The organism is Pseudomonas sp. 5P_3.1_Bac2, assembly GCF_025465995.1.
Classification (GTDB): domain Bacteria; phylum Pseudomonadota; class Gammaproteobacteria; order Pseudomonadales; family Pseudomonadaceae; genus Aquipseudomonas.
This window is the reverse complement of the sequence record NZ_JANLNY010000023.1, coordinates 171,680-286,261: the sequence shown is the minus strand read 5'-3', so window position 1 is coordinate 286,261 and position 114,582 is coordinate 171,680. Positions and strand designations below refer to the sequence as shown.

101 protein-coding genes, 2 tRNA genes and 1 riboswitch (2 of these 104 only partly in view) are annotated in these 114,582 nt (G+C 60.5%); of the genes, 55 read left to right on the top strand and 48 right to left on the bottom strand.

All coding sequences use genetic code 11. The features are described 5' to 3' along the window. The 8 genes from NTD81_RS14430 to NTD81_RS14395 form a co-directional block, all read left to right on the top strand. Nucleotides 1–522: the 3' portion of an NUDIX domain-containing protein gene (locus NTD81_RS14430; RefSeq protein ID WP_262183293.1), read on the top strand. The gene continues 93 nt to the left of window position 1, outside the view; only the last 522 of its 615 coding nucleotides appear in the window; its start codon lies off the left edge, out of view; the stop codon is at nucleotides 520–522. Beyond that, complete coding sequence (locus NTD81_RS14425; protein ID WP_262183291.1) at nucleotides 513–965, top strand: DUF1249 domain-containing protein; 453 nt, start codon at nucleotides 513–515, stop codon at nucleotides 963–965. The genes NTD81_RS14430 and NTD81_RS14425 overlap by 10 nt, the downstream gene beginning before the upstream one ends. A 218-nt stretch (nucleotides 966–1,183) precedes the next feature. Further along, entirely contained in the window at nucleotides 1,184–1,993 is an 810-nt protein-coding gene (gene cpdA / locus NTD81_RS14420) for a 3',5'-cyclic-AMP phosphodiesterase (RefSeq protein ID WP_262183290.1), read from the top strand. A gap of 63 nt (nucleotides 1,994–2,056) precedes the next feature. Continuing rightward, nucleotides 2,057–2,668, top strand: coding sequence for a YqiA/YcfP family alpha/beta fold hydrolase (locus NTD81_RS14415; protein ID WP_262183289.1), 612 nt, complete (start codon nucleotides 2,057–2,059; stop codon nucleotides 2,666–2,668). Nucleotides 2,669–2,683: 15 nt separating this feature from the next. After that, nucleotides 2,684–4,582 carry a DNA topoisomerase IV subunit B gene (parE, locus tag NTD81_RS14410; RefSeq protein WP_262183288.1) on the top strand — a complete coding sequence of 633 codons (1,899 nt, stop codon included), beginning with the start codon at nucleotides 2,684–2,686 and terminating at the stop codon, nucleotides 4,580–4,582. Beyond that, nucleotides 4,582–5,562, top strand: coding sequence for an esterase-like activity of phytase family protein (locus tag NTD81_RS14405; protein ID WP_262183287.1), 981 nt, complete (start codon nucleotides 4,582–4,584; stop codon nucleotides 5,560–5,562). The genes parE and NTD81_RS14405 overlap by 1 nt, the downstream gene beginning before the upstream one ends. Nucleotides 5,563–5,626: 64 nt before the next feature. Continuing rightward, nucleotides 5,627–7,885: a DNA topoisomerase IV subunit A gene (gene parC / locus NTD81_RS14400; RefSeq protein WP_262183286.1), complete on the top strand. Its 2,259-nt coding sequence runs from the start codon at nucleotides 5,627–5,629 to the stop codon at nucleotides 7,883–7,885. A gap of 148 nt (nucleotides 7,886–8,033) precedes the next feature. After that, nucleotides 8,034–8,744, top strand: coding sequence for a membrane integrity-associated transporter subunit PqiC (locus NTD81_RS14395; protein ID WP_262183284.1), 711 nt, complete (start codon nucleotides 8,034–8,036; stop codon nucleotides 8,742–8,744). Between the two features lie 84 nt (nucleotides 8,745–8,828). Here the strand turns inward: NTD81_RS14395 and NTD81_RS14390 are convergent, their stop codons facing one another. Next, nucleotides 8,829–10,403 carry an AhpA/YtjB family protein gene (locus NTD81_RS14390; RefSeq protein WP_262183282.1) on the bottom strand — a complete coding sequence of 525 codons (1,575 nt, stop codon included), beginning with the start codon at nucleotides 10,401–10,403 and terminating at the stop codon, nucleotides 8,829–8,831. A gap of 276 nt (nucleotides 10,404–10,679) precedes the next feature. Here NTD81_RS14390 and serB point away from each other — a divergent pair, with 276 nt between their 5' ends. Beyond that, on the top strand, nucleotides 10,680–11,894 hold the full coding sequence (gene serB / locus NTD81_RS14385; RefSeq protein ID WP_262183281.1) for a phosphoserine phosphatase SerB: 1,215 nt from the start codon (nucleotides 10,680–10,682) through the stop codon (nucleotides 11,892–11,894). Nucleotides 11,895–11,946: 52 nt separating this feature from the next. On the opposite strand, the gene NTD81_RS14380 is transcribed toward serB, so the two are convergent. From NTD81_RS14380 to NTD81_RS14360, 5 genes are all read right to left on the bottom strand, one after another. Next, on the bottom strand, nucleotides 11,947–14,016 hold the full coding sequence (locus NTD81_RS14380; RefSeq protein WP_262183279.1) for an EAL domain-containing protein: 2,070 nt from the start codon (nucleotides 14,014–14,016) through the stop codon (nucleotides 11,947–11,949). Nucleotides 14,017–14,078: 62 nt separating this feature from the next. Beyond that, on the bottom strand, nucleotides 14,079–15,872 hold the full coding sequence (locus NTD81_RS14375) for a molecular chaperone (protein WP_262183278.1): 1,794 nt from the start codon (nucleotides 15,870–15,872) through the stop codon (nucleotides 14,079–14,081). 202 nt (nucleotides 15,873–16,074) lie between these two features. Continuing rightward, nucleotides 16,075–16,935, bottom strand: coding sequence for an archaetidylserine decarboxylase (asd, locus tag NTD81_RS14370; protein ID WP_262183277.1), 861 nt, complete (start codon nucleotides 16,933–16,935; stop codon nucleotides 16,075–16,077). Nucleotides 16,936–16,965: 30 nt separating this feature from the next. Then, on the bottom strand, nucleotides 16,966–17,781 hold the full coding sequence (locus tag NTD81_RS14365; protein ID WP_262183275.1) for a rhodanese-like domain-containing protein: 816 nt from the start codon (nucleotides 17,779–17,781) through the stop codon (nucleotides 16,966–16,968). A gap of 73 nt (nucleotides 17,782–17,854) precedes the next feature. Then, nucleotides 17,855–19,369 (bottom strand): HDOD domain-containing protein, encoded by a 1,515-nt coding sequence (locus NTD81_RS14360; RefSeq protein WP_262183273.1) that lies wholly within the window; start codon nucleotides 19,367–19,369, stop codon nucleotides 17,855–17,857. Nucleotides 19,370–19,489: 120 nt separating this feature from the next. Here NTD81_RS14360 and motA point away from each other — a divergent pair, with 120 nt between their 5' ends. Together motA and motB are read left to right on the top strand one after the other, a co-directional pair. Then, entirely contained in the window at nucleotides 19,490–20,341 is an 852-nt protein-coding gene (gene motA, locus NTD81_RS14355) for a flagellar motor stator protein MotA (protein ID WP_262183271.1), read from the top strand. 2 nt (nucleotides 20,342–20,343) lie between these two features. Beyond that, complete coding sequence (motB, locus tag NTD81_RS14350) at nucleotides 20,344–21,351, top strand: flagellar motor protein MotB (RefSeq protein WP_262183270.1); 1,008 nt, start codon at nucleotides 20,344–20,346, stop codon at nucleotides 21,349–21,351. Between the two features lie 57 nt (nucleotides 21,352–21,408). Here the strand turns inward: motB and rsgA are convergent, their stop codons facing one another. Continuing rightward, nucleotides 21,409–22,440 carry a small ribosomal subunit biogenesis GTPase RsgA gene (gene rsgA / locus NTD81_RS14345; protein ID WP_262183268.1) on the bottom strand — a complete coding sequence of 344 codons (1,032 nt, stop codon included), beginning with the start codon at nucleotides 22,438–22,440 and terminating at the stop codon, nucleotides 21,409–21,411. A gap of 113 nt (nucleotides 22,441–22,553) precedes the next feature. Between rsgA and NTD81_RS14340 the strand changes: the two genes are divergently transcribed. Beyond that, a complete protein-coding gene (locus NTD81_RS14340) occupies nucleotides 22,554–23,372 on the top strand; it encodes a class I SAM-dependent methyltransferase (RefSeq protein WP_262183267.1) in 819 nt (272 codons plus the stop codon). Nucleotides 23,373–23,400: 28 nt separating this feature from the next. Further along, entirely contained in the window at nucleotides 23,401–23,943 is a 543-nt protein-coding gene (orn, locus tag NTD81_RS14335) for an oligoribonuclease (protein WP_262183266.1), read from the top strand. Between the two features lie 282 nt (nucleotides 23,944–24,225). On the opposite strand, the gene queG is transcribed toward orn, so the two are convergent. Next, on the bottom strand, nucleotides 24,226–25,290 hold the full coding sequence (gene queG, locus NTD81_RS14330; RefSeq protein WP_262183265.1) for a tRNA epoxyqueuosine(34) reductase QueG: 1,065 nt from the start codon (nucleotides 25,288–25,290) through the stop codon (nucleotides 24,226–24,228). A 59-nt stretch (nucleotides 25,291–25,349) separates the two neighbouring features. Between queG and NTD81_RS14325 the strand changes: the two genes are divergently transcribed. From NTD81_RS14325 to NTD81_RS14275, 11 genes are all read left to right on the top strand, one after another. Further along, complete coding sequence (locus NTD81_RS14325; protein WP_262183264.1) at nucleotides 25,350–26,843, top strand: NAD(P)H-hydrate dehydratase; 1,494 nt, start codon at nucleotides 25,350–25,352, stop codon at nucleotides 26,841–26,843. Then, nucleotides 26,836–27,306: a tRNA (adenosine(37)-N6)-threonylcarbamoyltransferase complex ATPase subunit type 1 TsaE gene (gene tsaE / locus NTD81_RS14320; RefSeq protein ID WP_262183263.1), complete on the top strand. Its 471-nt coding sequence runs from the start codon at nucleotides 26,836–26,838 to the stop codon at nucleotides 27,304–27,306. Before NTD81_RS14325 ends, tsaE begins: the two co-directional genes overlap by 8 nt. A gap of 14 nt (nucleotides 27,307–27,320) precedes the next feature. After that, on the top strand, nucleotides 27,321–28,739 hold the full coding sequence (locus NTD81_RS14315; protein WP_262183545.1) for an N-acetylmuramoyl-L-alanine amidase: 1,419 nt from the start codon (nucleotides 27,321–27,323) through the stop codon (nucleotides 28,737–28,739). Continuing rightward, entirely contained in the window at nucleotides 28,736–30,628 is a 1,893-nt protein-coding gene (gene mutL, locus NTD81_RS14310) for a DNA mismatch repair endonuclease MutL (protein ID WP_262183262.1), read from the top strand. Before NTD81_RS14315 ends, mutL begins: the two co-directional genes overlap by 4 nt. A 33-nt stretch (nucleotides 30,629–30,661) precedes the next feature. After that, nucleotides 30,662–31,636 (top strand): tRNA (adenosine(37)-N6)-dimethylallyltransferase MiaA, encoded by a 975-nt coding sequence (gene miaA, locus NTD81_RS14305; RefSeq protein ID WP_262183261.1) that lies wholly within the window; start codon nucleotides 30,662–30,664, stop codon nucleotides 31,634–31,636. A gap of 103 nt (nucleotides 31,637–31,739) precedes the next feature. Next, nucleotides 31,740–32,000, top strand: coding sequence for an RNA chaperone Hfq (gene hfq / locus NTD81_RS14300; RefSeq protein WP_262183260.1), 261 nt, complete (start codon nucleotides 31,740–31,742; stop codon nucleotides 31,998–32,000). Nucleotides 32,001–32,014: 14 nt separating this feature from the next. Then, nucleotides 32,015–33,316 carry a ribosome rescue GTPase HflX gene (hflX, locus tag NTD81_RS14295; protein WP_262183259.1) on the top strand — a complete coding sequence of 434 codons (1,302 nt, stop codon included), beginning with the start codon at nucleotides 32,015–32,017 and terminating at the stop codon, nucleotides 33,314–33,316. Between the two features lie 96 nt (nucleotides 33,317–33,412). Then, entirely contained in the window at nucleotides 33,413–34,570 is a 1,158-nt protein-coding gene (gene hflK / locus NTD81_RS14290) for an FtsH protease activity modulator HflK (RefSeq protein WP_262183258.1), read from the top strand. Continuing rightward, nucleotides 34,570–35,439, top strand: a complete 870-nt coding sequence (gene hflC / locus NTD81_RS14285; protein WP_262183257.1) for a protease modulator HflC — start codon at nucleotides 34,570–34,572, stop codon at nucleotides 35,437–35,439. Before hflK ends, hflC begins: the two co-directional genes overlap by 1 nt. 322 nt (nucleotides 35,440–35,761) lie before the next feature. Next, complete coding sequence (locus NTD81_RS14280; protein WP_262183256.1) at nucleotides 35,762–36,949, top strand: ATP phosphoribosyltransferase regulatory subunit; 1,188 nt, start codon at nucleotides 35,762–35,764, stop codon at nucleotides 36,947–36,949. Nucleotides 36,950–37,014: 65 nt separating this feature from the next. After that, entirely contained in the window at nucleotides 37,015–38,310 is a 1,296-nt protein-coding gene (locus NTD81_RS14275; protein WP_262183254.1) for an adenylosuccinate synthase, read from the top strand. Between the two features lie 140 nt (nucleotides 38,311–38,450). On the opposite strand, the gene NTD81_RS14270 is transcribed toward NTD81_RS14275, so the two are convergent. Further along, nucleotides 38,451–38,537 (bottom strand) — tRNA-Leu (locus tag NTD81_RS14270). A gap of 78 nt (nucleotides 38,538–38,615) precedes the next feature. Beyond that, nucleotides 38,616–38,702 (bottom strand) — tRNA-Leu (locus NTD81_RS14265). Between the two features lie 201 nt (nucleotides 38,703–38,903). On the opposite strand from NTD81_RS14265, the gene rnr reads away from it, so the two are divergent. From rnr to NTD81_RS14210, 11 genes are all read left to right on the top strand, one after another. Continuing rightward, nucleotides 38,904–41,462: a ribonuclease R gene (gene rnr, locus NTD81_RS14260; protein WP_262183253.1), complete on the top strand. Its 2,559-nt coding sequence runs from the start codon at nucleotides 38,904–38,906 to the stop codon at nucleotides 41,460–41,462. Next, nucleotides 41,459–42,205: a 23S rRNA (guanosine(2251)-2'-O)-methyltransferase RlmB gene (gene rlmB, locus NTD81_RS14255; protein ID WP_262183252.1), complete on the top strand. Its 747-nt coding sequence runs from the start codon at nucleotides 41,459–41,461 to the stop codon at nucleotides 42,203–42,205. Before rnr ends, rlmB begins: the two co-directional genes overlap by 4 nt. Nucleotides 42,206–42,447: 242 nt before the next feature. Further along, nucleotides 42,448–42,870 carry a 30S ribosomal protein S6 gene (rpsF, locus tag NTD81_RS14250; protein WP_262183251.1) on the top strand — a complete coding sequence of 141 codons (423 nt, stop codon included), beginning with the start codon at nucleotides 42,448–42,450 and terminating at the stop codon, nucleotides 42,868–42,870. A 28-nt stretch (nucleotides 42,871–42,898) separates the two neighbouring features. After that, on the top strand, nucleotides 42,899–43,129 hold the full coding sequence (rpsR, locus tag NTD81_RS14245; protein WP_003246847.1) for a 30S ribosomal protein S18: 231 nt from the start codon (nucleotides 42,899–42,901) through the stop codon (nucleotides 43,127–43,129). A gap of 35 nt (nucleotides 43,130–43,164) precedes the next feature. Continuing rightward, nucleotides 43,165–44,058: a hypothetical protein gene (locus NTD81_RS14240; protein ID WP_262183250.1), complete on the top strand. Its 894-nt coding sequence runs from the start codon at nucleotides 43,165–43,167 to the stop codon at nucleotides 44,056–44,058. A gap of 21 nt (nucleotides 44,059–44,079) precedes the next feature. Continuing rightward, a complete protein-coding gene (gene rplI / locus NTD81_RS14235) occupies nucleotides 44,080–44,526 on the top strand; it encodes a 50S ribosomal protein L9 (protein WP_262183249.1) in 447 nt (148 codons plus the stop codon). A 171-nt stretch (nucleotides 44,527–44,697) separates the two neighbouring features. Then, nucleotides 44,698–46,092, top strand: coding sequence for a replicative DNA helicase (dnaB, locus tag NTD81_RS14230; RefSeq protein ID WP_262183248.1), 1,395 nt, complete (start codon nucleotides 44,698–44,700; stop codon nucleotides 46,090–46,092). 81 nt (nucleotides 46,093–46,173) lie between these two features. Then, complete coding sequence (alr, locus tag NTD81_RS14225) at nucleotides 46,174–47,253, top strand: alanine racemase (RefSeq protein ID WP_262183247.1); 1,080 nt, start codon at nucleotides 46,174–46,176, stop codon at nucleotides 47,251–47,253. A 74-nt stretch (nucleotides 47,254–47,327) separates the two neighbouring features. Next, nucleotides 47,328–47,495, top strand: a riboswitch (yybP-ykoY riboswitch). Between the two features lie 9 nt (nucleotides 47,496–47,504). After that, nucleotides 47,505–48,074, top strand: coding sequence for a manganese efflux pump MntP (gene mntP / locus NTD81_RS14220; RefSeq protein WP_262183246.1), 570 nt, complete (start codon nucleotides 47,505–47,507; stop codon nucleotides 48,072–48,074). Nucleotides 48,075–48,131: 57 nt separating this feature from the next. Beyond that, entirely contained in the window at nucleotides 48,132–49,070 is a 939-nt protein-coding gene (locus NTD81_RS14215) for a hypothetical protein (protein ID WP_262183544.1), read from the top strand. Nucleotides 49,071–49,294: 224 nt separating this feature from the next. Continuing rightward, on the top strand, nucleotides 49,295–51,595 hold the full coding sequence (locus NTD81_RS14210) for a YgiQ family radical SAM protein (protein WP_262183543.1): 2,301 nt from the start codon (nucleotides 49,295–49,297) through the stop codon (nucleotides 51,593–51,595). Nucleotides 51,596–51,661: 66 nt separating this feature from the next. On the opposite strand, the gene NTD81_RS14205 is transcribed toward NTD81_RS14210, so the two are convergent. From NTD81_RS14205 to NTD81_RS14185, 5 genes are all read right to left on the bottom strand, one after another. Continuing rightward, nucleotides 51,662–52,171 carry an OB-fold putative lipoprotein gene (locus NTD81_RS14205; RefSeq protein ID WP_262183245.1) on the bottom strand — a complete coding sequence of 170 codons (510 nt, stop codon included), beginning with the start codon at nucleotides 52,169–52,171 and terminating at the stop codon, nucleotides 51,662–51,664. A gap of 204 nt (nucleotides 52,172–52,375) precedes the next feature. Further along, nucleotides 52,376–53,641: an Hsp70 family protein gene (locus tag NTD81_RS14200; protein ID WP_262183244.1), complete on the bottom strand. Its 1,266-nt coding sequence runs from the start codon at nucleotides 53,639–53,641 to the stop codon at nucleotides 52,376–52,378. Nucleotides 53,642–53,704: 63 nt separating this feature from the next. Then, nucleotides 53,705–54,682, bottom strand: coding sequence for a YbhN family protein (locus NTD81_RS14195; protein ID WP_262183243.1), 978 nt, complete (start codon nucleotides 54,680–54,682; stop codon nucleotides 53,705–53,707). A gap of 255 nt (nucleotides 54,683–54,937) precedes the next feature. Continuing rightward, the gene (locus NTD81_RS14190) at nucleotides 54,938–55,375 is read right to left on the bottom strand and encodes a YqaA family protein (protein WP_262183242.1); all 438 of its coding nucleotides are present in this window, start codon (nucleotides 55,373–55,375) and stop codon (nucleotides 54,938–54,940) included. Nucleotides 55,376–55,387: 12 nt separating this feature from the next. Continuing rightward, nucleotides 55,388–56,116, bottom strand: a complete 729-nt coding sequence (locus NTD81_RS14185; protein WP_262183542.1) for a VC0807 family protein — start codon at nucleotides 56,114–56,116, stop codon at nucleotides 55,388–55,390. A 264-nt stretch (nucleotides 56,117–56,380) separates the two neighbouring features. Between NTD81_RS14185 and NTD81_RS14180 the strand changes: the two genes are divergently transcribed. The 5 genes from NTD81_RS14180 (at nucleotide 56,381) to NTD81_RS14160 (ending at nucleotide 60,500) form a co-directional block, all read left to right on the top strand. Further along, nucleotides 56,381–57,187, top strand: a complete 807-nt coding sequence (locus tag NTD81_RS14180; protein WP_262183241.1) for a substrate-binding periplasmic protein — start codon at nucleotides 56,381–56,383, stop codon at nucleotides 57,185–57,187. 128 nt (nucleotides 57,188–57,315) lie between these two features. Beyond that, on the top strand, nucleotides 57,316–58,179 hold the full coding sequence (locus NTD81_RS14175) for an oxaloacetate decarboxylase (protein WP_262183240.1): 864 nt from the start codon (nucleotides 57,316–57,318) through the stop codon (nucleotides 58,177–58,179). Nucleotides 58,180–58,245: 66 nt separating this feature from the next. Continuing rightward, complete coding sequence (locus NTD81_RS14170) at nucleotides 58,246–58,512, top strand: DksA/TraR family C4-type zinc finger protein (protein ID WP_262183239.1); 267 nt, start codon at nucleotides 58,246–58,248, stop codon at nucleotides 58,510–58,512. Nucleotides 58,513–58,572: 60 nt separating this feature from the next. Next, complete coding sequence (locus tag NTD81_RS14165; protein WP_262183238.1) at nucleotides 58,573–59,475, top strand: alpha/beta hydrolase fold domain-containing protein; 903 nt, start codon at nucleotides 58,573–58,575, stop codon at nucleotides 59,473–59,475. 155 nt (nucleotides 59,476–59,630) lie between these two features. Continuing rightward, nucleotides 59,631–60,500: a DMT family transporter gene (locus NTD81_RS14160; protein WP_262183237.1), complete on the top strand. Its 870-nt coding sequence runs from the start codon at nucleotides 59,631–59,633 to the stop codon at nucleotides 60,498–60,500. Between the two features lie 40 nt (nucleotides 60,501–60,540). On the opposite strand, the gene ureC is transcribed toward NTD81_RS14160, so the two are convergent. The 25 genes from ureC to NTD81_RS14035 form a co-directional block, all read right to left on the bottom strand. After that, nucleotides 60,541–62,241, bottom strand: coding sequence for an urease subunit alpha (gene ureC, locus NTD81_RS14155; protein WP_262183236.1), 1,701 nt, complete (start codon nucleotides 62,239–62,241; stop codon nucleotides 60,541–60,543). 55 nt (nucleotides 62,242–62,296) lie between these two features. Then, nucleotides 62,297–62,602, bottom strand: a complete 306-nt coding sequence (locus NTD81_RS14150; RefSeq protein WP_262183235.1) for an urease subunit beta — start codon at nucleotides 62,600–62,602, stop codon at nucleotides 62,297–62,299. Further along, nucleotides 62,599–63,129, bottom strand: a complete 531-nt coding sequence (locus NTD81_RS14145; RefSeq protein WP_410017160.1) for a GNAT family N-acetyltransferase — start codon at nucleotides 63,127–63,129, stop codon at nucleotides 62,599–62,601. Before NTD81_RS14145 ends, NTD81_RS14150 begins: the two co-directional genes overlap by 4 nt. After that, on the bottom strand, nucleotides 63,126–63,638 hold the full coding sequence (locus NTD81_RS14140; RefSeq protein ID WP_262183233.1) for a GNAT family N-acetyltransferase: 513 nt from the start codon (nucleotides 63,636–63,638) through the stop codon (nucleotides 63,126–63,128). Before NTD81_RS14140 ends, NTD81_RS14145 begins: the two co-directional genes overlap by 4 nt. A 44-nt stretch (nucleotides 63,639–63,682) precedes the next feature. Beyond that, complete coding sequence (gene ureA, locus NTD81_RS14135; RefSeq protein WP_262183232.1) at nucleotides 63,683–63,985, bottom strand: urease subunit gamma; 303 nt, start codon at nucleotides 63,983–63,985, stop codon at nucleotides 63,683–63,685. Between the two features lie 2 nt (nucleotides 63,986–63,987). Further along, nucleotides 63,988–64,821: an urease accessory protein UreD gene (locus NTD81_RS14130; RefSeq protein WP_410017159.1), complete on the bottom strand. Its 834-nt coding sequence runs from the start codon at nucleotides 64,819–64,821 to the stop codon at nucleotides 63,988–63,990. A gap of 235 nt (nucleotides 64,822–65,056) precedes the next feature. Continuing rightward, nucleotides 65,057–65,755, bottom strand: a complete 699-nt coding sequence (gene urtE, locus NTD81_RS14125) for an urea ABC transporter ATP-binding subunit UrtE (RefSeq protein WP_262183230.1) — start codon at nucleotides 65,753–65,755, stop codon at nucleotides 65,057–65,059. 597 nt (nucleotides 65,756–66,352) lie between these two features. Continuing rightward, on the bottom strand, nucleotides 66,353–67,213 hold the full coding sequence (gene urtD / locus NTD81_RS14120) for an urea ABC transporter ATP-binding protein UrtD (protein ID WP_262183229.1): 861 nt from the start codon (nucleotides 67,211–67,213) through the stop codon (nucleotides 66,353–66,355). Continuing rightward, on the bottom strand, nucleotides 67,213–68,301 hold the full coding sequence (gene urtC / locus NTD81_RS14115; RefSeq protein ID WP_262183227.1) for an urea ABC transporter permease subunit UrtC: 1,089 nt from the start codon (nucleotides 68,299–68,301) through the stop codon (nucleotides 67,213–67,215). The genes urtD and urtC overlap by 1 nt, the downstream gene beginning before the upstream one ends. Next, on the bottom strand, nucleotides 68,301–69,875 hold the full coding sequence (gene urtB, locus NTD81_RS14110) for an urea ABC transporter permease subunit UrtB (protein ID WP_410017158.1): 1,575 nt from the start codon (nucleotides 69,873–69,875) through the stop codon (nucleotides 68,301–68,303). The genes urtC and urtB overlap by 1 nt, the downstream gene beginning before the upstream one ends. A gap of 103 nt (nucleotides 69,876–69,978) precedes the next feature. Next, nucleotides 69,979–71,244, bottom strand: coding sequence for an urea ABC transporter substrate-binding protein (urtA, locus tag NTD81_RS14105; RefSeq protein ID WP_262183225.1), 1,266 nt, complete (start codon nucleotides 71,242–71,244; stop codon nucleotides 69,979–69,981). Between the two features lie 586 nt (nucleotides 71,245–71,830). Then, nucleotides 71,831–72,433 carry a MarC family protein gene (locus NTD81_RS14100; RefSeq protein ID WP_262183223.1) on the bottom strand — a complete coding sequence of 201 codons (603 nt, stop codon included), beginning with the start codon at nucleotides 72,431–72,433 and terminating at the stop codon, nucleotides 71,831–71,833. Nucleotides 72,434–72,521: 88 nt separating this feature from the next. After that, nucleotides 72,522–75,302: a hybrid sensor histidine kinase/response regulator gene (locus tag NTD81_RS14095; RefSeq protein WP_262183222.1), complete on the bottom strand. Its 2,781-nt coding sequence runs from the start codon at nucleotides 75,300–75,302 to the stop codon at nucleotides 72,522–72,524. A gap of 114 nt (nucleotides 75,303–75,416) precedes the next feature. Beyond that, nucleotides 75,417–76,706, bottom strand: coding sequence for a phosphoribosylamine--glycine ligase (purD, locus tag NTD81_RS14090; RefSeq protein ID WP_262183221.1), 1,290 nt, complete (start codon nucleotides 76,704–76,706; stop codon nucleotides 75,417–75,419). A gap of 229 nt (nucleotides 76,707–76,935) precedes the next feature. After that, nucleotides 76,936–78,543 (bottom strand): bifunctional phosphoribosylaminoimidazolecarboxamide formyltransferase/IMP cyclohydrolase, encoded by a 1,608-nt coding sequence (gene purH / locus NTD81_RS14085; protein ID WP_262183219.1) that lies wholly within the window; start codon nucleotides 78,541–78,543, stop codon nucleotides 76,936–76,938. A gap of 90 nt (nucleotides 78,544–78,633) precedes the next feature. Then, nucleotides 78,634–78,954 (bottom strand): DNA-binding transcriptional regulator Fis, encoded by a 321-nt coding sequence (gene fis / locus NTD81_RS14080; protein WP_262183218.1) that lies wholly within the window; start codon nucleotides 78,952–78,954, stop codon nucleotides 78,634–78,636. Beyond that, on the bottom strand, nucleotides 78,951–79,952 hold the full coding sequence (gene dusB / locus NTD81_RS14075) for a tRNA dihydrouridine synthase DusB (RefSeq protein ID WP_262183217.1): 1,002 nt from the start codon (nucleotides 79,950–79,952) through the stop codon (nucleotides 78,951–78,953). The genes fis and dusB overlap by 4 nt, the downstream gene beginning before the upstream one ends. Before the next feature lie 162 nt (nucleotides 79,953–80,114). Beyond that, the gene (locus tag NTD81_RS14070; protein WP_262183216.1) at nucleotides 80,115–81,386 is read right to left on the bottom strand and encodes a DUF3426 domain-containing protein; all 1,272 of its coding nucleotides are present in this window, start codon (nucleotides 81,384–81,386) and stop codon (nucleotides 80,115–80,117) included. Nucleotides 81,387–81,563: 177 nt separating this feature from the next. Then, nucleotides 81,564–82,442, bottom strand: coding sequence for a 50S ribosomal protein L11 methyltransferase (prmA, locus tag NTD81_RS14065; RefSeq protein ID WP_262183215.1), 879 nt, complete (start codon nucleotides 82,440–82,442; stop codon nucleotides 81,564–81,566). A gap of 162 nt (nucleotides 82,443–82,604) precedes the next feature. Continuing rightward, nucleotides 82,605–83,954: an acetyl-CoA carboxylase biotin carboxylase subunit gene (gene accC, locus NTD81_RS14060; RefSeq protein WP_262183214.1), complete on the bottom strand. Its 1,350-nt coding sequence runs from the start codon at nucleotides 83,952–83,954 to the stop codon at nucleotides 82,605–82,607. Nucleotides 83,955–83,971: 17 nt separating this feature from the next. Next, complete coding sequence (gene accB / locus NTD81_RS14055; RefSeq protein ID WP_262183213.1) at nucleotides 83,972–84,433, bottom strand: acetyl-CoA carboxylase biotin carboxyl carrier protein; 462 nt, start codon at nucleotides 84,431–84,433, stop codon at nucleotides 83,972–83,974. 21 nt (nucleotides 84,434–84,454) lie between these two features. Continuing rightward, on the bottom strand, nucleotides 84,455–84,904 hold the full coding sequence (gene aroQ, locus NTD81_RS14050; RefSeq protein WP_262183212.1) for a type II 3-dehydroquinate dehydratase: 450 nt from the start codon (nucleotides 84,902–84,904) through the stop codon (nucleotides 84,455–84,457). A 120-nt stretch (nucleotides 84,905–85,024) separates the two neighbouring features. Then, nucleotides 85,025–86,812, bottom strand: coding sequence for a protein-disulfide reductase DsbD (locus NTD81_RS14045; RefSeq protein WP_262183211.1), 1,788 nt, complete (start codon nucleotides 86,810–86,812; stop codon nucleotides 85,025–85,027). Between the two features lie 130 nt (nucleotides 86,813–86,942). Next, on the bottom strand, nucleotides 86,943–87,986 hold the full coding sequence (locus tag NTD81_RS21455) for a methyl-accepting chemotaxis protein (RefSeq protein WP_410017163.1): 1,044 nt from the start codon (nucleotides 87,984–87,986) through the stop codon (nucleotides 86,943–86,945). A 1,040-nt stretch (nucleotides 87,987–89,026) separates the two neighbouring features. Then, nucleotides 89,027–90,643, bottom strand: coding sequence for a PleD family two-component system response regulator (locus tag NTD81_RS14035; RefSeq protein WP_262183208.1), 1,617 nt, complete (start codon nucleotides 90,641–90,643; stop codon nucleotides 89,027–89,029). A 319-nt stretch (nucleotides 90,644–90,962) separates the two neighbouring features. On the opposite strand from NTD81_RS14035, the gene NTD81_RS14030 reads away from it, so the two are divergent. The 4 genes from NTD81_RS14030 (at nucleotide 90,963) to speA (ending at nucleotide 95,170) form a co-directional block, all read left to right on the top strand. Continuing rightward, nucleotides 90,963–92,021, top strand: a complete 1,059-nt coding sequence (locus NTD81_RS14030) for a DUF2333 family protein (RefSeq protein WP_262183207.1) — start codon at nucleotides 90,963–90,965, stop codon at nucleotides 92,019–92,021. Next, nucleotides 92,021–92,563, top strand: a complete 543-nt coding sequence (locus NTD81_RS14025; protein WP_262183206.1) for an NUDIX hydrolase — start codon at nucleotides 92,021–92,023, stop codon at nucleotides 92,561–92,563. The genes NTD81_RS14030 and NTD81_RS14025 overlap by 1 nt, the downstream gene beginning before the upstream one ends. 199 nt (nucleotides 92,564–92,762) lie before the next feature. Beyond that, nucleotides 92,763–93,134 (top strand): translation initiation factor Sui1, encoded by a 372-nt coding sequence (locus NTD81_RS14020; protein WP_262183205.1) that lies wholly within the window; start codon nucleotides 92,763–92,765, stop codon nucleotides 93,132–93,134. Nucleotides 93,135–93,256: 122 nt separating this feature from the next. Beyond that, the gene (gene speA / locus NTD81_RS14015) at nucleotides 93,257–95,170 is read left to right on the top strand and encodes an arginine decarboxylase (RefSeq protein WP_262183204.1); all 1,914 of its coding nucleotides are present in this window, start codon (nucleotides 93,257–93,259) and stop codon (nucleotides 95,168–95,170) included. Between the two features lie 35 nt (nucleotides 95,171–95,205). Here the strand turns inward: speA and ada are convergent, their stop codons facing one another. The 3 genes from ada to NTD81_RS14000 all read right to left on the bottom strand — a co-directional run bounded on the left by ada (nucleotide 95,206) and on the right by NTD81_RS14000 (nucleotide 97,303). Continuing rightward, the gene (ada, locus tag NTD81_RS14010; RefSeq protein ID WP_262183203.1) at nucleotides 95,206–96,252 is read right to left on the bottom strand and encodes a bifunctional DNA-binding transcriptional regulator/O6-methylguanine-DNA methyltransferase Ada; all 1,047 of its coding nucleotides are present in this window, start codon (nucleotides 96,250–96,252) and stop codon (nucleotides 95,206–95,208) included. A gap of 101 nt (nucleotides 96,253–96,353) precedes the next feature. Then, complete coding sequence (locus NTD81_RS14005; RefSeq protein ID WP_262183202.1) at nucleotides 96,354–96,635, bottom strand: DUF2218 domain-containing protein; 282 nt, start codon at nucleotides 96,633–96,635, stop codon at nucleotides 96,354–96,356. Between the two features lie 26 nt (nucleotides 96,636–96,661). Then, nucleotides 96,662–97,303, bottom strand: coding sequence for an NAD(P)-dependent oxidoreductase (locus tag NTD81_RS14000; protein WP_262183201.1), 642 nt, complete (start codon nucleotides 97,301–97,303; stop codon nucleotides 96,662–96,664). Between the two features lie 112 nt (nucleotides 97,304–97,415). On the opposite strand from NTD81_RS14000, the gene NTD81_RS13995 reads away from it, so the two are divergent. Both NTD81_RS13995 and NTD81_RS13990 read left to right on the top strand, forming a co-directional pair. Then, nucleotides 97,416–98,306, top strand: a complete 891-nt coding sequence (locus NTD81_RS13995) for a LysR family transcriptional regulator (RefSeq protein WP_262183200.1) — start codon at nucleotides 97,416–97,418, stop codon at nucleotides 98,304–98,306. 96 nt (nucleotides 98,307–98,402) lie between these two features. Further along, nucleotides 98,403–99,290, top strand: coding sequence for a PA4780 family RIO1-like protein kinase (locus tag NTD81_RS13990; RefSeq protein WP_262183198.1), 888 nt, complete (start codon nucleotides 98,403–98,405; stop codon nucleotides 99,288–99,290). A gap of 54 nt (nucleotides 99,291–99,344) precedes the next feature. On the opposite strand, the gene NTD81_RS13985 is transcribed toward NTD81_RS13990, so the two are convergent. Both NTD81_RS13985 and NTD81_RS13980 read right to left on the bottom strand, forming a co-directional pair. Continuing rightward, a complete protein-coding gene (locus tag NTD81_RS13985; RefSeq protein ID WP_262183196.1) occupies nucleotides 99,345–100,226 on the bottom strand; it encodes a neutral zinc metallopeptidase in 882 nt (293 codons plus the stop codon). A 74-nt stretch (nucleotides 100,227–100,300) separates the two neighbouring features. Next, entirely contained in the window at nucleotides 100,301–100,735 is a 435-nt protein-coding gene (locus NTD81_RS13980) for a DUF411 domain-containing protein (protein ID WP_262183195.1), read from the bottom strand. A 118-nt stretch (nucleotides 100,736–100,853) separates the two neighbouring features. On the opposite strand from NTD81_RS13980, the gene NTD81_RS13975 reads away from it, so the two are divergent. After that, entirely contained in the window at nucleotides 100,854–101,240 is a 387-nt protein-coding gene (locus tag NTD81_RS13975; RefSeq protein ID WP_262183193.1) for a DUF4345 family protein, read from the top strand. 11 nt (nucleotides 101,241–101,251) lie between these two features. Here NTD81_RS13975 and trmA read toward each other — a convergent pair whose 3' ends face one another. After that, entirely contained in the window at nucleotides 101,252–102,340 is a 1,089-nt protein-coding gene (trmA, locus tag NTD81_RS13970) for a tRNA (uridine(54)-C5)-methyltransferase TrmA (protein WP_262183191.1), read from the bottom strand. Between the two features lie 60 nt (nucleotides 102,341–102,400). Then, complete coding sequence (locus NTD81_RS13965; RefSeq protein WP_262183189.1) at nucleotides 102,401–103,693, bottom strand: NCS2 family permease; 1,293 nt, start codon at nucleotides 103,691–103,693, stop codon at nucleotides 102,401–102,403. Between the two features lie 171 nt (nucleotides 103,694–103,864). Here NTD81_RS13965 and NTD81_RS13960 point away from each other — a divergent pair, with 171 nt between their 5' ends. Next, on the top strand, nucleotides 103,865–104,419 hold the full coding sequence (locus NTD81_RS13960; RefSeq protein WP_262183187.1) for a DJ-1 family glyoxalase III: 555 nt from the start codon (nucleotides 103,865–103,867) through the stop codon (nucleotides 104,417–104,419). On the opposite strand, the gene NTD81_RS13955 is transcribed toward NTD81_RS13960, so the two are convergent. Continuing rightward, on the bottom strand, nucleotides 104,416–105,639 hold the full coding sequence (locus tag NTD81_RS13955) for an MFS transporter (protein WP_262183185.1): 1,224 nt from the start codon (nucleotides 105,637–105,639) through the stop codon (nucleotides 104,416–104,418). The genes NTD81_RS13960 and NTD81_RS13955 overlap by 4 nt on opposite strands. 240 nt (nucleotides 105,640–105,879) lie before the next feature. On the opposite strand from NTD81_RS13955, the gene NTD81_RS13950 reads away from it, so the two are divergent. The 7 genes from NTD81_RS13950 to NTD81_RS13920 form a co-directional block, all read left to right on the top strand. Then, nucleotides 105,880–108,708 (top strand): xanthine dehydrogenase family protein molybdopterin-binding subunit, encoded by a 2,829-nt coding sequence (locus NTD81_RS13950; RefSeq protein WP_262183183.1) that lies wholly within the window; start codon nucleotides 105,880–105,882, stop codon nucleotides 108,706–108,708. Beyond that, on the top strand, nucleotides 108,701–109,240 hold the full coding sequence (locus NTD81_RS13945) for a (2Fe-2S)-binding protein (RefSeq protein ID WP_262183182.1): 540 nt from the start codon (nucleotides 108,701–108,703) through the stop codon (nucleotides 109,238–109,240). The genes NTD81_RS13950 and NTD81_RS13945 overlap by 8 nt, the downstream gene beginning before the upstream one ends. A 2-nt stretch (nucleotides 109,241–109,242) precedes the next feature. Beyond that, entirely contained in the window at nucleotides 109,243–110,433 is a 1,191-nt protein-coding gene (locus NTD81_RS13940) for a cytochrome c (protein ID WP_262183180.1), read from the top strand. A 287-nt stretch (nucleotides 110,434–110,720) separates the two neighbouring features. After that, nucleotides 110,721–112,160, top strand: a complete 1,440-nt coding sequence (locus tag NTD81_RS13935; RefSeq protein ID WP_262183178.1) for a cytochrome ubiquinol oxidase subunit I — start codon at nucleotides 110,721–110,723, stop codon at nucleotides 112,158–112,160. A gap of 2 nt (nucleotides 112,161–112,162) precedes the next feature. Further along, nucleotides 112,163–113,170 (top strand): cytochrome d ubiquinol oxidase subunit II, encoded by a 1,008-nt coding sequence (cydB, locus tag NTD81_RS13930; RefSeq protein WP_262183177.1) that lies wholly within the window; start codon nucleotides 112,163–112,165, stop codon nucleotides 113,168–113,170. Between the two features lie 10 nt (nucleotides 113,171–113,180). Further along, nucleotides 113,181–113,324, top strand: coding sequence for a DUF2474 domain-containing protein (locus NTD81_RS13925; RefSeq protein ID WP_262183175.1), 144 nt, complete (start codon nucleotides 113,181–113,183; stop codon nucleotides 113,322–113,324). A gap of 839 nt (nucleotides 113,325–114,163) precedes the next feature. Beyond that, nucleotides 114,164–114,582, top strand: the 5' portion of a protein-coding gene (locus NTD81_RS13920) for a PAAR domain-containing protein (RefSeq protein WP_262183174.1). Its footprint extends 97 nt past the window's final position; 419 of the gene's 516 nt are visible here — the first part of the coding sequence; its start codon is at nucleotides 114,164–114,166; its stop codon lies off the right edge, out of view.

Sequence of the window (114,582 nt, the reverse complement as noted above, 5' to 3'; positions counted from 1 at the left end):
CGCCATGAACAGTTTGCTGGCGGCATGGGCCCAGAGCTTAGCCGTGAGCTGTTTGTGCGCCACGATGCCGTGTGCGTGCTGCCCTATGATCCGCAGCAGGACCGGGTGGTGCTGATCGAGCAGTTTCGTGTCGGCGCTTACGACAAGAGCCGCAATCCTTGGCTGCTGGAGCTGGTCGCCGGTTTGATCGATAAAGATGAAGAGCCTGAGCAGGTGGCCCTGCGCGAAGCTGAAGAAGAGGCCAACCTGAGCCTCAGCGCGCTGTGGCCGGTGACTCAGTATTACCCCTCGCCAGGTGGCTCGGATGAGCGCGTGCACCTGTATATCGGCCGTTGCGACAGCCAAGGCGCGGGCGGTGTGTATGGCCTGGAGGAAGAGGGCGAGGATATCCGCGTGCATGTCTGGTCGCTGAGTGAAGCGCTGGCGGCGGTCAATGATGGGCGCATCGACAATGCGGCGAGCATCATTGCCTTGCAGTGGCTGGCGCTGAATCGCGACACCCTGCGTGGTGCTTGGCAGTGACTATGCTGCGGGAGCGCTACCGGGTCGACCTAGTCGAGCTGCAGACCACCTGCGAGACCAACTATGCGCGTCTGTTGCGCCTGCTGCCGAGCATGCGCGACAGCACGCAGGTGCGCCAAGTGGCGACCAGTCATGGTGAGCAGTTGCAGGGCGTGTTGACCCTTAATGTCACCGAGGCCTGTCCTTACACCACCACCTTGCAGGTCAGTCAGCAGTACCGCATGCCTTGGCTGCCGGCGCTGCATATGGAGGTGCGGGTGTATCACGACGCGCGCATGGCCGAAGTGATAAGCGCACAGCATGCCCGCCGCTTTCGGGGCGTGTATCCCTACCCGAATGCCGACATGCATCACCCCGATGAGAAGACCCAGCTCAACCTGTTTCTCGCCGAGTGGCTGAGCCATGCCTTGGCCTGCGGTCACGAGCTGGCCCCGCTGGGTTAAACGCTCGTCGCTAAATTGCCCCGCGCCTGCGCCAAATTTTACTAATCGTCTAAAATGCCCACAGCTTGACGCTCAAGGTGTCGCGGGCTCGACCTTGATCACAGTGCCTGGCAATACCGCTAAGGTAATGTGATCCATTCCCCTTTCCTAGGTTTACCCCCGCCTGAGCTACCACCATAATTTTTTGTAACCCGCAGCAAATAAAGGTCTTGTCGGACGTGCCGAGTACAACCCCCACCCATGATTCGGTTTTGCTGATTCAGCTTTCCGACAGCCATTTATTTGCACAGCCAGGCGACCGTTTGCTCGGCATGGATACCTACGACAGCCTGCAGCAAGTGGTCAGCCAGGTGCAGCAAGAACAACCGCAGATTGATCTGCTGCTGGCCACGGGGGACCTGTCGCAAGATGGCAGCGAGGCGTCCTATCAATGCTTTCGCCAACTCACCGCCGCGATCAAAGCCCCGGCGCGTTGGCTGCCGGGTAACCATGATGAAGTGCCGGCCATGCAGGCCGCTTGTGTCGGCACGGATTTGCTCAAGCCAGTGGTGGATGTTGGCAACTGGCGCGTGACCCTACTCGACTCCTCGGTGCCTGGCGCGGTGCCCGGCTACCTGAGTGATCAGCAACTGGCGGTGCTGGAGCGCGCATTAAGTGAGGCGCCGGATCGCCACCATCTGATCTGCCTGCACCATCACCCGGTGTCGATTGGTTGTGCCTGGATGGAGCCCATCGGCCTGCGCAACCCCGAGGCGCTGTTTGCTGTGCTCAGCCGTTTTAATCAGGTGCGCGCGCTGCTCTGGGGTCATGTGCATCAGGAAATCGACCAGCCACGCGGCAACGTACGGCTGTTGGCCTCGCCTTCGACCTGTGTGCAATTTATGCCCGGCAGCGAAGACTTCCAGGTCGACAGCACAGCGCCCGGTTATCGCTGGTTGCGCCTGCATGGCGATGGCCGCATCGACACTGGGGTATCGCGGGTCAGTGGCATCGAGTTTGAAATCGATTACAGCGTCAAAGGCTACTAAGGCCAATGGCCGCCTTGGCGCAGCGGTTGCAGCTAGCGCCTGCTAGGGGTTAGCCTGCTGCATATGACTGCCTCTATCCTCTATATCCACGGCTTTAACAGCTCACCCACCTCGCTCAAGGCCCGCCAATTGCAGGCCCTGATGACGCGCCTGGGGCTGGCTGAACAACTGCGTGTGCCGGCGCTGCACCATCATCCGCGCCAGGCGATTGCCCAGCTTGAGCAGCAGATTGCCGAGCTGGGCCAGCCGTTGCTGGTCGGCAGCTCCTTAGGTGGCTACTATGCGACCTACCTTGCCGAGCGCCACGGCCTGGCGGCGGTGTTGATCAACCCGGCGGTGCGCCCGCATTTAAGGTTTGATGGCTACTTGGGCACGCAGACCAACCACTACACGGGTGAAACCTGGCAGCTCACCACTGAGCATGTCAGTGCCCTGGCCGAGCTGGACGTGAGTCAGATGCGCAATCCTGCGGCCTATCAGGTGTGGTTGCAAACCGCCGATGAAACCTTGGATTACCGCGACGCCGAGCGCTTTTACCGTGACGCGGCGCTGCATATTCAGGCAGGGGGCGATCACGGTTATCAAGGCTTTGCCCAGCGCCTGCCGACTTTATTAGCTTTTGCCGGTATCCCCCGCTCGCTGTGGCAGGATATCGACTTTTCCGCATTCAACTGACGAACCCGAGACCCCATGGCCCAGCAGAGCTCTTACAACGCAGATGCCATCGAAGTCCTTTCCGGCCTCGACCCGGTGCGCAAGCGCCCGGGCATGTACACCGACACCACGCGACCTAACCACCTAGCTCAGGAAGTCATCGATAACTCGGTGGACGAAGCCTTGGCTGGCCACGCGCGCTCGATCCAGGTCATCCTCCACGCCGACAACTCTTTGCAAGTGCTCGACGATGGCCGTGGCATGCCGGTGGACATCCACCCTGAAGAAGGCGTGCCGGGCGTTGAGCTGATCCTGACCAAGCTGCACGCCGGCGGTAAGTTCTCCAACAAGAACTACCAGTTCTCCGGCGGTTTGCACGGCGTCGGCATCTCGGTGGTCAACGCCCTGTCGACCCAAGTGCTGGTCACGGTGAAGCGTGACGGCAACGAGTATCAGATGAGCTTTGCCGATGGCTACAAAGCCAGCGATCTGAGCGTGATCGGCACGGTCGGCAAGCGCAACACCGGCACCAGTGTGCACTTCTGGCCAGACCCCAAGTACTTCGATTCACCGAAGTTCTCGGTCAGCCGCCTCAAGCATGTACTCAAGGCCAAGGCCGTCCTCTGCCCCGGTTTGTCGGTCAGCTTTGAAGACAAAGCCAGTGGCGAGAAAGTCGAGTGGCTGTATGAAGACGGCCTGCGCTCGTATCTGGTCGATGCGGTCAGTGAGTTCGAGCGCCTGCCGGTCGAGCCGTTCTGCGGCGCCTTAAGCGGCAATAAAGAGGCCGTCGACTGGGCCTTGCTGTGGCTGCCTGAGGGCGGCGACAGCGTGCAGGAAAGCTACGTCAACCTGATCCCCACCGCCCAAGGCGGCACCCACGTAAACGGTCTGCGCCAAGGCCTGCTGGAAGCCATGCGCGAGTTCTGTGAATTCCGCAACCTGCTGCCGCGTGGCCTCAAGCTGGCGCCGGAAGACGTCTGGGAGCGCATTGCCTTCGTTCTGTCGATGAAGATGCAAGACGCGCAGTTCAGTGGCCAGACCAAAGAGCGTCTGTCGTCGCGCGAGGCGGCCGCGTTCGTCTCCGGGGTGATCAAAGACGCCTTCAGCCTGTGGCTTAACGCCAACCCGGAAACCGGCATGGCCCTGGCTGAGCTGGCGATCAGCAACGCCGGGCGGCGTTTGAAAGCTGGCAAGAAGGTCGAGCGTAAGAAAATCACCCAAGGCCCGGCACTGCCGGGCAAATTGGCTGACTGCGCCGGCCAGGACCCGCTGCGCTGCGAGCTGTTCCTGGTCGAGGGTGACTCCGCCGGTGGCAGTGCCAAGCAGGCGCGGGATAAAGAGTTTCAGGCGATTCTGCCGCTGCGCGGCAAGATCCTGAACACCTGGGAGGTCGACGGCGGTGAAGTACTGGCCAGCCAGGAGGTGCACAACATCGCCGTGGCGGTGGGCCTCGATCCGGGCTCCAGTGACCTGAGCCAGCTGCGTTACGGCAAAATCTGCATCCTGGCCGACGCCGACTCTGACGGCCTGCACATCGCCACCTTGCTCTGTGCCTTGTTCGTCCAACACTTCCGCCCGCTGGTGGATGCCGGTCACGTTTATGTGGCGATGCCGCCGCTGTATCGCATCGACCTGGGCAAAGAGATTTTTTACGCCCTCGATGAAGCCGAGCGCGATGGCATTCTTGATCGCTTAGTGGCCGAGAAACGCCGTGGCAAACCGCAGGTCACGCGCTTTAAAGGCTTGGGTGAAATGAACCCGCCGCAACTGCGCGAAACCACCATGGACCCCAACACCCGCCGTCTGGTGCAACTGACCTTGGAAGACTTCGAGGGCACCCGCGAGATGATGGACATGCTGCTCGCCAAAAAGCGCGCCGGTGACCGTAAGAACTGGCTGGAGTCCAAGGGCAACCTGGCTGAGGTGCTGCTCTGATGCAGCGTTGGGCCTGCGCCTGGCTGCTGTTGCTGTCGAGCTGGGTGAGTGCGCAGCCGCTGGAGCAGCTGCAGTTGCTTAAAGAACGGGCGGTTGCTGACATGCCGGGCGGCAACCTGTCGGGCTTGGCTTGGTGCGATAACGCCCTGTGGGCGGTATCGGATCGCAACGATCAGCAGCTGTTTGCACTCAAGGAGCAGGGTGATCTGTTTCAGGCCGAAAGCGAAAGCTTCGTCGCCCCGGCGCCGATTGATATGGGCTTACCTTGGGGCCTGCGCATCCGTAGCTGGTTGGCGGGTATGGCGCGTGGCGGTGAGCTGGACTTTGAAGGCCTCAGCTGCGATGCCGCGGGTAACCGCTACCTGCTCAGCGAGTCCCATGCGGCGGTGCTGCAGCTGCCCGTGGTGGGCGAGCCCAACTGGTTAAAGCTGCCGCAGAGTCTGGTCCGCCAAGCCCGGGCGCGCGGCATGCTGCTCAAGTACAACTCCTTGCTGGAAGGCCTGGCCATCGATCCCCGTGGCGAGCGCCTGTACCTGGCGGCTGAGCGCATGATGCGAGGCCTGTTGGTGGTGCATAAAGAGCAAAGCAGTTGGGCCTGCAGTGGTGGCTGCGTGCTGCTGAGTGAGGGCGGCGATGAACGCGGGCCGGCCAACTGGCACGGCAGCGTGCAGCCCAAGGACTTTTCCGACATAGCCCTGTATGACGACAAGCTGTTTACCCTGGAGCGCCAGGCGCACCAGATTTGTCGCCGCAGCCCAAGCAACGGTCAGGTAGAGCACTGCTGGTCGTTCGCCGAGGCGGCACTGACCCCTGAACGTGTGTATCCGCCCAGCTATGGCATGGCCGAAGCCTTGTGGGTGGACAAGGACGGCGCCTGGATCGGCGTCGACAACGGCAGCTACAGCCGCGCCGATGGTGAGAAGCGTCCTATCGTTTGGCGCTTTGCCGCGCCGGCAGGTGGTTGGAGTGTCAACCCATGAGCGCCGCACAGCCAATTCGCAGTACGACTAATTTTGTAATCAGCCCTTTGCCAATGAGGCCCGCATGAGCGATTCCCTCGATTTAAGCCTGGACGGCGTAGAGCGCCGCAGCCTCGCCGATTTTACCGAGCAGGCCTATCTCAACTACTCCATGTACGTGATCATGGACCGCGCCTTGCCGCATATCGGCGATGGCTTAAAGCCGGTGCAACGGCGCATCGTCTACGCCATGAGCGAACTGGGCCTGGATGCCGATTCCAAGCACAAGAAATCAGCGCGTACCGTCGGTGACGTACTGGGTAAATTCCATCCCCACGGCGACTCCGCTTGCTACGAGGCCATGGTGCTGATGGCCCAGCCGTTCAGCTATCGCTACACCTTGGTCGATGGTCAGGGTAACTGGGGTGCGCCGGATGATCCGAAATCCTTCGCGGCCATGCGTTACACCGAAGCGCGGCTGTCGCGCTATGCCGAAGTACTGCTCAGTGAACTGGGCCAGGGCACCGTGGATTGGGTGCCGAACTTCGATGGCACTTTGGATGAGCCCGCGACCCTGCCGGCACGCCTGCCGAATCTGCTGCTCAATGGCACCACCGGCATCGCCGTGGGCATGGCCACCGACGTGCCGCCGCATAACCTGCGTGAGGTGGCGACGGCCTGTGTGCGCCTGCTCGATGAGCCGAACGCCACGGTTGAACAACTCTGCGAGCATATCCAGGGCCCTGATTATCCGACCGAAGCGGAAGTCATTACGCCCCGTGCCGACCTGCTGAAAATCTACGAAACCGGTCGTGGCTCGGTGCGCATGCGCGCCGTGTACCGCGTCGACGACGGCGACATCGTGGTCACCGCGCTGCCCCATCAGGTTTCCGGGGCCAAGGTGCTGGAGCAGATCGCCGCGCAAATGCAGGCCAAGAAGTTGCCGATGGTGGCCGACCTGCGCGATGAGTCGGACCACGAAAACCCTTGCCGCATCGTGATCATCCCGCGTTCCAACCGGGTTGATGGCGATGAGCTGATGCAGCATCTGTTCGCCACCACTGACTTGGAGTCGAGCTACCGGGTCAACACCAACGTCATCGGTCTCGATGGCAAGCCGCAGGTCAAGGATCTGCGCACCTTGCTCACCGAGTGGCTGCAATATCGGGTTGGCACCGTACGCCGGCGTTTGCAGTTCCGTCTGGATAAGGTCGAGAAGCGTCTGCACCTGTTGGACGGCTTGCTCACTGCCTTCCTCAATCTGGATGAAGTGATCCACATCATCCGCACCGAAGACTCGCCCAAGCCGGTGCTGATCGAGCGCTTTACGCTGAGCGAGATTCAGGCCGACTACATCCTCGATACCCGTCTGCGTCAGTTGGCGCGACTGGAAGAGATGAAGATTCGCGGCGAGCAAGATGAGCTGCTCAAAGAACAGAAAAAATTGCTGACCCTGCTTGGCAGCGAAGCCAAGTTGAAGAAGCTGGTGCGTCAGGAAATTCTCGACGACGCCGAGAAGTACGGTGACGAGCGTCGCTCACCGATTGTCGCCCGGGCCGAAGCGCGCGCTCTGAGCGAGACCGAGCTGATGCCGACCGAGCCGGTCACTGTGGTGCTGTCGGAGAAAGGCTGGGTGCGTTGCGCCAAGGGCCACGATATCGACGCCACGGGCCTGTCGTATAAAGCCGGTGATGGCTTTAAGGCGGCAGCGCCGGGGCGCTCCAATCAATTCGCGGTGTTTATCGACTCCACCGGGCGCAGCTACTCGCTGGCGGCCCATGGCTTGCCTTCGGCCCGTGGCCAGGGCGAGCCGCTGACTGGCCGTTTGCAACCACCGCCAGGCGCGACTTTCGAGTGCGTGTTGCTGCCGGAAGACAACGCCCTGTTTGTGATTGCCTCGGATGCCGGTTATGGCTTTGTGGTTAAAGGCGAAGACCTGCAGGCGAAAAACAAGGCAGGCAAGACCCTGCTGACTCTGCCAACCGGTGCGCAGGTGATTGCACCTAAGCCGTTGTACAGTCGGGACGACGACTGGTTGGCCGCGGTGACCACCGAGGGTCGCTTGCTGCTCTTCCCCGTGCGCGACCTGCCTCAGCTGGGTAAAGGCAAGGGCAATAAAATCATTGGTATACCCGGTGAACGCGTCGCTAGTCGCGAAGAGTATCTGACTGACTTAGCAGTTTTGCCGATAGGCGCTACTCTTGTATTGCAGGCCGGCAAACGAACGCTGTCGCTGAAGGCCGATGACTTGGAGCACTACAAAGGAGAGCGTGGGCGGCGCGGTAACAAGCTGCCACGAGGGTTCCAACGAGTCGACAGTCTTCTAGTAGAAGTTCAGGGGTAAGCCAGTCTGTAAGCATGCCGAAACAGTGCCGCGCTGGAGTCGCAAGCGGCTTTCAAGGATGATACGCGGTCGCAAGGTGGGTCATGGCTTTAGCCCACTGGCACGTACGGGTATGTACACCGGCTGAAATGCCGGCTGGATGAAATAAATGACTGCACTGCGTTTTTCCGGATCATTAGTACTGGCGGGGGTCTTGATGATCACGGGTTGTACCCGTTACCAGCAGGAATCGCTCTATCAACTCGACAGCGGCAATATCAGTGTGCCGACCTCAGAGCAGGGCATCGCCTTGCTCTTGGGCCCCGTCACCATTGCCGACTACTTGCAGCGCGATCAGCTCCTGCAACGGCAAGTCGATGGCAGCCTGACCACCGCGGACAATGCGCGTTGGGCTGGCAGCTTGGCCTCTGAGATTGATCAGCAAGTGTTGCGCCAACTGGCCTCGCGTCTGAATAGTCAGCGTTTGGTGCTGGCGCCGGCCGCCGCAGGCTTTGTCCCGCAGGCCCGCCTAAACCTGAGCATCACCCGCCTGGACTCTGGCCCGCAGCGGCCGGCGGTGCTGGAGGCGCAGTGGCGCTTGGCCGGTGCCGATGGCAAGTTGCTCGACGGGCGCTTGGTGAGTTTGGAAGCTGAGCACGACGGCACCATAGTCGATCAGGTGCGCGCCCAGAGTGAAGTGCTGCAACAGCTGGTGCTGGTGTTGGCCAAGGCGGTGGAAAGCAATCGCCCGGAAGAGAGACCTGCGGTGCGGGTGGCCAAACCTAAGGTCAGCACCCCGGTGAAAGTCACGCCGATCGCCCCGCCACAGATTCCAGTGGTGGAGCCGCAGCGGGTCGAGAGCGAAGTATTCCGCTTCTAATGCAAACGGCTAGCGCAAGGCTAGCCGTTTAGAAGAAGGATTGAGAGTTCAAGCATGAAGCGCACTGGCAACTAGGGCATGGCCCTAGTTGCTTTCGTGCATGCGCGCCAGTTGCCGTTCCAGCAGCGATGGGTAGGGCTCCAGCAAGCGCTCAACGCAGCAGGCGCCTTGTGGGCTGGCGATGGCGCGGATGCGCGCACGCTGCTTGATCAGGCCGTCGTCGGCGATGCTGCGTTCGACCAACAGCAGATTGCGGCTGTGCTGCGACAAGGCCAAGGCGCTTTGCGCCGTCTCGTTGAGCAGCAGCTCGCCTTGGCTGAGTGCGCCGAGGTTTTCACCTAAGGTCAGGCCCAATTGCAGTTGCAACGTGATGCCGCTGTCGGCCACTTCTATTTGCAGGGCGTGGCCCAGGGCACGCATCAGCTCACCGCAGCAGATGGCGTGGGTCAGGTAGTCTTCTTCGCAGTGCTGGTAGTCAAACAGCATCAGGCTGCTGCCATCGGTCAGGGTAAACAGCTTGCCCTGATAGAGGTCGGCGGCTTGCTCCAGGCACTTGCTATAACGCTGCAGCAGATCCAGCAGGCGGCTGCGTGGCAGACGGCGCAGTTGTTCCTGGGCACCCAGTTGGATGGCCAGGACGGCGCACGGCTGGGCGACCGGCTCAGGCTCCGTGTCGGCAATGCTCAGCGGGCTGGCCGTGCCTGCGGCGGGCAGAATCGGCTCGGGGAAATAGGGCTCACGCAGATCGGCAAACGGATCATCATGGCTGAAGTCATTGCTCACCCGTTTGACGCTAGGCGTCAATGGCGCCGGTGGTGGCAGCTCATCCAAATCATCGATAGCGTCGAAGCGCTGCGCGTGCAGGTTGGGGACCTTGAAGCTCGGCTCGTCATCGAACGAATCCAGCGGATAGTCCTCTTCCTCAGCCTGCTCAGGCACAGGTTCAACGGCGCTGATTGAGGGCTTTTCCGGGACCAAACGGGCTTGCAGCTGGCGCGCCAGATCGCCTAGCTCATCCTGGCGGCCAGCGCCTGGGGCAGGATCGTCTGGGTCACGCAGCCACACCCGTAGCTGCAGCAAGGGCGTGGAAATATGCCGGCCTAAGCGCATGCTCAGAGACAGGGTCAGGGCCAGCAGAATCAAACTGAGGATGCCCATGCTCTGCAAGCTGATGGTCATGGGCTGCTGGAATTGCTGCATATCCAGGCTGATGCGCAACTGCCCGGCAATCACTTCCTGGAAGGTGATCGGTGTCGAATACAGTCCCTGGGTTTCACCGAGCATGCTTTGGCTCGGGCGCGAGCCAGCTTCGGCGAGGATGCGGTTATCCACGCTATAGATAGCCGCGTGGGCCACCAGCGGATTCTTCACCAGATTATTGAGCAGCACGTTGAGGCTGAGGATGTCGTTGGACACCAACAGCTCAGTGGCCGAGGTGGCCGTCTGAGTAATCAGACTGCTGCCCAGCGCTTCAGCTTGTTGCTGCATGGCGTGCTTGAACTGCATGCCGATCACCCAGCCATAAATCAGCAGGGCGAGGGCCACCAGCAGCAAACTGTGGCTAACGATACGCAGCGCCAGTGGCACCCGGCGTTGACGCAGGGCCTGGAACAGCAGCAGGAAGAAATTATCGGGCTTAACGGGGGCAGGCCGGTTCACAGAGCTCGGCTCATGTCGACTGTAGTTGGCGCGCAGTATAGCGATGCACCAGCGGTGGGCAAAGCGTTGTAGGCGGGAGTATTGCGCTGAAAATGGTTAGAATGCAGGCCTTTTCCGATCAAGCGTTGCTGCGGCAGGCTCTGCGGCCTGCATTCGCCGCTTGCTGTGGCAGTTGGCCATTGCTGCTGGCGCGAATCGACTAATCGGTAGCTTTATTGCGTCTGTTGCCTGGGCGGCAGTCTGTTTGTGATCAATTCAATGTGTGGAGAGTGCGCCTTGCGCGAGATCGTCCTGATCAATATCACCGGTGAAGATCGTCCCGGTTTGACTGCCGCCATCACCGGCGTGCTGGCCCAGGGCGGGGTGAATATCCTCGATATTGGCCAAGCAGTGATTCATGACACCTTGTCTTTCGGCATTCTGGTTGAGATCCCTGACACGGAGCAGGCGTCCTCGGTGCTTAAGGACATCCTGTTCACCGCCTACAAACTCGACCAGCAGGTGCGCTTCACGCCGGTCTCCGAAGGCGACTACCAGCAGTGGGTCAGCGGTCAGGGCAAAGCCCGTCATATCGTCACCTTGCTCACCCGTAAAGTGACCGCCGAGCAGTTGCAGCGGGTCAGCGCCATCACTGCCCGCTACGGCCTGAATATCGACCATATCGATCGTCTGTCCGGGCGTATGCCGTTGGACATGCCGGCAGAGCAGGGCAAGGGCTGCATCGAGTTTTCCGTACGCGGTGAGCCAGCTGATCCGGCCGCGCTGCGCGCAGAGTTCTTAAGCGTGGCCCAGGAGCTCAACGTCGATATCGCCTTCCAGAGCGATTCGCTGTTCCGCCGTAATCGTCGCCTGGCGGTGTTTGATATGGACTCGACGCTGATCGAGGCCGAGGTCATCGATGAGCTGGCCAAAGCCGCTGGCGTCGGCGAGCAAGTCTCGGCCATCACCGAGCGGGCCATGCGTGGTGAGCTGGACTTCGCCGCCAGCTTCCGCGAGCGTCTGGCCTTGCTCAAGGGCCTGCCGGAAACCGTGCTGGCCGATATCGGTGCCTCGCTGCGTCTGACTGAAGGCGCCGAAACCCTGTTCGCCGAGCTGCGTCGTCTGGGCTACAAAACCGCCATCCTGTCTGGCGGCTTCACCTACTTCGCCAAGCAATTGCAGGCCAAGTTGGGCATTGATTACGTGTTTGCCAACGAGCTGCAAATTGTCGATGGCCGATGCACCGGCGTGGCGGTGGAGCCGATTGTTGATGCTCAGCGCAAAGCCGATTTGCTGCGCGAGTTAGCGGCTAAAGAAGGGCTGCGTCTGGAGCAAACCATTGCTGTGGGCGATGGCGCCAATGATCTGCCGATGTTGGCGATTGCCGGCCTGGGCGTGGCCTTCCGGGCTAAACCGCTGGTGAAGCAGTCGGCCAAGCAAGCCATCTCGACCCTGGGCCTGGATGGCATCCTGTACCTGCTGGGCTTCCGTGATCGCGACGGCTTGAACTAAGTCAGGCCGCTATAAAAAAACGCCCCGAGGGGCGTTTTTTTGTGGGCTGGATTTAGTCCTCGCCCGAGGCAAAGTCGTAATCCATGCTCTGACTCGGCCCTTGCAGGTAGTAACCCTGAATGTAATTGACCCCGGCTTGCCAGAGAGTGGCCAACACGCTGGCACTTTCCACGAAGGGCACGATGGTCAGCTTGGCTTGCGAGTGCAGGCTGGTCAGCAGGGTTTTCAGCGCTTCCTGATTTTCCGGATTGCCCAGGTCTTGGGAGAACGAGCTGTCGATTTTGATGAAGTCCAGGTGCAGGTGCTTCAGCGTATTGAACGGATTAAGCGCGCAGCCAAACTGAGTCAAAGCGGTTTTGCAATGCAGCTCATTTAAGCCCTGGGTAATCGCCTTGGCTTGCTTGAGGTAGGCGATGGCGTCGGGCTCGCTGAACTGGAACACCAGCGAGTCGGACGGTAAGCGCGCCGCTTTAAGCGCTACGCTCAGCCACGGCAGCAAGGTTTGATCCTGCAAGCTGGCTGAGGACAGGTGCACGAACAGCCGCGTCTCGTGGCCTTTGCTGCGGTGATCGGCGAGCAGCTTGATCGAGTTGAGGATCACCCAGCGGTCGATCTTCTCCGCCAGGCCTGCGCCCTTGGCTGCAGTGAACAGCTCCAGCGGGGTGATCTCTTCGCCTTGTGGATTGTGCAAGCGCAGCAGCGCTTCGTAGTGCTCGAAGTTATCGCCGCGCAGGCTGATGATGGGCTGGAACATCAGGTGGAAGCTGTTGTTCTCCAGCGCTTGCTGAATCATCGCGACGATGCTGCCACGGTTGGCTGCCGCGGCCAGCTCGTCGGCCGGGTCGAATAGCTTGAGGCCGTTGCCTTCGCTTAGCTCATCGGCGCAGCGGTGGGCGCGGTTGACCACTTCCTGGGCCTTGGCGGTCTTCTCGTTAAGCCCGGCGACGCCAATCGAAAGGGTGCTTTGCACCGTGCGGCCGTTGACATCGAACAGATTGCTCTCGACTTTCTTCAGCAGGCTGCCCAGTTGCTCGCGGCAATCTTCCGGGCTCAAGCCTGGCAGTAGCACGGTGAATACGTCATCACCAAAGCGCGCCAGTTGAGCTTCGCCAGGGAAGTGCGAGCGCAACAGGTTGGCCAGGTCGGTGAGGAGAATATCGATGCCCGCTAGGCCGACTTCGGCGAGCAGGCTGGCGTAGTGGTCGGCCCGGATGTAAGCCAGAGTTGCCGGTTGCCCGGCATTCACCGCGCGTTCGGCGGCGGCATCCATCAGGCCGAGGAAGTGGTTGCGGTTAAACAGGCCGGTGACCAGATCCTGGCTGCTGATTTCGCGCAGTTTTTCTTCCAGCTCGGCGTTGCCGCTGTGGGCGCGGATCACTACCTGGGTGCAGGGCTCGCCATCATAGGTGGCCGGGGAGAAACTCATCTGCGCCGCGAAGCTGTGGCCGTTGGCCTTGACGCCGTTGCACTGCAACTCGGCGTGGCCGTCGTGACCCTGATAGTTCTTGAGGAAATCCTTAAAGCTGGCTTGGTCACTGGCGCCGATCAGATCGATCATCGGCATGCCTTCAAGCTCGTCGGCATCCTCATAGGCGAACAGTTCGAGGTAGGCGCGGTTGGCGTAAATGTGCATGCCATCGTGCACGTAGGTGATGGCATCGACCGAACTTTCCAGCAGCAACTGGCAGCGTTTTTCCGCTTCGCGCAGGGCCACTTCACTGGCGCGGCGGCCACGGCGTTCTTCCAGGTTGGCCAGCTCACGCTTGGCCACCAGCACCAAGCGCTCATCCTCGCCTTGCGGCAAGGCATCTTGCGCGCCCAGGCTCAGGGCGGCGGTGATGTCGTCGGAATCGTTGTTGGCCAGCAGCTGAATGGCGGGGATGTCCTTGGCCTGACGGCGGATCGCGGCGATGGCTTCGGTGGGGTCCAGGGCTTCACTGCTGGGGGCGCAGATGAGCAGATCCCAGCTGTGCTGCAAGGCCTCGTTGAGATCATCAATGCCGGTCAGGCGATGCACTCGGGTGGCCTGTCCGGCATTGCGGAACAGGCTAACTAAGCGCTCGGCTTCATTTTGCGAATCTTCGAGAATCAGTAGCCGTATAGTTTTTTTTTCGATGGCCATTGTGGGTATCAGGTCTGCGCTAAACGGGCGCTGGAGGGCGACAAATGGTATGTCAGTCCAATCTACAGAGACTTCCAGAGTGAGTCAAAGTCTTCCTCCCCAGCCACCGGCTGGCCTGGCTTAGGTGTGATGGATATCCCTTCCTCATGCGGTTGCAAGGCAATACCGCGGTACTCGAACTGACTAAAACTGCCGGTGCTGGTCAGGCGGCAAGTGAGGATCGCGGCCTGCTCGCTGCCCTCGGTATTGATGCATACGCGATGGCCTTCCTGGAACGGCAAACAAGCGGTGATCAAACTGGCCGGGCGGGAAATAGCGCTGATTTCCGGCAGCAGCAAGGCGCGTAAAAACTGGCTGGTGTGCTCGGCGCTGCGCACCAGTTGCAGGCCGCAGGCTTGGGCATGGGGGGCGATCAATTCAATGCCCATTTGCGTGCCGCCGCCGCGCACCTGGCGAATCCAGCGCACCACGGCAATGCTCCAGGTTTTCTGTTGCGGGCTTTGCACCCCGAGCAGCTCGCCGGCCTGGAGCTGGCTGGGTACCTCGCTGGGCCACGACAGGCAATAACCGCCGGGGCTGATATTGACGATGCTGACCTCATAACACGGGTAGCTGGCAATTGCCTCGCTGCCGCTGGCATGGGGATGTTTCTGATATTGAATCTCTTCGAGGTTGAGGCCCTTTTCCCACGGCTCGCTTTCATCGGTGTCGTAGGCGTTTTCCCAGACATCATCTTTGCCGCGGGTTTTAAACACCGCCGCGGTGCTGGTGTTGGCGCGTTGCAGGACCTGATTGAACTGGCGCTTATCGGCCAGGTAGTAGTGCAGGGCGCACATGCCGATGCACAGGGTCAGGCTGCCTTGGCTGTGGCTACGCTGGAAGGTGCGCTCAGCAATATCACCCCACGCTGCGGCCAGATGCTGCAGCATGTCGTGGCTAAGTCCGCGCGGCACTAGCAGCGGCGAGTTGGCCAGCTTGTCGCTGGACAGCTGCAGATGTGCTTTGAGCGCTTGCACCAACTTGTTGGGATCGATGCCCAACGCGCTGTATTGCTGATGGGCTTGAAACAGCGAGCGATAGCGCGGCGGCCCGTCAACTTGCGGGGCCACGGCAAACAAGCTGCTGTTGAGGTCGCCATGTTGCAGGCTGACCAGGCTGCTCCACGACTCCAGTGCCTCGGTCAATTGGGCGATAGCGTTCTGACGCATTTGGTTGCAGCGCGCGCAACCCAGCAGCAAGGCCACCACATAGCATTGCTCGACGCTCAGACTGTGGCCATGGCGCGCTTGTAGGTCGCGCACCGGGTCATGGTGCAGGTCGCGTTCAAAGGCGATTTGATACAGCTGATGCAGCTCCAGCCACAGGCCCTCGGGGATCGGGCAATACAGCTGATTGGCGCGCATCAACGGCCCGCACAGGCTGTACAGGGCTCGCTGCAGTGCGACCAACAACAGTTGCTGGGCTTCGCGCCCGGTTTGGCTGGCCTGCTGGCTGACGATCAGTTTGTAGCCTACGGCCAAATGGTTTTGCAGGGCTTGGCACAGGTTGGCGACTTTGCGCGGCCGCTCGTCCAGCACAATGGCTTGGTTGAGGTAGTGGCGCTCCAAGTGTTTGCAGACGAAATACACTTCGGGGCGCAGCACTTCGAGCATTTGTAAGCGTGTTTCGGCGGCGGCCTGCAATTGATTCAGCTCTTGCAGGGCTTGATAGAGCTGGCGGGCGGTTTCGCCGATATTGGCTTTGGGCAGTCCTTCGACCCAAGTTTTCAGCGAGCGCGGGTTGGCCTCGCTGAATGACAGGCTGTGCTTGTGTGGCGTAGTCACACGTAGCAGCAGGTGGGCGTTGTGGCTGTCCATTGGGATTGGGTGCTCCAGCGCACGGCAAGACAAAATCTGGCGAACATTTTCGACTCTAGCAGCATTTTGACACTACGGCAGCTGACTTTGTGCGGTGCCTGTCAAAGCTATGGCGTTCGCTCCGTTCAGTGGCTAACTGGGTAGAAGGATTGCAGGATGCGGGAGAACTGGACAGCGCCGAGGCGCCGTCCAGTGCGCGGTTTTATTGCTGAGTGTTGCCGAGCAACTGGCCCATCTGCACCGGGCTGTTGGCAGCCAGCTCAGTGGCCCACTGCACTTGCTCAGGGGCAAACAGCACGATAGCGGTGGAACCGAGTTTGAAGCGGCCCAGTTCGGCGCCTTTTTCCAGATGAATTGGCGCCCGTGCCGCTTCATCGTACTTAAAGGTTTTCAACTGCCGCTTAGGCGGGGTGACCATGCCGGCCCACACGGTTTCGATCGACGCCACAATCATCGCGCCCACCAGCACCACGGCCATTGGCCCACGCTCGGTATCAAACAGGCAGACCACGCGCTCGTTGCGGGCAAACAGCTCTGGCACGTTTTCGGCGGTGGTTTGGTTGACCGAGAACAAGCGCCCCGGCACATAGACCATCTCCCGCAGGGTGCCGGCCAGCGGCATGTGCACGCGGTGGTAGTCCTTTGGCGACAGGTATACGGTGGCGAAATCACCACCCATAAATGGCGCGGCGCGCTCGCTGTCGCCGCCCAGCAGTTCGATCACGCTGTAGCTGTGGCCTTTGGCCTGGAACACGCGACCTTGCTCGATCTTGCCGAGCTGGCTGATGGCCCCGTCTGCTGGCGACAGCACGGCACCTGGGCTGCTGTCGAGCGGGCGGGCCCCTTCTTTGAGCGCACGGGTGAAGAAGTCATTGAAGTGCGCGTAGGCGCTCAGGTCTTCAACCTGGGCCTGGCTCATGTCGACTTGATACTGCTGGGCGAACTTCTTGATCAGCAGGTCTTTCAGCCACACGATGCGGCACTCGGCAAGCAGGCCAATCAGGCGCGACAGCAGGTGATGGGGCAGCAGGTATTGGCTGAGGATAAACAAACGCTGTTTCATGGATCTTCCTTTAAATAATCGCGGCGCTGCTTAGTGCTCAACCGGCGTGTCTGGATGATTGCCCCACTCGCCCCACGAGCCGGCATAGGCTTTGACTCGGGGATAGCCAAGGATTTTCGCCGCCAGGTAAGTGAAGCCTGAGCGGTGATGGGTTTGGCAGTGGGTGATGATTTCTTTGTCAGCGCTGATGCCCAAGGCGTTCAGCTCTGCTTGCAGGTCCTGGCGAATGCGCAGGGCACGGCTCTGATCCATGCCCGCAGTCCATTCAAAGTTGACTGCGCCGGGGATATGCCCGCCTTTGCTGGCGAGGACTTTCTCGCCCCGGTATTCGGAAGGCGCGCGCGCATCCCAGATGGCCAAGTCGGCGGCGCCGAGGCGGCTTTGCAGGTATTCCCGGGTGGCGGTGGGCGCTGGGTCGAGCTGTAGGCTGAGGCTGCCATTAGCCGGCGCGGGTACCTCGCTGCTGACTTCCCGCTGCTCGTCGAGCCAGGCCGTGAGGCCGCCATTGAGATAGTGATAGCGGCGATGGCCGATCACATCCAGCAGCCAGATAAAACGCCCGGCCCAGCCGCCGCCTTCGTCGTCGTACACCACGTAGACCGCCGCCGGGTTATGCCCCAGCTCACTGAACAGTTGCTCAAGCTGAGCCTGCTCCGGCAGCAAACCTGGCGCCGGCGGTTGGCCGAGTTGGGTGCGTTTGGGATCGACAAAACGCGCACCGGGGATATGCCCGGCGGCGTAACGAGCGCTACTGGTGAGGTCGACCAGAATCAACTCTGGCGCGTCGAGGCGACTGGCCAGTTGGGCGGGTTCGAGCAGCAGGGGCAAGTCAGCGAAGGAGGTCATGCCAGGCCTTTGGAAGGTTGCAAAGGAGGCAATTGTAACGCAAAGACTCGCGGGGTTAAGCCTTGAGTGATAGCTAGCGCTGGCGCTGGGCAAAGCTGCTCAGGGCCCGCTCGATGCACTGGCAGGTTTTACTGAATTGCTCGATCTGCGTGTCGCTGAAACTGTGCCCGGCAAAGTCGGCCACCAGCAACATCACCACATGATTGTTGCTGGCCAGGGAGCGCAGCAATAGATGCTCGGAGGGAAACAGGCCCTTTAAGCTGCCCGGCAGCAGGGCCGAGAACTGCGCCATGTTGCTCGGGCTGATGCGCAGTTGCCGCGGCGCGCTGAGCAGGCGCCGCAGGAGCTCGCTCTGCTGTGGATAGAGAGTCAGAGTCAGGGCAACTTTATCCAGGCCAGTCTGTTGCTGCGCTTGCAGACGCGAGTGCTGGCGATCAGTCAACAGCAGCAAGACGCGCTGCATGCCGGCGCTGGCCAAGGCCTGATTGGCGCAGTGAGTCAGCTGCAGCACATTGGTGAAGGCGCTGGGCTGGGCCAATAATTGCCGACAGTGCTGACGCCACTGGGCAAGGCGGTCGACTTCCGCCGGCCGCTCTGCACGGATATGGCTGACGCGCCAGTCCGGCCAGAGCAGGGCCTGGGCTGGGTGCCAGAGGCCTGGCCGCGCATGCTGCTGAGCGCTGCTGACGGCGTTGTGGTGTAACTGCTGCTGCACCTGTTCGCGGGGGATTTGGCAGATCAAGCCGGTGAGCATTTGCCAACGCAGGTTGTGGCGACTGTCCCAGGCGTGGTGGGCCGTGATGGCCAGGGCGTTAGCCAGTAACAGGCTGTTGGCCGGTTGGGTCAGCCAGCGTTGTAGCTGCTTATCGTCATCCAGGCAGTGTTGCTGTTGCAGAGGATGTTCGTTGTCGCGGGCAATGCGCAGGGCCTTGACCAGCAGGCGTCGATCCTTAAGCAGCAGGCGCCAACTTTGGCTGACCCACAGGGGTAAGTGCCAATGCTCGCTGAGGGCTAAACAGAGTTGTAGCAGCGGCACGCCGAGTAGTTCGCGCTCGACTTTGTGCGCCGCTTCACGCTTTAGCAACACACGCTGTTGCCAGGTTTCTAACAGCTCAGGATGGGCCGCCAGCAGCGCCCACACCGGCGCTAAAAACAGCAGGCTGCCCCAGTGGATTTCATGCCACAAGCGCGCCAGGCGTGCGCCAAACAGGCCGTTGGCCTGGCGACTGGCGTGTTGACTGATCAACTGAATTTGCCGCAGCGCTTGCGCTATTTGCGCTTCATCCACCGCCGGCAAACGCTTGAGCAGCGTTTCGCAACGGGCGATGCCCAGGCGGCTGATGGCCGCCTCCAGACTCTCGGCTTGCTCAAGCTCGACAGTGCCCGGACGATTAGCCTCGCGCAGCACGCTAAGGGCTAAAGCTGGGCACTCTTGGATCAAATCGGCCAACTCGCGTATGGAGCGAGTGCTGTCAGCGAAGGCCTCGCGCATGGCCTGTACACTGCTGTTGGTGGCTGGCAGCAGGGGGCTATCCAGCTGTTTCAGCCAGTCTTGCAGAGTGCGCGATTGAATTGCGGGCTTAGACATAGAGGTTGAGACACGCTGGCTTTTGGCCTTAACTGACTATAGTCTCGCGCAAAACTCCCGATAAATAGAAGGGTTGTTTCGCCCAGTTCCGTTCTTTCCTTCTGAGCAAGTCTTGTTTCTATGGCAAAAATCATTGGCATCATTGTGGTGTTCGCCTGCGTATTAGGGGGCTTTGTGCTCTCCGGCGGCAAATTTATGGCCTTGGTCCATCCCTACGAAATCATGATTATTGGGGGGGCCGCATTGGGGGCTTTTTTACAAGCCAACCCTGGCAGCATGTTTAAGCAGGTGTTTAAAAAGTCGTTGAGTATGTTTAGCTCGCGCTTTACCCATCTGTATTACTTGGACGTCTTGAAGCTGCTTTACGAGATTCTCAACAAGAGTCGTCGTGAAGGCATGATGGCGATTGAAGCCGATATTGAAGACCCCGCTGCCAGCCCAATTTTCAGCAAATACCCAGGCATCCTCAAAGATCAGCGCATGACCGCGTTTATTTGCGATTACTTGCGCATCATGTCCTCCGGCAACATGGCGCCCCATGAGTTGGAAGGCCTGTTTGATATGGAGATCGCCAGTCTCAAGGCGGAGCTGGAGCATCCCAGCCACTCGGTGGCCAAGATCGCTGATGGGCTGCCCGCTATGGGGATCGTGGCGGCGGTATTGGGCATCGTGATTACCATGTCGATTCTGGCGGATGCCAGCAACGCGCAGATCGGCGAGAAGGTCGGTAGCGCGCTGGTCGGTACGTTCCTCGGTATTTTGGCCTCGTATGGCTTCTTCGGCCCATTGGCGGCGAGCCTGGAGCACGATGCCAAAGAAGAAGTGAACGTCTACGAGGCGATCAAGGCCGGCCTGGTGGCGTCCGCCTCCGGCATGCCGCCGTCGCTGGCCGTGGAGTTCTCGCGCAAGGTCTTGTACCCCGCTCACCGCCCTAGCTTCACTGAGCTTGAACAGGCCATGCGCGGTGGCTAAGCATGGAAAATAATCAGCCAATCATTGTTAAGCGGGTCAAGAAGGTAGAAGGCGGCGGCCACGGTGGCGCCTGGAAAATCGCCTTCGCTGACTTCGCCATCGCCATGATGGCGTTCTTTATGGTGATGTGGCTGATGTCCTCGGCCACCCCCGAGCAGAAGAAACTGATCTCCGGTTACTTCCAAGACCCCGTGGGCTTCACCGACAGCGCCAGTCCCCATGTGATTGACCTGGGCGGCACGCCGACCCCGGCGCCCGACCGCACGCTCAATCCCGAGCCGCAAAGCGACACGCAAGAGGAGCAGGCACCAGCGGAAGATTCGCGCGCCGATGTGGATAAGTTGCAAGCCGAGTCGATTGCCGAAGAGATCGAGCGCGAGCGCTTGGAATTGCTGCTGCAGGAGCTGCAAGCCAAGACCGAAGAAAATCCGCAGATGCAAAACTTTAAGGATCAGATCCTGTTTGAGATCACTCAGGATGGCCTGCGCATCCAGATCACCGATGCGGAAAACCGGCCGATGTTTGCCTCCGGTAGCGCCCAGTTGCAGCCCTATTTTGAAGACATCCTGCTGGCCATGACCGACACCATTGCCGCGGTGCCGAATAAGATCAGCGTCAGCGGCCACACCGATGCCCAGCCCTATGCCGGGCGCGGCGATTACGGTAACTGGGAACTCTCGGCAGATCGTGCCAACGCGGCGCGGCGCGTGCTGGTCGCCGGTGGCTACAAGGATGAGCAAGTGGCGCGGGTGGTCGGCTATGCCTCTTCGGCATTGTTTGATCGCGAGCATCCGCTCAACCCGATCAACCGTCGCATCGACATCGTGGTCCTGACGAAAAAAGCGCAGCGCGCCATCGAAGGTCAGCTTAAAGGTGGTTCGGCCGATAAGCCGGCGGACCCGGCTGCGCCAAGCGCGAGCGCGCCACCAGGCGAAGGTGACCCGCTGCCCAAGGAGCAACTGGAACAGCGCCTGAATATCTTTGAGGATGGTGTGCTGAAGATGGATTAAGCCGTCAGGCTTATGCACAAGGCCGCGCTCAGTCGCGGCCTTGTGGTTTGTGCCGGTTTAGTAATCGGCTTCAGGCAGGCTGGCGAGGATGTGCCGGTAGCTGTTCATGCGCTGCGGCTGGATGCGCCCGTCTTCCAAAGCCTTGAGCAGTGCACAGCCCGGCTCGCGGTCATGCTTGCAGTCGCGGAAGCGGCAGTGGCCGAGCAGATCTTGGAACTCGATAAAGCCTGCCTCGACATCATCCCGGCTGACATGGACCAAGCCGAATTCACGAATCCCGGGGGAGTCGATCAGTTCGCCGCCGCCGGGGAAGTGGAACAGTCGCGCCGTGGTGGTGGTGTGGGTGCCTTTGCCGGTCAGCTCCGACAGCGCGCCCACGCGGGTGTCGACCCCAGGCAGCAGGCTGTTAACCAGGGAGGATTTACCCACCCCGGACTGGCCCACGAACACGCTGACGTGGCCGTCTAATTGCTGCTTAAGCTGCGCCATGCCATCGCCGTTATGGGCCGACACTTCCAGCAGCGGATAACCCAGCTGGCGATACACCGCGAGCATGGCGTTCAGCGCCACGGCGTTGTGCTCGTCGATCAGGTCGGCCTTGTTTAGCAGCAGCAAGGGACGAATCCCGGCGTGCTCAGCGGCGACCAGGTAGCGATCGATCAAGTTGGCGTGGGGTTCGGGCAGCGGGGCGAAGACGATCACGATCAGGTCGACGTTGGCGGCCACGGGCTTAAGTTGCCCGCGCATATCCGGGCGGCACAGCTCGGTGCTGCGCGGCAGCTGCGCGACGATCACGCCAATACCTTGGTTGCCGGCGCGCCATACCACCTGATCACCTGTGACCAAGGTCGGCAAGTTCGCGCGCAGGTGGCAGCGGAACACTTGGCCGGCCAGCTCGCCGTCGCGGGCTTCGACCTCAACCTGTACGCCGAAGTGGGCGATCACCAGGCCGACTTGCTCGGGACCGAGGTCGCCGCCTTGGAGAATTTCCACGGCTTGCGATTCGCGCTTAGCCGCGCGGGCGGCACGCTCACCCTGAATTTTTTCGATGCGCCAGTTTTGCCGGCGGTTGAGTTGGCGTTTGGCCATGAAGGTCTCGAGAGTTGGATTGCGCAATAAACGTGGCGAGTCTAGCACGGGCTGCTTATTCACCTGTGTCGCGGCTAAACTGTCCGACAGAACCTCTTGGGCAGGTGTGGTGCATGCTGGTCAGGCTTCGACACTATCCGCCGTTATTGGCACTGCTCGCGCAATTGGGCGCGACACTGCTGATCGGCGCGCTGATTTACCTCAATGCGCAACTGGGGCCGTGGCGACCAACCTGGCTGGCGGCAGGTTTAGCTCAGGGCTTGCTGGCTATGCTGCTGGCCGGTGCGTTGGGCCTGACGCGGGGCTGGCGCCTGGTCAATTTGCTGTTTGTCCCGGCACTGCTCTTGGCCGGCGGCGCTAACCTGCCGTCGTGGTTGTTCCTGCTCTGTTTTGCCTTGCTGTTGTTGCTGAACTGGAACAGCTTTGGCGAACGGGTGCCGCTGTATCTGACCGCTACGCGTACAGCCGGGCAATTGGTTGAGTTATTGAAAGCGCAGCCGGCGAATTTTCGCTTTATCGACTTAGGCTGCGGCCCCGCTGGTTTGTTGTTGCATCTGGCTAAGGCTTATCCACAGGCGCAATTTGTGGGGGTGGAAACCGCGCCGCTGTCTTTTGCCCTGGCTTGGCTGCGGGCGCTGGGGCAGGGTAATTGCCAAATTCACTATCGCAGCCTGTGGCGCACCGACTTGGCGTCGTTCTCGGTGGTGTATTGCTTTCTTTCGCCAGCGCCCATGCCTGCGCTGTGGCGCAAAGCCTGTGAGGAAATGCCCGTAGGCACTTGGCTGATCAGTAATAGCTTCGCTGTGCCTGGGCACACGCCAGATCAGCAGATCGCTTTGGGCGATTGGCGCGCCTCCAGCTTGCTGCTGTGGCGGATGCCCTGCAATGCAACGGCTGCGGCTGGTGCGCCATCGACGAACATAATTGGCTAAACTGTCGGCCTAAGCCAAGGAGCACAGCATGCAAAATGCGCAAAATTTAATCTGGATCGACCTGGAAATGACCGGTCTGGAGCCTGAACGTGACGTCATCATCGAGATGGCCACCATCGTCACCGATAGCGACTTGAACATCCTTGCCGAAGGTCCGGTGATTGCCGTGCACCAGAGCGATGAGTTGCTGGCTGGCATGGATGAGTGGAACACCCGCACCCACGGCGAAAGCGGCCTGACCCAGCGCGTGCGCGAGAGCAAAATCAGCCAGGCCGAGGCCGAAGCGCAGACCATCGCCTTCCTCGAAAAGTGGGTGCCCAAGGGCAAGTCGCCGATTTGCGGTAACAGCATCGGCCAGGACCGGCGCTTTCTGTATAAGTACATGCCGCAGTTGGAAGCCTACTTCCACTACCGCTATCTGGACGTCTCGACCCTGAAAATCCTCGCGGGGATGTGGGCGCCGGCGGTCAAAGACTCGTTCCAGAAGCAGGGCACGCACCAGGCGCTGGACGATATTCGCGAGTCGATCGCTGAGCTTAAGCACTACCGTCAGCACTTTCTTAAGGTCTGATTAGAGCCAAAGCCTGCGGCTGCGGACTTTGTTTTTCTGGTGTGGAATCTTGTTGAACCGCTGCCTGCTTTAACCAAGGGGTTCGCCCTTCTCGGGCGAGCTACTTTGATTCGCTAGACTCACCCCGCAGGGGGCGCCTGATTCTTTCGCGGTATCCATGCCGCTCAACCTCTTGCACGGCAAATCTGGTCACCCTCCTCGGGGGCAGCGGCGGTGTCCTTGCAGGCGTAGCCTGGATTAGCCGCAACGCGGCGTAATCCGGGCTTGAGTCAGAGTGCAGGTTCAAGCCAGCCCGTGCCGCGCCAACGCCCACTCCACATGCTCGCGCACCAACTCAGACGGATACTCGCGCCGTGCTTTAAGCGCCTCCACCACGGCAATGGTCGACGGCGCGTTGCCGAGGCCGACGGCCAGGTTGCGTAGCCAGCGCTCATAGCCAGCGCGGCGCAGCGGCGAGCCTTCTGTGCGGCTGAGAAACTGCTCTTCGCTCCAGCTAAACAGCTCGGCCAGTTCAGCATTGTCCAAGCCGTGGCGTGGCTGGAAGTCGGCCTGGGTGGTGGGTTTGGCAAAGCGGTTCCACGGGCAGACCATCTGGCAGTCGTCACAGCCAAATACCCGGTTGCCCATGGGCGCGCGCAGTTCTTCGGGGATTGGCCCCTTAAGCTCGATGGTCAGGTAAGAAATGCAGCGCCGCGCATCCAGCACATAGGGGCCGACGAAGGCCGCCGTGGGGCAAATGTCCATGCACGCGGTGCAGCGTCCACAGTGTTCGCTTGAGTGGGGCTCATCCACCGGCAGCGGCAGGTCAACAAACAGTTCGCCTAAAAAGAAATAACTGCCGGCTTTGCGGTTGAGCACCAGGGTGTTTTTGCCGATCCAGCCCAGCCCTGCTTTTTCCGCGATGGCTTTTTCCATCACCGGCGCGCTGTCGACAAAGGCGCGAAAGCCAAACGGGCCGATCTCCTGCTGAATGCGTTCGGCCAGTTGCTGCAGGCGCTTGCGGATCAGCTTGTGGTAGTCGCGGCCCAAGGCGTAGCGCGACACATAGGCCTTTTCCGGTTGACGCAGGCGCTCGGCCATCTGCGTATCGCCGGGCAGGTAGTCCATGCGCAACGACACCACGCGCAGGGTGCCCGGCACCAGCTCGTCGGGGCGATAGCGTTTGCTGCCATGGGCGGCCATGTAGTCCATTTCGCCGTGGTAGCCGGCCGCCAGCCAGCTTTGCAGCTGTTCTTGATAGGCGGTGAGGTCGACGTCGCTGATACCGACCTGCTGAAAACCCAGCTCGCGGCCCCAGTCTTTAATCGACTGGGCGAGGGCGGCAAGATCAAGGCTGGGGTTGTTCATAGAAAACGGCTATCCGGGACGCAGGTGGGTATAATTCTGCCAGACATCGGAGCCCACGCATGCCGCATTCGCCAGAGATTCTGCCGTTAGCCCTGTACAGCGCCGCGCAAGTGCGCGAGTTGGATCAGCGTCTGATCGCCGCCGGTACCCCGGCCTTTACCTTGATGCAACGCGCTGGCGAGGCCATTTGGCAAGCGTTGGGCGAGCGTTGGCCGCGTATGCGCGAGCTGACGGTGCTGGCTGGCAAGGGTAACAACGCCGGCGATGGTTATGTAGTCGCCGCGCTGGCGCAGCAGGCCGGCTGGCAGGTGCAACTGCTAAGCGTCGGTGAGCCCGCAGCGCTGAGCGGCTCTGCCGCGCAAGCGCGGGATGCCGCCGTGGCGGCGGGGGTGGCGGTGCAACCCTGGCAGGCATCGAGCGTGCTGCGCGGCGTGGTGCTCGATGCCCTGCTGGGCACAGGCCTGCGCGGCGCCGTCAGTCAGCCGTTTGCGCAAGTTATCGAGGCGCTGAATGCCAGTGGCTTGCCGGTGCTGGCCGCCGATCTGCCGTCCGGTCTGTGTGCCGACACCGGCCAGGTACTGGGCGTGGCGGTGCGCGCCGAGCTGACGGTAAGCCTGATCGGGTTAAAGCTGGGGCTATTTACTGGGCAGGCAGCGTCTTATGTCGGTGCTGTGCGCTTGGCTGATTTACAGGCAGATCCGGCGATAGTTGCCAGCCAGGCCTATAGCGCGTTGCGTCTGACGGATAGCAATGTGCCGCGTTTGGCGCCGCGCTCGCCTGGGGTGCATAAGGGCCAGTTGGGGCATGTTTTGGTGGTCGGTGGCGAGCGTGGCTTTGCTGGCGCACCCATGCTCAGTGCGCAGATGGCGTTGCGCGCGGGCGCAGGTTTGGTCAGTTTGGCCACGCGCACTGAGCATCTGCCTGCGGTTCAGGCGCGCTTGCCGGAGGTGATGGGCGCTGGTGTGGCCTCGGCCAATCAACTGCTAAGGTTGACGCAAGCGGCCAGTGTGCTGGCGGTAGGTCCGGGTTTGGGGCAAACGGCGTGGAGTCGCAGCTTGCTGTCCGCAGCGGCTATTAGCCCGGCTGCGCAAGTGTGGGATGCCGACGCACTGAACCTGCTGGCGCAAGGCGCGGTCAAGTTACCTGATGTGGCGGTGCTGACTCCGCATCCGGGCGAGGCTGCACGTTTATTGGGGCTGAGCACTGCCCAAGTGCAGGCAGATCGGCCTGCGGCAGCGCGGGCCTTGGCCCAGCGCTATCAGCAAGTGTGTTTATTAAAAGGGGCCGGCAGTTTAATTGCCGCTCCGGATGGTCGCCTATGGTTGTGCGAGCGCGGCAATCCGGTAATGGCCGGCGCAGGTTTAGGTGATGTGCTGACCGGCCTGATCGCCGCCTTGCTAGCCCAAGGTTTAGCGCCTCTGGCAGCGGCGCAATTGGCGGTGTACGTGCACGCCTGTGCCGGTGAGCGTTTGGCCGTGAAGGGCGCGGGTCTGGCAGCCAGTGATTTGTGTGAAGTTATTCGAGCGTTATTGCAGGAGCAACTGGGTGTCTGAATTAGAGCTGTTTGCCGCTGACGAAGAAGCGATGCTGGCGCTGGGGGCGCGTATCGCGGAGGTGAGCGCAGGCGTTGGGGTGATTTACCTGCACGGCGATCTGGGGGCGGGTAAAACCACCTTGTCGCGTGGGATTATCCGTGGGCTGGGCCATGTCGGCGCGGTCAAGAGTCCGACCTTTACCTTGGTCGAGCCCTATGAGATTGGCACCGTGCGCGTCTATCACTTTGATCTATATCGTCTGGTTGATCCGGAGGAGTTGGAGTTCCTCGGCATTCGCGATTACTTCGCCGGCGATGCCTTGTGTTTGGTCGAATGGCCACAGCGCGGCGCAGGCGTTTTGCCAAAGGCCGACCTTGACATTACCATTAGCCCGCAAAACGCCGGGCGTGCCCTGTGTTTGCAGGCACATGGCGCGCGTGGCAGTGCATGGTGCGCGGCTTTGAGCGGCAAAACGAATTGAATATGGGGTTGGCTATGCGCATAGGCGCGCGTTTCATCACAATTGGAGTGGCATTGGTGGCGCTGGCGACCGATGTTTTGGCCGCTTCAGATGTGCGCAGTGTGCGTTTGTGGCGAGCGCCAGATAACACTCGCCTGGTTTTCGACCTTTCAGGTCCGGTGCAGCACAGTGTGTTCCAGTTGAGCGCACCGAATCGCATCGTCATTGATATCAACGGCGCTAAGCTGGCCACCCGTCTTGATCAGCTGGCCTTGGCTAACACACCGATTACCGCCGTGCGTTCGGCCCAGCGCTCAGCCGAAGAGCTGCGCGTGGTGATCGATCTGTCCGCCGCCGTCACCCCGAAAAGCTTCACCCTGGCACCTAACCAGCAGTACGGCAATCGCCTGGTGGTCGACCTGTTCGATCAGGAAGCGGGCGCCGCGCCTAGCTTGCCGAGCACCACCACCGCGAGCAAACCTGTGGTGCCAGTGACGCCGACCCAGACTCCGCAGAAGCTGACGCCGGTGCCTAATGGCAAGCGCGATATCGTTATCGCCATCGACGCCGGCCATGGCGGTGAAGACCCGGGTGCTCTGGGACCGAACAAAAATCAGTTTGAGAAGAACGTGACCTTGGCCATTGCCAAGGAGCTGCAGCGTCAGATCAATGCCGAGAAGGGCTTCCGTGGCGAGCTGGTGCGCACCGGCGACTACTTTATCCCGCTACGCAAACGCACCGAGATTGCCCGTAAGAAGGGCGCCGACTTGTTCGTCTCGATCCATGCCGATGCCGCGCCACGCGCCTCTGCCTTCGGGGCCTCGGTATATGCCTTGTCGGATCGTGGCGCCACTTCTGAGACCGCGCGTTGGCTGGCGGATACGGAAAACCAGTCGGACTTAATCGGCGGCGCCGGCAACGTTAGCCTCGATGACAAAGACCGCATGCTCGCCGGCGTGCTGCTGGACCTGTCGATGACCGCTTCGTTGTCGTCCAGCCTCAATGTTGGCAATAAGGTGCTGGGTAATATGGGCCGCGTCACGTCGCTGCATAAGAAGCGCGTCGAGCAGGCTGGCTTTATGGTGCTCAAGTCCCCGGATATTCCGTCGATCTTGGTCGAAACCGGGTTTATCTCCAACCCCAAGGAAGCCAGCAAGTTGAGCACGGCGAGCCACCAGCAGGCGCTGAGTCGCTCGATCGTCAGCGGCGTGCGCCAGTTCTTCCACGAGAATCCGCCGCCCGGCACCTATGTGGCGTGGCTGCGCGACAGCGGCAAAATTACCCTGGGCCCCCGCGAACATGTGGTCAGCTCTGGCGAAAGCCTGGCGTTGATCGCTCAGCGCTATCAGGTCAGCCTGGCCGTGCTGCGTGATGCCAACTCACTGAACAACGATGTGATTAAGGTTGGCCAGCGCTTGAAGATCCCGGCCACTGCTTTGGCGGCCCAGCAATGAGCCAGGCTGCCCGCATCCAACTGCTTAGCCCGCGCCTAGCCAACCAGATTGCCGCCGGTGAGGTGGTTGAACGTCCGGCTTCGGTGATCAAAGAGTTGCTGGAAAACAGCCTCGACTCCGGGGCTAAACGCATCGAGGTGGACGTCGAGCAGGGCGGGGTCAAACTGCTTAAAGTGCGTGACGACGGCAGCGGTATTGCCGAAGACGATTTGCCACTGGCCCTGGCGCGCCACGCCACCAGTAAGATCCGCGATCTGGAAGACCTTGAGCACGTGATGAGCCTAGGCTTCCGGGGTGAGGCACTGGCTTCGATCAGCTCGGTGGCGCGCCTGACCCTGACTTCGCGCACCGCCGAGGCCAGCCAGGCCTGGCAGGTGGAAACCGAAGGCCGCGACATGGATGCCCGTGTGCAGCCTGCCGCGCATCCGGTCGGCACCTCGGTGGAAGTCCGCGACCTGTTCTTCAATACCCCGGCGCGGCGTAAGTTTCTCAAGACCGAAAAGACCGAATTCGATCATCTGCAAGAAGTGATCAAACGCTTGGCGCTGGCCCGCTTCGACGTGGCGTTTAACCTGCGTCATAACGGTAAAAGTGTGCTGAACCTGCACGAGGCGCCGGATGAGGTCAGTCGGGCGCGGCGCGTGGCTGCGGTCTGTGGCAGCGCCTTTTTAGAACAGGCGCTGCCTATTGATATCGAGCGCAATGGCCTGCACCTGTGGGGCTGGGTCGGTTTGCCGACCTATTCGCGCAGTCAGGCGGACTTGCAGTATTTCTATGTGAATGGCCGCACCGTGCGCGACAAGCTGGTGGCCCACGCGGTGCGCCAGGCTTATCGCGACGTGCTGTTCAATGGTCGTCACCCGACCTTTGTGCTGTTTTTGGAAATCGATCCCGGTGTGGTCGACGTCAACGTGCACCCGACTAAGCACGAGGTGCGTTTCCGTGACGGGCGCATGGTCCATGACTTCCTCTATGGCACCCTGCACCGCGCCTTGGGCGAAGTGCGTCCGGAAGATCATCTGAGCGCGCCGGTAATCACGGCAGAAGTGCCGCGGATTACCGGTGCGGCGGCCGGTGAGTTCGGCCCGCAAGGGGAAATCGGCCTGGCTGCGAGCCTCTTGCAGAGCACGCCCAGCCCGTCGCTTTGGCGCTCGCCCGGTGCTGGCTACCAAGCGCCGCGCCCAGAACCTGCCTTTCCGACAGCAGAAGCCCAAGGTGCCTACCGCGAGTTTTTTGCCCCGCTGCCCACGCCAGCCGCTAGCGGCAGCGTTGCGGCTCCGGCGTTGCCAGAAGCGCAGGGCGATATTCCGCCGTTGGGCTACGCCATCGCGCAGCTCAAGGGTATTTATATCCTCGCCGAGAACGTGCATGGCATGGTGGTGGTGGATATGCACGCCGCCCATGAGCGCATCACCTATGAGCGCTTGAAGGTGGCCATGGCCAGTGAAGGTCTGCGCGGCCAGCCGCTGTTGGTGCCGGAGTCGATTGCCGTGAGTCAGCGCGAAGCCGACTGCGCGGAAGAGCACAGCGAGTGGTTCCAGAAACTCGGCTTTGAGCTGCAACGCTTAGGCCCGGAAAGCCTGGCAATCCGGCAAATCCCGGCACTGCTGAAACAAGCTGAGGCGACTCGCTTGGTTCAGGATGTATTGGGTGACCTGCTGGAGTACGGCACCACGGATCGTATCCAGGCCCACCTGAATGAACTGCTCGGCACCATGGCTTGCCACGGTGCGGTGCGCGCCAATCGCCGTCTGACCCTGCCGGAAATGAACGCACTGTTGCGCGACATGGAACACACCGAGCGCAGTGGTCAATGCAACCATGGCCGTCCGACCTGGACGCAAATGGCCATGGACGACCTCGATAAGCTGTTCCTGCGCGGTCGTTAATTCGCCGCGCAGCGTTCCCTAGAGATTTCTTGTATGTCCAAGCGCCTGCCACCGGCGATTTTTTTAATGGGCCCCACCGCTGCCGGGAAAACCGACTTGGCGCTGGAGCTGGCGCGGGTGCTGCCCTGCGAGCTGATCAGTGTCGACTCGGCGTTGATCTATCGCGACATGGACATCGGCACGGCCAAGCCAGATAAAGCCACGCTGGCGGAGTTTCCCCATCGTTTGGTGGATATCTGTGACCCCGTGGAAAGTTATTCCGCCGCCCAGTTTCGTCACGATGCATTGGCCGCGATGGCGCAAATCACTGCGCGCGGCAAAATCCCCTTATTAGTCGGCGGCACCATGCTGTATTACAAAGCGCTGCTGGAGGGCTTGGCCGAGATGCCCAGTGCTGATGCGGAGCTGCGTGCCCAATTGGAACAGCGCGCCGAGCAGCATGGCTGGCAGGCGCTGCACGATGAGCTGCGCGCGGTGGACCCGGAATCGGCTGCACGCATCCACCCCAACGATCCGCAGCGTTTGATTCGTGCCCTCGAGGTGTATCACGTCAGTGGGCAAAGCATGACCGCGCACCGGCAACGCCAAGCTACAGAAAATAGCGCTGGTGCCACAACGGGGGGTACGCAATTACCCTATACTGTCGCCCAATTAGCCATTGCTCCGGCGCAGCGGCAAATGTTGCATGAGCGAATTGCTCAGCGATTTACGCTGATGTTGGAACGCGGGCTAGTTGCTGAGGTCGAAAAACTGCATCAACGCAGTGACTTGCACGTTGGTCTGCCGTCTATAAGAGCAGTGGGCTATCGGCAAGTCTGGGATTACCTGGATGGCAATCTCAGTGCTGAGCAGATGCAGGAGCGCGGGGTTATTGCCACGCGCCAGTTGGCCAAGCGACAGTTCACCTGGCTACGTGGATGGCAGGATGTGCACTGGTTGGACAGTGCGGATTGCGACAATCTGTCGCGAACCTTGAAATACCTGTCTACGATCTCCATATTGGCCTGAGACTCTGCCGTTAGCCGTCTGACCCTGTGCTAGACCGCTTTATGCCGTTTGCTGATTTACTTAAAAATTCTTGAAATATTGATCCTTGAAAGGAGTGCGGCACATGTCAAAAGGGCATTCGCTACAAGACCCTTACCTGAATACCCTGCGTAAGGAACGCGTACCGGTTTCTATTTATTTGGTTAACGGCATTAAGCTGCAAGGCCAGATTGAATCCTTCGACCAGTTCGTGATTTTGCTGAAAAACACTGTCAGCCAGATGGTCTATAAACACGCCATTTCCACTGTAGTGCCTAGCCGCCCGGTACGTCTGCCAAGCGCTAGTGAAGCTGATCAAGCTGACGCAGAACCTGGTAACGCCTAATTTAGGAGGCTGCATTGTTCTTTGAGCGCCATGAAGGTGGAGAGCGGGCTATCCTGGTTCACTTGGATAGCCAAAATTCCGAGGCGCGCGAGGACCCGCAGGAGTTCCAAGAGCTGGCGCTATCGGCTGGTGCTGAAACCGTAGCGTTTTTCAGCATCCCCAGTAACAAACTGGCGGCCAAATTTCTGATTGGCACGGGCAAGGTTGAGGAATTGCGTGATCAGGTCAAAGCCACTGAGGCTGATCTGGTGATCTTTAACCATGTCCTGACCCCCAGCCAGGAGCGTAACCTTGAGCGAGTGTTCGAGTGTCGGGTGCTGGATCGTACCGGCCTGATCCTCGATATCTTTGCTCAGCGCGCACGTACCCATGAAGGCAAACTGCAAGTCGAACTAGCCCAGCTCGATCATATGAGCACGCGGCTGGTACGCGGCTGGACGCACCTTGAGCGGCAGAAAGGCGGTATTGGTCTGCGCGGTCCGGGTGAAACCCAGTTAGAGACTGACCGCCGTTTGCTGCGGGTACGCATTCGCCAAATCAAGCAAAAGCTGGAGAAGGTGCGCAGCCAGCGCGAACAAGCGCGGCGTGGTCGGCAGCGTGCTGATATTCCTTCGGTTTCTTTGGTCGGCTATACCAACGCCGGCAAGTCCACCTTATTCAACGCCCTGACCACCTCCGAGGTATATGCGGCGGATCAGCTATTCGCCACCCTCGACCCCACCCTGCGCCGTCTGGAGCTAGAGGACTTGGGGCCTGTGGTGCTGGCTGATACTGTGGGCTTTATTCGTCATCTGCCGCATAAGCTGGTTGAGGCGTTTCGCGCCACCCTTGAAGAATCGAGCAATGCCGATTTGCTGTTGCATGTGATCGACTCCCATGAGCCTGAACGCGATCAGCAGATCGAGCAGGTGTTGGCGGTGCTGGGTGAGATCGGTGCCAACGAATTGCCGATCCTTGAGGTGTATAACAAGCTCGATCTGCTGGAAGGGGTTGAGCCGCAGATTCAGCGTGATGGTGATGGCAAGCCGGTGCGGGTGTGGTTATCTGCCCGTGACGGTCGTGGTCTAGGCTTGTTAAAACAGGCCATCGCTGAGTTGTTGGGCGATGATCTGTTTGTGGGCACATTACAGTTGCCGCAGCGCCTGGGGCGTTTGCGTGCACAGTTTTTTGCCTTGGGGGCTGTGCAGAATGAAGCTCACACGGAGGATGGGAGTAGCTTGCTGGCGGTGCGTTTGCCGCGGGTTGAGCTAAACCGTATTGTCAGTCGTGAGGGGCTACAACCTGTAGAGTTTATTGAGCAACACACTTTGCAATAAAGCCTGCTCCAGCGACTTTGCCGCTGATTGCGTGCATTCTGTAGCATTGGTGGGCGCGCCGTGGGCGCGTCTTTGCTTTATTAGATGGAGAGCGCTATGGCTTGGAATGAGCCGGGTGGCAATTCGAATAATCAGGATCCATGGGGTGGCCGTAAGAACGGTGATCGCAAGGGCCCGCCAGATATCGATGAAGCCTTCCGCAAGCTGCAAGAGAGCCTTAATGGCTTGATCGGCGGCAAAAAACGGGGCGGCGGTGATGCCGGCTCGGGCAAGAGTGGTGGCTTCGGTCTGCTATTTATTGCATTGGCGGTGTTGGCTGCAGTGTGGCTGTACAGCGCAATTTATGTGGTCGACGAGCAAGAGCAGGCAGTGGTGCTGCGTTTCGGTAAGTACTACGAAACCGTGGGCCCGGGCCTGAACATCTACTTCCCGCCGATTGATCGTAAATTCCAGGAAAACGTCACCCGTGAGCGTGCTTACAGCAAGCAAGGGCAGATGCTGACGGAAGACGAGAACATCATCGAAGTGCCGCTGACCGTGCAGTACAAGATCAGCAGCCTGAAAGACTTCGTGCTTAATGTCGATCAGCCTGAAGTGAGCCTGCAACACGCCACCGACAGTGCCGTGCGCCATGTCGTGGGTTCCACCGAAATGGATCAGGTGTTGACCGAAGGCCGTGAGCAGATGGCGGTTGAAGTGAAGGAGCGCCTGCAGCGTTTCCTCGACACCTATGGCACCGGCATTGCTGTGACTCAGGTCAACCTGCAAAGCGCCGCTGCACCGCGTGAGGTGCAAGAGGCGTTCGACGACGTGATCCGTGCCCGTGAAGACGAGCAGCGCGAGAAAAACCAGGCGGAAAGCTATGCCAATGGCGTGGTGCCTGAGGCTCGTGGTCAGGCCCAGCGCTTGATCGAAGATGCCAGCGGTTACCGTGATGAAGTGGTATCCCGTGCTCAAGGTGAGGCGGATCGCTTCACGGCGTTGGTGGCGGAATACCGTAAGGCGCCTGAAGTGACTCGTGAGCGTCTGTATCTCGACACCATGCAAGAGTTGATGACCAATACCAGCAAAGTGCTCGTCACTGGCGACAAAGGGCAGAACAATTTGCTCTATCTGCCGCTGGATAAAATGATTGATTCGCGCAGCACTGCCGCGCCGAGTTCGATTTCTGGCGCGGCCAGCAGCACTGGTGATGTCCCGGCGCGGGTTGTTAACCCTGCCCAGGTTGATCTGCGCACAAGGGAGAGCCGTTGATGAGCAATAAATCGCTGATCGCCCTGATTGTTGGCGTAGTTATCGCGCTGGTTGCGTGGAATAGCTTTTACATCGTGGCGCAAACCGAGCGGGCCGTACTGTTGCAGTTCGGTCGTGTGGTTCAGCCGGATGTGAAGCCTGGTCTGCATGTGAAGATCCCTTACGTCAACCAAGTGCGCACCTTTGATGCTCGTTTGCTGACCTTGGATGCCACCAGTTCGCGCTTCCTCACCTTGGAGAAGAAAGCGCTGATGGTCGATGCCTTCGCTAAATGGCGAGTGCTCGATGCTGAGCGTTATTACACCGCGACTTCCGGGGTGAAGCAGATTGCCGATGAGCGTTTGGCTCGGCGTCTGGAAGCGTCCCTGCGTGACCAGTTCGGTAAGCGCACTCTGCATGAGTCGGTATCTGGTGAGCGTGATGCCTTGATGGCTGATGTAACTGCCTCGCTGAACCGTGCCGCGCAACGTGAGTTGGGCATTGAGGTGGTGGATGTACGCGTTAAAGCCATCGACCTGCCGAAGGAAGTGAACCGCAGCGTGTTCGATCGGATGGGTTCCGAGCGTGAACGTGAGGCTCGTGAGCATCGCGCTAAAGGTAAGGAATTGGCCGAAGGTATTCGCGCTGATGCCGACCGTCAGCGCCGCGTGCTGCTGGCCGAGGCCTATCGTAAGGCCGAAGAGTTGCGTGGTGAGGGTGATGCCCAAGCTGCAGCGATTTACTCCAAGGCCTATAGCATGGATCAGGAGTTCTATAGCTTCTACCGTAGCCTGCGCGCCTATCGCGAAAGCTTCGCTGATAAGCGTGACGTGCTGGTGCTCGATCCGAAGAGCGATTTCTTCCGTTACCTGGAGAAATCCAAGCCCTAAGTGCGACACCCCGGCGGGCAGCCGCCGGGGTGACCCTCGGATAAAACGTGGTATCATGCAGCAGCCGGGAAAATCCCGGCTTTTTTGCGTCTGAGGCAAGCAAGTGGCAGGGATTGGCGATGGCCCTCTGTCGAGTGCTGGTGCTGCGAGGCATCTCGTCGTTGCTCGATACGCGTGGTTGGCGAGGGCTTGCGGCAATTGATTCGGTTGTCTGATCGATAACTGCGTCTGATGGGGTTGGTCAGCATGTTGCTGGGTACAACCGTCCTTTATTGGCTTCACTGAAGGCTTGTGCCGCCCGGTTCAAGAGGGGAATGGCGAAATGGCAACGGTAGACCGCTGGCTGCTGCCAGATGGCATCGAAGAAGTACTGCCACCGTACGCAGGGCGTATCGAAGTGGCGCGCCGCCAAGTACTGGATCTGTTCCAGCGCTGGGGCTATGAATTTGTGGTGACGCCGCATATCGAGTTTCTCGAGTCGCTGCTCACTGGCGCGGGTCAGGATCTGGACCTGCGGACCTTTAAAGTGACTGACCCGCTGTCCGGTCGGCAGATGGGCTTGCGTGCTGATATCACGCCGCAGGTGGCGCGCATCGACGCCCACTCCCTGCGCCGTGAAGGGCCGAGCCGGCTGTGCTATGCCGGCAGTGTGCTGCATGCGCTGCCACGGCCGCTGACTACATCGCGTAGCCCGATCCAGTTGGGTGCCGAGCTGTACGGCGATGCCAGTCCAGCCAGCGACGTTGAGGTCATCAGCCTGTTGGTGGAGACCTTGGAGCTGGCCGCAGTTCCGGATGTGCACATGGATCTCGGGCATGTCGGGATTTACCGCGGCCTAGCCCGTGCCGCGCAGTTGTCTAAGGCGGACGAGCAGCAACTGTTCGATGCCTTGCAGCGTAAAGCTGGCGATGAAGTTGAGCAGTTGACGGCGGCGCTGCCGGAGGCGTTGGGCAGGATGCTCCGCGCGCTGAGCGAGCTGTGTGGTGGTCGTGAAGTGCTGGATTTGGCCCAGGCCTGTCTGGTCGAAGCGCCGGATGATGTGCATGCGGCATTGGACGAGTTGATCGCCATCGCGGACTCCCTGGAGCTGCGTTATCCGGAGCTGCCGCTGTATTTCGATCTCGGTGAGCTGCGTGGCTACCACTATCACACCGGTGTGGTGTTCGCCGCGTTCGTGCCGGGGGTGGGTTATGCCATCGCCCAGGGTGGGCGTTATGACGATACCGGTGCGGTGTTTGGTCGGGCGCGCCCGGCTACCGGCTTCTCCACCGATTTGAAGACCTTGGTCAGTCTGGGGCAGATGCAACTGAGTGATGTAGCGCCGGGCATCTGGGCGCCAGATAACCATGATGTGTATTTGTGGCAAGCGATTCAGCGCCTGCGCCGTGAAGGTCAGCGAGTGGTTCAGGCCCTGCCTGGGCAGTCCGCTGCGGATGCGCAACAGGTGGGTTGTGATCGCCAGCTAGAGTGGCGTGACGGGCGTTGGCAAGTGCTTGAGCTGAGTGCTTAAGACGCTGCCAGAAACAGTTTCCGCTGGCGGTTGCCGGCATCCAAGTTTTAAAGAGGGTTAGTGTTATGGGTAAGAATGTCGTAGTTCTGGGCACCCAGTGGGGCGATGAGGGTAAAGGTAAAATCGTCGACCTGCTGACCGAACAGGCTGCTGCTGTTGTGCGTTATCAAGGTGGCCACAACGCGGGTCACACCCTGGTAATCGACGGCGAAAAAACCGTTCTGCATCTCATCCCCTCCGGCATCCTGCGCGAAAACGTGCAGTGCCTGATCGGCAACGGCGTGGTGGTTGCGCCGGATGCGCTGATGCGCGAAATCATCAAGCTGGAAGAAAAGGGTGTGCCGGTGCGTGAGCGCCTGCGTATCAGCCCATCTTGCCCGCTGATCCTGTCCTATCACGTGGCGCTGGATCAGGCTCGTGAGAAAGCCCGTGGCGACGCCAAGATCGGCACCACTGGCCGTGGCATCGGCCCGGCTTATGAAGACAAAGTAGCCCGTCGTGGCCTGCGCGTGGGTGATCTGTTCCACCGCGAGCGCTTCGCTTCCAAGCTCGGTGAGCTGCTGGACTACCACAACTTTGTATTGGTGAATTACTACAAAGAGCCGGCCATCGACTTCCAGAAGACTCTGGATGAGTGCATGGCATACGCCGAGCTGCTCAAGCCGATGATGGCTGACGTGACCGCCGTGCTGCACGAGATGCGCCACGAAGGCAAAGACATCATGTTCGAAGGTGCTCAAGGTTCGCTGCTGGACATCGATCACGGTACTTATCCCTATGTCACCAGCTCCAACACCACGGCGGGCGGCATTGCCACGGGTTCGGGCTTCGGCCCGATGTACCTGGATTACATCCTCGGCATCACCAAGGCCTACACCACTCGCGTGGGTTCCGGCCCGTTCCCGACTGAGCTGTTCGATGACGTGGGCGCGCACTTGGCTAAAGTCGGTCACGAGTTCGGTTCGACTACCGGTCGTGCCCGTCGTTGCGGCTGGTTCGATGCCGTTATCCTGCGTCGCGCTATCGAAATCAACAGCCTGTCGGGCCTGTGCCTGACCAAGCTGGACGTGCTCGACGGCCTGGAAACTATCCGCATCTGCACCGCTTACAAAGACACCGCAGGCAATCTGCTGTGCGGCGCGCCGACTGATGCCGATAGCTACCTGGGTCTGCAGCCGGTTTATGAAGAGCTGCCAGGCTGGAGTGAGTCGACTGTGGGGGCTAAGACCCTGGAAGAGCTGCCGGCTAATGCGCGTGCTTACATTAAGCGTGTGGAAGAGTTGGTGGGGGCGCCGATCGATATCGTCTCCACTGGCCCGGATCGCAACGAAACCATCGTGTTGCGTCACCCGTTCGCCTAAGGCTAGTCAGCAAGACAAGAGGGTCACCTGCGGGTGGCCCTTTTTTATGGCTGCCCGTTAAGGGGTTAAAGCGGGGGAGGCTGTGCGACATAAATCGCAGGCAATAAAAAACCGAGCCTAAGCTCGGTTTTTTATGAAATTGGTGCCCAGGAGAAGACTCGAACTTCCACGATCTTGCGATCACTGATACCTGAAACCAGCGCGTCTACCAATTCCGCCACCTGGGCATGCAAGCTTTGTCGTTACCGACCGGAGTTTTGCGTCCGTTTTAAACGACGAACCGACCTGGATCGTTTCGTTGAATATGGTGCCCAGGAGAAGACTCGAACTTCCACGACCTTGCGGTCACTGATACCTGAAACCAGCGCGTCTACCAATTCCGCCACCTGGGCACTGAAACCGATGATTACTCATCTATTCCGTGTTACAACGTCTGTCTGACGCTGTGGGCGCGAACTATACGTTTGCCCTTTGGTCTTGTAAACCCCTGATGTAGAAAAATTATTCGCGCTTAGAGCTGACCTAGAAGGCTTTTCGCGCTTCAATAGACACATGGCAAACCGACTCCTTATAAAACAGGCGAACACCCCCTAATGGCCGATTGGCAATCCCTCGATCCCGAGGCCGCTCGTGAAGCGGAAAAGTATGAAAACCCCATTCCAAGTCGTGAGCTGATTCTGCAGCACCTGTCCGATCGAGGCTCGCCTGCGAGCCGTGAAGAGCTGGCAGATGAGTTCGGCTTGAGCACTGAGGATCAGTTGGAGGCGCTGCGTCGTCGACTGCGCGCCATGGAGCGCGATGCGCAACTGATCTATACCCGCCGCGGCACCTACGCTCCGGTGGATAAACTGGATCTGATTCTGGGCCGTATCAGCGGTCACCGCGACGGCTTCGGCTTCTTGGTCCCTGATGACGGCAGTGACGACCTCTTTCTAAGCCCGGGGCAGATGCGCCTGGTCTTCGATGGCGACCGCGCTTTGGCGCGGGTCTCGGGCCTGGATCGTCGCGGGCGGCGTGAAGGCGTGATCGTTGAAGTGGTCTCCCGCGCCCACGAAACCATTGTGGGGCGCTACTTTGAAGAAAGTGGTGTGGGCTTTGTCGTAGCCGACAACCCCAAGATCCAGCAAGAAGTGCTGGTCACTCCCGGGCGTAATGCCGGCGCCAAACAGGGGCAGTTTGTTCAGGTGAAGATCACCCACTGGCCAACGCCACGCTTCCAGCCCCAGGGCGATGTGCTTGAGGTGGTCGGCAACTATATGGCGCCGGGCATGGAAATCGACGTGGCGCTACGCAGCTACGACATTCCCCATGTATGGCCCGAAGCGGTTATTAAAGAAGCCCGCAAGCTCAAGCCGGAAGTCGAAGAGAAGGACAAAGAGAAGCGCGTCGATTTGCGCCATCTGCCGTTTGTCACTATCGACGGTGAGGACGCCCGTGACTTCGACGACGCCGTGTACTGCGAGAAGAGTGGCAGCAACTGGCGTCTGTTCTCCGGTGGCTGGAAGCTCTATGTGGCCATCGCCGACGTGTCGCACTACGTCAAGGTCGGTTCGGCGCTGGATGCTGAGGCGCAGGTGCGTGGCAACTCGGTGTATTTCCCGGAGCGGGTCATTCCGATGCTGCCGGAAGAGCTGTCCAACGGCCTCTGTTCGCTGAACCCGCACGTCGACCGCTTGGCCATGGTCTGCGAGATCAGTATCTCGAAAACCGGCAAGATGACCGACTACCAGTTCTACGAGGCGGTGATTCACTCCCATGCGCGTCTGACCTACAACAAGGTCAGTGCCATGCTGGAGCAGCCGAAGAGCAGCGAAGGCAAGGCCCTGCGCAGCGAATACCAAGAGGTATTGCCGCACCTTAAGCAGCTCTATTCGCTGTATCAGGTGTTGCTGGCGGCGCGCCATGAGCGTGGCGCGATTGATTTCGAAACCCAGGAAACCCGAATCATCTTCGGCGCTGGGCGCAAAATCGCTGAGATCTGCCCGACCCAGCGTAACGATGCGCACAAGCTGATCGAGGAGTGCATGCTGGCTGCTAACGTCGCCACTGCCGCCTTTATGCAGAAGCACGAGATCCCGGCGCTGTACCGTGTGCACGACGGTCCGCCGCCGGAGCGAGTGGAGAAGCTCAAGGCCTTCCTCGGTGAGTTGGGCTTGTCGCTGCATCGTGGCAAAGCTAAAGAGGGCCCGACGCCGAAGGATTACCAGCAGCTGCTGGAAAGTATCCGTGAGCGTGCGGACTATCACTTGATCCAAACGGTGATGCTGCGCTCCCTGAGCCAGGCGGTGTACAGCGCCGATAACGAAGGCCACTTTGGTCTGAACTACGACGCCTATGCCCACTTCACCTCGCCGATCCGGCGTTATCCGGATCTGCTGATCCATCGCGCGATTCGCAGCGTGATTCGCTCCAAGGCCGATACTCCGCATGTGCGTCGCGCTGACGCCAGCATCATGCCGCGTGCGCGGATTTATCCATACGATCACGCGGCGCTTGAGCAGCTGGGCGAGCAGTGCTCGATGTCTGAGCGGCGCGCCGATGAAGCTACCCGTGATGTGGTGAGCTGGCTTAAGTGCGAGTTTATGAAGGATCGCGTGGGCGAGACCTTCCCAGGCGTGATCACGGCGGTGACGGGTTTTGGCCTGTTTGTTGAGCTCAAAGACATTTATGTCGAGGGCTTGGTCCATGTGACGGCGCTGCCGGGTGATTACTATCACTTTGACCCTGTGCATCACCGCTTGGCCGGTGAGCGCAGTGGCCGCAGCTTCCGCCTGGGTGACAGCGTCGACGTTAAGGTCATGCGCGTCGATCTGGATGAGCGCAAGATCGACTTCGAGTTGGCAGAAAGTAAGTTTCAGCCGTCTCAGGCCGAGCAAAAAAGCACTGGCGGCACTCGGCGTGGCGGTTTTGAGTCGGCGGCTGACCGGGCCGAGCGGCGCAGCAAGCGCGGCGAAGTCGGCAATACCGATGTAGAGAAAAGTCGCGCGCTGAAAAAGTCGCTGCTCAGTGAATCCAAAGGCAAGGCTGCAGGTGGGTCGAAATCGGCTGCCGGCAAACCGAGCAAAAGTGGCAAGGCCAGTGGTCATCGCAAGGGCAGCAGTGCTCCGGCGGCCCCAGCAGCGGCGCCGCGTAAGCGTAAGGCTAAGTCATGAGTGAGTTGGAAAAGATCTACGGCGTGCATGCCGTAGAGGCTTTGTTGCGTCATCACCCGAAGCGGGTCAAGCAGATTTGGCTGGCTGAAGGGCGTAATGATCCGCGTGTGCAAACCCTGTTGGGGTTGGCGGCGGAGTCGCGGGTCGCGGTCGGGCAGTGCGAGCGCCGTGAGATGGATGCCTGGGTAGAGGGCGTGCATCAGGGCGTGGTCGCAGAGGTCAGTCCTAGCCAGGTATGGGGCGAGGCCATGCTCGAAGAGTTGCTCGATCGCTGCGAGGGCCCGCCTTTACTGTTGGTGCTGGATGGCGTGACCGATCCGCACAACCTCGGCGCCTGCCTGCGCACCGCGGATGCTGCCGGGGCGCTGGCGGTGATCGTGCCCAAGGATAAGTCGGCCACCCTTAACGCCACGGTGCGTAAAGTGGCGTGCGGCGCGGCAGAGGTGATCCCGCTGGTGGCGGTGACCAACTTGGCGCGCAGCCTGGAAAAGTTACAGCAGCGCGGGCTGTGGATCGTCGGCACGGCCGGCGAAGCCGAGCAAGAGCTGTATCAGCAAGACCTCACCGGGCCGACTGTGCTGGTGATGGGCGCTGAAGGTAAGGGTATGCGTCGCCTGACCCGTGAGCACTGCGATTATCTGGTCAAGTTGCCGATGGCGGGCAGTGTGAGCAGTCTCAACGTCTCCGTGGCCACTGGCGTATGCCTGTTCGAGGCCCTGCGCCAGCGTAAGACTAAGGCGTAAGGGATTGTCTTCGGCGGCCGCTTAGGCAGCTGCCGGGCGACAGCCGATGCCCCGTCGGTATCGGTTTGATTGTTCAAATAATCACCAGTTTGCCTTGCGTGCGGCCGGGGGCTTCTCTAGAATGTCGCCCCTTGCCGTGACGGCAGGCGCTTTCGCGCCCAGCAGTCGCAGCAAGCTAACAGTGTCATTCACTCCTTGCCTGACCGCATTTGGTGGCAGGCTACAACCCGTAAGGAGCATTTATGCGTCATTACGAAATCATCTTTCTGGTTCACCCGGACCAGAGCGAGCAAGTCGGCGGCATGGTTGAGCGTTACACCAAGCTGATCGAAGAAGACGGCGGCAAAATTCACCGCCTGGAAGATTGGGGCCGTCGTCAGCTGGCTTACGCCATCAACAACGTCCACAAAGCTCACTACGTGATGCTCAACGTTGAGTGCACCGGCAAAGCCCTGGCTGAGCTGGAAGACAACTTCCGTTACAACGATGCAGTGATCCGTAACCTGGTCATCCGTCGCGACGAAGCAGTTACTGAACAGTCCGAGATGCTCAAGGCCGAAGAAAACCGCAGTGAGCGCCGTGAGCGTCGTGACCGTCCTGAGCATGCCGATTCTGTTGATGGCGATGACAGTGACAACAACGACAGCGACAACGCTGACGAGTAATCCACGGATCTATTGAGGAGCCACTCCCATGGCACGTTTCTTCCGTCGTCGTAAATTCTGCCGTTTCACCGCTGAAGACGTGAAAGAGATCGACTTTAAAGATCTCAACACTCTGAAAGCCTACATCTCGGAAACCGGCAAAATCGTTCCAAGCCGTATCACCGGTACCAAGGCTCGTTATCAGCGTCAGCTGGCTACCGCTATCAAGCGCGCCCGCTTCCTGGCCCTGCTGCCTTACACCGACAGCCACGGCCGCTGAGATCAGCTTTCGACAAGTAGTAAGGGATAAATTGCATGCGCGCCTTGGCTGAATTCATCATGCGCGGCCGTGTGCAGGCCACATTAGTGGTGGTAGTTGCTGCGGCATTGCCGCTGTTGTTCTGGTTAAGTGCTGCTGCTGCAAGCCTTGTGCTGCTGCGGCGCGGTTTGAGAGATGCCCTAGGCATCCTCGTCTGGGCACTGCTGCCGGCCATTGGCTGGTGGTACTTCGGTGAGCCGCGCACCTTAATGGTGTTGCTCGGTACACTGGGGTTGGCGTTGTTGTTACGCGCTAAGTGGTCCTGGACTCGCGTGCTGCTCTGCAGCGTGGCATTAGGCCTGGTGTATGGGCTGGTGTTAGGTGCGGTTTTCCGCGAGCCCATTGAGTTGATGGCGGCTGAGCTGCAAAAGCTGATGCCACAGATGCTTGATGGGGTTCACCAACAATTGTCGGTGGATGAGCGAGCGCGTCTAGATAGCCTGATTGCACCGGTGCTGACCGGATTGATTGCCGCACTGTTGCAGATCGTCAGTCTGTTGTGTCTGATCCTTGGACGCTTCTGGCAGGCGCTGTTGTATAACCCGGGTGGTTTTGGCCGCGAATTTCGTGCCCTGCGCCTCCCGCCACCGCTGGCGATTGCGCTGCTGGTTGGCATGTTGTTAGCCCCCAACTTTGGGGCGCAAATGGCCATGTTGACGCCGCTGTGCAGTGTGCCGTTAGCGTTTGCTGGCATTGCCCTGCTACATGGGGTGGTGGCGCAAGGTCGATTGGCGAAGTTTTGGCTAGTCGGGTTGTACATCACGTTGCTGCTGTTTATGCAGCTGACTTATCCGTTACTGGTGGTTTTTGCCATTGTCGACAGTCTGTTTGATTTTCGTGGTCGCTTTGAGCGCAAGAACGGCTCAGGGTCCGCGAACGGTGAAGGTTAAAAGTTAAGAGGTTATTACCAAATGGAACTGATCCTGCTGGAAAAAATCGCCAACCTGGGCAACCTGGGCGATAAAGTGAAAGTTAAGGCTGGTTACGGCCGTAACTTCCTGCTGCCGCAAGGCAAAGCCACCGCTGCTACTGCTGAAAACGTTGCTGCGTTTGAAGCTCGTCGCGCCGAGCTGGAAAAACTGGCTGCTGAGAAGAAAGCTTCGGCTGAAGCTCGCGCTGCTCAGTTGGCTGAACTGGAAGTCACCATCACCGCTACCGCTGGTGATGAAGGCAAACTGTTCGGCTCGATCGGCACCCACGACATCGCTGACGCTCTGACTGCTTCCGGTGTTGAAGTGGCTAAAGCTGAAGTACGTCTGCCGAACGGCACCATTCGCCAAGTTGGCGAATACGACGTAGCCGTGCACCTGCACAGCGACGTTGAAGCTACCGTTAAAGTGGTAGTTGTCGCGGCCTAAGGTTTTGCCCTCAAGCGTTCTGGCCGCAGGCTAGAGCGCTTGGCGTGAACAGACCTTAAGCAAGCTGCTAAGCGTGGTTGCACTGCGGTGTGAGCGCGCTAACATCGGGCACGGTATTGCATTCGCGATGCCGTGCCTTTTGTTTTTTCAGGACCCATCTGTGCGAGCCCTATGAACGATCTCAACCTGCCTCAACAGTACGACCTGCAAACCTCTGCGCTGAAAGTGCCACCGCACTCGATCGAGGCTGAGCAAGCGGTGCTGGGTGGTTTGATGTTGGATAACAACGCTTGGGAGCGCGTGCTGGATGCGGTATCGGATGGCGACTTTTATCGCCACGATCATCGGCTGATCTTCCGCGCCATCTATAAGCTGGCCGAGCGCAACCACCCCTTCGACGTGGTGACGCTGTCCGAGCAGTTGGACAAAGAAGGTCAGCTCAGCGAAGTTGGCGGCTTGGCCTACCTGGGCGAGCTGGCCAAGAACATTCCGTCGGTGGCCAACATCAAGGCCTATGCCCAGATCATTCGTGAGCGCGCCACGCTGCGCCAGTTGATCGGCATCAGTGGGGAAATCGCCGACAGCGCCTATTCGCCGCAAGGTCGCACTGGCGAAGAGATTCTCGATGAGGCCGAACGGCTGATCTTCCAGATCGCCGAAGCGCGGCCCAAGACCGGCGGGCCGGTGGGGATTAACGACATTCTGGTCAAGGCCATCGACCGCATCGACACCCTGTTTAACTCCGGCGATGCGATTACTGGCCTGTCCACCGGCTTTACCGATCTGGATGCGGCCACCAGCGGCCTGCAGCCGGCGGACTTGATTATTGTCGCCGGGCGTCCGTCGATGGGTAAGACCACCTTCGCCATGAACCTGGTGGAGAACGCCGTGTTGCGTAGCGACAAGGCTATCGTGGTGTACTCGCTGGAGATGCCATCGGACTCCATCGTGATGCGGATGCTGGCCTCCTTGGGCCGCATCGACCAAACCAAGGTGCGGGCCGGGCGCCTGGACGATGACGATTGGCCGCGCCTGACCTCAGCGGTCAACCTGCTGAACGACCGTAAGCTGTTTATCGACGACACCGCCGGCATCTCGCCTTCGGAAATGCGCGCGCGCACCCGGCGCTTGGCCCGTGAGCACGGTGAGATCGGCATGATCATGGTCGACTACCTGCAACTGATGCAGATTCCAGGCTCCAGCGGTGACAGCCGGGTGAATGAGATCTCCGAGATTTCCCGCTCGCTGAAGGCCCTGGCCAAGGAGTTCAATTGCCCGGTGATTGCTCTGTCGCAGCTCAACCGCTCCCTTGAACAGCGCCCCAACAAACGTCCGGTGAACTCTGACTTGCGCGAATCCGGAGCGATCGAGCAGGACGCCGACATCATCATGTTCGTTTACCGGGACGAGGTGTATCACCCTGAGACTGAGTACAAGGGTGTGGCCGAAATCATCATCGGTAAGCAGCGGAACGGCCCCATCGGCACCACACGCTTGGCTTTCCTCGGCAAATATTCGCGCTTTGAAAACCTCGCGCCGGGCAGTTATCAGTTCGACGACGAATAACTCAGCAGGCGAGCTGGATCAATAAACGCGGGCGAGCAGTGGTTACACTGCTCGCCCGTTTTGTTTAAGGACTGGCCCACCATGCGCGCCTTGCAAGCCACGATCAACCTAGCCGCGTTGCGCCATAACTTCGCCGTAGCCAAACGCTGCGCGCCGGGGCGCAGCATTTTTGCCGTGGTTAAAGCTAACGCCTATGGCCACGGAGTGCGTGAGGTGGTGACGGCGCTACATGATGACGCCGAAGGCTTTGCCGTTAGCAACTTGCACGAGGCCGCCGAAGTGCGGGCGCTGCACGGCACTGCGCGGATTCTGCTGCTGCACGGCTGCGCCACGCTTGATGAGTATCGCTTTGCCGCGCAGTTGCAGCTGGATGTGCTGGTGCATAGTGCGCAGCAGGCTGAACAGTTGCTGGCTGCGGATTTATCCCCGGCGCTGCGCATTTGGCTGTGCTGCACGCTGGGGGTATACGGCCTCGGGCTGGATCACGCCGCCGTGCGTGCATGGCATGGCCGCCTGCAGCAGGCGCCACAGGTGGCTGAGCTTAATCTGCTCGGACAGTTAGCCGGCGCCGCACGGCGTGATCACGAGTTGCTCGAGGAGCAGCTGGAAGACTTCAGCGATTTACTTGATCTCGACTTTAACGCGCGCAGCCTGGCCGATTCGGCGGCGCTACTGACCGTTCCGGCCAGCCATATGGATTGGCTGCGCCCTGGCAGTTTGTTGTATGGCCTCACGCCCTTCGCCGATCTGACGGCTGCGCAGCTTGGCTTGCGCGCGGTGATGAGCCTGCACGGTCAGTTGCTGGCGGTGCGCGACGTACCGGCTGGTGCATCTGTGGGGGCGGACGGTAGCTGGCAGGCAACGCGGCCCTCGCGCATCGGCATCGTCAACTGCGGCTATGCCGACGGCTATCCGCGTCAGGCGCGTAGCGGCACACCGGTGCTGGTCGACGGGCGGCGCGTACCGTTGGTCGCCACAGTTGGCCTGGATTTGCTCTATGTCGATCTCACCGATTTACCTGAAGTCGGCGCTGGTGCTGAGGTTGAGCTCTGGGGCGAAAACCTCTGTATTGACGAGGTGGCGCGCTGCGCTGCAAGCGTGGCAACAGAGTTGGTGACACAGCTGAGTGGCCGCGTGGCCCGGCGCTATCGTTACGCGTAATGCTCAGGCGCAGGTTTGTCTGACAGGCTTGCTGGCGTTGCTGCGTAGACAGTTTTGCTTGAACTGCTACTATCCCGACCCTCTTTGGGGAGTAGCCTGCCTTCACGCGATGTGACGGCGCCTTGGTCAACATTCTCGGCAACAGCCGTGGTCAAGGCATCCAAACGGATTGGTGAGACCAACGACATCTCAGCGCGCAAGTCGGGCCGCGCTGTTTCATGTCGTTGTCTCGTGCCCGGCTGGAGCTTATTTTGAATCCCATCTCAATTATCTTTTTAGCTTTTGCCATGTCCACCGATGCCTTTGCCGCGGCCATTGGCAAGGGTTCGACGTTGCATAAGCCACGCCTGAGCGAAGCCCTGCGCACCGGTTTGATCTTTGGTGTGATTGAAGCCATCACACCGTTGGTGGGCTGGGTGATTGGTCAGGCGGCGAGCCGCTTCGTGGCGCAGTGGGATCATTGGATCGCCTTCGTCCTGTTGCTGGTGCTGGGTCTGCACATGATCTACAACGGTTTGCGCCATGAGGCCGAGGACGACAGTGCTAAGCCGAGCCAGCACGGCTTCTGGCTACTGGCGATTACTGCGGTGGCCACCAGCATCGATGCGTTGGCGGTAGGGGTAGGGCTGGCCTTTGTCGATGTGAACATCTGGGTCGCTGCCGGGGCCATTGGTCTGGCGACGATGACCATGGTCACCATTGGCACCATGCTCGGCCGTGTTCTGGGTGATGTGGTTGGCAAGCGCGCAGAAATTATCGGTGGCGTGGTATTGATCCTGGTCGGCGCCACCATCCTTTATGAACATCTAGCGGCGGTGTAAGCCATGAGTAAGGCAGCTGTATCCACAACTTCGGCAGCGTCCCGTTCTTTGCGCTACATGCTGGCCCTGTTGGTGGCGGCCTGTGGCGCGGTGGTAGTGGCGGCGCTGTTGTTCTTTGCGTGGCAAAGCTTTTATCCGGTGCAGGCGAGCAATGGCTGGAGCTACCGGGTGATGTACAACAATGTACAGCGGGCCGCCTCGATTTTGCCGATGGCTGACGGCTCGTTGCTGGTCAGTCAGGAGCTGCAAGACGGCAAGGGCAGCATCTTGCGCATCGCCGCGGATGGCTCGCGCAAGGTGGTGCTGGCCGAGCTATCCAAGCCGGATGGCATCACCCCGGCGCAGGGTGGTTGGGTCTTTAGCCAGGAGGTCGACAACAAGGGCGTAAGCCTGGTGCGCGATGGCAAGGTGGTTGATCTGTTTAGCGGCTCCGGGGTGCAGGGGCTGCTGGATGACGGTAAGGATCTGTATGCCATCGAGGATCGCAAGGGCAATGGCCGCTTGCTGCGCTATCGCTGGAGCGATCAGCAACTGACGGTGTTGCGCGACAACCTGTCTGAAGCCGAGGCCCTTACCCGTTGCAGCGACGGCCGCGTGCTGTACAGCGAAAAGGAGCGCGGCTTGGTCTATCAGCTCAGTGACGGGCCTAGTGATCCGGTGGTGTTGCGTGATCTGAGTAAGCCGGCCTTTATGTTGTGTGACAACCGTGGGCTGTGGATCAGTGAAGACTCCACCCACCGCGCCAGCTTGTTGCTGGTCGGCGCCGATGGTCAGCGGCAAACCGTGTTGTCGTTCCTCAAGGCGCCGCAGTCGGTGGTCGCCACCGACCATGGCACCTATCTGGTGGCCGAAGGTGGGCGTAACCGCGTGCTGGAAATTACCCCGCCGGATCTGGATGAAACCCATCATGACATCGATAAATTGCTCAACCAGCGCGACAGTCATGGCGACGGTCTGCAAGACCATATGTCTGAGGTACTGACGCCGCAAGGCTAGGCAGCCTCCTGTGGCGATATGGCGGGTCGCTAGCGGCCCGCCTCGTGGGGTAGCCCAGCGGTTATCGCTCGCGCAGTCGGTCGTTGACTTGCAAGCGGAGGGCTTTGCCTGAGCGCCGCGAGCTTTACCCTAGCGCAGCGCTCGGGTTTGGTTAAAATTTGTGCTATATTGCGCGCCCGCTTTTTTCCATCCCTGTTCGTTACCGCCGGTCACTCTCCATGTCCATGCAAGTCGCCAAGCCGCTGTTCGATTACCCCAAGTATTGGGCTGAATGCTTCGGCCCCGCGCCGTTCCTGCCCATGAGCCGGGCGGAGATGGATCAGCTGGGTTGGGACAGCTGCGACATCATCATCGTCACCGGCGATGCTTACGTCGATCATCCGTCCTTTGGCATGGCGATTATTGGTCGCTTGCTCGAAGCTCAAGGCTTTCGCGTGGGCATCATCGCGCAGCCGAACTGGCAGTCCAAAGACGACTTTATGCAGCTGGGTGAGCCCAATCTGTTCTTTGGCGTGGCCGCCGGCAACATGGACTCGATGATCAACCGCTACACCGCGGATAAAAAGATCCGCTCCGACGACGCCTACACCCCAGGTGGCGTGGCCGGTAAGCGTCCGGATCGGGCCAGCCTGGTGTACAGCCAGCGTTGCAAAGAAGCCTATAAAAATGTGCCGATTGTGCTAGGTGGCATCGAGGCGTCGCTGCGCCGTATCGCTCACTACGACTACTGGCAGGACAAGGTGCGTAACTCGATCCTGATCGACGCCAGTGCCGACATCCTGCTGTACGGCAACGCCGAGCGCGCCATCGTCGAAGTGGCCCAGCGTCTGTCGTGGGGCGAAAGCATCGAGAACATCACCGATGTGCGCGGCACCGCGTTTATCCGCCGTGATACGCCTAAGGGCTGGTACGAGGTCGACTCGACCCGCATCGACCGGCCGGGCAAGGTTGATAAGATCATCAACCCCTATGTGAACACCCAAGACACCGCCGCCTGTGCCATCGAGCAAGAGAAAGGTCCGCAGGACGATCCTAACGAAGCCAAGGTGGTGCAGATCCTCGAAAGCCCGCGCATGACCCGGGACAAGACGGTGATCCGTCTGCCGTCGATGGAAAAGGTGCGTAACGACCCTGTCTTGTATGCCCACGCCAACCGCGTGCTGCACCTGGAAACCAACCCGGGCAACGCCCGCGCCTTGGTGCAGAAGCATGGTGAGCTGGACGTGTGGTTCAACCCGCCGCCCATCCCCATGAGCACCGAGGAGATGGACTACGTATTCGGCATGCCTTATCAGCGCGTGCCGCACCCGGTGTATGGCAAGGAGAAAATCCCGGCCTACGACATGATCCGCTTCTCGGTCAACATCATGCGTGGCTGCTTCGGCGGCTGTACCTTCTGCTCGATCACAGAGCACGAAGGGCGGATTATTCAGAACCGCTCGGAAGAGTCGATCATCCGTGAGATCGAAGAAATTCGCGACAAGGTGCCCGGTTTTACCGGGGTGATCTCCGACCTTGGCGGGCCAACGGCGAACATGTACCGCATCGCTTGTAAGAGCCCGGAGATTGAGTCCGCGTGCCGTAAGCCGAGTTGCGTGTTCCCCGGCATCTGCCCGAACCTCAACACCGATCACTCCGCCTTGATTCAGCTGTACCGCAGCGCTCGCGCATTGCCTGGGGTGAAGAAAATCCTGATCGCCTCGGGGCTGCGTTATGACTTGGCGGTGGAGTCCCCTGAGTACGTCAAAGAGCTGGTCACCCACCACGTTGGCGGCTACCTGAAGATTGCCCCGGAGCACACCGAGGAAGGCCCGCTGAATCAGATGATGAAGCCGGGCATTGGTACTTACGACCGCTTCAAGCGCATGTTCGAGAAGTTCTCCAAAGAGGCGGGCAAAGAGCAGTACCTGATCCCGTACTTCATTGCCGCGCACCCCGGCACCACCGATGAAGACATGATGAACCTGGCGCTGTGGCTCAAGGGCAATGGCTTCCGTGCTGACCAAGTGCAGGCGTTCTATCCTTCGCCAATGGCCAGCGCCACGGCCATGTATCACTCAGGTAAGAACCCGCTGCGTAAGGTCACTTACAAGAGCGATGGCGTGACCATCGTTAAGAGCGAGGCGCAGCGCCGCCTGCATAAAGCCTTTCTGCGTTATCACGACCCCAAAGGCTGGCCGATGTTGCGTGAAGCCTTGCTGCGTATGGGCCGTGGCGATTTGATCGGTAACGGTAAGCAGCATTTGATCCCGACCCATCAGCCGGCAACCGACAGCTACCAGAGCGCGCGACGTAAGAACTCGACGCCAGTCGGCAGCAAGAAGGTGGGTAAGGAAACTACGCGGATTCTGACCCAGCACACCGGTTTGCCACCGCGCGGCAGCGATGGCAGCAAGCCTTGGGATAAGCGCGAGCAAGCCAAGGCCGCGGCCGAAGCGCGCAACCGTCAGGCCGCTAAAGAGCGTGCCGGGGCTGGTAAGGGTAAGAGTCAAAAGCCGACTAAGAAGCCCGTCGCACCGCGCTAAGCAGGTCGGCTAAGCAAAAACGCCAGCTAAATGCTGGCGTTTTTTATGGCGCTGCGAAGTGGCTGCTTACAGCAGGCTGCATTCGCCCGACATGGGCACCTTGGCGATATCGCCATTGCCGGTGCACAGCAGGGTCACTTTGCTGCCTTGTTTGAGCTGAGCCAGTTGCTCCAGCGCCGACTTATCGAAGCTGAACTGTGGTTCGAGGAACTGGTTGGCTGCGCCGCGTAAGGTCACATAGGGGTTACCGGCAAAGTCGGTGTTGATGTCGACCACGGTGCCGCTGACTTTAAAGCGCTTATTCTTAAAGCGCGCATCAGCCGCTACGGTGTTGGCCTCATAGGCCGAGGCTAGGGTTTGGGCGGTGATGACAGGCAGGGCAGCCAGGGCTTGTTGCTCGGCGGCGACTTGGGCTTGTTGTTGCGCGGCCTTTTCTTGTTGTTGCTGCAACTGGCGCTGTTGCAAGGCGGCTTGATCAGCAGCCTTCTGCTCGGGGGATTTGAGCGCGTTGCCAATGATGCTGATGACGATCAGGGCGCCGATGATGATCAGGATCCACTTGAGTAAAGCCTTCATAGATTCTCCAAACTTCCTTGTCTGTCCACCCGAATTGGGTGGGCCATGCTAGCAAAGCGCTAGGTCCCGAGATAGACGGGTTGCTGAGGTTTTTTCGGCGCGCGCCTGTTGCCCCGTCAGCAAGTGGTGCCCGGGGTCGTGTTTTCAGAGTTTTCTGGGCGCCCACCACCGGCGCTGTTGGTGCCGGGGTGGGCTAGGCAGGGGTTAGCCGTAGCGTTTATGGGCTTCGATAGCCAGGCCGCTGCCAATGCTGCCGAAGGTGTTGCCTTCGACGTGGCGGGCGTTGGGCAGCATGGCCGCTACGCTCTGGCGCAGGGCGGGGATGCCGCTGGAGCCGCCGGTGAAGAACACCGTATGGACCTGCCCGACGCTAACGCCTGCGTCGTTGAGCAACTGGCTGACGCTGCCGCGTACGCGCTCCAGCAGCGGCTCGATGGCGTTTTCAAACAGGTTGCGGCTCAGCTCGGCACTCAGGCCCGCCTCGATACGACTTAGATCGATACTGCGCTGCTCCTGCTCAGTCAGGACAATCTTGCTTTCCTCGACTTCCATGGCCAGCCAGTGGCCTTCGCGACGCTCAATCAGCTTGCACAGGCGATCGATGCCTGTGGGGTCGACGATGTCGTAGCGCATGCTTTGCAGCTGACGTTGCGACTGCGCCGAGTACACCGCGTTGATGGTGTGCCAGGTGGCCAGGTTGAGATGGCTGCTGGTGGGCATTGGTGCGTCGCTTTTCATCCGGCTGCCGTAGCCAAACAGCGGCATGACCCCGGCCAGGGACAGCTGTTTGTCGAAGTCGGTACCGCCGATATGCACACCGCCGGTGGCGAGGATGTCGTTCTGCCGGTCGGCCTGCATGCGCCGTTCAGGTGCTAGGCGCAGCAGGGAGAAGTCGGAAGTACCACCGCCGATGTCGACAATCAGCACCAGCTCTTCGCCGCTAATGCCGGACTCATAGTCGAAGGCGGCAGCGATGGGCTCGTACTGGAACGACACATCCTTAAAGCCGAGTTTGTGTGCCACGGCGACCAGGGTGTTTTCAGCCTCTTGGTCGGCGAGCGGATCGTCATCGACGAAAAACACCGGGCGGCCCAGGACAACCTGCTCGAAGGGGCGGCCGGCGATGGCTTCCGCGCGGTTTTTCAGCTCGCCGATAAAGAAACCGAGCAGGTCGCGAAACGGCAGGGAGCTGCCGAGAACGGTGGTTTCGCTTTTCAGCAGTTTGCTGCCCAGCAAGCTCTTCAAGGAGCGCATCAGGCGTCCTTCGTAGCCTTCTAGATACTCCTGCAGGGCCAGGCGGCCATATACCGGACGGTGTTCTTCGAGGTTGAAGAAGACCACCGACGGCAGGGTGATTTTGCCGTCCTCCAGTGCAAGCAGGGTGTCCGCGCCGGGGCGCAGCCAGCCGACGGTGGAGTTGGAGGTGCCAAAGTCGATGCCGCAGGCGCGGGCGGGGGTGGTGAGGGTCATGCTGCGCGCTGTTCCTGAAAAACGGCCGCGCATTCTATGCCAGTGGCGTGCGTAATGCTGCCTCTAGTCGCGCTTATCTTGGCTGTCTTGCGCGGCGAGCGGCCCAGCGGCTGCCGCCTTGCGCGTTTGCCACTGCGACCACTCAAAGCCAATCACGACGAGAAGCGATAAGGCGAACGGCAGCAGTAGGTAGAAGAAGCGGAATACGATCAGCGCCGCCAGCACATCGGAGGTCGGGATATCCGGCATGGCGGCGAGGAAGGTCACCTCCAGCACGCCGAGACCGCCGGGGGCGTGGGACAGCAGGGCGAGGCTGAACGAGGCGAGGAACACGCCAAACACCACGATATAGCCGGGGTTAGTCTCTTGCGGCAGGGCGAAGTAGATGATCGCCGCGGCGCAGGCCAGCTCCAGAGGGCCGGTGACCAACTGGCGTACCACCACTTTCAGGCGCGGGTACTCGATATACAGCTTGCCCCAGCTCCAGGGCTTAAATTGCCGCCAAGAACCTAAGATATATAGCGCCACGAACAGCAGCATCAGACTGCCGATCACCTGCGACAGCAGCGGTGAGACATTGGCCAGGCGGTGGATCAGGTCGGGCTGGAACAACAGCACGCAGCCGCCAGAGAGAATCCCGCCCAAGGCGAAGGTAAAGGAGCAGAAGAAGATCAGCAGGCCGATTTCTTGCGGGGTCAGGCCCTTAGTGCTGTAGGCGCGATAGCGCACCAAGGCGCCAGAAAAAACCGAGGCGCCGATATTGTGGGCCAGGGCGTAGGTGGTGAACGAGCACAGGCTGATAAAGCGCCAGGGAATGTGTTTGCCCAAGTGTGAGAGGGCGATGCGGTCGTACCAGGCCAGGGCCCAGTAAGCGCCGATCGTCGCGCCAGCGGCCAGCAACCAGTTGAGGTGCGGGATGGCCTTCAAGCTGTCGGCGATTTCGTGCAAAGAGATGTTACGTACTTCGTGGTAGAGCAGGTAGCACGACAGTAGAACGGCTCCAAGACCCACGAGGGTCCAGATTAGATCGCTCCGTTTCATAGCTGGCGTAACTCCTTCAACCTACGACGGCCTCTGCGCACTGCTTGGGCATGTAATGTCCCTTGGCTTGACGATAATGGCTTAAGACTGGGCCAGTTTGGTCAGCCTTGAGCGGTATGAGTGCAGTGGTTGCACGCGCTAATCGCCTGCTGCATGGCAGTGCGAGGCGCGCAGTATCCCGGAGACGCGGCGGATGCTCAACCTCAAAGCTCGCTAAGGGCGTAACTGAGTATGTATTCGCAGCAATCAATTGACTCATGTCAGGCCTAAGGTAATAAACATCAGCACCAGGTAGCGGGCGGTTTTCGCCACGCTGACCAAGATTAGAAACAGCCACAAGCGCTCACCCATGATCCCGGCAACTAAGGTGAGCGGGTCACCGATAAGCGGCAGCCAGCTGAACAGTAAACTCCACCGGCCGTAGCGCCGATACCAGCGTTGCGCTTGGATTAAGCGCGCTTCGCTGACGGGAAACCAGCGGCGCTGACGAAAGTGTTCAAGGTAACGTCCCAGCAGCCAGTTAAGCAGTGAGCCGAGGATATTGCCGAGGCTGGCGACCATCAGCAGGCCCCAGGGCCAATAACTGCCGTCTAGCAGTAAAGCCACCAGCACCGCTTCCGACTGAGCGGGAAGCAGGCTGGCGGCAATCAGGGCGCTAAAGAACAGGCCAAGGTAGGCGCTTAGGCTGGACACCGCTTGCTGGCTTTACGGTTGCTTGTCCTGTGGCATGTTGGCCAATACCTCTTCGAGCTTAAGCCCGGTGAGATTGTGGATGGTGCGCCAGAGGTAATAGAAGATCGCCATCAGCATGATCATCGACGGGATGGCGATCATCGGGTAACTCAGCAGGTTCATGCGCCCCAGCTCTTCGTTAAAGGCTTCACTGCCGGCCGGGCTGTGCACAATCCACTTGGCCAGGGCGTAGTTCATCGCCGAAGAGAAAAAGAAGGTGGCGCTCAGCCAATAGGTGGCTTTAAGTAGGCGGCTATCAAACAGCTGGCTATTGCCGCCTTCGGTTAAGCGCTGCTGGATTTTGTCGACGTTGAGCACTGACTTGTTATAGAGCATGGTGCGAATCAGTGGGTAGCGGGTGCGGGTCGAAACCAGCACGGCGATGCCGATCAGGCCGGGAATGGTCGCTTCTTTAATCGCCAGCCACTGGTTGTCCAGCTTGAGCAAGCCAATACCGCCAGTCAGTAGCACGCTGACTAAACCCAGTAGGGCAATAAAGTTGAACTTGCGGTACTTCAGCAACTCGAAGCAGCCCCAGCCCAAGGGGAATGCCAGCGCCAGGATCAAGGCGCCATCAGCCCCAAGTCTGTGTTCGCCGCTAAGCTTCATGAGGATCAGCGAGGGGATCAGGATACTGATCAGCAGATCGATCATCGGGCGAGGTTTATGCGTGGGCGGGGTGCTGTGGGTGGTGTCGGTCATGTTCTTCAGGCTGTTGGATAGAGGCGTGATCATCGCCTGCCTGAGGCGTGGCTACCAGCCCAGCCGTCAGTATCAGGGGTATTTTTTTGCCGTGTTATGACTCATTAGAAGGTCTGCGGTTCGGTTGAGTCATTATTAGGCGGTAAAACTGTGACGGCAGTGACCGGGTGCTAAGGTGGTGAATCAACACGTGCGTGGCGTATCACCGGCGCACTCTGGTTATCGCCTAACACTGGCACCGCTGTGCGGTTGGGGAGGGTGCGAATGGTTGCAAGCAAATCATCAGCGCAACACCTAGGGCGTACCCGTGGCGCCTGGTTGCTCATGTGCGTTTGTCTGTTGGTGGCGCGTTCTGCCTTGGCGGCTGAGCTGCAGATGCTGACCGAGGACTATCGTCCACTCAGCTACATGGATAACGGCAAGCCCACGGGCATGGCGGTTAATGTGGTTGAGCAACTGATGAAGCGCACCGGCGATGCCGCCAAGATCGAAATCATGCCCTGGACGCGGGGTTATTACCGCGCCCAGCACGAAGCCAACACCGCGCTGTTCGCCACCGTGCGCACGCCACGGCGGGAAGCCTTGTTTCAGTGGGTGGGGCCGATCACTTTGGGCGAGACCGGGATTTACACCCGGCGTGGCAGTGGCCTGCAACTGCGCAGCCTTGCAGATGTCGAACGCCTAGGCACCATCGCGGTGCCCAAGCAGTGGTACTCCTATGAGTACCTCAGCGAAATGGGCGTGCGCGGTCTGTATGGAGTGCCGACCCCGCAGCATATGGTGCGCATGTTTAAGTACGGGCGCATTGCGGTGTTGGTGGCCAATAACATGGTGCTGGAAGAGATGCTGGCGCAGCAGGGCATGCGCAGCGCGGATGTCGAGTTGCAGTTCACCTTTATCGACAACAACAGCTATATCGCTTTTTCCAAAGGCACCGATACGGCCGTGGTGCAGCGCTGGCAAATGGCGCTGCAAGGCTTGATCGAAGACGGCACTTTGGCGCGTATTCACCATCAATGGTTGGTGGAGCCAGAGGCCGTGCCGTTGCCCGTGGGGCAGTTGGCGCGCTGAGCGGTATGGCGCGGGCTAAAGCTGGGTGAAAGGTTGCTGCTGCAGAATAAAAGCTGACTGTCTGGTTGATTTTGTAGTTTTGCTACATAATTGCTCATCAGAACCGACCATGACTTATGGTGCATTTCATGCAAAGAGCTTCTCATCATCAGCTTCGTGCGCAACTTCGCGAACTTCTTGCAGCTAAATCCTGTTATTTTACGGCATCTGTGTTTGATCCCATGGCGGCGCGAATTGCTGCCGATCTTGGCTTTGAAGTCGGGATTTTGGGTGGTTCTGTAGCTTCACTACAAGTTTTGGCCGCGCCAGACTTCGCCCTGATCACCCTCAGTGAATTCGTCGAGCAGGCTACCCGTATTGGCCGTGTCAGCCGTCTGCCGGTGATCGCCGATGCCGACCACGGTTATGGCAACGCGCTCAATGTGATGCGTACGGTGGTGGAGCTGGAGCGCGCGGGGATCGCCGCGCTGACCATCGAAGACACCTTGCTGCCGGCGCAGTTTGGGCGCAAATCGACGGACTTGATCAGCATTGACGAAGGCGTCGGCAAAATCCGCGCAGCGCTGGAGGCGCGGGTCGATCCGGACTTCGCCATCATCGCCCGCACCCATGCCGGGGTACTGGACACCGCTGAGGTGATTCGCCGCGCTTTGGCGTATCAGGAGGCCGGCGCCGATGCCATTTGTTTGGTGGGGGTCGAAGACTTCGCCCATCTGCAACAAATCGCCGCGCCGTTGGGCATCCCCTTGATGCTGGTGACCTACGGCAATCCCAAGCTGAATGACAAAGAACGTCTGGCCAGCCTTGGCGTGCGCATTGTGGTCAACGGCCATGCCGCTTATTTTGCGGCGATCAAGGCTACCTACGATTGCCTGCGCGAACAGCGCGGGGTCGATGCCAGCGACCTGACTGCCTCGCAACTGGCGCTCAAATACAGCCTGCCCGATGAATACCGGGAGTGGGCTAGCGAGTATATGAACGTCAAGGAATAGCCCGCGGCCTTGAAATTTTCCGGCCAAGCCTGCATACCTAAAGCACTCAGCTGACAGGAGCAGGCCATGGCCGGTGGATGGAGCAGCGACGGCGCAGTCCAAGAGCAAATCGACAGCAGTATCGAAGATGCCATCGCCCGGGCACGCAGCCAGCTGCCCAGCGGGGCGAGCTTGAGCCACTGTGAGGAATGCCACACGCCGATTCCCTTGGCGCGCCAGCAGGCGGTGCCGGGGGTGCGCCTGTGCATTCAGTGCCAGGCAGAACTCGATCGACAGCAGCTGCACAGCAGCGGCTACAATCGGCGCGGCAGCAAAGACAGTCAGTTGCGCTAAGCTGCCCGCTTATCCTGCTGGCGCTCTTGGCTGCCGGCCCATCTAGCCCAAGGGGTGGCTATGCCCAGTTGGCAGCATCGCTTAGCGGTTTTATTCCTGCGTTTGATCCGGCGTAAACGCGTGTATGCCAGCGCGGACAATTTGCACGCCAGCTTGCCGCGCTTGCGCAAAGCCGGCCCGGCCCGGCCCACGGCCAAGATGCAGCGCGAGCTGGACATCAGCCGGCGGGAGTTGGATGGCTATGAGATCTATCAGCTGGCGCCCAAGACCCAATTACCCAGCGGCCATCTGCTCTATCTGCATGGCGGCGCCTATGTGCGGCCGATCAGCCGCTTTCACTGGCGCCTGCTGCATGAGTTGGTGCTGCGCACCGGCTACAGCATCAGCGTGCCGCTGTATCCCTTGGCGCCGGAGCATCATTGCGAGCAAACCCTGGCCTTTGCCTGGCGCGCCTACAACCAGTTGGCGGAGCAGTCTGAGGAGCCGCCGCTGCTAATGGGCGACTCGGCGGGGGGCGGTTTGGCCCTGGCCCTGGCTCTGGCCATCCGTGAGCAGGGCCAGGCCTTGCCGCAGCGCCTGCTGCTGATTTGCCCCTGGGTGGATTTACGTATGCAGACGCCGGTAGATCCCGTGTTGGCCGCGCAAGATCCGATGCTGGCCAGCGCCGGTGCGCGAGAAGCGGCGCGCCTGTATGCCGGTAACTGGCCCTTGGAGCACCCGGCGCTGAGTCCGTTGTGCGCCGATTTAACCGGGCTGCCGGCGATCACCTTATTGGCCGCCGGTAAGGATCTGCTCGGCGCCGAGGCCTTGCAACTGGCGGACAAAGCCCGTGGCCAGGGGGTTAGCGTGGACCTGCAGTGGGCGCCGGAGATGATTCATGTCTGGCCGCTGATGCCCACCCCTGAGGGGCAGGCGGCGCGGCGCTATTTGCAGCGCGTGCTATTGGCCGAAGGGCATTACTAAGCGCAGCATGGGCGGCCATGTCAGCGGGGCTTGGGATAGACTCAATCTGGCCGGGCGCCACGACTCGGCTGAAAACAGGCGGGCATTTAGGAAGATTGGCTGGTTTATTGCTCGGAATATCGCGTTCGCTTCCTGATAATGCTTAAGGTTTCTTAGTGCTTAACACCAATCATCTCGGCCTGGGGCTGTCGCTGATCCTCGCCTCGTGTTTGCTGCTGGCGGGCAGTGATGCCTTGTCTAAATACCTGCTGCAGAGTTACCCGGTGCTGCTCGTGGTGTGGCTGCGCTATGTGCTGCAAACCATGCTGATGCTCGGCCTGTTTGCACCGCGCATGGGGCGCCGGCTGATTCAGACTCAGCGACCGCTGTTGCAACTGGCGCGCTCCATGAGCCTGGTTGGCACCAGTGCCTTTATGTTCACCTCCTTGTTGTTTATCCCCTTGGGCGAGACCACCGCCGTGCTGTTCCTCGCGCCTATGGTGGTGTTGCTGGCGTCGGTGGCGCTGTTTAAGGAGCCGGTCAGCCGCGGCCAATGGCTGTCGGTGGGCTTGGGCCTGATTGGCGTGGTGATTATCGTGCGCCCCGGTGGCGGGTTGTTTACCCCCTATGTCTTGCTGCCCATAGGTGCGGCGCTGTGTCTGGGCTTCTATCAACTGCTGACGCGGCGTTTAGCCAATACCGATCATCCACTGACCAGCAACTTCTTCAGCACGCTGTTCGGCACCTTGGTGATGAGCCTGAGTTTGCCCTGGGTGTGGCAGATGCCCGTGGCGCAAGACCTATGGGTGGCGCTGCTGATTGCCGTGTTGGCCATCAGTGGACACTTGTTGTTAAGCAACGCCTACCGCTTTGCCAGTGCTGCGGCGTTGGCGCCTTTTACTTATGCCCAGATCATCTTTGCCGTGCTGTTCGGTGCCTTGTTCTTTGCCCATGTGCCCGATCATGGCGCCCTGCTGGGCATGGCGATCATTATCCTCAGCGGCCTGTTGGTGGCGTGGAATAAACGGCGACCGGGGATTAGCTAGCCGCCACTTAGAACGCTGGGCGAAAGTGGCGGCTGGCGCGTTAGAACAGGAAGTAGCGTTGGGCCATGGGCAGCACGTCGGCTGGCTCGCACCAGAGCAGTTGGCCGTCGGCCTTGACCTGGTAGTTTTGCGGGTCGACTTCGATGTTTGGCAGGTAATCGTTGTGGATCAGGTCGGTCTTTTGCACGTTACGACAGCCCTTCACCACGCCGATTTGTTTCTTTAAGCCCAACTGTGCCGGCACGCCTGCCGCGAATGCCGCCTGGCTGATAAAGGTCAGGCTGGTGGCGCTTAAGCTGCCGCCGTAGCTGGCGAACATCGGCCGGTAGTGCACTGGTTGCGGGGTCGGGATCGAGGCGTTGGCGTCGCCCATGAGGCTTGCGGCAATGGCCCCGCCCTTGAGGATCAAGGTGGGTTTTACGCCGAAAAACGCCGGGCGCCACAGAACCAGGTCGGCCCATTTGCCCACCTCAATCGAACCCACTTCATGGCTGATGCCATGGGTGATGGCCGGGTTGATGGTGTACTTGGCGATATAGCGCTTGACCCGGAAGTTGCTGTTGCCTGCGCCGTCGCCCGGCAACGGACCGCGCTGCTTGTGCATCTTGTCGGCGGTCTGCCAGGTGCGCGTGATCACCTCGCCAACGCGGCCCATGGCCTGGCTGTCGGAGCTGATCATGCTGAACGCGCCGAGGTCGTGAAGGATGTCTTCGGCGGCGATGGTTTCGCGGCGGATGCGGCTCTCGGCGAAGGCCACGTCCTCGGCGATGCTGGGGTCCAGGTGGTGGCAGACCATGAGCATGTCCAGATGCTCATCGATGGTGTTCTTGGTAAAGGGCCGGGTCGGGTTGGTTGAGCTCGGCAGCACGTTGGCGAAGCCGCAAGCCTTGATGATGTCCGGGGCGTGGCCGCCGCCGGCGCCTTCGGTGTGATAGGTATGGATGGTGCGGCCCTTAAACGCGCCCAGAGTCGTTTCGACAAAGCCAGACTCATTGAGGGTGTCGGTGTGGATCGCCACCTGCACATCGTACTGATCGGCCACGCTTAAGCAGTTGTCGATGGCCGCCGGGGTGGTGCCCCAGTCTTCATGCAGCTTCAGGCCAATGGCGCCGGCTTCGACCTGTTCGATCAACGGCTGCGGCAAGCTGGCGTTGCCCTTGCCGGTAAAGCCGATGTTCATTGGAAAGGCTTCGGCGGCCTGGAGCATACGCGCCATATGCCAAGGGCCAGACGTGCAGGTGGTGGCGTTGGTGCCGGTGGCCGGGCCCGTGCCGCCACCGATCATGGTGGTGACGCCGCTCATCAGCGCCTCTTCGATCTGTTGCGGGCAGATAAAGTGGATATGGGTGTCGATGCCGCCAGCGGTGAGGATCATGCCTTCGCCGGCGATGACCTCGGTGCTGGCGCCGATGGCGATGCTGACGTCAGGCTGGATATCCGGGTTGCCGGCTTTGCCGATGGCGGCGATGCGACCGTCTTTAAGGCCCACATCGGCTTTGACGATGCCCCAGTGGTCGATGATCAGCGCGTTGGTGATCAGCGTGTCGACCACCTCGGCGGCCAGCAGTTGGCCCTGGCCCATGCCGTCGCGGATCACCTTGCCGCCGCCAAATTTCACTTCTTCGCCGTAGGTGGTGAAGTCCTTCTCCACCTCGATCCACAGCTCGGTGTCGGCCAGACGCACCTTGTCGCCGACGGTGGGGCCGAACATATCGGCATAGGCCTGACGGGAAATCTTCATCGGTTTTCCTTAAAGCGTTGAAAAGGGGCAGCAACCTCTAGGGCGCAGGCGGCTGTCACAGCGCGCCCATGATCCGCCCGGCAAAGCCGTACACGCGGCGCAGACCGGCCAACTCGACCAACTCGACGTCGCGGCTCTGCCCCGGCTCGAAGCGCACCGCAGTGCCGGCGGCGATATTCAGGCGCATGCCGCGCGTGGCGGCGCGGTCGAAGGTTAAGGCGTCGTTGGTTTCAAAGAAGTGGTAGTGCGAGCCGACCTGAATGGGCCGGTCACCGCTATTGGCCACGGTTAAGCTCAGGGTGCGGCGCCCGGCATTAAGCTCGATCTCGCCGTCTTGCACGCGGTATTCGCCGGGAATCATGGCTTCGCTCTCGACAGGGTTTTGTAATAGATGGCATTGGCCCGGTACTGCCCATCCGGACCGCAGGCGTAGTCGGGGAGGCCGCCGATGCACTGGTAGCCTTGCTGTTGATAAAACAGCTCAGCGGCACTGCCGGCCTCGGTGTCGAGGTAGAGCAAGCCGCGCTTAATACTGTGGGCATGGGCCTCAACGGCCGCCATTAGCTGCGCGGCCAAGCCTTGGCGGCGGGCGCTGCGCAGCACCATCAGTTTTTGGATTTCCGCACGGTTAAGGCCATTGGCCTTGAGGCACAACACCAGCTGGATGCTGGCCACTACTTGGCCTTGCTCAAGCACCAGCCATAGGCAGTGGCTGGCGCTATTGAGGCCGTCCTGGACTTGCTCGAAGTACTCGTCGGCCTCACGCTGGCTGAAATTGGCGAGAAAGCCCAGGCTCGCGCCGCTGGCGATGGCATCGCTGAGCAGCGCATGGAAACCGGCGCGGTACTGGCTAAAGTGTTCTGCGGCAACGCGGATCAGCTGGCTCACGGTGCGCTTCTCTCCGGGCTCAGGTTGAGTTGCATAAAGGTCAGGTCCAGCCATTGACCGAATTTGCAGCCGACTTGCGGCATCTGGCCGGTGATGGTGAAGCCTAAGCGCAAGTGCATGGCGATGGAGGTCTGGTTACCGCTTTCGATAGCCGCCACCATCATGTGTTTATTGGCCGCCCGGGCTCGGGTAATCAGGGCGCACAGCAGCCGTTTGCCGAGGCCTTTACCTTGTACGTCGGGGCTGACATACACCGAATGCTCGACGCTATAGCAAAAGCCATCAAATGGACGCCAGTCGCCAAAGGAGGAGTAGCCGACCACCCGGCCAGCGGCATCTTCCGCCACCAAAATCGGGTAGCCCTGCTGGCTGCGCGCGGCAAACCAAGCCTCGCGGTTGGCCAGGTCGACGCAGTGGTTCATCCAGATCGCCGTGGTATTGAGCACCGCGTCGTTGTAAATATCGACCAGGGCGGGCAAGTCGGCGGGTGTGGCGTCGCGAATTATCATGGGGCCTCCTGGCCGCTGTTGCAGTGGTGCATCCTGGATATTGATCAGGCAATGGGTTGGTGCACGGTGACCAGCTTGGTGCCATCGGGGAAGGTGGCTTCCACTTGGATCTCCGCGATCATCTCCGGCACGCCCTCCATCACTTGGTCGCGGCTGAGCAGTGTGGTGCCGTAATGCATAAGCTGGGCCACGCTTTGACCGTCGCGGGCACCTTCGAGCAGCGCGGCGCTGATATAGGCCATGGCCTCCGGATAGTTGAGTTTGACTCCACGGGCCAGGCGTCGCTCAGCGACCAAACCGGCGGTGAAGATCAGCATCTTGTCTTTTTCCCGTGGGGTTAAATCCATGCTCAGGTGCTCCAAATACGTGGGGGGACAGCGCTGCGTCCGAACAAGGCCGGGCGCAGCAGGTGCCATAAAGCGCTTAACCAGGCGCGGGCGTGCAGCGCTTCGGCTGCCAGGCAGCGCGCGACTAACAGGCCGGGTAACTGGGAGAGATCGCCACGCACTGGGCTGAGCAGCGTGCGGCACTGCTCCAGTAGGTCAGGGCTGATCTCGCCGGTGATCAGTAAGGTGGCGAAGACCGGCTGGCCAGCCAGGCCGATGGGCGAGTCGAGCAGGCCGTCGGCGCCTTGCAGGCGCTGGCGCTCGTGCCACAGCAGATGGCCGTCGCGGCGGATATTCAGCTGCGCCTGCATGTAGCCTGCGGCAAAGCGCTCGCCACTGGCCGGGCGGCCCAAGGCGACGATGTCCCAATAGAGCAGGCGGGCGTCGCCTTCCAGCTCGATATCGGTGTTCAGCTCGGCTTGGGCGGCGCTGTAGACGATGGTTTCTTGCGGCAGCCACTCCAAGGTAGCACCGGCGGCAACGTGCAATTTGAGCTGCTGATAAGCCGGGCTGGCGGCGCGGTACCACTTGGCGGCGCCGGGGCTGGTCAGCTGCGCCCAGGCGTTGGTGCCGACGCTGACGCTAATGTCTAGGCGATCACCGCCGGCAATGCCGCCGGGGGGATGGACGATGATGTGCTGACACACCTCGGGGCCTTCGCCATAGAGGTGCTTTTGCACCCGCAGCGGGCCAAGGTGACGGCGCTGAGTTGGGCGGGTTGTGGCACCGTCGCGGGCATAGGCCAGTTCAAGCTCGGCGTGCCAGGCTGGGTGAAACAGGTGGGCGGCAGTGGTCATGACAATGCACATAGCTGAGATTGCCTAATTAGAGCAATTGCTGTGCCGCATGCGCCAGGATAGTGCGTGGACGCAGAGTGGGCCTTGCAGGCCAAGTATTAGCTGAGGTGTGGCGATTGCATGGCAGCCTGCTGGCGTCAGGCTGGTGCGCTTGGGTGTATTTACGCACCAAATGGGTGCTTGTCTGCCTTGCCCGGCGCGAGTGGCGCTGGGCGTGGTATGAGCCCGGGCCGGCTTAGATGGTGACCAGCCCCCGCACGCCTTCGGCTTCCATATTGGCGCCTTGGCCTTGCTGGATAATCTCGCCGCGGCTCATCACCAAATACTGATCGGCCAGTTCAGCGGCAAAATCGTAGAACTGCTCGACCAGCAAAATCGCCATATCCCCGCGGGCGGCCAGCTGTTTGATCACCGCGCCGATTTCTTTGATCACCGACGGCTGGATGCCTTCGGTGGGTTCGTCGAGGATCAGCAGCTTGGGTTGGCTGGCCAGGGCGCGGCCAATCGCCAATTGCTGTTGCTGGCCGCCAGATAGATCGCCGCCACGGCGTTGCTTCATCTCACGCAGCACCGGGAACAGCTCGTAGATAAACTCCGGCACCCGCTTGGCTTGGCCGGCGCTAAAACGTGACAGGCCCATCAGCAGGTTCTCTTCCACGGTTAAGCGCGGGAAGATTTCTCGCCCTTGCGGCACATAGGCGATGCCGGCGTTGACCCGTTGATGCGGCTTCAAGGCCGTGATGCTCTGGCCTTGCCATTGCACGCTGCCGTCTTTGGCCGGGATCAGTCCCATCAGGCATTTGAGCAGGGTGGTTTTACCCACACCGTTACGTCCCAGCAGGCAGGTGACTTGGCCGATGGGGGCGTCAAACGACAAGCCACGCAGGATATGGCTGCCGCCGTAAAACTGATGCAGTTGCTGTACTTGCAGCATGGCGAGGTCCTTCTGGTTAACGCGGTGGTGGCTTCGTGGCGGTTATGGATGTGTAACGCTGTTGGGGGTGTTGGCGCTGTCGTGTTGGTGGATGGGTGAAGCGACATCCACCCTACGTAACTGCGTAGGGTGGTTGGCCGCAGCCAGCCACCGTTGTAGCTAACACCGCCGTACTCAATATTGGCCGGCGGTTATGTACGTATACCGGTGTTGCTTGTGCTGCCGCTTGGTGGATGGGTGAAGCGACATCCACCCTACGTAACTGCGTAGGGTGGTTGGCCGCAGCCAGCCACCGTTGTAGCTAACATCGCCTTACTCAATATTGGCCGGCGGTTATGTACGTATACCGGTGTTACTAGTGCTGCCGCTTGGTGGATGGGTGAAGCGACATCCACCCTACGTAACTGCGTAGGGTGGTTGGCCGCAGCCAGCCACCGTTGTAGCTAACATCGCCTTACTCAATATTGGCCGGCGGTTATGTACGTATACCGGTGTTACTAGTGCTGCCGCTTGGTGGATGGGTGAAGCGACATCCACCCTACGTAACTGCGTAGGGTGGTTGGCCGTAGCCAGCCACCGTTTAAGGGGTCAGCAGGTCTAGCGACCGAGGTACACCTCGATCACCCGTTCATCGTTTTGCACCTGCTCCAACGAGCCTTCGGCCAGCACGCTGCCGTGGTGCAGCACGGTGACGTGGTCGGCGATGCTGCCGACAAAGCCCATATCGTGTTCCACCACCATCAGCGAATGCTTGCGTGCCAGCGACTTAAACAGCTCGGCGGTAAATTCGGTTTCGGCGTCGGTCATGCCCGCGACCGGCTCATCGAGCAGGAGCAATTGCGGGTCTTGCATCAGCAGCATGCCGATTTCGAGAAACTGCTTTTGCCCGTGGGACAGTAAGCCGGCCGGGCGCTGGCGCGAGTCACTTAAGCGGATGGTGCTGAGCACCTCGTCGATCCGCTCCAACTGCGCGCCGCTGAGTGTGGCGCGCAGGCTGGCCCACACCGACTTGTTGGTCTTTTGCGCCAACTCTAAATTTTCAAACACGCTCAAGGCTTCAAACACCGTGGGCTTTTGGAACTTGCGGCCGATGCCGGCCTGGGCGATGGCCACTTCGCTCATCTGGGTGAGGTCGAAGGTTTCGCCGAAATAGGCCACGCCGCTATCCGGCCGGGTCTTACCGGTGATCACGTCCATCATGGTGGTCTTGCCGGCGCCGTTGGGGCCGATAATGCAGCGCAGCTCACCGACACCGATATACAGGTTGAGGTTGCTCAGGGCCTTAAAGCCATCGAAGCTGACGTTGATATCTTCCAAGGTCAGGATGGTGCCGTGGCGCACATCCAGACCTTTGCCGGCACTGCTGCCGAGGCCCAAGGCGTCACGGCTGCTGCCGGGGTCTTGGTTGGCCGGATAGCTGTCCGCCACCAGCACTTCGGGGATAGGCGCGGCTCGCATTATTGCTCTCCTTTTTTGCGCAGCAGGCCGATCACACCCTTAGGCAAAAACAGGGTGACCACGATAAACAGCAGGCCCAAGGCAAACAGCCAATACTCAGGGAAAGCCACGGTAAACCAGCTCTTCATGCCGTTGACCACGCCGGCGCCGAGCAGCGGGCCGATTAAGCTGCCACGGCCGCCCAAGGCGACCCACACCGCGGCCTCAATGGAGTTGGTCGGCGACATTTCACTGGGGTTGATGATGCCCACTTGCGGCACATACAGCGCCCCGGCCAAGCCGCACAGCACGGCGCTGAGCACCCAGATAAACAGCTTGTAGCCGCGCGGATCGTAACCACAGAACATCAGGCGGTTTTCCGCATCGCGCAGTGCCGTCAGCACCCGGCCAAACTTGCTTCGGGCCAGGCGCCAACCCAGCCACAGGCTGCAGATGAGCAGCAGCACCGTGGCGAAAAACAGCGCGGCACGGGTGTGCGCGGCGGTGATATCAAAGCCAAGGATGGTTTTGAAGTTGGTAAAGCCGTTGTTGCCGCCAAAGCCGGTTTCGTTGCGAAAGAACAGCAGCATGCCGGCGAAGGTCAGCGCTTGGGTCATGATCGAGAAGTACACGCCCTTGATCCGCGAGCGGAAGGCGAAGAAGCCAAACACCAAGGCCAGCAATCCGGGCGCCAATACCACCAGACAAAGCGCCCAGATAAAACTGTCGGTGCCGTACCAGTACCAGGGTAATTCGTGCCATGCCAGAAAACTCATAAAGGCTGGCAGGCCGTCGCCCGCTGCCTGGCGCATCAGGTACATGCCCATGGCGTAGCCGCCCAAGGCGAAGAACAAGCCGTGGCCCAAGGACAACATGCCGGCATAGCCCCAGACCAAATCCAGAGCCAGGGCGACGATGGCGTAGCACAGGATTTTGCCCACCAAGGTCAGGCTGTAGGCCGATACGTGCAGGGCGCTGTCCGCCGGCAGCAGGTGCAGCAGCGGCATGGCTAACAGGACCAGCAGCGCGAGCAGGGCCAGGCCCAGACTCAACTGCGTACCGAGTTTGGCGCTGGCGCGCAGCAATAGGGTTTGGTTGGCCATATTCATCAGTCGATCACCCGTCCTTTCAGAGCAAACAGTCCTTGCGGGCGTTTTTGGATAAACAGAATGATCAGCGCCAGGATCAGAATCTTGCCCAGTACCGCGCCGATTTGCGGCTCCAGAATTTTATTGGCGATACCCAAACCGAAGGCGGCGGTGACGCTGCCGGCCAGTTGGCCGACGCCGCCTAGAACCACCACCAGGAACGAGTCGATGATGTAGCTCTGGCCTAGGTCGGGGCCGACGTTGCCGATCTGACTCAGGGCCACCCCGCCTAAACCGGCGATGCCGGAGCCGAGGCCAAAGGCGAGCATGTCCACGCGCCCGGTCGGCACGCCGCAGCAGGCGGCCATATTGCGGTTCTGCGTCACCGCCCGGACGTTGAGGCCCAGGCGGGTTTTATTCAGCAGCAGCCAGGTCAGCAGCACCACCAGCAAGGCGAAGCCGATGATGACGATGCGGTTATACGGCAGCACCAAGTTCGGCAGTACCTGCATCCCGCCGGACAGCCACGCGGGGTTGGCCACCTCGACGTTCTGCGCGCCGAACAGCACCCGCACCAGCTGGATCAGCATCAGGCTGATGCCCCAGGTCGCCAACAGGGTTTCCAGCGGCCGGCCATAGAGATGGCGGATGACCGTGCGCTCCAAGGCCATGCCGATCAGCGCGGTGACGACAAAGGCCACTGGCAACGCCACCAGCGGATACAGGGCCAGCGCCTCAGGCAGATAGCGCTGCATCAGCAGTTGCACGACATAGGTGCTGTAGGCCCCGATCATCAGCATCTCGCCGTGGGCCATGTTGATCACCCCGAGCAGGCCGAAGGTGATGGCCAAGCCGAGTGCCGCCAGCAGCAGGATCGAGCCCAGGCTCAGGCCGCTAAAGGCCTGGCCGAGCAACTCGCCGATCAACAGCTGGCGTTTGACCTGGGTCAGGCTGGTTTGCGCGGCGGTGCGCACCTCGGCATTGGCTTCGCCGTCTGCGGCCAACAGTCCTTCCAGACGCGCAAGGGCTTGTGGCTCGCCGCTGTAGCCGAGCAAGCGCACGGCCGCTAAGCGGATGGCGGGGTCGTTATCAACCAATTGCAGGTTGGCCAGGGCCAGGCTCAGGGCGCTGCGCACGCTGTCATCGGTCTCGCTGACCAAGCGCTCATTGAGCAGCGGCAACTGCGCCGGCTTGGCACTTTTTTGCAGCTGCACGGCGGCGCTTAAGCGCTGCGCAGCATCAGCAGACAGTAATTGGTGGCTGGCCAGGCTGCTGGCGAGCAGGCCGCGCAGGCGGTTATTCAGGCGCAGTGGGCGCGGGGTGCCTTGGGGGACGGCATCGCCCTCCAGAATTTGGTAGAGGCCGTCGCGCTTGATCAGCGCTTGTTGCTGGCTGTCGCTGGCCAGCAGGCCTTGCTGTAGTGCTTGTAGCAGCGGCAAGCGCGTGCTGTCCGGGTGCGCCGCCCAGCGTTCGAGCAGTTCGGCTTGTTGTGCGGGCTTGGCGCTGACGAAGTCCTGACCGTCGCCGGCATGGGCCAGCCAGGGCAGGGTCAGCAACAGGCTGAGAAGAACGCGGGGCAGGGCAGTCAGCATCATTCAGTCCTTTGCAGGGTCGCCAGGCGACCAGCCATGGCCCGGAACGAGTCCGGGCCGGGCAGCAGCGTTGTTGCGTGGTGGTGCGGGACTAAGCGTGGGCGGCTTAGTTGGACTTCACCGCATAGTCAGGCTTCTTGTCGTTGCCTTCGATATACGGGCTCCACGGCTGGGCGCGGATCGGGCTCTTGGTTTCCCAGACCACCGAGAACTGCCCGTCTTCCTGGATCTCGCCGATCATTACCGGCTTATGCAGGTGGTGGTTGGTTTTATCCATGGTCAGGGTATAGCCGCTCGGTGCCGCGTAGGTTTGCCCGGCGAGGGCATCGCGGACTTTATCCACATCGACGCTGCCCGCTTTCTCCACCGCTTGGGCCCACATGTGGATGCCGACGTAGGTGGCTTCCATCGGGTCGTTGGTGACGGCTTTGTCGGCGCCAGGCAGGTTCTTAGCCTTGGCATAGGCCTTCCACTTGCTGACGAACTCGGTGTTGACCGGGTTTTCCACCGACTGGAAGTAGTTCCACGCCGCCAGATGGCCCACCAGCGGTTTGGTGTCGATGCCGCGCAGTTCTTCTTCACCCACCGAGAACGCCACTACAGGCACGTCGGTGGCTTCCAGCCCTTGGTTGGCCAGCTCTTTATAGAACGGCACGTTGGAGTCGCCGTTGACGGTGGAGATCACTGCGGTTTTACCGCCGGCGGAGAATTTCTTAATGTTGGCCACGATGGTTTGGTAATCGCTGTGGCCGAATGGTGTGTAGACCTCTTCGATGTCTTTCTCGGCTACGCCTTTGGAGAGCAGGAAGGCGCGCAGGATCTTGTTGGTGGTGCGCGGATAGACGTAATCGGTGCCGAGCAGGAAGAAGCGCTTGGCCGCGCCGCCGTCTTCACTCATCAGGTATTCCACCGCGGGGATGGCTTGCTGGTTGGGCGCCGCGCCGGTGTAGAAGACGTTGGGCGAGAGTTCTTCACCTTCGTACTGCACCGGGTAGAACAGCAGGCCGTTGAGTTCTTCATAAACCGGCAATACCGATTTGCGCGACACGCTGGTCCAGCAGCCGAAGGTCACCGCCACTTTGTCCTGGCTGAGCAGTTGGCGGCCTTTCTCGGCGAACAGCGGCCAGTTGGAGGCGGGGTCGACGACCACTGGCTCAAGTTTTTTGCCGAGCACGCCGCCTTTGGCGTTGATCTCGTCAATGGTCATCAGCGCCATGTCTTTGAGCGAGGTTTCCGAGATGGCCATGGTCCCGGACAGCGAGTGCAGGATGCCGACCTTGATGGTCTCGGCGGCCTGGATGGTCCAGCTCATCCCCATGGCGGCGATGGAAGCGGAAAGCGAAAGGGCCTTGAGCAGGTTGCGACGTTGCATAGTGCGGTCTCCATTCACGAGCTTAAAAAGTGTTGGGCTGCGCTGTTGTTCTTGTACTCAGGCATACGCATGGGGTGTGCCTGGGAGGTCAGTCACTGGGGGCTGCGCGGCGGCCAAGGGCGCCGGGCGCTCACACTGCTGGGGCTGACCTCTAACAGGCTATTGAGCAAAGCCTGTGCCTCTTTGCCGGCAGCGCTGAAAATTCTTTGCTGAATAAGCGCCAAGTCGACATCAAGCGAAATTAAGTGCTGGCTGTTTACCTGAGCTAAACGCTTGATAAGACGGTTTTTTCTATCAGCTAATGAGCTTTTTGCGAGTTTCAGCTAAATAAGCCGCGCACAGAAAAAACACCTGATTTATCTCGTCCTAATTCGGCGAATATGCCGATAAAGGTGCGCTTTGCATCATTAGGGTGCGATTTGTTTGATTTGGTGCGGGGGCGTGCACTGTGCCAGATCAAGTGGCGCCCGCGCAGGCTGAGAGCGGGCTTGGCTGGCGCCAGGGGCTTGAAATCTGCAGCCCCTGCGGCGTTCAGCCTGCGCCTGCCCGTGGCCTCGGGCCGGGCAAGCATGGGCCGTGGGCGGGGTTAGCCGCTGATGCCCATATAGTTGCGCACGCCGGTGAAGATGATTTGCGCCGCTAGGGCGCAGACAAACAGACCCATCAGACGGCTGACGATTTGCAGGCCTTGCTCACCGAGTAGGCGCTCGAATTTATTCGACAGGTACAGCACCACGCCGACGGTGAGGCTGGCCAGGAAGATGGCGACGATGGCCAGCAGTTTGTCGTGCCAATGCGGATGGCTGGCGCCCATCAGCAGCAGGGCGCCGATGGTGCCGGGGCCGACGGTGAGGGGAATGGTCAGCGGCACGATAGTCACGTCCTGTTGCACGTTATCGCTCTGCACCACCGATTTACCCTGGGCCATGCCCAGGGCCGAGATAAACAACACGCTGCCGGCACCAATGCGGAAGGCATCGATGGTGATCCCGAACAGGGTGAAGATGTATTTGCCAAACAGGTACAGCAATACGCTGGCGATCAGCACGCCCAAGGCTACGCGCCAGGCCAGGTGCTTACGTTCTTTAAGGGTGTGACCACGGCTTAGGGTGATAAAGCAGGACAGCACAAAGAAGGGGCTGTAGAGCACCAACAGGCTCATATACAGACTAAACAGCGTGGACGCCATGGCAGGGCTCAATCCTAAAAAAGGCTAATTGTAGTGCTAAGCATCAGGCACTGGACCTTTATCCTTGGTCCATCCGCTGCTGCTTCGCTTAAGACAGCTGCGAGCTGTGCTGGCGGCGCAGTTCGCGCTCCAGTACCCAGTGCTCGATCAGCTCACGCAGTTGCGACATTTCCAGCGGCTTGGACATGTGCCCGTCCATGCCAACCTGGCGCGCGCGTTCTTTGTGTTCGTAGAGGATATGGGCGGTCAGCGCCACTACCGGAGTGCGTGGACGCTTCTCGAGGTTTTCCCACAGGCGCAGCTGTTCGGTAGCGGAGAAGCCATCGAGCACCGGCATTTCGCAGTCCATCAGCACCAAGTCATATTGCCGGGCCTTCATCGCGCTGAGGGCTTCTTCACCATTGCTGGCGGTGTCGGGCTGCAGGTTGAGCTTACCGAGCATGCCACGAATCACTTTGGTCGAGATGCTGTTGTCCTCGGCCACCAGAATGCGGAAGTCGCTCGGCAGGTTCATCTGCTCCACCACCGGCGGCGGTACGAACATCGGCGAGTCGGCTTTGCCGCGTTGCGCCAGTTCATCGGCCAGAGTGGTCTTCAAGGTGTAGCCGGCCACGGGTTTGGCCAAGATGCGTTTGATCCCGGCGTTACGCGCGATGATCTTGCTCGGCGCGTTACTGATGCCGGTGAGCATGATGATCAGAATGTCGTGGTTAAGGTTGGCGTCTTCTTTGATCCGCGAGGCCAGCTGCATACCGGTCATGCCCGGCATATTTTGGTCGAGCAGCACGGCGTCGAAGTATTCGCGCAGATGCGCCTTGGTGCGCAGCAAGGCCAGCGCCTCTTTACCTGACGGCACGGCACTGACGTTCATGCCCCAGGCGCTGCACTGCTGCATCAGCACCTTGCGGCAGGTGTCGTTATCGTCCACCACCAACAGGCGCGCGCCACGCAGGGCGTTGTCCAGGTAGCTGCTGGGCTGCTCCAGGCGGCTGGCGTCCAGCGGCAGGGTGAACCACAGCGTGGTGCCGCTGTTGCCGCCGGTTTGGATGCCGTAGTCGCCAGACATCAGGCTGACCAACTGACGGGCGATGATCAGCCCCAGGCGGCCGCCAAGCTTACTGGCGGCGAGGAAGTCTTTGCTGTGCAGTTCGGCATTGAGCAGGGCATCGCGCTCGCTGGCGTCCAGTGGCTGACCACTGTCCTGCACGGCGATACGCAGCCGCGGTTGCTCGCTGTTTTTATCCAGCGCCACCACCAGCAGCACTTCGCCTTCGGCGGTTTGCTTAAAGGCGTTATCCAGCAGGCTGAGCAAAATCTGGCGCAGGCGTGTGGGGTCGCCGCTGATCACCCGTGGCACTTGCGGCTGGATAAAGCTGATCAGCTCGACCTTCTGCTGCTCGGCTTTGGCGCGGAAGATGTCCATGCAATCTTCGACCAAGGCGTTGAGGTCGAACTGCACATCGTCCAGCTCGATCTGCCCGGACTCCAGCTTAGTGATGTCGAGAATTTCGTTAATCAGGGTCAGCAGCTCATTGCCTGAGCTGTGGATGGTTTGCGCATAGTCGCGCTGCTTGGCCGACAGTGGTGTGCCGAGGAGCAACTCGGTCATACCCAGCACGCCATTCATGGGCGTGCGGATTTCATGGCTGATCTTGGCCAAAAACTCGGCCTTGGCTTTCAGCTCTGCGGAGCTGGCCGCCAAGTCGCGGCTGGTGCTGAAGTCATCCTGAACGATATGGCGCTGGCGCTCGCTGAGGGCAAAACTGAGCATAAAGCCCCAAATCACTGCGGAGGCCATCAAGCCATAGGCCAGCAGGTCTGACTGAATCGGCGCATAGCCAAATAGGGTGGGCATGACGCAGGAGAAGCACAGGCAGAACAACAGCATCGCCAAGGCGAACGGTCGCGCGGGCAAATAGCCGTGGCGCCAATGCGTGATGGCAATGATCAGCGAAGTGAGGCTGGAGACGGCCACCAGGATGTACACCGCCAGGTTGAAATTCAGGTCATTGGCCAGCAGCAACAGCACCGCCGCCACCGCGAGCATGCCCACCTCGATATAGATCAGGTAGTTAAAGCTGCTGTTGATGCAAACGCGGCGAAAGAAACTGGTGGTAAACAGCAACACGCAAGCGGTGCTGAACAGAAACGACAGGTTGACCATCAACGGCTGCAAACCCGCCCACTCGCGCAGCCACGGCAGCTGGGTGCCAAACAGGCTGAGGGCGGTGAGTAGCTGGCCGGCATGGGTGGCGATCAGCCAGAAGGACGTGCTGGCACGGGTATACACCAAGCGCAGCAGGTTCCAGCAGATCAGCATGGCAAAGCATCCCAGAAGGATGCCGAACAGCAGCGGGCGCTGGTCGTCGAGCACCATCTGCTGCGCACTTTGCAGGCTGATCGTCGGCCGCAGGGCTTGTTCCGACGCCAGGCGCAGGTACAGGTCTTGGGCTTTGCTGGCGTTGGGCAGCGGCAGCAGGAAGTCGCGGCTGGCCAAGGGCCGGCTGGAAAATGGCAAGCTGCTGCCGGTGTGGGTCTGCTCGATCAGTTGACCGTCTTGCAGGATGTAGAGGTCAAGGAACGACAGAAATGGCGCAAAAATCCGTAATAGCTGCCCGTTTTGCCCGGCGGGCAAACGGTAATAGAGCCACACCGCAGCATTGTCGCCGGGGGTGGAGAGGTCTTGCAGTTGGATGGGAGTGAACTGCTTGCGCAGTTCTTTGCTACGCACGTCATCGAGCTGCAGGCTGGCGCTGGGGTCATTGAGCACCGACCAAGCTAGCGGCTCCTCAGCTTGGGCGCTGGCGCAATTAAGCACCAGCAGCCATAAGCTAAGGAGCAGGTAGGTGGCAATCCTAAGCCGATGCACAATGAGTTCCCTTCATAGAGTAAGTGCTCGAAGTATAGCCAGTGCATTGCTAGACAAAACACGGTGATGGCGGCTATTTGCCAACCAGTACCCTGTTTTATCGGCCGTCACGAATCAGTTGTTTCCCTGTTCCCGTGCAATTGCGCGGTAACCGATATCGTTTCGGTAAAAGCTGCCCGACCAGTTGATCTGCTCGGCCAAACGGTAGGCTTGTTGCTGCGCTTCGGCCACGCTGCGACCGATGGCGGTGGCGCACAGTACACGGCCACCTGCGGTCACGACCTGACCTTCTTTAAGCGCAGTGCCGGCATGGAACACCTTACCGTCTAGGGCGCTGGCAGCGTCTAGACCGTGGATGACCTCGCCTTTGCTGTAGTCACCTGGGTAGCCGCCAGCGGCGATTACGACGCCTACAGTGGGTCGTGCGTCCCAGGTGGCCTCTACCTTGTTTAATGCTTTGGCCAGCGCAGCTTCGACCAGCAACACCAAGGATGATTCCAAACGGACCATGATCGGCTGGGTTTCCGGGTCGCCGAAACGGCAGTTGAATTCGATGACTTTCGGCTTGCCGGCCTTGTCGATCATCAAGCCGGCATAGAGGAAACCGGTGTACACATTGCCTTCACTGGCCATGCCGCGCACGGTGGGGTAGATCACTTCATCCATCACCCGTTGGTGCACCTCAGCGGTGACCACTGGGGCTGGCGAGTACGCGCCCATGCCGCCAGTGTTTGGCCCGCTGTCGCCGTTGCCGACGCGCTTGTGGTCCTGGCTGGTGGCCATGGGCAGGACGTTTTCGCCGTCGACCATGACGATAAAGCTGGCTTCTTCGCCGTCGAGGAACTCCTCGATCACCACACGCGAGCCGGCTTCACCGAAGGCATTGCCGGCGAGCATATCGCGCACGGCGTCTTCGGCTTCTTGCAGGGTCATGGCGACGATCACGCCTTTGCCGGCGGCCAGACCGTCGGCCTTGATCACGATCGGTGCGCCTTTTTCCTGCAGGTAGGCCAGGGCAGGCTCGACTTCGGTGAAGTTCTGGTAGTCAGCCGTCGGAATCTGGTGACGGGCCAAGAAGTCCTTGGTGAAGGCCTTCGAGCCTTCCAACTGCGCCGCGCCTTTGCTTGGGCCGAAGATGTCCAGGCCACGGCTGCGGAACAGATCGACGACGCCTGCGACCAGTGGCGCTTCCGGGCCAACGATCGTCAGCTGGACGTTTTTCTCAGCAAAGTCAGCCAGTTGCTCCAAGGCCAGGACGTCGATAGCGACGTTCTCGCACTTGGCCTCAGTGGCGGTGCCGGCATTGCCAGGGGCAACGAAGACTTTGGCGACGCGTTTGTCTTGTGCGACTTTCCAGGCCAGGGCGTGTTCACGACCGCCGTTGCCGATAATCAGTACATTCATTGCGTGCTCCTTGTGGAGGCGGGCCGGTGGCCCGTTCGGTGGATAAGCCCAGGCTGATCCACCCTACGAAAATGGCGTGAACCTGACAGCGCAGGTCCCCTGTATTACGAGGTCGCAATGCAGTGGGTGAATGCTAGGCGCGGAGGGCTTTGCTAAGCGCAGTTGCCGTCTGGCAATGAGCATTAGCAAAGCCCTGCGCAACGCCTGCTGCAGTGCGGCCGCGCAACAATTAATGGCGGAAGTGGCGCATGCCGGTAAACACCATGGCAATGCCGGCTTCATCGGCCGCCGCAATCACTTCGCTGTCGCGCATCGAACCGCCCGGCTGGATCACTGCGGTGATCCCGGCTTTAGCGGCGTTGTCGATGCCGTCGCGGAACGGGAAGAACGCGTCCGAGGCCATGACCGCACCCTGCACTTGCAGGCCGGCGTGTTCAGCTTTGATCGCGGCGATGCGGGCGGAGTTAACCCGGCTCATTTGGCCCGCGCCAACACCGATGGTCTGCCGGCCTTTGGCGTAGACGATGGCGTTGGATTTAACGAACTTGGCGACTTTCCAGGCGAAGATCAGGTCGTGTACTTCCTGCTCGCTTGGCGCGCGCTGGGTGACGATCTTCAGGTCTTCGGCCTTGATCATGCCGATATCGCGGCTCTGCACCAGCAGGCCACCGTTGACGCGCTTGAAGTCCCAACCGGCGCTGCGCTCGGCCGGCCACTCGCCGCACTCGAGCAGACGCACGTTGGCTTTGGCGGCGACCACTTCACGGGCCGCGGCGCTGATTTTCGGCGCGATGATCACTTCGACAAACTGACGCTCAACGATAGCTTTGGCGGTTTCGCCATCCAGCTCACGGTTGAAGGCGATGATGCCGCCAAAGGCCGATTCGGTGTCGGTGGCGTAGGCCAGCTCGTAGGCCTGACGGATGCCGCCTTCGCTGTCCAGGGCCACTGCCACGCCGCACGGGTTGGCGTGCTTGACGATGACGCAAGCCGGTTTGACGAAGCTTTTCACGCACTCAAGGGCCGCATCGGTATCGGCGACGTTGTTGAACGACAGTTCTTTGCCTTGCAGTTGGATGGCGGTGGCCACGCTGGCTTCGCCTTTTTCTGCTTCCACGTAGAACGCCGCGCTCTGGTGCGGGTTCTCGCCGTAGCGCATTTCCTGAGCCTTGATGAACTGGCTGTTGAAGGTGCGCGGGAACAGGCCGCGGTCTTCAGTGGACAGGGTGGCGCGGCTCTGCTCGATGGTGCCCAGGTAGTTGGCGATCATGCCGTCGTAGGCAGCGGTGTGCTCGAAGGCTTTGAGGGCCAGGTCGAAGCGCTGGGCGTAGGTCAGGCCGCCGGCTTTGAGCGACTCAACAATGGCGCTGTAGTCGCCAGCGTTAACCACGATGGCCACGTCTTTGTGGTTCTTGGCTGCCGAACGAACCATGGTCGGCCCGCCGATATCGATGTTCTCGATGGCGTCGGCCAGGTCGCAGCCAGGCTTGGCCACGGTGGCGGCAAACGGATAGAGGTTAACGGCGACCAGATCGATCGGCTTGATGCCGTGCTCGTCCATCACTGCGCCGTCGAGGGCGCGACGGCCCAAGATGCCGCCGTGGATTTTCGGGTGCAGGGTCTTGACCCGGCCATCCATCATTTCCGGGAAGCCGGTGTAGTCGGCTACTTCAACGGCGGCCACACCGTTGTCCTTGAGCAGCTTGTAAGTGCCGCCGGTGGAAAGAATTTCCACGCCCAGGGCGCTTAGTTCGCGGGCGAACTCAAGGATACCGGTCTTGTCGGAAACACTGATCAAGGCACGGCGAACGGGAAGGCGGGTGGTCTGGTCGGTCATTTCAGAATCCATCAAAGCGGAGGTGTCGGCAAACAACTGTGGTTAGAAAAAAGGCGGCCCTGGCAGGCCGCCCTTTTCAAATGTGGGGTGTCACAGCAGATCGTATTGCTTAAGCTTCTTGCGCAAGGTACCGCGATTCAGGCCGAGCAGTTCGCTGGCCTTGGTCTGGTTGCCTTTGACGTAGTTCATCACGGTTTCCAGCAGCGGTGCTTCCACTTCGGTCAGCACCAGGTTGTAGACGTCACAGACGTCTGCGCCCTCAAGATGGGCGAAATAGTTATGCAGCGCCTTCTCCACACTGCCACGCAGGGTTTGGCCCTCGGCGCTAGGCGTATTGAGATGTTGCTTCAAGCTACTGTTGTCACTCACGGGAGCCATTTCACTTCCTAAAGTCTCAGTCAACACCGTCATGCGGCCACCCCTTGTTCTCCGTTTTTATGACGTTCTTGAAAGAATTCGCGAACGTTGGCGCACTGCGCGTCCGTACTGTCTAGACGATTGAAATGGGCGCGAAACTCCTTGGCGCCCGGCAAGGTTGCGAGATACCAACTGACGTGCTTTCGGGCAATACGTACACCCATTACATCGCCGTAAAAGGCATGTAGTGCCGCCAGATGTTCAAGCAGAATACGTTCCACTTCGAGCAGGCCCGGCGCCGGTAACTGTTCACCGGTGCGCAGGAAGTGCTCAATTTCACGGAAAATCCACGGTCGCCCTTGGGCGGCGCGGCCAATTAACAGGCCATCGGCACCCGTGGCGGCCAATACCGCTTTAGCTTTGGCCGGTGAATCAATATCACCGTTGGCCAAGACCGGAATCGACACCGCCTGCTTAATGCTGGCAATGGTGTCGTACTCGGCGTCCCCCATATACAGATCCGCACGGGTCCGGCCATGTACGGCCAGGGCGACAATGCCGGCATCTTGCGCGATCTTTGCCACCGTGATGCCGTTCTTGTTCTGCCGGTCCCAGCCGGTACGAATCTTCAGCGTGACCGGCACATCCACCGCGCCAACTACGGCGCTAAGGATAGCGCGCACCAGCGCTTCATCCTTCAATAAAGCCGAGCCTGCGGCTTTGTTACACACCTTCTTGGCCGGGCAGCCCATATTGATATCAATGATCTGCGCACCCAGTTCAACGTTCTTACGAGCGGCGTCGGCCAGCATTTGCGGGTCACCACCGGCGATCTGCACCGAGCGTGGCTCGGGATCGCCGCTGTGGATCATGCGCAAGCTGGATTTGCGCGTGTGCCACAGGCGCGAATCGCTGGTGACCATTTCCGACACGACCAAGCCCGCCCCCATGCGTTTGCACAGCTGACGAAACGGCTGATCGGTAACGCCGGCCATGGGCGCGAGGATCAGCGAATTAGGCAATGTATAAGGGCCGATGCTTAACGCCGACATAGGGCTTCCCTGCTCAACAGTCCGGCTATTGAACGAATGGGCGAGTTCGAAAAAGGGTGGGCATGATACCCGCTATGGGGGTGCGGAGAAAGGCTGTTTTGAACAAATTATGAACAGTTTTGCGCTTGCCGCAGTGTGCCCCCGATGTGCGCTGAGGCAGGATTACTCGGGGGAGTGGAAGCTGAGACTGTAGTTCACCGCCTGTGTGCCTGGGTCGAGAATATCCAAAGAGATATGGATGGGCGTCTGCGGTGGCATTTCTTTGTTACCAGCTAACTCCCCCGCAAGGTATTCGCCGGGTTTAAAGCGGCGGCTGGCGAGCAGTTGTCCATTGATGTCGGCAAAGCGCATTTCCAGCAACGGGAAGGGCTGGGAGAACGGTGCGCGGTTATACAAGATTGCGTCCACTACCAAGGCGCCACTGAACTCGGGGTGGCTACGCACCACCAGGTTGCTACTTTTGATCTGGCTGATATCGACCTTGGAGGGCAAGGTGCAACCCAGGCTTGGGCAGAGCTGCTCGAACCAGGGGCGGTACTGATCTTGCCGGGCCAGTTCGTCGAAGTGGTACCACAGGTACTGACCGCCTAAGGCCAGGGCCGCGAGCAAATTCAGGCTGATCCAGCCAAGACGGCGTGGCCAGTTGCTCTTGGCCGGTTGCCAGTCGAGTTGCAGGGGCTCGTCATGCAGCTCCAGGCGGTAGTCGCCGCTGAGCTTGGGCTCATCGCGGCTGACATCAGCAGGCTCGGCCGCGGTGTGGTCTGCCTCGGCAGCCAGCGGCTGGGCTGCTTCTTCCTCCAGCGGCTCAGTGCTGCTTAGCGGCGGCTCAGGCCGATCCAGCTCATTCAGGGGTTCGAGAGCGCTAAAGCTGGGCTCGCTCGCAGTTTCTTCAGCGGCACGAGGGTTTGGTTCAGCTGGGACGGTGGCGGCTTCGTGGGGCGGCGCGATCTCGGCGGCAACTGGGGTTGGCGCGCTGGGCGTCGTGCTGGTCACTGGATTAGCTGGGGTTGCCCGTGGTGGTTGCGCCGCCGTGGCTGCTGGTTGGCTGCGCAGTTGTTCCTGGGCGTCGAGCTTGGCCAGCTCTTCATCGAGGTCGAGGTTATCCAGATCCAGATCGTCATGGATCCACAAGGTATCGTTGCTCTTCCCAGCCAGCTTGTGGCTGGCCGCTGGCGTTAGCGCTGCGCTGGGCGCGGCTGGCGCAGGTGTAGGCGCCGGCGCGGTGGCAACTGGCTTAGCGGGGCTGGCCGCGGGGCTAGGCGCGGCAGTTGGGCCGGGTACGCTTTGGCCTTGTTGACGCAGTTGCTGCGCCGCATTGAACACATGCAGGCAGGCCCCGCAGCGCACAGCACCATGGGCGGCATTCAACTGCGTAAGGCTTACGCGAAAGCTGGTGCGGCAATGGGGGCACTGGGTGACGAAGCTCTGGGTCATGCGGCGATCCGAGTGAACGAGGCGGTTAGTCTAACGTAACTCAAGCTGCCGTCGCAGCCATCCTGGGCTACGCGGCAAATGAGCCGTGTGTGATCAGTGGCGTACGCAGTGGCGCATGCAATGGCGTACGCAGTGGCGTACGTTTTGGCGCATGCAATGGCGCATGCAATGGCGCACTTAGTGGCGCACGCCGCTGATGCGTACCCAGCCATCCTGCTCGGCGGTCGGGTCCAGGGTAAAGGCCGCGGTGTAGGCGGCGCGTACTTCTTCGGCTTGCTCGGCGAGGATGCCGGACAGGGCCAGGCGCCCGCCCGGTTTAACTAGGCTGGTGATTTGCGGCGCCAAGGCCACCAGGGGGCCGGCGAGGATATTGGCCACCACCACGTCGGCCTGTTCCTGCGGCATGTCTTCTGGCAGGTAGACCGGGAAGCGCTCAGGGGCAATCTGGTTGCGCTGGGCGTTATCGCGTGAAGCTTCCAGAGCCTGCGGGTCGATATCGGTGCCCACTGCGCGCGGCGCGCCCAGCAGCAGGGCGGCGATGGCGAGAATGCCGGAGCCGCAGCCGAAGTCGATCACGCTGCTGTTGCTTAAGTCCTGGCCATCGAGCCATTGCAGGCACAGCGAGGTGGTCGGGTGGGTGCCGGTGCCAAAGGCCAGGCCCGGATCGAGCAGCAGGTTCACTGCGTCCGGCTCCGGTGCTTCGTGCCAGCTCGGCACAATCCACAGGCGCTGGCCAAAGCGCATGGGCTGAAAGCCGTCCATCCAGCTGCGCTCCCAGTCCTGATCGGCGATCACTTCGGCGTGATGCTCGGGCAGGGCGCTGCCCGTCAGCAATTGCAGGTGGGCAAAGACGGCGTCGGGGTCGCTGTCGGCTTCAAACAGCGCGAGCAAATGGGTGTTGGTCCACAGTGGGGTGGTGCCCAGCTCTGGCTCAAAAATTGGTTGGTCTTCGGCGTCCATAAAGGTCACCGATACCGCGCCCACCTCAAGCAGGGCGTCTTCGAAGGTTTCGGCCTGCTCCGGAGTGATAGCCAGACGAACTTGTAACCAGGGCATGGGGAAACCTCTTGAACGATGCAACGAGATGGGTAAATAGGCCGCGCAGCTTACTTGATGGCCCTAAGGCCTGCCACTGCACGGCGCCGGCAAACTGTCTGGAAACAACAAGGGCTGCCCGCTGGCAGCCCTTGTTGTGACGCTTTCACTAATGCCTAAGGCTTAGTGCGATTCCATACCCAGTTTCTTTTCTAGGTAGTGGATGTTCACGCCGCCGGCGCAGAAACCTTCGTCGCGCACCAGGTTGCGGTGCAGTGGGACGTTGGTTTTGATGCCGTCGACAATGATTTCATCCAGCGCGTTACGCATACGGCCCATGGCTTCCTCGCGGCTGCCGCCGAAGGTAATCAGCTTGCCAATCAGCGAGTCGTAGTGCGGTGGCACGGTGTAGCCGCTGTACAGGTGCGAGTCGACCCGTACGCCGTTGCCGCCTGGCGCGTGGAACTGCTTAACCTTGCCTGGGCTTGGCATAAAGGTGTCGGGATCTTCAGCGTTGATACGGCACTCGATGGCGTGGCCAGTGAGTTTCACATCTTCCTGTTTGATCGACAGCTTGTTGCCAGCGGCAATGCTCAGCATCTCTTTAACGATGTCGACGCCCGTGACCATTTCGGTAACCGGGTGCTCAACCTGAACGCGGGTGTTCATCTCGATAAAGTAGAAGCGACCGTCTTCGTAGAGGAACTCGAAGGTGCCGGCGCCACGGTAGCCGATCTCCACGCACGCATCGACGCAGCGCTTAAGCACTTCGGCGCGGGCCTTGGGGTCGATCATCGGCGCAGGTGCTTCTTCAATCACTTTCTGGTGCCGGCGCTGCAGCGAGCAGTCGCGGTCATACAGGTGAATGGCGTTGCCTTGGCCGTCGGACAGAACCTGAACTTCCACGTGACGTGGGTTGCCGAGGAACTTCTCCAGATAGACCATCGAGTTGCCGAACGCCGAACCCGCTTCGGTACGGGTCAGCTTGGCCGATTTGATCAGGTCTTCTTCGTGATGGACCACGCGCATACCACGACCACCACCGCCGCCGGCGGCTTTGATGATCACGGGGTAGCCTACTTCACGGGCAATGCGCAGGGCTTCTTCTTCGTCTTCCGGCAGCGGGCCTTGCGAGCCTGGGACGACCGGTACGCCGGATTTGATCATGGCGGCTTTGGCGGAAACCTTGTCACCCATCAGGCGAATGGTTTCAGCTTTCGGGCCGACAAAGGCGAAGCCAGAGTTTTCCACTTGTTCGGCAAAGTCAGCGTTTTCCGCGAGGAAGCCGTAGCCGGGGTGAATCGCTGTGGCGCCGGTGACTTCAGCGGCCGCGATAATCGCCGGGATATGCAAGTAGGACTTGTTGCTTGGCGCTGGGCCAATGCACACCGATTCGTCGGCCAGGGCCAGATGCATCAGTTCACGGTCAGCAGTGGAATGCACTGCAACGGTCTTGATGCCCATTTCCTTGCAGGCGCGCAGGATGCGCAGGGCGATTTCGCCGCGGTTGGCAATCAGGACTTTTTCCAGCATTGCAGACTCCCGGGACATCAGACGATGGTGAACAGCGGCTGGTCGTATTCAACCGGCTGGCCGTTCTCGACCAGAATGGATTCGATGGTGCCGCTCACTTCAGCTTCGATGTGGTTCATCATCTTCATCGCTTCGACGATGCACAGGATGTCGCCTTTCTTCACGCTCTGCCCGACTTCCACGAAGTTCGCTGCAGTTGGGCCGGAAGCGCGGTAGAAGGTGCCGACCATCGGCGAGCCGACCACGGTGCCGTTCAGTTTGGCAGCAGCAGGGGCCGCGGCTTCAGCAGCAGGTGCGGCTACTGGGGCAGCGGCAGCTGGCGCCACAGGGGCTTGGGCGTAAACCGGTTGTTGCATGAACGCAGGTTGCTTGCTGTGGCGGCTGATGCGCACGGACTCTTCGCCTTCGCGAATTTCCAGCTCGTCGATGCCGGACTCTTCCAGCAGCTCGATCAATTTTTTGACTTTACGAATATCCATAATGCTTCAACTCCCAGTTGGTCAGGGGCGCTTAAGTTCAAGTTGTTCAAGTGCAGCCTCCAGGGCCAGGCGGTAACCGCTGGCGCCAAGGCCGCAGATCACTCCTACTGCTACATCGGAGAAGTAAGAGTGATGGCGGAAAGCTTCGCGTTTGTGCACGTTGGACAAGTGCACTTCGATGAATGGGATGCTCACTGCCAGCAATGCGTCACGTAATGCGACGCTGGTGTGGGTGAAAGCGGCGGGATTGATCAGGATAAAGTCGACACCTTCGGCCTGTGCGGCGTGAATGCGCTCGATCAGCACGTGCTCGGCATTGCTCTGCAAATAGTGCAGATGATGCCCGGCATCATGGGCGCGGCGCTGCAGGTCTTGGTTGATCTGCTCGAGGGTGACGCTGCCGTAAACCCCTGGTTCGCGGGTGCCTAGCAGGTTCAGATTAGGGCCGTGGAGGACTAGAAAAGTGGCCATGGGCAGTGAATCCTTGTTTTATGCTGCGCGGGACTATGCCGTGCGAAAGCACAGCTGTCCAGTTTCACGGAATAGGCGGCACGATTAGCGAAGATTGCTGATTGTTTGTGACTGAATGGCTTAAAAACGTTCCCGTGCAGCACTCAGTTGCTGAGCAAAGGCCGGCGCATCCACCTCGCCAACCACTCGCAGGTCAGACAATTCGTCGCCTTGGCGGTTAAACAGCTGGATGGCGGGTGGGCCAAACAATTTGTAACGATCCAGTACCGCGCGCTGGGCCGCGTTGCTCTCGGTGATATCGAAGCGGATCAACTGATAATCGCCGAGCAACTTGCCCACTTCGGGCGAGGTAAACACCTGACGTTCGATCACTTTGCAGCTGATGCACCAATCGGCGTACCAATCCAGCAACAGTGGTTGGCCTGCGTTTTTCGCCGCGAGCAGGGTGGCATCCAGTTGCGCCGGGTCCTTGATGATTTGCCATTGGCCAGCGACTGGAACTTGGCTGGCTTGGGCGCTCTGGTTGATCAGACCGAGCGGCCGCAGCGGGTCATCATGGCCTTGCAGCGCGCCAACCCAGGCCACCACGGCATACACCAAGAACGGCAGGCCAATGGCTTGGGCGACTTTTTGATGATGGGTTTTCGGGGTTAACTCCAGGACGCCCAGCCACAGAGCCACGCCGCCGGCGAGCAAGCCCCACAGGGCCAGACTGACCGGGCCTGGCAGCACTCGCTCGAGCAGCCAGATGGCCACTGCCAGCAGCAGAGCGCCAAAGGCGTTGCGCACAATCAGCATCCATGACCCCGACTTAGGTAGCAGGGCTCCACCGCCAACGGCCAGCAGCACCAATGGCGCGCCCATGCCCAGCCCCAGGACCAGCAGCTTGAGGCCGCCGCCTAAGGCGTCGCCACTGCTGCTGATATACAGCAAGGCACCGGCCAAAGGCGCTGACACGCAGGGCGAGACCAATACGCTGGACAGCACGCCGAGCACCGCCGCGCTGCCTAGGGTGCCGCCTTGTTGGCGTTGGTTAAGGCGTTGCAGCGGGCCATCGATAAAGGCCGGCAGGCGCAGTTCAAGAAAGCCAAGGCTGGCGGCGCCAAACAGGCTAAAGAACAGGGCGAAAGGCACCAGCACCCAAGGCGACTGCAGGCGAGCTTGCAGATTCAGTTCGGCGCCGAACAGGCCCATCAGCGCGCCAAGGATGGCAAAGCTCAGGGCCATCGGCAGCACATAGGCCAATGCCAAGGCCAGGCTGCGTGCGCCGCCTGGTTGGCCGCGTAGAACCACGCCGGTGAGAATCGGCAGCATGGGCAGGACGCAAGGCGTGAAAGTCAGTGCCAAACCGCCCAAGAAGAACAGGGCCAGATCGCTCCAGCTCCAGGCAGTGCTGGTTGCCGGCGTATTGGCACTGGCGGGAGTGTTGTTGGCACTGTTGCCGGCTGCATCGGCAATGCTCAGTTGTTCGGTTTCCGGCGGATAGCACAAGCCTTTATCGGCGCAGCCCTGGTAGGTGACGCTGAGGTTAAAGGCGCGCTGCTGTGGATTAGTTACAGGCAAATCGATATCGAGGATTTCGTAGTACACCTCGACATCGCCAAAGTAATCGTCGGTCTTGGCTTTACCGGCTGGCAGTACCGCCGCGCCCAGTTTGACTTCAGCGTTATCACTGGCGAAGGCCAGGCGGTGGCGATAGAGGTAGTAGCCCGGCGCGGCGACCAAGCGCAGCTTGATGTGTTCGGCGCTGCTGCTGATCAGGCTCAGTTGGAAGGCTTGGCGCACTGGCAGAAAGTCGGCGCTGTTATTCAGCGGCGCGCCCAGTTGCGCGGTCGGCGCTTTATCGAATAGACCGGCGCTGGCTGGTAGCGCACACAGAAGCAGGAGCAGGCAGAGTAAACGGTGCATGGCTGGCTCGCAGGGCAATAATCCCGACATCATAACGGAGCAGGGGGGCTCAAGGCACGGCTATGACCACAGTCGGTTGGGTTGGTGCCCTCAGCGGTGGCTCCAGCACCGGTCTGGCAGGGTTGCCACGTTAAACCTGGAAGGCCTGCACCGTGTGTTTGAGTTGGCTGCCGACTTGGCGCAGCTCTTCGCCCTGCTGACGGGCGCGGCCGATGTGCTGCAGGTTGTCGCTGCCTAAATGGTGGATACGCTCACTGTGCTCGCTGATCTCATTGGCGGCCAGGCTCTGTTGGCCGGTGGCCTCGGCAATGCGTTCGGCCAGCGTGGTGATGGTGCCGATGGCTTGGACAATATTGTGCAGGGCGCCGTCCGCTGCGGCGGCCTGATCGGCCGTGGCTTGCGCGTGCTGGACTTGCTCCTGCATGGCGTTTAGGCAGCTGAAGGCGGCGTGCTGCAAGCGCTCGATCAGTTGCTGGATTTGCGCCGTGGCCCCGCCGGTGCGGCGTGACAGGGTGCGTACTTCATCGGCGACGACGGCAAAGCCGCGACCTTGAGTGCCGGCGCGGGCGGCTTCGATGGCGGCATTTAAGGCCAGAAGATTGGTTTGTTCGGCAATTGCGCTGATGACCGTCAGCACTTGGCCAATGCTGGCCGTCTCGCTGGTCAGTGCGGCGACGGTCTGGGCGTTGCCCTGCACTTGCTGGACCAGGTGACGCAGGCCATCCAGGCTGCTGCCGATCACTTGCTGGCCTTGGCTGACGGCCTGGTTCGCCACTTGGCTGGCGGTGGCTGCCTGGCTGGCGTTATTCGCTACCTGGGTAATGTTGACCTGCAATTCGCCGAGGGCATCGCGGATATGTGCGCTATCGCCGACCTGACGCTGCGCGCCTTGGTGCAGGCCGCCGCTGAGTTCGGCCAAAGTGTGGCTGCTGCTGGCCACAACCTCGGCATGTTGGCGAATGCTGCTGACCAAATTGACCAGATAGGTGCGTAAGCGGCTCAGCGATTGGGCGATATCGCTGAGCTCCTGAGTGTTGCTGCGCAGTGGAATATCGCTGGCGAAGTTACCTTCGGCCCAAACCGACAGCCCCGCGGTGAGTCCCGTGAGCAGGCGGGCCAGGCGTCGCTGCAAGCTGTCGATCAGTAAGGCGATCAGCAGAATCAAGGCAATCATCAACCCCTGCAGCCACTGCACTTCGCCGGTGATGCGGCCATGTTCACTGCGCACCATGGGTTCCAGCGCGGCCAGGGCTTGTTGCACTTGGGCGACTTGGGCGCGGGTTTGCTCGGCCAGCTCGCTGCGTTGGCTGATCAGCTGTTGGGTGCGTTGTAGTTCGCTGGGATAGCGCGCCAGCAAATTGCTTAAATCGCGCTTGAGGCTGATGCCTTGGTCTTCGCCTGGGGCTTGTGCCTCGTTGCTGCTGAGGCCCATCAATTCAGCAAAGCTGTCGCCGGCGCTACTGCTTTGTTGTTCTACACCTAGCAGCGGCAGGTCGTGCAGTTGTTGGGCGTTTTGTTGCAAGGCGCTTAGTTCCCGTTGCACATCGTTGCCCAGTTCGCTGCGGGCGCTGCGTACCAGCTTGTCGCGGGCGTGGCCTAGGCGCAGGAGGTGCAAGGCGGCTTCTTGCAGCGGTTGGCGATAGGCCGTGGCACTGTTGGCTGAGCTGGCGCTGTTGGCGTAATGGGCGAATTGTTCGAGGTTGTCGTCGATTTCGCGCTCGGCATGCAGCAGTAAGCCTTGTGGGTCGCCGGACAGTTTGCCGGCGGCCAGCAGCTCATTGCGGCTGAAGGCTTGCAGTTGGCTGAGGCTGCCCGCCAGTTCATTGGCCAGTTGCGGCGGCAGTTGTTGGATCTCTGTGTCGAGTTGCTCGAGGCCTTGCAGGGCGGCGCTGTGGCGCAGGGCGTCGCCACTTTTTAGGTAGGCGCTGATGTTATCCGCCACGTCATGATCAAACTGCTGCGCCAGGTTCAGGTAGTTGGCCATCAACCAGTAGGGGCGCTGCAGCGCTTGTTGCGACCACCACAGGGTAGCGGCCAGGCCTGCGCAAACGCCGACCAGCAGCAGGCTATTAAAGTTGGTGATGGTTTTTAGGCGCATAGGGCTCGACCGGCAGCGAAAGGAGGGGCGGCCGACTGCGGCCAGACGGCCTCAGATCCTAGAGCGCAGATATGAAAATAAAATGACGCAGGCCGAGCTCGAACCTGCGCTTTGCCTTACGGCTGATAAAGGGCGACGCAATTGCGCCCGCCGTGTTTAGCCACATACAGAGCTTGGTCGGCCTGTTGCGATAGCAGTTTGCTGTCCAGTCCCGTCTCGATCTGGGCGATGCCGCAGCTGAAGGTGCACGACAGATCCTGCGGCTGCGCCGAGTATTGGATCTCGGCGAAGCGCCGGCGGATCTCATCCAGTACCTGGCTGGCCGCAGCGGCATTGGTGTCGGGCATGATCACGGCGAATTCTTCGCCGCCATAGCGGCCGATATAGTCGGTCTTGCGCAGGCGTTGTTTGAGAAACAGCGCCAGGCTCTTGATTACCCGGTCGCCCATGGGATGGCCGTAGGTGTCGTTGACCTTCTTAAAGTAGTCGATATCGATCATGGCGAAGCTCAGCGGCTGGCCGTCGCGCTCGGCGCGAAAGCGCGCGTCTTCGAGCAGTTGCAGGGTATGGGTGTGGTTGTACAAGCCGGTGAGACTGTCGCGCACCATCCGCGCCTTCAGGTTGCGCGCGCGGGCGGCGCGGTTGCGCACGGTGGCGATCAGGTGGCGTGGCTTGATCGGCTTGGTGAGGAAGTCGTCGGCGCCTTCGCTCATGGCATCGAGCTGCTTGTCGAGGTCGTCCTCCGCCGACAGGTAAATAATCGGCACGCTGACATAGCGGTCGTTGTGGCGGATCACCTGAGCCAGCTCGGGGCCGCTGCACTCGGGCATATACATGTCGAGGATGATCAGGTCGGGCTGGAAGCGGGCCAGTTCGCCCATGGCCTCGATCGGCTCGGTGAGGGTGCTGGTGACGATGCCGGCGCTATTGAGGACGCGCTCGGTGTGGGTGGCCTGGGCCCGCGAGTCGTCGATGATCAGCACTTTATAAGGCTCGTACTGGGCGACGTTGCTCAGCACTTCGATGCGCTCGAACAGATTGGAGGCGTCCAGGGCGCCGGTGAAAAATTCGCGGCCACCGGCACGTACAGCGGCCAGGCGCGTGCGCGTGTCGGTGTCTTCGGCGCTGAAAAACAGCAGGGGGATTTTTTGCTCCAGGCTTTCTTGCACCTGCTGCGCCAGAATTAGTCCGCCGTTGGGGCCGCAAAAATCCACTTCCATCACAATGGCGGCGGGGTGGCGTTCGAGCATGGCGTGGCGAAAGGCATTGGCGGTGTCCAGCACCTGCGCCTGCATGCCGAAGAATGCCAGGCGCTGCACCAACTGCTCGGCACGCTCCTCATGCTGCAAGGCCAGGTACACCGGTTTGCGCAGCGGCGGCAGGGCGGTTTGCTCAAAGCGATCGCCATGCCGCAGGCCGGTGCGCGATAGGCGCTGCATCAACTGGTTGAGTTGGCTGATCAGTTGACTGTTAAGGCGGCCGCGATTGTCATGGACCCGTTGCAGGCAGGCATCGATCTCTTTGGCCAGATGATAGTGCTCGGCTTGGTCGAAGCGCTCGGCGTAGCGCTGCAGCAAGTGCGCAGCTTCGCGCAGTTCGCTTAAGCCCACGTCGGTCCATTCACTGCGTTGGATGCGTTGCCACACTTCCAGCACCTGGCGGGCCTGATTGATAACCCGTTGGGCGAAATGCTGCTTGAGGCGATCGCGGTTGGGATCTTCTGGCTCGGTCATGGCCGTCTTCGCTGAGTGGCATGGTGATGTCGTAGTGATGGCAACCCTAACATTGTCGTTTGCCTTTGCGAAGCTTTGTCGATCTTATGACGCCAAAATTTATTCGCCTGCAGGCGCCGCCCGCTCTAGCTCTGCTTGTGCCGCAATTGCCAGGTGCAAGGCCCTTAGTGGTGGCTCTAGCAGGCTTGAGTCAGCTACGCTTGGTCTACCATGCAGAACAATTGCGCAACCCTGGTTAGGGCTTGTGGTCATATTTGCTGTCTCAGGGCTGATCCCTTGGCGCAGCGCGCTTCGTAATTTGAGTAAAAGGACCCACAGCATGTTGGATTGGAAAAACCGCACTGCCGATGCCGCGGCAGACACAGTCGATACTACCCGTAGCTATTTCGCCGGTGGCTGGTTCGTGCGCACGGTCGGTGTGCTCCTTGGTCTGTACTTGCTGGCAGCCTTGCTGGTGGGCTGGTACTGGAGCCAAGAGCCGGGCCTGTTCCCTGTGCAGCAACGCGCTGATGCCGCTGCTGAAGCCGCAGGGCGCAAAGTGGTGAACGGCTACACCACGGTGGAAACCCTGAAACAACTGGCCGGCACCTTGCTCAATAAGCCCGGTGGCTACCTCTCTAACGACCTGGCACCGCCCGGCCTGTGGCTGGACAACATGCCGAGCTGGGAGCTGGGCGTGCTGGTGCAGATCCGCGATATGGCGCGGGCGCTGCGTAAAGACTTCACCCGTTCGCAGTCGCAATCCACTGAAAGTCCGGATCTGGTCAAAGCCGAGCAGCGCTTTAACTTCGATAACAAGAGCTGGGCACTGCCATCGTCTGAGTCGGAATACGGCGAAGGCATCAAGTCGCTGGACCGTTACCTGGCGCGCTTGAGCAACCCAGAAGGCAGCGATGTGCGCTTCTACACCCGCGCCGATAACCTCAATAACTGGCTGGGCGATGCCGCAACCCGTTTGGGCTCGCTGTCGCAGCGCCTGTCGGCCAGCGTCGGCCGGGTTAGCCTGAACACGGCTGCCGATGAGTCGTCCGCTGCGGATGGCAAAACTGAGTTCACCCAAGGGGTGAATGTCGAGACGCCTTGGCTGCAGATCGACAACGTGTTCTATGAAGCGCGTGGCCAGGCGTGGGCGCTGTCGCACTTGCTGCATGCCATCGAAATCGATTTCGCCGATGTACTGGCGAAGAAAAACGCTGCCGTCAGCGTGCGGCAGATCATCCGTGAGCTGGAAGCCGCGCAGGAAACCCTGTGGAGCCCAATGGTGCTCAATGGCAGCGGTTACGGTCTGTTGGCTAACCACTCGTTGGTCATGGCCAACTATATCTCCCGCGCCAACGCCGGGCTGATTGATCTGCGCCAACTGCTGTCGCAAGGCTAATGGACCCTTGGTCCGCTGCCGAGGCCGTGCACCGCGCGGCCTCGGATGCCGAGTTAGTCGCCTGGGTCGATGAGCAAGACCGTCCTTTGGGCGCACTGTCCCGGCAGGAGCTGCGCGAGCGGCATCTAATCGGTCGCTGCACCTACATCCTTTTGTTTAACCGGGCCGGGCAGCTCTGCGTGCATCAGCGCACCCTGAGCAAGGCTCTGTATCCCGGCTATTGGGATGTGGCGGCCGGCGGCATGGTGGCGGCTGGTGAGGATTATCTGAGCTGCGCCCAGCGCGAACTGGCCGAAGAACTGGGCATTAGCGATGCGCTACTTGAGCCCTGCGGCCAGTTCTTTTATGACGGCGCCGAAAGCCGTCTGTGGGGCCGGGTGTACCGGGCGGTCAGCGACAGCCCGTTGCAGTTGCAGCGCGAAGAAGTGCTGCAGGCGCGCTTTATCGAGCTTGATCAGGTCATGCGCGATGCCCAACAGCACGACTACTGCCCCGATTCTTTACGCGCCCTGCAGGAGTTTCTGCAGCAGCGCGGCGCTTAACGCCTTGCTGCGGCGTCGCTAATCCAGCGCTTATTGGCGCATTTTTGCTCTTAGCAGGCGCCGGGTTTGCCGGTACACTGCGCGACCTTTTAAATCCTGCCCAGCAGGATGCGCTGCCCCTGCCAGAGTGGGGCTTCGCGGTCGTTGCCCGTGTGGGCAGACGGCCAGTCGCTATCCTGACCCCTTCGAGGACCTGCCGGTGGTCAAGAAAGCTTCTTCATTCGCTGCGTTAAGCGGCTTGGTGTATTCCACTGACAGCGGTCGGCATTGCCCGGACTGCAGCCAGCCGGTGGACGCCTGTATCTGTAAGCACAGTCAGATTCCTGAAGGCGACGGCATTGCCCGGGTACGGCGGGAAACCAAAGGCCGTGGCGGCAAGACCGTCACCACCATCACCGGCGTGCCGTTAGCGGCAGAGCCGTTGCGGGAGCTGGCCAGCGTGCTGAAAAAGCGCTGTGGCTGTGGTGGCGCGCTGAAAGACGGGGTGATCGAGATTCAAGGTGATCACGTCGATCTGCTGCTGGCTGAGCTGATCAAACAAGGCTTCAAAGCCAAGAAGTCGGGCGGCTGACTCTGGCGTTCTAAACTTACTCGGCTGACCAAGGGTCAATTGCCGAGCAATCGTCATTTGCTCACCTTAATCTTTATCCCCAGGCTCGGCCTGGCCTTCATCGCCACTCAAGGGAGATTTCAATGTCTGCACGACGCACACGCAAAGATGACGGCAGTCAGTGGACGGTTGCCGACAGTCGCGGTGTTTATGGCATCCGTCACTGGGGCGCGGGTTATTTCGCGATTAACGAGCAAGGCCGGGTTGAAGTGCGCCCTAACGGCCCGCAAAGCACGCCGATCGACCTCTACGAGCAAGTCGCCGAGCTGCGCTCCAGCGGTCTGAGCCTGCCCTTGCTGGTGCGCTTTCCGGACATCCTGCAAAACCGCGTGCGCCAGCTGACCGGCGCCTTCGACGCGAATATCGCCCGCCTCGAATACCAAAGCGGCTACACCGCGCTGTACCCGATCAAGGTCAACCAGCAAGAGGCGGTGGTGGAAAACATCATCGCCACCGAGAACGTCTCGATTGGTCTGGAAGCCGGCTCCAAGCCTGAGCTGATGGCCGTGCTGGCGCTGGCACCGAAGGGCGGCACCATCGTCTGCAACGGCTATAAAGACCGTGAATTTATCAAGCTGGCACTGATGGGGCAGAAGCTCGGCCACAAGGTGTTTATCGTCATCGAGAAAGAATCCGAAGTGCAGCTGGTGATCGACGAGGCGGCGGAGCTTAAAGTCGCGCCGCAGATCGGTCTGCGCGTGCGCTTGTCCTCCCTGGCTTCGTCGAAGTGGGCGGACACCGGTGGGGAGAAGTCCAAGTTCGGTTTGTCCGCCGCGCAGTTGCTGTCGGTGGTCGAGCGCTTTAGCGCTGCCGGGCTGGATCAAGGCATCCGTCTGCTGCACTTCCATATGGGCTCGCAGATCGCCAACCTGGCCGACTACCAGCACGGCTTCAAAGAGGCCATCCGTTATTACGGCGAGCTGCGCAGCCTCGGCCTGCCGGTCGATCATATCGACGTTGGCGGCGGCCTGGGGGTGGACTACGACGGTACCCACTCGCGCAATGCCAGCTCGATCAACTACGCCATGGAAGACTACGCCGGCGTGGTGGTGGGTATGCTCAAAGAGTTCTGCGATGCCCAGGAGCTGCCGCATCCGCACATCTTCTCGGAAAGCGGCCGCTCGCTGACCGCGCACCACGCCATGCTGGTGGTGCAGGTCACCGACGTCGAGCGGCACAACGACGAAGTGCCGCAAATCGACGACCTCGATAGCCTGCCGGAGCCGGTACGCAACCTGGCCGAGCTGCTGGGCCCGACCGACTTGGAAATGGTCACCGAAACCTACTGGCGCGCCACCCACTATATGGGCGACGTGGCCACCCAGTACGCTGACGGCAAGCTCAGCCTGACCGAAAAAGCTTTAGGCGAGCAGTGCTACTTCGCCGTGTGCCGGCGCCTGCACAACTCACTTAAAGCACGGCAGCGTTCCCATCGCCAGGTGCTGGATGAACTCAACGACAAGCTGGCGGATAAGTACATCTGCAACTTCTCGGTATTCCAGAGCCTGCCGGACACCTGGGCCATCGGCCAGATTCTGCCGATTCTGCCGCTCAACCGCCTGGACGAAGAGCCGATGCGCCGTGCCGTGCTGCAAGACCTGACCTGCGACTCCGACGGCAAGATTCGTCAGTACGTCGACGAGCAGAGCATCGAGACCAGCCTGCCGGTGCATGAGGTGCGCGAAGGCGAGGACTACCTGCTGGGGATCTTCCTCGTGGGCGCCTACCAGGAAATCCTGGGCGATATGCACAACCTGTTCGGCGACACCGACTCGGTGAACATCTACCAGAACCCCAACGGCAGCGTGTACCACGCCGGCATTGAGACCCACGACACCATCGAAGACATGCTGCGCTACGTGCACCTGTCGCCGGAGGAGTTGATGACCCATTACCGCGATAAAGTGGCCAGCGCCAAGATCAGCAGTCGCGAGCGCACCCAGTTCCTCGATGCCCTGCGCCTGGGCCTGACCCGCTCGTCCTACCTGTCGACCTAAGGTGTTAGCGGGCAGCGCTCAAGCTGCCCGCTGCCTCATTCCTCTCGCGCTGCTGTCTTGGCTTGCTGTTCTTGGGCGAGCAGCTGTTGTTTGCGCGCAATGCCCCAGCGGTAGCCGCTAAGGCTGCCGTTGCTGGCGATGACCCGATGACAAGGCACGATCAGGCCCAGCGGATTACTGGCGCAGGCCCGGGCGACGGCGCGAGGGTGGCTGCCGACGGTGGCGGCCAGTTGCGCGTAGGTGCGGGTCTCGCCGCTGGGGATCAGCCTAAGCTGCTGCCAAATTTGCTGCTGAAACACCGTGCCGCGCATATCCAGCGGCAACTGCGCGGCGCGGGCGGGCTCGGCGATTTGCTTGAGTAATTGTTCAAGCCAGGGCGCCAGATGCTCTTCATCCAAGATCAATTGGGCGGCGGCAAAACGCTGCTGCAGCTCGCTCTCCAGCGCTTGCCTGGTATCGGCAAATAGCACCGCACACACGCCGCCTGAGCTGGCGGCCAACAGCACCTGGCCAAGGGCGCAAGGCGCGATGGCGTAGCGCAGGGTTTCACCTGCCGCTTGCTGGCGTAGCTGGTGTGGCGCCAGGGCTTGCTGGGCATGGTGCAGGGCGCGGGTATCGGGCAGGCCACTGGCTAAGCTGGCGGCCAACACGCTACTGGCTGCGGGCAACAGCTGCTCGGCGCGTTCGCGGCGGCGCGCCCGTTGCCAGGCATGGGGCGTCAGGCCGGTACGCTGCTTAAAGGCGCGCACTAAGTGGGAGGCTGACAGGCCAATGCGCACAGCCAGTTGGCTGAGGCTAAGCGGCTCGGCGCTGTCGAGTAGCTGCACGGCGGCGCTGACCAAGGCATCCATCTGCTGCGCCGGGCTCGGCCCATGGGGCGCGCACCGCCGGCACGGACGAAAACCGGCGGCGCTGGCGGCGGCGGCATCGGCAAAAAAACTGACATTGCTCCGTAAGGGCCGGCGTGCCGGGCAGTCGGGGCGGCAATAAATACCGGTGCTACTGACGGCAAAGACAAAGGCGTCGGTTTGACTCACATCACGCTGACACACAGCGTGCCAGCAACGATCAGGATCGAGCATGGGCAGAACTCCTTGGGCTGACCTTGATTGTCGAGGTTGGCTGCCATGCTGCCAATGCACATCTGACTTTTAAACTCAGCCTAAGGGCGGCGGGTTAGCCGTTATTGCCAGCTCAGGCTGAGTGCTTCCTGCCAGGCGACGCGGACAAAGTGGCGCTCCATGACCGCTTTGACATGCTCCAGCGCTTCGGCGTCGGCGGCTTCGACGCTCAGGGTTAAGCCGTTGGCTTGGGCCTTGAGCAGCCCCAGGCCGCGCTCGAATTCAACGCGGCCTTGCTGCTCGTCGAAGCTGACCGGCACCTTATGCGCGAAATGTTTGCACAGGCGGCTGATATAGCGCGCCGGGCTGGCGGTGGCGACAAAGCTGCTGCGGGTAAGCGACATACAGGACTCCGGTAAAGGCCGCAGGCTTAATAGCCCACGGTGAAGTGTTGGCGCAGATGATGAGGACGCTCCAGCTCATCGACGATGGCGGCGGCGAGATCGGCCACCGTGATGCTGGCTGGCTGGCCGCCAGTCATCAGCAGTTGGTTATCGCCGATGCGAAACTTGCCGGTGCGCTCGCCAGGGGTCAGCAGAGCGGGGGGCGAGATAAAGCTCCAGACCAGCTCAGGCTCTTCTTGGATCATGCGCAGGGTTTGCCGCGCACCTTCGGCGCCCTCGCGGTACTCGGCAGGGAAGTCCGCTGTATCGATCAACTGCAGGTTAGGCTCCACGTACAGGCTGCCGGCTCCGCCGACGATCAGCAGGCGCTGCACCTGCGCTTGTTTGGTGGCGTCGATGATGGCGCGGCTGCCCTTGATAAAGTTCTGGCGAATCTCAGCGCTGCCCCAGCCTGGGTTAAAGGCGTGGATGACCGCGTCGTGACCGCTCAGTTGTGCGGCTAGCGCGTCTTGATCGTAAGCATCGCCGGCGAGGGCGGTAAGGTTCGGATGGCTGGGCAGTTTTTCCGGATGGCGAACGATACCGGTGACCTGATGACCTCGGTTAAGGGCTTCCTGCAGTACGGCGGCGCCTACAAAGCCACTGGCGCCAATTAATGCGAATTTCATAAACCTGCTCCTGGAAAAAGGGGAGTGCTGCAAACAGGTGTCTATAATCGCAACTGGATAATGCCCGGAAAAATAGGCTAAAAAGGCTTTAACTATTAAGTGGAGCTTAATAATGGAGCAGCTTAAGCATATGGCGGTGTTTGCCACCGTGGTGGATTGCGGCTCCATGGTGGGCGCCGCTGAAGTGTTGGGGATGACGCCCTCGGCCGTGAGTCAGCAGATCCGTAAATTAGAGGACAACACTAAAGTCAGCCTGTTACACCGAACCACCCGCAAGCTCACCCTCACCGAGGCCGGGGCCAGCTTTTATGAAAGCTGCGCACAGGTTTTGGCTCTGGCCAATGAAGCGCAACAGCGCCTGGCTGAGCTGCGCGATGCGCCGGTCGGCGAGCTGCGCATTACCACGCCCGCCGGGTTTGCCGGAGCGCAATTGGGCAGAGCGCTGGCGCCGTTACTGCGCTTGCACCCGGGCTTGCGCCTGAAAGTACTGGTACATGACGAGCAGCTTGATCTGGTCGAGCAGCGTATCGATCTGGCTATCCGGGTCGGCCAGATGGATGACTCCAGCCTGGTGGCGCGGCATATTGGCGACACGCGCCTGCTGTTCTGTGTCGCCCCCAGCTACCTGCACCACAAGGCCCCGATCAGCCGACCGGAAGACTTGCTTAGCTGCGACTGGCTGAGCTTAAACGACGACGGTGGTTACACCCAGTTGCACCTGCAAGGCCCACAGCAGCAGACCAGTAAACTGCGCCTGGAAAGCCGCATCGGCTGCAATAACATCATCGCCATCCGTGAGCTGACGTTGGCTGGCATGGGCGTATCGCTGCAGCCAGAGGATGAGGTGCGGCATTTGCTTGCCAATGGCAGCCTGCAAGTGCTCTTGGCTGACTGGCAGTTGCCGCCCATGGGCGTGTATCTGGTGACGCCCCGGCGAGAGGCGCAACCGGCTAAGGTTCGTTATGCGATTGAGGCATTGCGCAAACATTTGTTGAGCAATTGAGTCGGGTGCGTATCACAGGCTGGGCGCTGCCGACGGTTTGCCGTATAACAAGCCCCAACACCTTCTTTGGCCACATAGGGACCATGATTAACTGCGATGAAGACGCCAAAACGTATTGAACCCCTGGTGGAAGCTGGGTTGGTCGATGAAGTGGTACGCCCGTTGATGAGTGGCAAGGAAGCGGCGGTGTATGTGGTGCGCTGTGGTGATGAGTTGCGCTGCGCTAAGGTCTACAAAGAAGCCAATAAACGCAGTTTCCGCCAAGCCGCTGAGTATCAGGAAGGCCGCAAGGTACGTAACAGCCGCGATGCGCGGGCCATGGCCAAGGGCTCCAAATACGGTCGTAAGGGCCAGGAAGACGCTTGGCAAAATGCCGAGGTCGCCGCCCTGTTCCGTCTGGCCAACGCCGGTGTGCGCGTGCCTAAGCCGTATGACTTCTTGGAAGGCGTGCTGCTGATGGAAATGGTCGACGACGGTGAGGGCGATGCGGCGCCACGCCTCAACGATGTTGACCTGCACCCGGACGATGCCCGCGAGTTCCACGCCTTTATGATTCAGGAAGTGGTCAAGATGCTCTGCGCCGGCTTAGTCCACGGCGACTTATCGGAATTCAACGTGCTGCTCGACCCCAATGGCCCGGTGATTATCGATTTGCCGCAAGCGGTGGATGCGGCGGGCAACAACCACGCCTTTAAGATGCTCGAGCGCGATGTGCGCAACATGGCCGAGTACTTTGGTCAGTTCGCTCCGGAGCTGAAATACACCAAGTACGCGAAAGAAATGTGGGCGTTGTATGAGGCCGGCGAGTTGACTCCCGAGACTCAGTTGACCGGCGAGTTTAATGACCCGCAAGAGAGCGCTGACGTGGATGCGGTGCTGCGCGAGATCAAAGCCGCGTTGGCCGATGAAGCGCGGCGCCAAGCCTTGCTTAACGCCGAAGATGAACCCAAGGGTGAGGAGCCGCCACCGCCTTGGGCGCAATAGCTGCTTGAGTGCTCTTGGACTTGAACTAGGCCGCCGTAAGGCGGCCTAGTGCTGTTACAGGCGTGCTGCGCTAAAAGTGTCGCAGCGGTTGATTTGCCCGCTTTCATAACCGGTTTTAAACCAGCGCACCCGTTGCTCAGAGCTGCCGTGGGTGAAGGAGTCCGGCACCACTTGGCCGCGTGACTGCTTCTGCAGGCGGTCATCACCAATGGCGTTGGCGGCGTTCAGGGCTTCTTCTAAATCACCGGCTTCGAGCCAGTCGTTACGCTGCTGGCCATGGAACGCCCAAACCCCAGCCAGGCAGTCGGCCTGCAACTCCTGCCGTACCAGCAGGCCGTTGGCGCCTTCCATTTGCTGGCCGCGCTGGCGCGCTGCGTTGATCTTGGCCGAGACGCCGAGCAGGGTTTGCACGTGGTGGCCAACTTCGTGGGCAATCACATAGGCCTGGGCAAAGTCGCCGGCGGCACCGAAGCGTTGCTCCAGTTCCTGGAAGAAGCTCAGGTCGATATACACCTGCTGATCGCCCGGGCAGTAGAACGGCCCGACGGCGGCGTCGGCAAAGCCGCAAGCGGAGTTAACCCCACCGCGAAACAGCACCAGCTTCGGATCGCGATACTGTTTGCCTGCCTGCTGGAAGATTTGCCCCCAGGTGTCTTCGGTGTCGCCCAACACCGAGCGCACGAACTCGCTCTGTTGGTCGTTGGCCGCCGGCGCCGGACCGCTGGACTGGGTGACCTGGCCACCACCGCCCTGCATGGCTTGGCCGGCAATCTGGCCGAGGATCTGCATGGGGTCTTGGCCGCTGATCAGGCCGATCACCACGATAATGGCGACACCGCCCAAGGTCAGGCCCTTGCCGCCACCGATGCGCATGCCGCCACTCTTGCCGCGCTCGTCCACCACGTTGTCACTGCGTCTGCCACGTTCCCAGCGCATAATTTTTGTCCTGTCAGCGTTGTTCGTTGAGTGTTGTTGGCCCGGCGCAGTGACGCCAGTCCGGTCATGCGATGCTAGCGGCTGGGGTAGTCGCTGAGCACCTGCTGTTTACCTTGTTGATCCAAGCCTATGACCTGATAGGCATCTTGTAAGTTGCCGCGCTCCATACCCGGTGCGCCAGTGGGCATGCCTGGTACGGCAACGCCGAGCAGTTGGGGCTGCTGGCGCATTTTCAGAATATCGCTGGCCGGCACGTGGCCTTCGACAAACTGCCCGTCGATGACCCCGGTGTGGCAGGAGGCCAAGCCGTGGGGTACGCCGAGACGGCTTTTGACTGCGGGCATATCGCTTTCGACATGATCTTGCACGTTAAAGCCGTTGGCCTGCAGGTGGCTGATCCAGGCTTTGCAGCAGCCACAGTTGGCATCGCGATGCACGTCGATGGTCAGCGGCTCAGCGGCAATGCTCAGGCTACTTAAGAGCCCGGTTAACAACAGCAGCTGGCGCATGCTGCGACTCCTTCATGGTTAAGTTGGCCAGTATAGCGGAGCCTTGTGCGCTGGGTCGGATCAGGGTCTCAGTGGCTGGTTTATCCTGCGCGCATCGCACTATACAAAGAGGTGGAACATGGGCTTGGCGCGGCTAATGGTCATCCTGCAAATCCTGGTTTTGGCCGCTTCGGGGCTGGCTTACTTTATTTGGCCACAGGAATTGGCCAATGTCAGCGGGGCGCTGCTGATGACGCCGGCGGCGGTGACCGATGTGCGCGCCTGGTATGGCGGCCTGCAACTGGGCTTGGCGGCGTTTCTTGGTCTGGCCCTAAGCTCGCCGGCACTGCTGCGCGCGGCGTTGACCTTGCAGGTGTTGTTGCTGAGCGCCTTGGTTCTGGCGCGCCTAGGTGGGCTGTGGCTCGATGGCGGGGCGCAGCAGACCTTTAATCTGACTGCGCTGCTGCTTGAAGGCGTCGCGGCGGGCTTGAGTTTCTGGGCCTTGCGCGGCCTCAACCGCGCTTGATCGCAGAGGCTTTAGCGGCGCTCGAGCAGGACCCCGGATTCCATGTGGTGGGTGTAGGGGAACTGATCGAACAGGGCGCAGCGGCTGATGCGGTGAGTGTCGTGCAGCTGCGCGATGTTCGCCGCCAGGGTTTCGGGGTTGCAGCTGATGTAAAGGATGCGCTCGAAACGCCGGGTCAGCTCGCAGGTGTCCGGGTCCATGCCGGCGCGCGGCGGATCAACAAACACGGTGGCGAAGTTGTAGCTGGCCAGATCCACCTCTGCTAAGCGGCGAAACGGTCGCACGCCGTTTAAGGCTTCGGTCAGCTCTTCAGCGGAGAGCCGCACCAGGGTGATGTTGTCGATCTGGTTATCGGCCAGGTTAGCCAGGGCGGCATTCACCGACGACTTACTGATCTCCGTGGCCAACACCTTGCCGACGCGGGTCGACAGCGGCAGGGTGAAGTTGCCGTTACCGCAGTACAGCTCAAGCAAATCATCCTGACGTTCGCCCAGCGCTTCATAGGCCCAGCCGAGCATCTTCTGGTTGACCTGGCCGTTGGGTTGGGTGAAGGCGCCCTCGGGCTGGCGATAACGATAGTCACGCCCGGCCACTTGCAGGGTTTCTTCGACGTAATCGCGGCCAATGACAATGCGCTTGCCCTTGGAACGGCCGACGATGCTTACCCCCAGCTCGGCGGCGAGCTTCTCGGCCTCTGCGGCCCAGGCTTCATCCAGCGGGCGGTGGTAGCACAGGGTGATCAGGCCGTTACCGCTTAGGGTGGTGAGAAACTCCACCTGGAACAGCTTAAAGCCCAGCACCTTATTGGCCTGCCACGCGGCCTTGAGGCGCGGCATCAGCGCGTTGATCTGCTGACTGGCGATGGGGAATTCTTCGATAAAGATCGGCTGGTGCTTATCGCCCGCGGCGAACATGGCGTAGTGGCGCTCATCGCCTTCACGCCACAGGCGAAATTCAGCGCGCAGACGGTAATGCTCTGACGGTGATGCAAAGACTTGCGGGGCTGGTGCGTCGAAGGGCGCTAGCAGTTCGATCAGACGCTGCTTTTTCTCATCAAGTTGCTGGGAATAGGTGCTGGGATCGAACTGGGAACGGCTCATGGAAGACTCGGCAATCAGCGAAAAATGCGCCCGCTGGGGTAGGCGAGCGGGCGCATCATATCAGGAGAACAGGCTCAGCTTGACCACGCAGAACAGCGCGAGGATCACCAGCATCAGGTTCAGCTCACGCCAGCGCCCGGCCAGCACCTTGGCGATAACCCAAGTGATAAAGCCGAAGGCGATGCCCGTGGCGATGGAGAAGGTCAGCGGCATGGCCAGGGCGGTGACCAGCACCGGAGCGGCGACGGTGATGTCGTGCCAGTCGACTTCGGCCAGGCCGGCCATCATCAGCACGGCGACGAACAGCAGCGCCGGCGCCGTGGCGAAGGCCGGCACGCTGCCGGCCAGCGGGGCGAAGAATAGCGCGAGCAGAAACAGCACCGCGACCACGCAAGCGGTCAGGCCGGTACGGCCGCCAGCGGAAACCCCGGCGGCCGACTCCACATAGCTGGTGGTGGTCGAGGTACCCAGCAGCGAGCCGGCCATGGCGGCGGTACTGTCAGCCAGCAGGGCGCGGCCCATCTTTGGCATGTAGCCGTCTTTGCGCATCAGCCCGGCTTTTTTCGCCACGGCGATCAGGGTGCCGGAGTTATCGAACAGGTCGACGAACAAGAAGGCGAACACCACGCTGACCAAGCCAATATCCAGCGCGCCCATGATATCCAGTTGCAGGAAGGTCGGCGCCAGCGACGGCGGCATCGACACCACACCCCCAAAGGGGGTGATGCCCAAGGCAATGCTGATCACGGTAATCAGCAGGATGCTGATCAGCACCGCACCGGTGATGCGGCGCGCCTCCAGGCCAATGATCAGGAAGAAACCGAGGATCGCCAGCAGCGCCTCAGGCTTACCGAGATTGCCGAGGCTGACCAGGGTATTGGCGTTATCCACCACCACGCCGGCGTTTTGCAGCGCGACCAGGGCGAGGAACAGGCCAATCCCGGCGGCAATCGCCGTGCGTAAGTCCATCGGGATGCTGTTGATAATCCACTCGCGGATCTTAAACACCGACAGCAGCAGGAACAGACACGCCGAGATAAACACCGCGCCCAAGGCCACCTGCCAGGTGTAGCCCATGCCCATCACCACCGTATAAGTGAAGAAGGCGTTGAGGCCCATGCCTGGCGCTAGCGCGATTGGGTAGTTGGCGATCAAGCCCATCACTGCCGAACCAAAAGCCGCGGCCAAGCAGGTGGCGACAAAGATCGCGCCCTTATCCATCCCAGTTTCGCCAAGGATGCTCGGGTTAACGAAAAGGATGTAGGCCATCGTCAGGAAGGTGGTCAGCCCTGCCAACACTTCTGTGCGCAGGGTGGTGTTATGGGCTTTTAGTTGAAACAGTCTTTCCAGCATGCGGGGCTCCCCAAACGGCATTCGGCCGCGGTTATACAGAGCAAAAGCAAAGCACAGTTGTACATGTTTTTGCTGGCGATCTGCAAAAAGTCGCGCATCATAGCAGCTCGTTTAGGTCGGGTGAATTTATGACCGAGCGGCCAGTTATTAATTTGTGCGAGGAACGATCAGATGACGTTGCGGGCGCTAATTTGTGTGGCAGAGGGCGTAGAAGATCTGGAGTGCGTGACGCTGATTGATGTGTTGCGCCGCGCCGAAATCGAGGTGGTGGTGGCCAGTATTGAAGACCGGCGGATGATCACCTGTGCCCGTGGCACGCGGCTGACTGCCGATGCCATGTTGATGGATGTGCTGGCGCAGCACTTCGATCTGCTCGTGTTGCCCGGCGGCCTGCCCGGTGCGCAGCGTTTGGCCGAGCATGAGCCGTTAGCTCAGCGGGTGCGGGAGCAGGCCAAAGCCGGTCTGTTGTTTGCCGGCATTTGCGCTGCCCCGGTGTTGGCCTTGCAACGTTATGGCGTGCTGCGTCAGCGGCGCATGACCTGCTACCCGGGCTTAAGTGAACAACTCAGCGGTTGCGTGTTTGTCGACGAAGCAGTGGTGGTCGATGGCAACTGCATCACCAGCCAAGGTCCGGCGACGGCTTTGCCGTTTGCCCTGATGTTGGTTGAGCAGTTGGTCGGGCGCGCCACCCGCAAGCAAGTGGCGCAGGCCCTGTTGACGGTTTAAGCCTCGTTGGCCTGGCGGTGCAGATGGTCGCGCTTGGCCAGTTCGGGGAACAGGCGCATCCACAGGCCCGTGACCAGAATCGCGCCAAAACCGCCGATCAACACCGCAGGCACCGTGCCGAACCACGCCGCGCTGACGCCTGCGCGGAAGTCGCCAAGCTGGTTGGAGGCGCCGATAAACAAGCCGTTGACGGCGCTGACCCGGCCGCGCATCTCATCCGGGGTTTGCAGCTGCACAAAGGCCTGGCGGATAACCATGCTGATCATGTCCGCAGCGCCGAGCAGGACCAAGGTGAGCAAGCTAAACCACAGCGAAGTGGACAGGCCAAAGCCGATGGTGGCCACGCCAAACACCGCCACGGCGCTGAACATCACCGGGCCGACCCGCCGCTCAATGGGGTGCCGCGCCAACCAGATCGACATCACCACCGCGCCCACCGCTGGCGCCGAGCGCAGTAAGCCCAAGCCCCACGGGCCGGTGAGCAGGATGTCCTTGGCGAACACTGGCAACAGGGCGGTGGCGCCGCTCAGTAGCACGGCGACCATGTCCATCGACACCGCGCCAAACACCACCGGGCGGCTGCGGATAAATTTAAAACCGGCCAACAGCGATTGCAGCGAAACCTTCTGTTTAGTCGGCACGTGCTGAGTGGGCAGGCACAGCATCATGCTTAAGGCCGCCCCATAGAGCAGCGTGGCCGGGCCGTACACCCAGCCGGCGCCTAAGGCGTAGAGCAAGCCGCCGAGGGCCGGGGCGATGATGGTCGCCGCCTGGATGGCCGAGGCCGACGCGGCAACAGCCGAGGCGAACAGTTTCTCCGGCACCACGTTGGGCAGCAGCGCTTGAGTAGTGGGCATCTCGAAGGCGCGGGCGGTGCCGAGGAGGAAGGCAATAAGGAAGATCATCTCGCGGGTGATGCCGCCTGCGCTGCTGCCAATCAGCAGCGTCAGTGCCACCAAGCCTTGCGCGCTTTGACACAGGGCCGCGACATAGCGGCGGTCAAAACGATCTGCCACGTGCCCGGTGAGCAGGATAAACAGCACCTTGGGCAGAAACTCCACCAAGCCAACCAAGCCCAGATCCAACACGCTGCCGGTCAGCTCATACATATGCCAGCCGATGGCCACGGTGAGCATCTGGAAGCCGCTGGCAGTGAACACGCGGGCAAACCAAAAAAAGATAAACGGCCGGTGTTGGCGTAACTGCTGAGGATTCGACATGGGCGCAGAAATCAGAGGTGTTTCGAGGAAGCGCAGCCTAGCACGGGGTGCCGGGCGGCGGCAGCGGCGTGGATAAGGCACTGATGAATTTAACCGAGGGTTTGTTTGTCTACCAGTGCGACTGTTAGACGACGGAGGTTTTCCATCGACTACGCTTTATGTGACTGATGAGTTGCCGCGCCAGGCGTTGCGCCTGCTCTTCTAATAAATGGCTAACACTGATTAGCCCGAGGAACGGACATGTCCACCCCCGAGTTGTCCCGTCGCCGATTTTTGCAAAGCAGCGTTATCGCCGGAATCGGCGTCAGTTTTGCCCCGCTGGGCAGCAAGGCCTTTGCTGCTCTGTTTGAACAACAAGTAACCGCGGCCCCGCAACCCTGGTACAGCCCCAGCGGCAAAGCCGTGGCGCGTATCGACGGAGTGTCGAAAGTCATCGGCGCCAAGGTGTTTGCCCGCGATATCCGCGCCAAGGACATGCCCGGCTGGCCGCAGCAGCAAGGCCACGCTTTGCTGCTCAAGGCCACCCAGGCTGAGAAGTTGTATGCCGGCCTGGATCTGTCCATGTTGCCCAACGAGTTGCAACCGCAGCGGGTGGTCACTGCCATCGACCTGGCCCGCGACGGCATCGACTTCCCCGAGGGCCATCAGCTCGATCCGCTGCTGCCCGAGGGCCAGGTGCCAATGTTTATCGGCCACCCGGTGGCGTTGCTGATCTGGCACGACTTCGAGGCGTATCGCCAGGCCAAGGCCCTGCTCAAATTCGACCCTAAGGTGATCCGCTATGGCGCCGCGGCGCCGGCCTATCAGCGCGACCCATACGGCAGCTTCCGCTTTGTCCGGGTCGGCGGCGCCACGCCCTATGACGGCGACAGTTTTTCCAGTCTCAAAGACAGCATGCTGTTTCCCCTGCTGCTCAATCGCAAACCGACCTGGGGCAGCGGCAAGATCAATGGCGACCTGACAGAGCAAGGTCTTTACCACGCCGAGCAGATGCTCAAGGAACTCAGCGCGCCGCCGGACGACTGGCTGGTGTTTGATGAGCGCTACAGCACCCAGTCCATTGAGCCGGCGGCGCTTGAGGCCGACAACGGCAATGGCTGGTATGACGCAGCCAGCGGCACGGTGCATTTTGTGATCGCCACGCAATGTCCATTTGAGGCCGCTGAGCAGTGCGCCAATATGCTCGCGGCGTCGCGCTTTGCCGTGCAGCAGCTGAATATGCACCCCGGCTACACCGTCGGATATGGCTCCAAGGACAATAATATTTTCGTGTTTTACGCCGCCTTAGCCGCGTTGTATGGCGATGGCGTGCCGGTGCGCTTGGCTAATGACCGCTACGAGCAGTTCCAGAGCGGCATCAAGCGCCATCCCTTCGATATGCATTACCAGTTGGCGGTGAATAAGCACAATCACCAGTTCCAGATATTCCGCGCGCATATGGATGTGGATGGCGGCGGCCGGGCCAACTACAGCGCCTCGGTGGCTTCGGTCGGGGCCACGGCGGCGCAGTCGATTTACTATTTGCCGCGCAGTGATCTGGCCGCCACGGCCTACCATTCGCGTGGCGTCGAGGCCGGCTCCATGCGCGGCTACGGCACCCTGCAAACCATGGCCGCCACCGAGATGATGGTCGATGAACTGGCTGAGCGCCTGCAGGTGGATGCTATCGAATTGCGCCAGAAAAACGTGCTCAAGTCGGGCATGAAAAACACTCAAGGCGCGATCCCCGCCGGGGCCCTGCGCTTACAGGAAATCCTCGATAAAGCCGCCCAGCATCCGCTCTGGCTGGAGCGTGAGCAGCGTAAGCAACAGGCCGATAGTGAGGATGTGGATAACCTCTACGGCATTGGTTTTGCCATCTGCCAAAAGGATTTCGGCACTGGCGCCGAGGCGCCCATGGCCAGCGTGCAATTCAGTGCCGAGGGGCACGTTGAACTGCGTCAGACCGCCATTGATATGGGCACCGGCATGGCCACCACGCAGGCCTTGTTGGTGGCCGAGTACTTGGGCGTACCCGCGACGCAGATCAAAACCGGTGAAACCCACTGGCCGGAGCTGGCGCTGGTCAGCAGCGGCAATCCCTACCTGATCAGCCAGGCTGAGCAAGATCTGGCCCTGCGTAATCCGCGTTGGGTCGGGCGCTTGGCCTCGCCGTCATCGGCGACCAACTCGGCCTATTACGCCGGCCACGCGACCCGCGAAGCGGCGCGCCTGTTGTTCCGTCATGGTCTGTGGCCGGCGGCCGTGGCCATTTGGAGTCAGGGCGAGCACGGCGGCTTGGCCAATCCTTATGTGGTGCGCAGCGAAGACGCCCATTGGGTGGAGGGCAAACTGACGGCCGCCAGCATGCCGCCGCTGCCCTTCGCCATGCTGGCGCGCAAGGCCCATGAGTTGGGCTTGATCACCGGCGTCAGCGTGCACGCCTTTAACCGCTGGAGTTGGGCCACCGCTGAGTTTGAACTCAATGGCCAGCGCGAGAGCCTGCCGTTGGATGCCCTCGCCGTGCAGTACGGCGCCGGTGCTACTGACGCCAGCAAGGCTAAGCAAGGGGCGCATGGCTTCCATCTACTCGACCGGCAGAGCGTCAACTACCCGGTAACGCAATTGAATAACGCCATGGTCACCTACTACAGCCCGGTGGCGACCTTGGTTGAAGTGAAGGTCAACAAGGGTAGTGGCGAAGTGCAGGTGCTCAATCACCATTCCTGGCTGGAGTGCGGCCGGGTGATTGTTGAGGAACTGGTGCGGGGCCAGCTCGAAGGCGGTATCGCCATGGGCATCGGCCATGCGTTGCTGGAGGAAATGCCGCGCTATGAAGGCGGTCCGGGGGAGGGCACGTGGAACTTCAACCGTTACCAGTTACCGCGCGCCAAGCACTGCGCGGTGTGGTCGCAAAGCGCTGAAATTCTGCCGCCGTTATCACCCAGTGATCAGGCCAAGGGCATTGCCGAGGTGGTGATGATCCCCATCGTCGGCGCCATTGTGAATGCCGTGGCCCACGCCACCGGCAAGCGCCTGCGCGAGCTTCCTCTGACTCCGGCCCGTATTAAGGAGGCCCTGCATGGCTAAGCGCCTGCTCAGCATGATCATCAACAGCCAGGCCGTCGGCCCGCTGGAAGTCGCTGACGATCTGATGATGATCGACTTTCTCCACGAACACCTCAACCTCACCGGCTCGCGACTGGGCTGCGGGCAGGGGATTTGTCACGCCTGCGTGGCGATCCTCGATCATCCCGATGGCAGCAGTGAGGAGATCCGCACCTGCATCACCGGCGCGCATTTTTTTGATGGCAAGCGCGTGCGCACCATCGAGGGTCATGCGCGCAAAGATGAGCAGGGCGAGGTGGTGGAACTCAATCCGATCCAGCAACAGTTCGTCGACAGCTTCGCCTTCCAGTGCAGCTACTGCACGCCGGGCTACGTCAACGCGGCCACCGTGCTGGTGGAGAAGCTCAAGCGGCAGCCTGTGCGCAGCAGTGAGCTGGAAGCCGAGATCGACGCGGCGCTGGGCAAACATATCTGCCGCTGCACCGGCTATGTGCGCTACTACCACGCGGCCCGCGATGTGATCCAGGCGCTGGGCCTGGTCAAGGAGGGCTGAGCATGCGCGCACTCTTACTGGCGGCTTTGCTGCCGCTCAGCGCCATGGCGGCTGATCAGGCCTTGCTGGAACGCGGCCAATACCTGGCACGCGCCGCCGACTGCGTGGCTTGCCACAGCGTCGAGGGGGGCGCGGAGTATGCTGGCGGGCTGCCCTTGCAGTCGCCGTTTGGGCTGATCTACGGCAGCAATATCACGCCGTCGAAAGCCCATGGCATCGGCAATTACAGCGCCGAGCAGTTCTATCAGGCGGTGACCCAGGGCAAGCGCGCCGACGGCAGCAATCTCTACCCGGCCATGCCTTACACCTCGTACCGCCTGCTTAAGCGCGACGATGTCGATGCCATCTATGCCTATCTGATGAGCCTGGCGCCGGTGGAGAAACCCAGTCCGGTGACCCAGCTGAGCTTTCCGTTCAACCTGCGCTTTGGCTTGAGCCTGTGGAACAGCCTGTATAAGGACTCGATCATTTTGCCGGCAGTGGCGGACAACAGCGCGACCTGGCAGCACGGCCAGTATCTGGTCGAGGCGCTGGGGCATTGTGGCGAGTGCCATACCCCGCGCAATAGCTTCGGCGCGTTACAGGCGGATCGGCATCTGCAGGGCGGCGAGCTGCTCGGTTATGAGGCGCCCAGCTTGCAGGCCAAGGACTTAGCCGCGCGCGGCTGGAGTCAGGAGGACCTGGCCACGTTCCTCAAACACGGCATCAGCGCCCAAGGCTCGATGTTCAACGAAATGTACCCGGTGCTGCACCACAGCACGCAGTACCTGGCGGATAAAGACCATCAGGCCATGGCCACTTATCTGCTGGGCGATGTGCCGCCAGCTATACGCAAACTGGCGCCGGTGCCACTCAGTCAGGTGGATGCCAGTGGCCAGCGTGGCCGCCAGCATTACCTCAACCTGTGTGCCGGCTGTCATGGCGCGCAGGGTGAGGGTGTCCCCCATGTGGCAGTCGCGATGCGAGGCAATACCACCTTGAGTCTGCCCAGCGGGCAGAACCTGTTGCGGGTGATCGATGAAGGCATTGCTGAGCAGCAGTTCACCGGCTTTGAGCGGATGCAGCCGATGCCCGGTTTTCGTCAGCAGCTGGATAATGGCCAGTTGGCCGATCTGCTTAGCTATCTGCGGCAAACCTGGGGCGGTCACGGGTCGCTGAGCGCCGAGCAAGTCAGCCAATTGCGCCGTGACTAAGGGCGCAGGGGGACTAGACTGAAGCTCATTCGTACATTTGTTGGACGTGTGCGAATGAGCGGCTTACGCGACAAAACACCACAGCTGCGGTTCAGCCAACTCTAGGTACTCTCTGCGGGCGTTTTGACCTGGGTCAAGACGCCCTCTTGGATTTGCCTGTTGGCCCGGCTGGGCCACATCCATTGCTGAACCTCTATAACCACAAGAACCATTGCGCCGCCAACGACTCCCATGCAGTGAGGCGTGGGGCTGCCGTTTATTCAGAATAAACCTGTTGAGGATGTTCTATGTTTGGTTTGGAGGCTTTAGACCTAGCCCGAATCCAGTTCGCGTTCACTATCTCGTTCCACATCATCTTCCCGGCCATTACCATTGGTCTGGCCAGTTATCTGGCTGTGTTGGAAGGTTTGTGGTTGAAGACGAGGCAGGAGCATTACCGCGACCTGTATCATTTCTGGGTGAAGATTTTCGCCGTTAACTTCGGCATGGGCGTGGTGTCTGGCCTGGTGATGGCCTATCAGTTCGGCACTAACTGGAGCGCTTTCTCCGAGTTTGCCGGAGCGATTACCGGGCCGCTGCTGACCTACGAGGTGCTCACCGCGTTCTTCCTCGAAGCGGGCTTCTTGGGCGTCATGCTGTTTGGCTGGAATCGTGTCGGCCCAGGCCTGCATTTCTTTGCCACGGTGATGGTGGCCATTGGCACGCTGATCTCGACCTTCTGGATTCTTGCTTCCAACAGCTGGATGCACACACCCCAGGGGTTTGAAATTATCGACGGACGGGTGATCCCCACTGACTGGCTGGCCGTGGTGTTTAACCCGTCATTCCCCTACCGCTTGCTGCATATGGCCACTGCCGCGTTCCTCGCCACGGCGTTTTTTGTCGGCGCCTCGGCGGCCTGGCATTTGCTGCGTGGGCGCAGCACCCCGGCCGTGCGCAAGATGTTCTCGATGGCTATGTGGATGGCCCTGATCGTCGCCCCGGTGCAGGCGGTGATCGGCGACTTCCATGGTCTTAATACCCTTAAGTACCAGCCGGAAAAAATCGCCGCCATCGAAGGCCACTGGGAAAATAAACCTGGTGAGGCGACTCCGCTGATTCTGTTTGGCTGGCCCGACATGCAGCAGGAGAAGACCCGCTTCAGCGTGCAAATCCCCTACCTGGGCAGCCTGATTCTGACCCACAGTCTGGATAAGCAAGTGCCAGCACTGAAGGAGTTCGCCAAGGAAGATCGGCCTAACTCCACCGTGGTGTTCTGGACCTTCCGCGTCATGGTCGGCCTGGGCATGTTGATGATCCTTACGGGGGTCTTGGCCTTTGTCCTGCGCCTGCGGGGCAAGCTGTTTAACTGGCGGCCGTTCCTGCACCTTGCGGTGTGGATGGGGCCTGCGGGCATCATCGCCATTCTGGCCGGTTGGTACACCACCGAGGTGGGCCGCCAGCCGTGGATCATTCACGGCTTGATGCGCACCGCCGATGCCTCCTCGGGGCATAGCTTTGGCCAGATGAGCCTGACCCTAGGGCTGTTTGTGTTGATCTACTTCGCCGTATTTGGCGTCGGCATTGGCTACATGCTGCGCCTGGTGCGCAAAGGTCCGGTGGCGCACGCCGGGACGCAAACTATGGATGGTGGCCCTGGCCAGCAACGTACTCCAGCGCGGCCATTGTCGGCGCCTGGCGAAGGCCTGGAAGAAGGCCATAGCGATTCACTGGATGAGGGTAAATAACCATGGGTGTTGATCTCTCGTTAATCTGGGCCGTGATCATCGCCTTCGGCGTGATGATGTACGTGATCATGGACGGCTTCGATCTGGGCATCGGCATCATCTTCCCCTTCGTCAAAAGCGAAGGCGAACGCGATGTGATGATGAACACCGTCGCTCCAGTGTGGGACGGCAACGAAACTTGGCTGGTGCTCGGTGGCGCCGCCTTGTTTGGGGCCTTCCCGCTGGCCTACGCGGTGGTGCTCAGCGCCCTGTATTTGCCGCTGATCTTTATGCTGCTGGGGTTGATCTTCCGTGGTGTGGCCTTTGAGTTCCGCTTCAAGGCCAAGGCCTCGCGCCAGCATATCTGGGACAAGGCCTTTATCGGTGGTTCGATCACCGCGACCTTCTTCCAGGGCGTGGCGCTGGGGGCTTATGTCGAGGGCTTTGAGGTGGTCGACAAAACCTTTGTCGGCGGCTCGCTGGACTGGCTCACGCCGTTCTCGCTGTTCTGCGGCGTGGCGCTGATCGCGGCCTACGCCTTGCTCGGCTGTACCTGGCTGATCATGAAAACCGAAGGCCGCTTGCAAGAGCAGATGCACAACATGGCGCGGCCGTTGGTGTTCGTCCTGCTGGGTGTCACCGCCATCGTCAGCCTGTGGACGCCTCTGGCTGATCAGGCCATCGCCAACCGCTGGTTCAGCACGCCGAATATCTACTGGTTTATGCCGGTGCCCATCCTGGTGCTGCTGTGCACTTGGGCGTTGCTGCGGGCCGTGGCGCGCTATGCCAACTACACACCGTTTATCCTCACCCTGACCCTGATCTTCTTAGGCTATAGCGGCTTGGGGATCAGCCTGTGGCCGAACATCATTCCACCGTCGGTGAGCATCTGGGAGGCTGCGGCACCGCCGCAAAGCCAGGGATTTATCCTGGTGGGGGCGTTGTTCATCATCCCGTTTATTTTGATGTACACCGCCTGGAGCTATTACGTGTTCCGCGGCAAGGTCAACGAAAACCAGGGCTACCATTGAGGAACGGGCCATGTCTCAAGTTCAGCAATCCAAGCCCCTGTGGCAGCGTATTGGTTGGCTGATCACCATCTGGGCCGGCAGCGTGCTGGCCCTCGCGGTGGTGGCCTACGGCCTGAAGCTGGTGATGCGCGCAGTGGGTATGGGCACGCCATAAACACCCCGTTAATGGGCGGCTGTTAGCCCTCCATGACCCCAGCAGCTAAGGTGGACAAGCTACGCGTTGTCCACCCTACTCAAGGTTCGCGACCTGTTGGGCGGGGTGTGGCCGAAGCCCACCGGCGTAGGGTGGATGACGCTTCACCCATCCACCATGCAGATAGCCTCACGGCCAGCCCGCAGTCATCTCGATGGGGCGTGCGGCAAAGTGGTTTGTTATAGGGCTCTGCCCGTCCAGCGGTGGACAAGCTGCGCGTTGTCCACCCTACTCAAGGTTCGTGATCTGTTGGGCGGGCGTAGCTGAGGCGCGCCACCGTAGGGTGGATGACGCTTTACCCATCCACCATGCAGATAGCCTCAGGTCAGCCCGCAGTCATCCCGATGGAGCGTGCGGCAAAGTGGTTTGTTATAGGGCTCTGCTCGTCCAGCGGTGGACAAGCTACGCGTTGTCCACCCTACTCAAGGTTCGCGATCTGTTAGGTGGGCGTAGCTGAGGCCCACCGGCGTAGGTTGGATGACGCTCCACCCATCCACTATGCAGATAGCCATACTCCTCACACGCAGTCCGCGCTCATCCCGATAAGGATGAGAAGGCCGCTCTGCGTGGTTTGCGCTTGAGGTCGGACTCAGATCAAAGACTCGGATACATTTTGTTACAAGCGGCTCTGTCTCAAGCCCCGCGCGGTCTTGGGCGCTGCTGCGCAAATCTTTGCGCAACTGAGCGCTGCTATGGTCGAACATCTAACGACCTACGCACTGGGCATGGCGTATCCCTGACTCGCCGACATGAGCACCCCAGCTGTCTTGGTCCCTGATCATGCTCAGCAAGGATGCGCTATGAGTGGCAAACCCGCTGCCCGTATCACCGATCCCACCGCCTGCCCAGTCTCAGGCCATGGCACTAACCCCATCGCCAGCGGTTCACCCGACGTGCTGTTCGATCACTTGGCCGCCGCGCGGCAAAGCGATGTGTCTGCCTGTGGCAGCCCCATTGTCTCGGCGGTTTCGTCCACGGTGTTTATCAACGGCAAGCCCGCCGCCACCTTGGGCAGTGTCGGTAGTCATGGCAACGTGATTATTGGCGGCTCAGGCACGGTGATTATTGGCGATACCTTTACCCCTGCGCCCTTCGTTCCCGTTACTCCGCTGAACATGGCGAGCGCACCTTATTCGGGGCGCTTTCAGGTGATTGATTACGAAACCGGCCTGCCTGCGGCCGGACGGCAGGTCAAGGTCTGGTCCACTGGCGGCTGGAG

Bases quoted from the DNA above. Each gene is read 5' to 3' on its own strand.
- NTD81_RS14395 (WP_262183284.1), top strand. From the start codon at position 8,034: ATGACTGCACTGCGTTTTTCCGGATCATTAGTACTGGCGGGGGTCTTG.
- NTD81_RS14360 (WP_262183273.1), bottom strand. From the start codon at position 19,369: ATGTCTAAGCCCGCAATTCAATCGCGCACTCTGCAAGACTGGCTGAAA.
- NTD81_RS13935 (WP_262183178.1), top strand. From the start codon at position 110,721: ATGTTTGGTTTGGAGGCTTTAGACCTAGCCCGAATCCAGTTCGCGTTC.
- rplI (WP_262183249.1), top strand. From the start codon at position 44,080: ATGGAACTGATCCTGCTGGAAAAAATCGCCAACCTGGGCAACCTGGGC.
- asd (WP_262183277.1), bottom strand. From the start codon at position 16,935: ATGAAACAGCGTTTGTTTATCCTCAGCCAATACCTGCTGCCCCATCAC.
- motB (WP_262183270.1), top strand. From the start codon at position 20,344: ATGGAAAATAATCAGCCAATCATTGTTAAGCGGGTCAAGAAGGTAGAA.
- NTD81_RS14325 (WP_262183264.1), top strand. From the start codon at position 25,350: ATGCCGCATTCGCCAGAGATTCTGCCGTTAGCCCTGTACAGCGCCGCG.
- NTD81_RS14200 (WP_262183244.1), bottom strand. From the start codon at position 53,641: ATGACCCTCACCACCCCCGCCCGCGCCTGCGGCATCGACTTTGGCACC.
- NTD81_RS14340 (WP_262183267.1), top strand. From the start codon at position 22,554: ATGCTGGTCAGGCTTCGACACTATCCGCCGTTATTGGCACTGCTCGCG.
- NTD81_RS14315 (WP_262183545.1), top strand. From the start codon at position 27,321: ATGCGCATAGGCGCGCGTTTCATCACAATTGGAGTGGCATTGGTGGCG.
- ureA (WP_262183232.1), bottom strand. From the start codon at position 63,985: ATGGATTTAACCCCACGGGAAAAAGACAAGATGCTGATCTTCACCGCC.
- NTD81_RS14380 (WP_262183279.1), bottom strand. From the start codon at position 14,016: ATGGCCATCGAAAAAAAAACTATACGGCTACTGATTCTCGAAGATTCG.
- NTD81_RS13945 (WP_262183182.1), top strand. From the start codon at position 108,701: ATGGCTAAGCGCCTGCTCAGCATGATCATCAACAGCCAGGCCGTCGGC.
- NTD81_RS14215 (WP_262183544.1), top strand. From the start codon at position 48,132: ATGCTGGCCCTGTTGGTGGCGGCCTGTGGCGCGGTGGTAGTGGCGGCG.
- rsgA (WP_262183268.1), bottom strand. From the start codon at position 22,440: ATGGCCAAACGCCAACTCAACCGCCGGCAAAACTGGCGCATCGAAAAA.
- NTD81_RS14170 (WP_262183239.1), top strand. From the start codon at position 58,246: ATGGCCGGTGGATGGAGCAGCGACGGCGCAGTCCAAGAGCAAATCGAC.
- parC (WP_262183286.1), top strand. From the start codon at position 5,627: ATGAGCGATTCCCTCGATTTAAGCCTGGACGGCGTAGAGCGCCGCAGC.
- hflK (WP_262183258.1), top strand. From the start codon at position 33,413: ATGGCTTGGAATGAGCCGGGTGGCAATTCGAATAATCAGGATCCATGG.
- urtC (WP_262183227.1), bottom strand. From the start codon at position 68,301: ATGAATATGGCCAACCAAACCCTATTGCTGCGCGCCAGCGCCAAACTC.
- orn (WP_262183266.1), top strand. From the start codon at position 23,401: ATGCAAAATGCGCAAAATTTAATCTGGATCGACCTGGAAATGACCGGT.
- NTD81_RS14375 (WP_262183278.1), bottom strand. From the start codon at position 15,872: ATGGACAGCCACAACGCCCACCTGCTGCTACGTGTGACTACGCCACAC.
- NTD81_RS14000 (WP_262183201.1), bottom strand. From the start codon at position 97,303: ATGAAATTCGCATTAATTGGCGCCAGTGGCTTTGTAGGCGCCGCCGTA.
- NTD81_RS13985 (WP_262183196.1), bottom strand. From the start codon at position 100,226: ATGCGCTGGGAACGTGGCAGACGCAGTGACAACGTGGTGGACGAGCGC.
- urtB (WP_410017158.1), bottom strand. From the start codon at position 69,875: ATGATGCTGACTGCCCTGCCCCGCGTTCTTCTCAGCCTGTTGCTGACC.
- NTD81_RS14100 (WP_262183223.1), bottom strand. From the start codon at position 72,433: ATGGCGTCCACGCTGTTTAGTCTGTATATGAGCCTGTTGGTGCTCTAC.
- dusB (WP_262183217.1), bottom strand. From the start codon at position 79,952: ATGTCGGCGTTAAGCATCGGCCCTTATACATTGCCTAATTCGCTGATC.
- NTD81_RS14205 (WP_262183245.1), bottom strand. From the start codon at position 52,171: ATGAAGGCTTTACTCAAGTGGATCCTGATCATCATCGGCGCCCTGATC.
- NTD81_RS14045 (WP_262183211.1), bottom strand. From the start codon at position 86,812: ATGCACCGTTTACTCTGCCTGCTCCTGCTTCTGTGTGCGCTACCAGCC.
- ada (WP_262183203.1), bottom strand. From the start codon at position 96,252: ATGCTCGATCCTGATCGTTGCTGGCACGCTGTGTGTCAGCGTGATGTG.
- rpsR (WP_003246847.1), top strand. From the start codon at position 42,899: ATGGCACGTTTCTTCCGTCGTCGTAAATTCTGCCGTTTCACCGCTGAA.
- NTD81_RS14005 (WP_262183202.1), bottom strand. From the start codon at position 96,635: ATGTCGCTTACCCGCAGCAGCTTTGTCGCCACCGCCAGCCCGGCGCGC.
- rpsF (WP_262183251.1), top strand. From the start codon at position 42,448: ATGCGTCATTACGAAATCATCTTTCTGGTTCACCCGGACCAGAGCGAG.
- NTD81_RS14140 (WP_262183233.1), bottom strand. From the start codon at position 63,638: ATGATAATTCGCGACGCCACACCCGCCGACTTGCCCGCCCTGGTCGAT.
- rnr (WP_262183253.1), top strand. From the start codon at position 38,904: ATGGCCGATTGGCAATCCCTCGATCCCGAGGCCGCTCGTGAAGCGGAA.
- NTD81_RS14180 (WP_262183241.1), top strand. From the start codon at position 56,381: ATGGTTGCAAGCAAATCATCAGCGCAACACCTAGGGCGTACCCGTGGC.
- dnaB (WP_262183248.1), top strand. From the start codon at position 44,698: ATGAACGATCTCAACCTGCCTCAACAGTACGACCTGCAAACCTCTGCG.
- NTD81_RS13960 (WP_262183187.1), top strand. From the start codon at position 103,865: ATGACGTTGCGGGCGCTAATTTGTGTGGCAGAGGGCGTAGAAGATCTG.
- NTD81_RS21455 (WP_410017163.1), bottom strand. From the start codon at position 87,986: ATGATTGCCTTGATTCTGCTGATCGCCTTACTGATCGACAGCTTGCAG.
- NTD81_RS13980 (WP_262183195.1), bottom strand. From the start codon at position 100,735: ATGCGCCAGCTGCTGTTGTTAACCGGGCTCTTAAGTAGCCTGAGCATT.
- urtD (WP_262183229.1), bottom strand. From the start codon at position 67,213: ATGCGAGCCGCGCCTATCCCCGAAGTGCTGGTGGCGGACAGCTATCCG.
- NTD81_RS13950 (WP_262183183.1), top strand. From the start codon at position 105,880: ATGTCCACCCCCGAGTTGTCCCGTCGCCGATTTTTGCAAAGCAGCGTT.
- NTD81_RS13975 (WP_262183193.1), top strand. From the start codon at position 100,854: ATGGGCTTGGCGCGGCTAATGGTCATCCTGCAAATCCTGGTTTTGGCC.
- fis (WP_262183218.1), bottom strand. From the start codon at position 78,954: ATGACGGTGTTGACTGAGACTTTAGGAAGTGAAATGGCTCCCGTGAGT.
- NTD81_RS14275 (WP_262183254.1), top strand. From the start codon at position 37,015: ATGGGTAAGAATGTCGTAGTTCTGGGCACCCAGTGGGGCGATGAGGGT.
- NTD81_RS14070 (WP_262183216.1), bottom strand. From the start codon at position 81,386: ATGACCCAGAGCTTCGTCACCCAGTGCCCCCATTGCCGCACCAGCTTT.
- NTD81_RS13940 (WP_262183180.1), top strand. From the start codon at position 109,243: ATGCGCGCACTCTTACTGGCGGCTTTGCTGCCGCTCAGCGCCATGGCG.
- queG (WP_262183265.1), bottom strand. From the start codon at position 25,290: ATGAACAACCCCAGCCTTGATCTTGCCGCCCTCGCCCAGTCGATTAAA.
- NTD81_RS14025 (WP_262183206.1), top strand. From the start codon at position 92,021: ATGGACCCTTGGTCCGCTGCCGAGGCCGTGCACCGCGCGGCCTCGGAT.
- NTD81_RS14175 (WP_262183240.1), top strand. From the start codon at position 57,316: ATGCAAAGAGCTTCTCATCATCAGCTTCGTGCGCAACTTCGCGAACTT.
- hflC (WP_262183257.1), top strand. From the start codon at position 34,570: ATGAGCAATAAATCGCTGATCGCCCTGATTGTTGGCGTAGTTATCGCG.
- purD (WP_262183221.1), bottom strand. From the start codon at position 76,706: ATGAATGTACTGATTATCGGCAACGGCGGTCGTGAACACGCCCTGGCC.
- urtA (WP_262183225.1), bottom strand. From the start codon at position 71,244: ATGCAACGTCGCAACCTGCTCAAGGCCCTTTCGCTTTCCGCTTCCATC.
- NTD81_RS14415 (WP_262183289.1), top strand. From the start codon at position 2,057: ATGACTGCCTCTATCCTCTATATCCACGGCTTTAACAGCTCACCCACC.
- accB (WP_262183213.1), bottom strand. From the start codon at position 84,433: ATGGATATTCGTAAAGTCAAAAAATTGATCGAGCTGCTGGAAGAGTCC.
- NTD81_RS14150 (WP_262183235.1), bottom strand. From the start codon at position 62,602: ATGATTCCCGGCGAATACCGCGTGCAAGACGGCGAGATCGAGCTTAAT.
- motA (WP_262183271.1), top strand. From the start codon at position 19,490: ATGGCAAAAATCATTGGCATCATTGTGGTGTTCGCCTGCGTATTAGGG.
- ureC (WP_262183236.1), bottom strand. From the start codon at position 62,241: ATGAAGATTTCCCGTCAGGCCTATGCCGATATGTTCGGCCCCACCGTC.
- NTD81_RS13995 (WP_262183200.1), top strand. From the start codon at position 97,416: ATGGAGCAGCTTAAGCATATGGCGGTGTTTGCCACCGTGGTGGATTGC.
- NTD81_RS14240 (WP_262183250.1), top strand. From the start codon at position 43,165: ATGCGCGCCTTGGCTGAATTCATCATGCGCGGCCGTGTGCAGGCCACA.
- aroQ (WP_262183212.1), bottom strand. From the start codon at position 84,904: ATGGCCACTTTTCTAGTCCTCCACGGCCCTAATCTGAACCTGCTAGGC.
- miaA (WP_262183261.1), top strand. From the start codon at position 30,662: ATGTCCAAGCGCCTGCCACCGGCGATTTTTTTAATGGGCCCCACCGCT.
- mutL (WP_262183262.1), top strand. From the start codon at position 28,736: ATGAGCCAGGCTGCCCGCATCCAACTGCTTAGCCCGCGCCTAGCCAAC.
- NTD81_RS14130 (WP_410017159.1), bottom strand. From the start codon at position 64,821: ATGACCACTGCCGCCCACCTGTTTCACCCAGCCTGGCACGCCGAGCTT.
- purH (WP_262183219.1), bottom strand. From the start codon at position 78,543: ATGACCGACCAGACCACCCGCCTTCCCGTTCGCCGTGCCTTGATCAGT.
- rlmB (WP_262183252.1), top strand. From the start codon at position 41,459: ATGAGTGAGTTGGAAAAGATCTACGGCGTGCATGCCGTAGAGGCTTTG.
- urtE (WP_262183230.1), bottom strand. From the start codon at position 65,755: ATGCTGCAAGTACAGCAACTGCATCAGTTTTACGGCGGCAGCCATATC.
- prmA (WP_262183215.1), bottom strand. From the start codon at position 82,442: ATGCCCTGGTTACAAGTTCGTCTGGCTATCACTCCGGAGCAGGCCGAA.
- NTD81_RS13955 (WP_262183185.1), bottom strand. From the start codon at position 105,639: ATGTCGAATCCTCAGCAGTTACGCCAACACCGGCCGTTTATCTTTTTT.
- trmA (WP_262183191.1), bottom strand. From the start codon at position 102,340: ATGAGCCGTTCCCAGTTCGATCCCAGCACCTATTCCCAGCAACTTGAT.
- speA (WP_262183204.1), top strand. From the start codon at position 93,257: ATGTCTGCACGACGCACACGCAAAGATGACGGCAGTCAGTGGACGGTT.
- hfq (WP_262183260.1), top strand. From the start codon at position 31,740: ATGTCAAAAGGGCATTCGCTACAAGACCCTTACCTGAATACCCTGCGT.
- cydB (WP_262183177.1), top strand. From the start codon at position 112,163: ATGGGTGTTGATCTCTCGTTAATCTGGGCCGTGATCATCGCCTTCGGC.
- alr (WP_262183247.1), top strand. From the start codon at position 46,174: ATGCGCGCCTTGCAAGCCACGATCAACCTAGCCGCGTTGCGCCATAAC.
- NTD81_RS13990 (WP_262183198.1), top strand. From the start codon at position 98,403: ATGAAGACGCCAAAACGTATTGAACCCCTGGTGGAAGCTGGGTTGGTC.
- NTD81_RS14030 (WP_262183207.1), top strand. From the start codon at position 90,963: ATGTTGGATTGGAAAAACCGCACTGCCGATGCCGCGGCAGACACAGTC.
- parE (WP_262183288.1), top strand. From the start codon at position 2,684: ATGGCCCAGCAGAGCTCTTACAACGCAGATGCCATCGAAGTCCTTTCC.
- NTD81_RS14280 (WP_262183256.1), top strand. From the start codon at position 35,762: ATGGCAACGGTAGACCGCTGGCTGCTGCCAGATGGCATCGAAGAAGTA.
- accC (WP_262183214.1), bottom strand. From the start codon at position 83,954: ATGCTGGAAAAAGTCCTGATTGCCAACCGCGGCGAAATCGCCCTGCGC.
- NTD81_RS14165 (WP_262183238.1), top strand. From the start codon at position 58,573: ATGCCCAGTTGGCAGCATCGCTTAGCGGTTTTATTCCTGCGTTTGATC.
- NTD81_RS14210 (WP_262183543.1), top strand. From the start codon at position 49,295: ATGCAAGTCGCCAAGCCGCTGTTCGATTACCCCAAGTATTGGGCTGAA.
- NTD81_RS14365 (WP_262183275.1), bottom strand. From the start codon at position 17,781: ATGACCTCCTTCGCTGACTTGCCCCTGCTGCTCGAACCCGCCCAACTG.
- NTD81_RS13925 (WP_262183175.1), top strand. From the start codon at position 113,181: ATGTCTCAAGTTCAGCAATCCAAGCCCCTGTGGCAGCGTATTGGTTGG.
- NTD81_RS14405 (WP_262183287.1), top strand. From the start codon at position 4,582: ATGCAGCGTTGGGCCTGCGCCTGGCTGCTGTTGCTGTCGAGCTGGGTG.
- NTD81_RS14035 (WP_262183208.1), bottom strand. From the start codon at position 90,643: ATGACCGAGCCAGAAGATCCCAACCGCGATCGCCTCAAGCAGCATTTC.
- NTD81_RS13965 (WP_262183189.1), bottom strand. From the start codon at position 103,693: ATGCTGGAAAGACTGTTTCAACTAAAAGCCCATAACACCACCCTGCGC.
- NTD81_RS14195 (WP_262183243.1), bottom strand. From the start codon at position 54,682: ATGAAACGGAGCGATCTAATCTGGACCCTCGTGGGTCTTGGAGCCGTT.
- NTD81_RS14185 (WP_262183542.1), bottom strand. From the start codon at position 56,116: ATGACCGACACCACCCACAGCACCCCGCCCACGCATAAACCTCGCCCG.